The sequence below is a fragment of the Mycobacterium sp. 1081908.1 genome (assembly GCF_001673535.1).
Classification (GTDB): domain Bacteria; phylum Actinomycetota; class Actinomycetes; order Mycobacteriales; family Mycobacteriaceae; genus Mycobacterium.
The window spans coordinates 1-115,343 of sequence record NZ_LZLY01000068.1 but is presented as its reverse complement, the minus strand read 5'-3'; the positions used below and the strand labels follow the sequence as shown (position 1 = coordinate 115,343).

The window sequence follows — 115,343 nt, the reverse complement described above, 5'->3', positions numbered from 1 at the left end:
CGTTCACGACGTTGCGGGTGCCGACGGAATACGTGTCGACGGGTTGGCGCGTGAACGGCACCCCGAGCGTCGACAGCACGGCGTCGGCGCGGGCGACGATCCCGGCGAGGCCGTCGCACCGCGCGTCGGCGCCCGCGACCGTCAGCCGCGCATCGGAGATGGGAAACTTGTCGGGCCGCCGGGTCACCGCCACGGCCGAGTGGCCGGCGTCCAGCACCCGACGCGTCAGCAGCCGTCCGGTCGCTCCATTGGCGCCAAAGATCACGATTCTCATGAGAACTCCTCCCGTTCGCCACTACGACGAAGCGGGCCGGCCGAAAGTTACCGGGGGTTCGCGTCACTCGACGTGCGCTCGGTGCGAGGTCTTTGCAACCTATTGCAATCCGGCTTAGTAAGGGTACCCTAACTTCATGACGGATACATTGTTGGGCGCGCTGAGGCGCAAGCAGCGCGAGGTGCACTCTCCCTTCCCGCACCAAGCGGCCATCATGCTGAACAACCCACTACGCCGGGTCATGATGAAACCGGCCGGCATCATCGAGCGTCTCGGCCTGAACGGCACAGAGCGCGTCCTCGAAATTGGGCCGGGCCCGGGCTTTTTCAGCGTGGAGATCGCGAAGCGACTCGACGCGGGAAAGCTGGATCTTTTCGACGTCCAGCCGGAAATGCTCGAGAAAGCCGAGCGGCAGCTCGTGCGGGCCGGCTTCCATGACGTCGGCTTCACGGCCGGTGAGGCGGGTGATGGACTCCCCTTCCCAAATGGCACCTTCGACGTCGCCTTCCTAGCCGCGGTGATCGGAGAGGTGCCCGACCCGCGGGCGTGTCTCCGATCGCTGCGCAGCGTCCTGAAACCGGGTGGGCGACTGGTCTTTCTGGAGATGTTCCCCGACCCCGACCGGCTCAGCGTCCGGCAGCTGCGCGAACTGGCCGAACCCGAGGGCTTCGCGTTCGTCGAATCGGAGGGGAACCGCTGGAAGCAGATCGTGTCCTTCCGCAGCGACCTCGCGTAAGGGTCAACCCTTGCGGGAGCCGACATGGAAACGCCCAAAACCTCGGCGCGCCATGCGGTTCTGTGCCTGCCGAGCTCAGGTGGTCAGGATGGTTGCCGCGGCGGTGCCGGGGGCGCCGTATAACTGGGTGAACCCGACCCTGGGGCCACCGGGGACCTGACGATCGCCCGCCTCGCCGCGGAGCTGGCGGACGATCTCGTGGATCTGGCGCAGCCCGGAGGCGCCGATCGGCTCGCCGTTGGCGATCAGCCCGCCATCGGTGTTAACCGGCATCGGGCCGCCGATCTCGGTGGCGCCGTCGGCCAACAGCTTCTCCTGATCCCCGTCCGCGCAGAACCCGCACTCGGCCATGTGAATGATTTCGGCGCCCGCGTCGGTGTCCTGCAGCTGGATCACGTCGACGTCGGCGGGGGCGACGCCCGCCTTTTCGAACGCGGTTCGCGCGGCGTACACCGTCGGCGCCACGTCCTCGTCCACCGGCGCGAAGGTGGTGTTGACCTCGTAGGCCCCGTAGCGGCGGGTGCGCACCTCGACCGCCCGCAGGTAGATGGGCTTGGAGGTGTAGCGGTGCGCGATATCGGCCCTGCACATCACCGCGGCCGCGGCGCCCTCGTCGGGCGCGCAGAACATGTACTGGGTCAGCGGGTAGTTCAGGACCGGCGATTCGAGAATGTTCTCTTCGGAGATCGGCTTACGGCGAAACGCGTTGGGGTTCAACGCCCCGTTACGGAAATTCTTGGCGGCGACCTTGGCCAGTGTCTGCTGAGAGATGTTGTGCTCATGCAGGTAGCGGTTCGCCTTCATGCCGAAGAACTGGGTGGTCAGGTATTGCCCGTTCTCGGCGTACCACCTCGGCATCCCCACCAGCGCCGGGTCTTCGGTGAACGCCCCGCGCGGGTGCTTGTCCAGGCCGATGGCGATGCCGATGTCGTAGTCGCCCAACCGGATCCCGTCGGCACAGGCCTTGACCGCGCTGGCCGCCGTCGCGCAGGCGTTGAACACGTTGGTGAACGGGATGCCGGTAAGGCCGACCATGCCGACGATGGCGTCCGGGTTTGCCACCGTCCAGCTGCCGCCGGTGGCGAACTGGACGTCCTTCCATTCGATGCCGGCGTCGGCGACCGCGGCAAAGATCGCGTCGACACCCATCTGCATTGCCGACTTGCCCTCGAAGCGGCCGAACGGGTGCAGACCGACCCCGATGATGGCTACGTCGTTCGTCACCTGTATCTCCTTGTCTTCAGGCGGCCCTAACGGCGGCGCACCAGCTGAGCCTGCTGCAGCACCGCCACCGCTCCGTGTTCGTCGAACAGCGTGGCGACCGAGACACCCACTCCGTCTCGGCCGTAATGATTTTCGGCGCGAACGCCGATCCATTCGCCTTCGGGCACGCGGTGGATGTGCACCGTGAGATCGGTGTTGAGGAACAGCCATTCGGCGACGCTGAGCCGGCTGCCCATGCCGTTGGCGATGTCGGCCACCGCGAACAGGCGCTGCATTGGCGTCATCTCTTCGCCCGTGACGAGGTCGACGACCGGTCGGGCCCAACACTCCCCGGGCACGTCGTTGAGGATGTCGTTCAGCCAGCGCCAATCCAGGCTCTGGATGTAGGTCTGGTTCGCGTCACTGTCGGGCCGACGGGGGCGCCCCTCGGCGAGCGGTCGCAGCGGGGGAGTGGGTGTGAAAAACAACTCCGCCGCGTCGCCCTCCTGAAAACGCCAGGCGATCGCGGTGGCGACCGGGCGCGGCCGCCCGTCGGGCCCCGGCGCCAGCATCTGGGCGTTGAGCAACTCGATCTTGGTTCCCGGGCGCTCGACTTGGGCGCGCACCCACAGCGGCCCGTCAACCGGGACCGGCCCGAGCAGGTCGACGACGACGCGGCTCAACCGGGCGTCGTCGCGCGGCGAGCAGCGCTCCAGGGCGCGCACCAGCAGCGCCGAGACCGGCGCCGCGTTCTGCATCGTCGGCGACCACGTGCTGATGACGTGATCCGACGCGCTGAACCGCTCACCCAGTGGATCGTCCGGATCGGCCAGCTCGTAGTAGGCGTCGGTCAAGCGATTGCCCCCGCGTCCTTGAGTTCGGCGATGCGGTCCCAGTCCATGCCCAGCTCCATCAAGACGATCTCGGTGTGCTCGGAGGCTTGCGGCGCACGGGTCGTCACCAGCGGCTCGTGGTTGAACTGGACGGGGCCACGCACGACGCGGAACGGCTTTCCGCCGCTTGCCACTTCGACCTCGGCGATCATGTCGTTGGCGATGGCCTGCTCGTCGTCGGCGAGGTCGAGGAGGCTCTGAAACGGGGCCCACTGACCCTTCATCGTCTTCAGGTGCTGGCGCCAGTACGCAAAAGGCTTGGCGGCGAAGGCCTTCGCGATCAGCTCGGCGGCGGCGTCGGCGTTCTGGATCAGCGGGAGCACCTCGGAGAAGCGGGGATCGTCGGCGGCCTCGGGGATGCCGAGGTGCTCGAAGGTGTCCCGAATGATGCCCGTCGGGCTGATGATGCACAGGTTGATCGTCCCGCCGTCGGAGGTTTCGTAGTTACCCATGAAGGGATTCACCGACGGCGCGAGGGAACCCGGCATGGACGTTCGCATCACCTCTCCGGTCTCCATGCCCTGCGTCACGCTGGCGCCCGCGGCCCACCACGCCGTGCTCAGCAACGACACATCCAATTCGACAGCCTCGCCAGTGCGCTCGCGATGCAGCAACGCGGCCGAGATGCCGCCGGCGATGAACATGCCGCCGATGGAGTCGCCGAACGCCGGAATGCCTTGTCCCAGCGCGCCCCCCAGCTCCTCGGGCGTCAGCGCGTACCCCACGCCGCTGCGCGTCCAGAACGCAGTCCCGTCGTAGCCGCCGACGTCGCGCTCGGGCCCCTTGTCGCCGTAGGCCGAACCGCGGGCGTACACGATGTTCGGGTTGACCGCGCGGATGTGCTCCACGTCGAACTTGTGCTTCTGCCGCTGTGCCGGCATGTAGTTGGTCAGGAACACGTCGGACGTCTTGGCCAGTTCGTAGATCACTTCCTGGCCGCCCGGCGTCGAAACATCGATCCCGACGCTGCGCTTGCCCCGGTTGGGATGCTCCATCAGCGGGTGCCGATTCGGGTCGACCTGGATGCCGCCCATGTTGAGGAAGCCGCGCTGGGTGTCGCCGCGCATCGGGTGCTCGACCTTGATGACGTCCGCGCCCCAGTCGGCGAGGATCGCCCCCGCCGCCGGGACGAACGTGAACTGCGCAAGCTCGAGGACCCGAAAGCCCTCCATCACCTTGATCATTTTGGGGACCCTACTTCGCCTCGAATGTCACCGGAAGGGCAGTCGGGGAACGGAAGGGCTGGCCGTGGATGTGCGGATCGTCGTCGGTCAGCAGGGTGAAGTTGGTCAACCGATCCAGCAGGCAGCCGACCGCGACGCGGGTTTCCAGCCGCGCCAGGTGCAGGCCCAGGCAGGTGTGCTCACCCGCGGCGAAGGAGATGTGCGGCACGTGCTTGCGGAAGATGTCGAATTCCTCCGAACGCTCCCAACGTCGCTCGTCGCGGTTCGCCGAACCGATGCACACGCCGACCACGGCGCGCGCCGGGATCTCGACGCCCTCGAGCTCGGTGTCCTCCGTCGCGAACCGCTGCACCGTGGTCAGCGGCGTCTCGTAGCGCAGCCCCTCCTCGATTGCCTGTGGCAGCAACTCGCGGTCGGCTTGCACCGCCGCGAACTGATCCGGATGGGTCAGCAGCAGATACAACAGGTTGCCCGATGACCGGTACGTGGTCTCCAGCCCGGCGGGCAGCAGCAGGCGCAAGAAGGAGTAAATCGCCTCGTCGCTGAGCTTTTCGCCGTCGATCTCGGCGGTGACCAGGTCACCGATGATGTCCTCGGTGGGCTTGGACTTGCGCTGCTCGATCTGCTCGACGAAGTAATCCTTCAGCGCCGCCGACGCCTCGAACGCCTGCTCGTAGTTGACGTGGTAGCTGATCAACGCGACCGCGTGCTTGCGAAACATCGGCAGGTCCTCGGCCGGCAAGCCCAGCAGTTGGGCGATGACGCGGGTGGGGAATTCGAAGGTGAATTGCCGGACCAGGTCGGCTTCGCCGGTTTCGATGAACTCGTCGATCAACGCGTTGCAGATCGGCCGCACGATGGTGGGCTCCCAGCGGGCAAGGGCTTTGGACTTGAACGCCGCGGACACCAGGTTGCGGTGGTCGCGATGCTTCTTTCCCTCCATCGCCAGGATGGTCGGCCCCATGAAGAGGCCGATCGTCTTGTCGTACGGAGCGGAGCTGAACACCCGGCCGTCGCGGAAAACCGTGTTCACCGCGTCGAACGACACCGCGGAATATTCGCGCTTGGGCCGCAGCGACTCGGGCGTCTTGGAGTAGTCCATGACCGTGCCGTGGAACGCACCGGCCTGCCGCCGCTTATGAGCGAAGAACGGGTAGGGGTCACGCAGGCTGACGGTCTCGTCACTCGTCTGAACGTTGGTCGTCACCTAGATCTCCAGCATCTTCAGCAGGAACAGGCTGTCCTTGCGTAAGATCGTACTGTAATTATTACAGTAGACAATATGGGGCACGGTCGTCTGTATCGGAGTCACTCATGAGCACACTCGATGAACGTGCTGACAGCGCGGTCCACCAGCGGCGGGCGGCGCTGACCGCGGTTCTGGACCGGCAGCGAGAATCCTTCGTGGCCGACGGGCCGCCCGGTGTTGCCACCAGACGTAACCGCATCGACCGGCTGATGGCCCTCGTGCTCGACAACACGGACGCGTTTGTCGACGCGATGGCCGCCGATTTCGGCACCCGATCGCGGGCCGCGACGCTGTTCACCGAGGTCATCGGAATGATCTCGGTCATTGAGCACACGAGATCGCATGTCGCCCAATGGATGCGGGCGACCAAGCTGATGCGCGCCGCGCGGGTGGCCGGGCTGCGCGCCGAGGTCCAACCCTCCCCGCTCGGGGTCGTCGGGATCATCGGGCCCTGGAACTTCCCGCTCAACCTCGTGGTCCTGCCCGCGGCGACCGCGTTCGCCGCCGGCAATCGCGTGATGATCAAGATGTCGGAGGTCACCCCCCGCACCGCCGAGCTGATGAAGGCGACGGCGCCGAAATATTTCGATCCGGCCGAACTCGACGTGGTCACCGGCGGCCCCGACGTGGCGGCCACGTTCGCCTCGCTGCCCTTCGACCACCTGTTCTTCACCGGCTCGCCGTCGGTCGGGGCGCTCGTGCAGCGGGCGGCCGCGGACAACCTGGTTCCGGTGACCCTGGAGCTCGGCGGCAAGAATCCCGTGGTCGTCGCGCCCGGCGCCGACGTCGATCGATCGGCGACCCGGATCGCGCGGGCCCGCATGGTCAACGGGGGACAGGTATGCGTGTGTCCCGACTACGTTTTCGTGCCCGACGCCCAGCTGGACGCCTTCCTGGACACGGCGCGGCGCACGCTGCATGACATGTTCGGAAGCATTGTCTCCAACGCCGACTACTGTTCGAGCGTCAACCAGGCCAACTTCGAGCGGGTCGTCGGCCTGATCGAGGACGCGCGGGCCAACGGCGCGATGGTGGAAACCATTGCGCCGAAGGGGGAGTCATTGCCGGACCGCGCCACCCGCAAGATCGCGCCCACCATCGTGCGCGACGTCGACGACCGCATGAAGATCGCCGCCGAGGAAATCTTCGGGCCGGTCCTAGTCGTCAAGGGGTATTCCCGTCTGGACGACGCCATCGACTACATCAACCGGCGCCCAGCGCCGCTCGTCGCGTATTGGTATGGGCCCGATGACGCCGACTTCCGCACCTTCGTGCGCAACACCCGCAGCGGCGGGGTGGCCCGCAACGACTTTGCCGCGCAAATGATTCCGTCGGCGGCGCCGTTCGGCGGTGTGGGCCGCAGCGGGATGGGCGCCTACCACGGCAAGGCCGGCTTCGACACGTTCAGCCACCACCGCACGGTGGTGGGAAACGATCTGCCGTTCAGCATCACCGGAACCGCGGCCCCGCCGTTCGGGAAATCACTGCTGCTGTACGCCAATGCAATGATGCGCATGACCCGGGCCCGCACCCACCGCCGGCTTAGGGGCCACCCGCGGGGCTAGCTGTTCTGACCACGGAGGTTGGTGAGCCTCGCCGCCCGGCCCAGCAGCCCGACATATCCTGCACCGAGGAGTCGGGGCATCGCGGCCATGACGCGCCCGTCGGGCCCGATGAGAATCCTGGCGCGGTTTCTGTCGGCTCCGCGGAGGATGACCTGCGCCGCCTTTTCGGGAGACGTCAGTGCGGCTCGCGCGAAGAGTTTGGCCGCCTGGTCGGGATCCTCGGTATCCGCGGTGCGCATGTTCGTCCCGAAGTTGGTGCGCACGACGCCCGGGTGCACGCAATGCACTGTGACGGGCCGGCGTTCGATGATCATCTCCTGACGCAGCGCCTCGGTGAACCCGCGCACCGCGAATTTCGAAGTGCTGTATGCGCCTTGGTACGGCACGGCGATCAGGCCGAAGGCGCTGGACAGGTTGACCAACCGCGCCGGGCGCCGTTGGGTACCCGATTCGATGAGCTGCGGCAGGAAGGCCTTGGTCCCGTTGACGACACCACCGATGTTGATGCCGACGAGCCAGTCGAAGTCCTTCCAGGACATGTCCGCGACGCCGGCGAACAGGTCAACCCCGGCGTTATTGAACAACATTGACGCGGGTCCCAGGTCCCGTCGCACGTCTTCGGCGTGTGCCAGCACGGCGTCGCGGTCGGCGATGTCGAGCTCATACGTCGTGACGCTGCCGGGCGGACAGGCGGCCTGGGTTTCAGCCACGCCGTCCCGATTGATGTCGGACGCCGCGACGTGCGCGCCATTGCGGGTGAGCGCGAGCGTCAGCGCGCGCCCGATGCCGGAGCCGGCGCCGCTGACTACGGCGACCCGGTCTTGGTATTTCGTTTCCTCAGGCATTGACGCCCGCCTCGACGATCGCGCGGATCCGGTTCACCGAGACCTCGAGGTTCTGCTGCAGGTCGGCACGGCGATCCCGGACGAACAGGAAGAGGCGCTCGAAGACCACCACGCCGAACGGCAGCGGAACACACATTCGGATCTCCTCGGTGAGCAGCGTCGTACCGGCCGTGGAACCCGGCTCGATGAGGTACGTCCATTGCGTCCAGTCGCCTCCCATGGCCTGGACGACGAACGAAAACTTGTGTCCCGGCCACGCTTCGACCACGTTCGCGACGGTCCGCCACCGACCCAACCGACGGCGGTTCCAGGCGCGAAACCGGTCCGGAGCCAGCCATTCCGCGCGCCTGGTCTCCGGGCTCCACTCCGGGATCCGTGTGACGTCCGAGACGACCGCGTAAACCTGGTCCGCCGAGGCCCGCACCTCGGCCGAGGCCGTCAATGTCTCGTCTTTCTGCAGCAACGACATGCCGTATCCCTTTTGTTGAATGCCCGGTTCGTCGAAATGTCTCTAGGTGTAGCAGATACCCGGGCGTTAGCGATAGGCCTACCGTTGTAGCAACGGTAGGCAGCTTTACATAGCCGGCCGGCGCCGCCCGTCGAAATCTATGGCGGCACCGTCGACGTGTTCCGTAACATGATTCCGCAGCGCTTCTTGGGTCTCGGCCGCCCAAGCCGTTTCACCGCCGAAGAAGGTGACCCGATGACGATCGAAATGATCGCTGACGGTTTGGGATTCACGGAAGGTCCCACCTACCTGCCCGACGGTAGGGTAGCGGTCGCCTCGGTCAGTCACGGCTGCGTCTACATCATGGACCCGGGCGGGGGATCGCGGGAAAGGATCGATACCGGCGGCGGTCCCAATGGTCTGTGCAGTGGATCCGACGGGTCCATCTATGTCGCCCAGAACGGCGGCAACTTCGGTGCCGACGTGGCGGGCCAGCCCGGCGTGCAGGTCATCCGCGGCGGCCGGGTCGACTACCTCGCCGAAGGCATGGAAGCGCCGAACGATCTGATGTTCGGGCCCGACGGCAAGCTTTGGGTCACCGACACCCGCGCCGAAATGGAAATCTTTCACCCGGACGAGAGCAAGCGGGGATGGCTGTGGACCGTCGACACCGCGACCGGCGCAAAGGAGTTGATCCTCGAATCCGGGCCGGTCTGGATCAACGGCCTTGGTTTCAGCCCGGATTCGACACGGCTGCTGGTGACCGCGACGTCCGGCGGGCAGCTCGTGCGTTATCCGATTGGAGCGGGGTGCTCGCTCGACGGCCACGCCGGCGAGCTGGTGTGCACCTTCGAGCGGGCATGGCCGGCGGGAATGGTGGTTCGGGCCGACGGAGCGTCCTGGGTGGCGTTGACCGGCGCAGACCGCCTCGACCTCGTCGGCGAGACGGGCGAAACCTTGGACGCGGTGGTGTTGCCCGATGGGGCGCTTCCGACGAATGTGTGCCTGGGCGCGGACTCCGCGGACGAATTGCTCGTCACCGCTTCGTATCAGCAGGCGCTGTTGAGAATTCGGCTGCCCGCTTAGCCGTTTTCCGCCTGCTCGCGCGCCCACCGATAGTCCGCCTTGCCCGACGGGCTGCGCTCGATCACCGGGCGGAACACGATCGCCTTGGGCAGCTTGTAGCGGGCCAGGGAATCGCCGGCGTGCTTGATCAGCTCGTCGGCGTCGGCGCTCGCGCCTTCGGCCAGGGCGACGACGGCAACGACCTCCTGTCCCCACCGCTCGCTCGGCCGCCCGGCGACCACCACGTCGGCCACCGCCGGGTGCGACGCGAGCGCGGTTTCGACCTCCTCGACGAAGATCTTCTCGCCGCCGGAGTTGATCGTCACCGAATCGCGCCCCAGCAATTCGATCGCGCCGTCGGCGCGGTGGCGGGCGCGGTCGCCGGGAACCGCGTACCGCACCCCGTCGATGACCGGAAATGTCTTGGCGGTCTTGGCCGCATCGCCCTTGTAGCCGAGCGGAACGTAGCCACGTTGCGCGAGCCAGCCCATGCCGTCGTGGCCGGGCGGCAGGATCGAGGCGAGGTCTTCGGCCGCCACGAAGGTGTCGGGCCCGGCATTGAAGGTGCCGGTCGACACCGCCCCCGACATCGACATGTGGTGCATCTGCGCGCCGGTCTCCGACGACCCGACGCCATCGATGACCAGGGCATTGGGGAGCGCTTCGATGAGTCGTTGCTTGACATAGGGCGTGAGCAAGGCGCCGCCATTGGCGACGACGGCCAACGACGACACATCCGCGATGCCCTTCTCGATGGCGGCGACCAGGGGGCGCGCCATCGCGTCGCCGACCACCGTCACCGTCATCACCCGCTCACGCTCGATGGTGCGGACCACGTCTTCGGCGTCGAAATGGTCTACGACGGAAGGGAAGACGACAGTCTGCCCGGTGGTGATCGCGGTCATCACGCTCCACTGAGCGGCACCGTGGATCAGCGGTGGCAGGATCATCAACTTGCTTCCGGCGCCCGCGGCGGCCCCGGCGACGATATCGTCAACGGAGCCGAACGGCTCGCCGGTCACCAGGTTTCGGCCGCCGAAGGACGTCATGAAGATGTCGTGCTGGCGCCACAACACGCCCTTCGGCATCCCCGTCGTCCCACCGGTGTACAACACGTACAGGTCATCGGGGGAGTGTTGCAGCGGCGGAGGTTCCGGCGAACTGGACGCCAGGGCCGTCTCGTAATCCACCGCGCCGTAGATCAAGTCGTTGCCCGAGTCGTCGGCGATCTGAATCAGCACCCGCAGCTGCGGTAGCTCCGGCAGGATTTCGGCCACCCGCGGCGCGAACGCGGCGTGGTAGATCAGGGCGGTCGCGCCGGCATCCTTGAGCAGATACTGCAGCTCGCTCTTGACGTAGCGGAAGTTGACGTTGAAGGGGGCGACCCGCGCCTGAAAGGCGCCCAGCAGCGCCTCGACGAATTCGTTGCCGTTGTAGGCGTACAGGCCGAGCAGGTCCTGACCCGCCTCGTGCCCGGCGAGCTCGGAGCGCTCGGTGTGGCACCCCAGCCCCCGCGAGCACAGGTAGGTGGCGAGCCGGTTCGCCCGGTCGAGAAGCTGCGCATAGCTGTAGCGCCGTTCGCCCCGAATCACCAGGTCGCGGTCGGGGATGGCCTCGGCGACGGCCGTCGCAACTGCGGGAACGGTGAATTGTGTTGCGGTGTCAGACATCTTGCCTCTCACGGCTGGTGGGGTAGCAGGCGAACCATCAGGCCGTTGGCTTCGCTGAGCAGTGTGCCGTCGGCAGCCGCCATGCTAGCGGCTACGAAGAACTTCCTGCCGTCGATTTTCGAGATCCGGCCCCGGGCACTCAGCGGCTCGTCGATCGGCGTGATGCTGCGGTAGTCGACGTGCAGGTACGCCGTCCGGGTGGGGGGAACGCCGGCGGTGGAAACGACCATGCCGAACAGCCAGTCGTAGAAGAGCGGGATCATGCCGCCGTGCACGGCGTTGTTGCCGCCCACGTGGGAGCGGGTGAAGTGTCCGTGCATGATGACGCCGTCCGGTCCGGACTCGGTGACCAGCCACGGCGGCAGCAGCGGATGTCCCAGCCCGGGCAGTTCGAGGACGCGCCCGCCCGGCGCCACGCCCTCGGGCACCTGGTGCCCATCGAGCAGCGCGCAGGCGCTTTCGACGTGCGCGGCCGCGGTGTTCCACATCGGACTGTTGGTGGACACGGCCAGGTCCTGCAGGCGGCGCATCGCGGCGATGAACCGCCCCAGCCCCGCGGGAGACTGCTCGGCCGGCTTGATCTCGGGGAATCCGCCTTGAACCCCGGGCGCGGTTTCGGTCATGGCCGGTGCCATGCCCGCAGCAGGTCGTCGGCCGTGGTGATGGTCGCGAGCAGCGACAGGGTGTTGGTGATGACGGCCTCACCGTACTCGGCGGGCACGCCGGCCACGGCGTCCTTCGGCACGACGACGCGGTAGGCGGCGTTGACCGCGTCCATCACGACGTTGGGGATCGCGATGTTCAGCGAGACGCCCACCACGACGATGGTGGACACACCGAGGTTGCGCAGCACCGCGTCAAGGTCGGTGCCGCCCATCGGCCCGACGCCGTGCCAGCGGCTCAGCACCAAATCGGTTGGTTCCGGGCCCAGTTCGGGCAGCAGGGTCGCTCCGGGGGTGCCGGGGGTGATGTCGACGTCCCCGCGCCCGACGGCGAAGATCTTGGCGTTGTGGTTGGCGCCGAGCCCGTCGGGCCGGCGCTGCACCAGGCAGTGCACGACGCGCACGCCGGCCGCCCGCGCGGCCGGCAACAGCCGCACGATGTTGGGCAGGGCGACGCGGCGCGCCTCCTCGGCCAGCACCGCCAGCCCGGCGTTCGGGCCGATGACCGCGCCCTGACACTCCTGGGTGACGATCGCGGTGTGCCCGGGCGCCACCAATTCGTCGAGCGCCGTCATGCCGGCACTTCGTAGAACTGCAGCGCCCACTTGCGCAGCGCCATATAGCCTTTCGCGTCCACCTTGGACAGCGGCGGGTGCTCCACGTACCTCTGGTAGCGCCAGATTTGCAGGTCGTCGAACACGGTGGACAGGAACTGCCGCTCGATCACATCGCGCAGCTTGCCCTCCGGCACGTCGGAGTCATCGCCCGGGATGCGCGGCCACCAGATCGAGTAGAACAGGTCCGAGCACTCGTCGTCGACCGGCGTGCAGGTGAAGATCAGCCGGTGATTCTGCGCGCCCTCGAAGACGCTGATTGCGCCGCCCAGGCCGAACAGGTGGCTGTGGAAGCGCAGCGCGAGATCGTCGGGGTTGTCGCTGCCGGCATCCGGCCAACCGGCGACGAATTGCCACTCCTGGTCGACGATCTTCCAGTCCAACACCCGGGGCGTCACGGTGGCGTGGTGGACGTATTCGAAGTGCGCGCTGTCGGGGGCGTTCTCGGCCACGATCTGCGGGTGCACCGGTTCGCGCTCGGCGCGCCGGGAGAATTCGGGATACGCCCGGTAATACGCCGCCGGGTCGGTCTCGAACTGCGGGAATTTTCCGAAGATGTCGGGCATCTCCCACTGCGGCTCCTTGCCGTCCGGCTGATGCCAGATGAACACGCAGTCGTGCTGTTCGCGGACCGGATACACCCGAAGCCGCAGCGCGCGGTTGGGCCGGTCCGGCTGGTAGGGAATGTAGCGGTTGGCGCCGTCGGGGCCCCAGCGCCAACCGTGGAATGGGCACTCGACGCAGTCGCCGACCACCTTGCCGCCGTGGCCGATGTGGGCGCCGAGGTGTTTGCAGTGCGCCTCCAGGACGTGCAACTCGCCTCGCTCGTCGCGGTAGGCCACCAGATCCTCGCCGAAATAGTGCAGCGGCCGCACCTCGCCGACGGGGAATTCGGGTGACCACCCGACCATGAACCACCCGGTTACCTTCCAGGTGAACGGCACTTTCACGCCGGCGCCTCCCGCGATCGTTGATACTAAGTCCGTTACAGTATAGATTTCAGCAGTTCGGCCGGTAAGCCACAAGGAGACAGATGAACCAAGCGGCTGACGAGCTGGAATCGATCCGGCAGCTCAAGGCCCGCTACTGCCGCTTCCTGGACACCAAGGACGTCGATTCTTGGCGCGCCGTCTTTTACACCCGACGTGGTGGTCACCCTCGACATGGCGGTATCGACGGCCGGCGCCGACCCCATGACCGCGGCGCCGCTGGAAGGCGTCGACAACTTCGTGCCGATGGTGATGGGCGGCCTGGAGAACGTGGCCACGATGCACCATTGCCACACCCCGGAGATCCGCCTGACGTCGGCGACCACCGCGACCGGCATCTGGGCGATGGAAGACCTGCTCGTGTTCGGCGACGGCAGGGAGCTACACGGCGCCGGTCACTACCACGAAACCTACGAGAAGCGGGACGGCTCGTGGCGGATCAAGACCCTGCACCTCACCCGAACGATCCTGAAGATGAGCGGCGGCGATGGCGGATAGCGCGCGCTTCGACACCCTGGTGATCGGTGCCGGATTCTCCGGCCTCTACATGCTGCACCGGCTGCGGCAGCTCGGACTGCGCACCCGGGTGCTGGAGAAGGCCGAAAACGTCGGCGGCACCTGGCTGTTCAACCGATACCCGGGCGCGCGCTGTGACATCGAGAGCATCGAGTACTCGTACAGCTTCTCCGACGAGATTCAGCAGGAATGGGTATGGACGGAGTCGCTGCCGGCGCAGCCGGAGATCGAGGCCTACCTGAACTTCGTCGCCGACCGGCTCGATCTTCGCCGCGACATCCAATTCGACGCCGAGGTCGTCGCGATGACATTCGACGACGAGGCCGGCGCCTGGGTGGTGAGAACCCGCGCGGGTGAGTCCCTTATCGCTTCGTTCGTCGTCGCCGCAACCGGCATCCTGTCGGTGCCGCTCGAGCCCGCCATCCCGGGGATGGACACCTTTGCCGGAGCGTCGCTGTTCACCAGCCGCTGGCCGAAGGACGGCTTCGACCTCGCCGGCAAGCGCGTCGGCGTCATCGGCACCGGTTCGACCGGGGTTCAATTCATTCCGGTCGCGGCCTCCGAAGCGTTGCAGCTCTGCGTGTTCCAGCGTTCGCCGGCCTACACGCTGCCGTGGCGGGTGCGCCAATTCGACCCGGGCGAGCTGGACGAGATGAAGGCCCGCTACGACGAGATCCGCGCGGCGCAACGGGCCCACCCGATCGGCGCGGCGCGGCTGAGCGCCTTCTCGGTGCTGTTCGAGATGATCGGCAGTCCGCCGCTGAAGTCGGCGACGCGCGAGGAACAGCTGCGCGCCATCGAGGAGAACGGCGTGATGGGTGCGCTGAATTGGGGCGACATCTTCTTCGACATCGAGGCCAACCGGATGGCCGCCAAGCTTTACGGCGAGGCGGTGGCCCGGATCGTCACAGACCCGGAGACCGCCGCCGCCCTGGTGCCGGACCACCCCTTCGCCTGCAAGCGCCCGATCATCGACTTCGGCTATTACGAGACATTCAACCGGGACAACGTCACCCTGGTCGACCTGCGTAAGGCGCCGATCCGTGAAGTGACACCGACCGGTATCCGCACCGAACGCGGTGACCACGAACTCGACGTGATCGTCTACGCCACCGGGTTCGACGCGATGACCGGCGCGCTCAGCCGCATCGACGTCCGCGGCCGCGGCGGCATGTCGCTCGCCGAATTCTGGGCCACTCAGGGGCCGCTTTCCTATCTGGGGTTGGCCATCGCCGGCTTTCCCAACCTGTTCACGGTCCAGGGCCCGGGCAGTCCGAGCGCATCTACCAACTTCGTCGCCGCGTGCGAGCAGCACGTGGAGTGGATCGCCGACTGCATCACGCATCTGCGCGCCAACGGCATCCGCACCATCGAGGCCCTGCCCGCCGCGCAGCAGGAGTGGATCGACCACACCACCGCGCTGGTGGCTCCGACGGTTTTGGTGCACCCGTCATGCAATTCCTGGTACAACGGTGGCAACGTCCCCGGGAAGAAACGGATGTACATGGGCTATACCGGGGGAATCCCCGAATACCGCCGCCGCTGTGACGAAATCGCCGCGGGCGGATACACCGGGTTCAAGTTGACCTAGCTGGTTCGAGGTGATCGGTATGTCATGGGCGACGCGGGGAATGGGCCTCTCCAAAGAACTGGCCCGGGAGCTCGGCATGCTGCTGCCGCGCACCGTCACCGGCCTGCACGAATCGACCGGCTGGGTGCCGGCGTCCCCGCGCGGACTCCGTCAGTTCGGCGAGGTCATGCTGGACGAGCTTGTGCTGAGCGGCTTTTCGCTGCTGGCCGGCGGCCCGGCGGAGATGCGGCCGGTGGATGCGTGCAGCGCGGCCGCCAAGGAATTGTCGGCCCTCGGCATCGACGCGGCCCATGCCGCGCCAAAACCGTTGCGGGCGACCTCGATACGGCGGCGCCGGATCGCCGGCCTCGAATACGAGCAGATGACGTTCGAACACGACCCTGGCCTGCCGGCGACGCTGGAGGCCGAAGGCTTCGGCGGGCCGGCCCGCGCGGTGGTGCACCTGTGCCGGCATCGCGACGGTCCGCGGCCGTGGCTGGTGTGGGTGCACGGCGCCGGTCAGGGCGGCACGGAAGACTTGCTGCTGTCCCGGATCGGCCGAATACATCACACGCTGGGGTTCAACGTCGCGATGCCGGTGCAGCCCGGCCATGGCTGCCGGCGACGTGAATGGCCGGCCTACCCGGACGTCGATCCGCTGGGCAATGTTGCCGGCATGATGCGCGCGGTCTCGGAGGTCCGCGCAGTGGTGCGATGGGTCCAGCCGCAGGCCACCGCCGTTGTGGTGTCGGGCATTTCGATGGGCACCCCGGTGGCCGCGCTGGTCTCCCACCTCGAGAGGCAGATCGACGCGGTGGCGCTGTACACCCCGATCCTGGGGCTCAACGCGATGATCGCGCGGCACCTCGGGCGCTGGGGGCAGTCCCGCGCGGGTTTCCGCGAGGTGCTGGGCTCGCTGGAGGTCTCGATGCTGACCTCGGTGATCGACCCGCTGCGCGCCGATCCCGCACCGCCGCCGCACCGCCGGCTCATCGTCGGAGCGTGGCACGACCGGATGGCGATGCGCGAGCCGGCGGTCGCGTTGCAGGAACGCTGGGGCGGGCAGCTGTACTGGTACGACGGTGGACACGTCGGTCACATGTTCTCCCGGCGCGTGCTCGCGGTGACCGAACGCTTCCTGGCGGAGGCAGCCGGGTGATGGCGGCGACCCGGACGGCGCGCGAAGTGGTTGAGCTCTACAACCTGGTGGTGTGGAATGAGCGCGATCTCGGCCTGGCCGAGGAGTTGCTGGGCGACAACGTCATTCGGCACGAGGTCGGCGCGGCGCACACCCTGACCCACGCACAGGCGGTCCAACGAGTGGCAGACATGTTGGCGCTGTTCGACTCGTTGCGTTTCGACCTCAAGATCGTGATCGAGGGGGACGACGGCGAGCACGTAGCGATCGTCTACGACTCGTCGATGACCACCAAGGACGGCACCGAAACCAACATCGGCAGCATCGAGGTGTTCCGCGTCGTCGCCGGCAGGATCACCGAGGTCTGGAATTGCGGCTACCAGCAAGGGGTTTGGAATTGAGCGAGCGCACGCTTGACGAATTGGGGTACTACCTGCTCGCCGGGGCCGGCGGCGAGGGGCCGGCGACCCTGATGGACGAGGCCCGCCGCGGCGAGGAGCTGGGCTTCGGCACCGCGTTCATCTCCGAGCGCTGGAACGTCAAGGAGGCGTCATCGCTCGTCGGGGCCGCGTGCGCGGTGACCAGCCGGATGCAAATCGCCACCGCCGCAACCAATCACAACACCCGCCATCCGCTGATCACCGGATCGTGGGCGACCACCATGCATCGGCTCTCCGGCGGGCGATTCACCCTGGGCATCGGGCGCGGGATCGCCGCGATCTACGGGGCGTTCGGCATCCCGGCCGTGACGACCGCCCAGATGGAGGACTGGGCCCAGGTCATGCGCCGGCTGTGGCACGGCGAGCTGATCTTCAACCACGACGGCCCGATGGGCAAATACCCGATCCTGTTTCTCGACCCGGACTTCAACGAGGACATTCGCCTGGCGCTGGTGGCATTCGGGCCGAACACCCTCGCGCTCGGCGGCCGGGTCTTCGACGACGTCATCCTGCACACCTACTTCACGCCCGAGACGTTGCAGCGCTGCGTGGCGACGGTCAAGTCCGCCGCGGAGAAGGCGGGCCGCGACCCTGATGGCGTGCGGGTGTGGTCGTGCTTCGCCACGGTCGGTGACCACCTTCCCGAACCGTTGCGGCTGAAGAAGACCGTGGCGCGCCTGGCCACCTATCTGCAGGGCTACGGCGACCTGCTGGTGCAGACCAACAAGTGGGATCCCGCTGTGCTGCAACGCTTTCGGGAGGACCCGGTGGTGACGTCGATCGCCGGCGGCATCGATCACAAGGCCACGCCCGAGCAGATCGAACACATCGCGACGCTGATCCCCGACGAATGGCTGGAACCGTCGGCGACCGGTTCGCCGCAGCGGTGCGTGGACCGCATCCGCGAGGAGTTCGACTATGGCGCCGACGCGGTGATCATGCATGGCGCGACGCCCGACGAGCTCGAGCCCGTCGTCACCGCGTATCGGGCGACCAACTAGCCGCGAGCGTGCGCAGTTGTACGCCCGTTGCGGCGTGTCGCCGTACAGACACGCCCACTCGCGCAAGGGAACTCAAGGCAGGATGACGGTCCGGCTGACCGGCTCTGCGGCGGCCTGGCGGCTGGACAGTCCACGAAGCAGCGAACCCAGTAGGGCGTCGCGGGTTTCGCGGGGATCAATGAGCTCGTCGAACCCCAGATGTTCGGCCGAGCGATACGACGCCTGCAACTCGGCGTCGCGCAGCTTCGCGGTGGTGTCCTCACCGGCATGTGTTGCCCGGCCCAGCGCCGCGGCGCTCATGGCGCCCATGGTCGCGCCCGGGTAGGCGAAGGTCGCGCTCTGGTGATCGAAACCCAGCAGCGACATCACCATTGAGCCGAATCCGTATGCCTTGCGCAGCGTGACGTGCAGCTTGATCGTGGTGGCCGCGGTCTGCGCGGCGAACATCCGCGCGCCGGCGCGCAGCACGCCGCTGCGCTCGGACCGGCTGCCGGGCAACATGCCGGGGTTGTCGGCCAGGAACACGATGGGCAGGTGGAACGAGTCGGCCACCAGGATGAAATGCGCCGCCTTGTCCGCGGCGGCGGCGTCGATGGAGCCCGCGAGCACGTTGGGCTGATTCGCGACCACCGCGACCGGATGGCCGCCGAGGTGGGCCAGCGCGCAGATGATCGCCTTGCCGTACCGGGGCTGGACCTCGAACCAGTCGGGCCGGTCGAAGACCACATCGAGCACGGCGCGCATGTCGTAGACGCGGCGGTTGTCGCGGGAGACGATGTCGAGCAGCTCGGGCGTCGCACGCGGCTCGCTGTCCTCGTCGGGCGCCAGCGGCGCCGGGTACGACCACGCGCTGGACGGGAAATACGACAGGTACCGCCGGATGTCGGCGATCACGGCCTCGTCGTCTTCGGCGACGTTGTGGATCACCCCGCTCGGCAGGGCGGTCACGGGCCCGCCGAGGTCCTCCTTCGAGATCTCTTCTCCGGTCGACTCTTTGACGACCGGCGGCCCCGCGGTGAAGATCGCGCCCTGCGTGCTCATGATCCGGAAGTCACAGACCGGGGCGACCAGAGCGCCGTGCCCGGCCGAGGGGCCCAATACGGCGGCGACGGTCGGCACCCGGCCCGAGCACTGCGCCTGGGACAGCAGGTCGGTGGGGGTGCGACCGTAATGTCCACCGCCCGGCCGGAACCCGGCGCCTTCGAGCAGCATCACCAGTGGAATCTTGTCGCGCAGCGCCAGTTCGGCGATGCGGTAGCGCTTCGCGTTGCCGCCGGGTCCAATGCTGCCGGCCATGGTGGTGAAGTCCTCCGAGCCCAACATCACCGGCGAACCGTTGATCGAACCTGAGCCGACGACCAGCCCGTCGGCGGCGATCTCGCCGCCGACCAGCGTGCCGATTTCGCGGAACGTCCCCGGGTCGACGAGCCGTTCGATGCGCGCGCGGGCGTCGAGCTTGCCCTTGCCGCGGTGCTTGTCGAGGCGTTCGGGCCCACCCATGCCCCACGCGCGCTGCCGGCGACGGTCGAGGTCCTCGAGCGTCTCCTGCCAATCCGGGGGTTTTGTCATGCCTATGTCCTACCTCATGGAAGATCTCGCGCGGGCCTAGACGTGCAGGGTCACATACTGGATTGCTTACTGTAAAGTTACCCGCATGGCTGACGGCCCTCGCCTCAAGATCGATGGGGGCATCCCCAATCAGCTGGCCCGGGCCGCCGAGGTCGCGCGGGCGCTGGAAGAGCAGGGGTACGACGGGGGATGGACCGCCGAAACCAGTCACGACCCTTTTCTGCCGCTGCTGCTGGCCGCCGAACACACCTCGCGGCTCGAAGTCGGCACCAACATCGCCGTGGCGTTCGCCCGTAATCCGATGATCGTCGCGAACATCGGCTGGGACCTGCAGGCCTACTCGCGGGGCCGGTTCATCCTCGGTCTGGGCACCCAGATCCAGCCCCACATCGAGAAGCGGTTCAGCATGCCGTGGAGCCATCCGGCGCGTCGGATGCGGGAATTCGTCTCGGCGTTGCACGCGATCTGGGCCGCGTGGCGTGACGGCACCAAGCTCGGTTTCGAGGGCGACTTCTACACCCACAAGATCATGACCCCAATGTTCACGCCCGAGCCGCAGCCCTACCCGCCGCCGAAGGTGTTCCTCGCCGCGGTCGGCGAAGCGATGACGGAGGTGTGCGGCGAGGTCGCGGACGGCCACCTGGGGCACCCGATGGTGTCGAAGCGGTACATCACCGACGTCACCACCCCGGCGCTGCTGCGCGGCCTGCAGCGAGCGGGCCGCGACCGCAAGGAGGTCGAGCTGTCGGCCGAAGTGCTGGTGGCCACCGGCGAGACCGACGCCGAGCTGCAGACGGCCACGGCCGCCGTGCGCAAGCAGATCGCGTTCTACGGATCGACGCCGGCCTATCGCAAGGTGCTGGAGCTGCACGGCTGGGGCGACTTGCACGAGGAGTTGAACCGGCTGTCCAAGCAGGGGGAGTGGGACGCCATGGGGTCGTTGATCGACGACGAAATGTTGGCGACCTTCGCCGTCGTCGGCCCGGTCGACGAAGTCGGTGCTGCCCTGAAAAGCCGCTGTGCGGACGTGGTCGATCGCGTCCTGCCCATTTTCATGACCGCCTCGCAAAACTGTGTTTGCACCGCAATGAAGGAGTTTCGCCAGTGAGCACGCCGACGATGGATGACGCCGCCAAGCTGTTGACGGATCCATTGGCCTACACCGACGAGCCGCGGCTGCACGCGGCGCTGACCCACCTGCGGGCGAACGCCCCGGTGTCGTGGGTCGACGTGCCGAACTACAAGCCGTTCTGGGCGATCACCAAACACGCCGACATCATGGACATCGAACGCGAGAACACGCTGTTCACCAACTGGCCGCGCCCCGTGCTGACCACGCTGGAGGGCGACGAGCAGGCAATCGCCGCCGGCGTACGCACGCTGATCCACCTCGACGATCCGCAGCACCGGGTGGTGCGTGCGATCGGTTCCGACTGGTTTCGGCCAAAAGCCATGCGGGCGTTGAAGGTTCGAGTCGACGAGCTGGCCAAGATCTATGTCGACAAGATGATGGCCGCAAGCCCCGAATGCGACTTCGTTCAGCACGTCGCGGTCAATTACCCGCTCTACGTCATCATGTCGCTGCTGGGGCTGCCGGAGGCCGACTTTCCCCGCATGCTCAAGCTGACCCAGGAGCTGTTCGGAAGCGAGGACTCGGAATTCAAACGCGGCACCACGAACGAGGACCAGCTGCCCGCGCTGTTCGACATGTTCGAGTACTTCAACCGGGTGACCGCATCACGCCGCGAACACCCGACCGAGGACCTCTCGTCCGCGATCGCCAACGCCCGCGTCGACGGCGAACCGCTGTCGGACGTCGACACCGTGTCGTACTACCTGATCGTCGCCACCGCGGGTCACGACACCACCAGCGCGACCATCTCGGGCGGCATGCAGGCGCTCATCGAGAATCCCGACCAACGGGAGCGCCTGCGCGACAACCTCGACTTGATGCCGTTGGCCACGGACGAGATGATCCGCTGGGTCACCCCGGTCAAAGAGTTCATGCGCACCGCCGCCAGCGACACGACCGTGCGCGGAGTACCGATCGCCGCCGGAGATTCCCTCCTGCTGTCCTACGTATCGGCCAATCGCGACGAGGACGTCTTCGACGACCCGTTCCGCTTCGACGTCGGGCGCGACCCCAACAAGCATCTGGCGTTCGGCTACGGCGTGCACTTCTGTATGGGCGCGGCGCTGGCCCGCATGGAGGTCAACAGCTTCTTCTCCGAACTGCTGCCCCGCCTGAAATCCATTGAGCTGACCGGCGATCCGGAATTGACCGCCACCACCTTCGTCGGGGGGCTCAAGCACCTACCGGTGCGCTACTCGTTGACCTGATTGCCTAGCCTTTAGGCAATGACACGTAGGACGATCGTGATCACCGGCGCCAGCGACGGCATCGGCGCCGCGGCGGCCCGCCGGTTGCATCGGAGCGGCGCGAACGTTGCCCTGGTCGGCCGATCGCAGAGCAAGACCGCGGCCGTTGCCGCCGAGCTGGGCGCGGACTACTTCGTGGCCGACTTCGCCGACCTGTCCCAGGTGCGGGAACTGGCCGACAAGATTCGTGCCGCATACCCGCGCATCGACGTGCTGGCCAACAACGCCGGCGGCATGTTCACCAATGCCCATACCACCGGAGACGGTCACGAGGTGACCTTCCAGGTCAACTACCTGGCGCCGTTCCTGCTCACCACGCGGTTGATGGAGGTGCTTGTCGAGTCCCGCGCCACCGTCCTCAGCACGACCAGCTCGTCACACAAGCTGGTTCGCCGCGTGACCGCTACCGACCTGGAGGACACGGCCCGCCGCCGGCCCAGCACCGCCTATGCCCTCACCAAGCTGGCGATCGTGTTGTTCACCAGGGAATTGCACCGCCGATATCACGGGTCGGGCCTGTCGTCCGCGACGTTTCACCCGGGATATGTCAACTCCAACTTCGGCGAGGCATCGGGATCACGGTTCCTCGTCTTCATGAAGTACCGCGTGCCGTTGATGGTCCGGTTCACCGCGACCGCCGACGAGGCGGCCGACCAGTTGGTTTGGCTGGCGTCGAGCACACCTGGAGTCGATTGGATGTCCGGCGAGTACTACGCCAAGGGCAAACTGGCAAAGGCCAACCGCGCCGCCTATGACGCCGACCTCGCCCGCGAGCTGTGGGATCGCACGCTGGCCAAGATCGCCTAGGTGGCAGCCGACGAGCGTCACGCCAGCGCGACGGTCGAGATCGCCTAGGCGCCGCGAAGTGCCATTGGCAGTCACCGGTGGGACCAAAGTCATCAGTGTGCGGCGCGCCGGGCGATGGGCGCGAAAGTGGCTGTGTCCCGCAGCATGATCGGTACATGTACCACGCCGGTCGCCCGAATTCTGCTACGCACCCGATGATCACGCTAGCTATCGACGAGCGCCACGGAAGGACGTGCGCGAAGGTCGAGTTGGAATGGGGTGGTTCGCATTTGGCCGGGGTTGGCGTGGCCTATCGCCATCCGGCCGACTGTTTGGCGCGTGAAGCCCGCCACGAGCTGGCGACCGCTCGCGCGCTGTCGGACCTGGCGGACCGGGTTACCGCCCTGGCCCGCGCCACCAACTGAGCGCCGCCGAGCCGCCGGGAATAAATTCGGACTACAGTCCGCTTAGCCCTGCGAAGGGCGTCGGGCAGGCCGTCGCCCCGAACAGGAAAGACGGACACCATGACAGCAACCGCAACGACTCAGGTCACTACCGGCACGTGGGCGATCGACCCGGTGCACTCGTCAATCAACTTCTGGGTACGTCATTTGATGGTCAGCAAGGTACGGGGCAGCTTCGACGACTTCAGCGGCGCGATCGTCATCGCCGACGACGGCACTCCGTCAGTCCACGCCGAGATCGCGGTGGATTCCGTCAACACCGGCAACGGCCAACGCGACGCCCACCTCAAGTCGTCCGACTTCTTCGACGTCGACAAGCACCCGGTCGCGACCTTTACTTCCAGCTCGGTGGAGCCGAACGGCGAAAGCTACGCGCTCCGCGGCGACCTCACCATCAAGGGCGTTACCAAACCGGTCACTTTGGACCTCGATTTCTACGGTGTCAATCCGGGCATGGGCCAGGGGGAAGTCGCCGGCTTCGAGGCGTCGGTCGTGTTGAACCGCAAGGACTTTGGCATTGACCTCGACCTGCCGCTGGAAACCGGGGGCGCGGTCGTCGGCGACAAGGTCACCGTCACACTCGAGATCGAGGCGGTCAAGCAGGCCTGACACCGCCCTGGTGATGACGCCGGGCCGGGAATTCGCGTCGAATGATCGGCCCGGCGGGCCCAGCAGACCCGTCGCATTTGACGTGCGGCGACGCCTAGTGTGGGTGGATGCCGGGTATCCACCACGCCGCGATCTGCACGGCCGACGTCGAACGCTCGACCAAGTTCTGGCGCGACGGCCTGGGATTCGCCGAACTGTTCGACCACACCTTCACCGGGGACTGGCCGGAACTCTTCGGCACCAAGACCGATCGCCTGCGCTCGATATTCCTCGGTGACCCGCAGGCCCCCGACACCGGGATCGTCGAACTGGTCGTCTTCGAGTGCGCGGAGGGCGCCGACGTCGCGCCGGGCCCACCGCGGCACGGCTTCTTCCTGCTCTCCCTGCAGCGCGAGGTCGACGAGACGCTGACGAGGTTGGCGGCGTTGGGTTTCGCCGACGGCGTCCGACGCATCCGCGTGCCTGCCCCGGGCGGCAAGACGGTCCCGATGGCGGTGATCACGGCGCCCGACGGGGTGCTCGTCGAGCTGATCGGCCCCCCGCAATGACGGCGCTGGTGACCGGCGGCGCGTCGGGGATCGGGCGTGAGGTCGCCGCACGGCTGCGCGAGGCGGGTCACGCCGTCGTGGTGTGGGATCTGTCGGGCGGCGACATCGCCTGCGACGTCAGCGATCCCGACGCGGTGTCGGCGGCGATGGAACAAACCGTGCGCGACCACGGTGTGCCCACCCGAATCGTGACGTGCGCCGGCGTCGGAGCGTCGGGCATGCTGCTCGAACAGCAGCCCGCGGAATGGGGACGGGTGCTGGCCGTCAACCTCACCGGCACCTGGCTTACCATCCGCGCCGCGGCACGGGCGATGATCGACGCGGGCGTGGGTGGCTCCATCGTCGCGGTCTCGAGCATCAGCGGCACCCTGGCCGATCGCGACATGGGCGCATATTGCGTGTCCAAGGCGGGCGTAGACATGCTGGTGAAGGTCGCCGCCGTGGAATGGGGTGGGCACGGCATCCGCGTGAACGCCGTGGGGCCGGGTGTCACCCGGACACCGATGCTGGCGAGACCGGAACAACTCCCGGGCTGGGTGGAAGGCCTGTCAGAGCGGACGGCGTTCGGCCGCCTCGGCGAGGCCACCGATGTGGCCGGCGCGATCGTGGGCGTGCTGGAATTGCCTTGGGTGACAGGTCAAGTCGTGCACGCCGACGGTGGCCTGGCGTTGCACAGCCCGATCGACGCGTACGGTCAGATGCAGCGGGTGATGGGCCGCACGGACTAGGAGTGGCGTCGAGACTCTGAGTGTGCGGTGGCGGTTTTCAGCGTGCGCTGGTGGCGGGATTTCGGCGAGTTGTCCGCCAAGAGCTCACACACAAAACCCACAATTCACACTCGAGGTCGGCGCCGTCCGGGATCTAACCGATCCCGTAATCGATGATGCCCCGCACGATCTTGCCGTTGAGCAGGTCGTCGTAGGCGTCGTTGATGTCGTCGAGGCGATAGCGCCGGGTGATCATCTCGTCGAGCTGCAGCTGCCCGGTCTCGTAGAGCCTGGACAGCCTGGCGACGTCGGCCTTGGGGTTGCACGACCCGAATATGGTGCCCGCCAGCGTCTTGTTCATCAGGATGAAGTCCTGCAGGTCGATCTTGACCGACCGGGTCAGTTGCGAGGTCATGCCGGTGAGCACACAGGTCCCGCCCTTGCGGGTGAGCTGCACCGCGTCGCGCACGTCCTCCGGGGTGATCAGGGACGGCGAGACCACCACCGCGTCGGCCATCACGCCGTACGTCAGGCCGCGCACCAGGTCGAGCGCCTCGGCAACCGTTGCGGCGCTGTGCGTCGCGCCGAACTGCAGCGCCGATTTCTGTTTGAACTCAACGGGATCCACCGCGACGATCTGCGCGGCGCCGTTGATCCGGGCGCCCTGGATCGCGCCGGTTCCGATGCCGCCGACGCCGATCACGACGACGGTGTCGCCCGCGCGCATGTTGGAGCGGTTCGCGACGGAACCGTACCCGGTCGGGATGGCGCACGACAGCAGCGCGCTCGGCGCCAGCGGCAGGTGCGGCTCGATCTTCACCAGCGAATTCGTCGACACCACAGTGTGTTGCGCGAACGCGCCGACCTTGGCGATGTGGCCCAGGTTTCGGCCGTCGGCGGTGTGGTGGCGAAAGGTGCCGTCGGTCGGCATCCCCGGGACCATGGTGCCGATGCCGACGTCGCAGAGGTACTCGACACCGGTCGCGCACCAGCGGCACTGGCCGCACACCGCGACGAACGACATCACCACGTGGTCGCCCGGCTCGAAATCGGTTACGCCCTCGCCGACTTCGCGTACGATGCCCGACCCCTCATGGCCACCGATCATCGGGAACATGGTCGGCAGGCCGAGGGCTTTCATCACCTCGTTCGGCGCCGACATATCGCCCTTGAGTATGTGGTCGTCGGAGTGGCACAACCCGGCGGCGGCCAGCTGGACGAGGACTTCGCCGGCGCGCGGCGGGTCCAATTCGAATTCCTCGACGGACCACGGGCCGCCGACGTCGTGCAGGATCGCCGCGCGGCTTCTCATGCGGCCGGGGAGAAGGTGACGGGAAGCTTGTTGGGCGACCGGAAGGTGAGCCCGACGATCTTTGACTCCTCGCCGGTTCCGTCGTCGGGCAGCAACGCCAGATCTTTGACCCGGTCGAACAGGCTGTTCAGCATGACCCGGGTCTCCAGCCGGGCCAGGTGCATGCCGAGGCACATGTGAATGCCGGCCGCGAACGCGATGTGGGCGTGGCGCGGCCGGTGGATGTCGAACCTGTCGGGGTCGGGCCAGCGGCTCTCGTCGCGGTTGGCCGAGCCCATGCACATGTCGATCTGCGCTTCGGCCGGGATTGTCTTGCCGCCGATTTCGATTTCCTCGGTGGTGGTGCGCGTGACCATCGTCAGCGGCGTTTCCACCCGCAGGCCCTCTTCGATCGCCGCCGGGATCAGTGACCGGTCCCGCTGGACCAACGCCAGCTGCTCGGGGTGGGTCAGCAGCAGGTACAAGAGGTTGCCCGACGAGCGATAGGTCGTCTCGAGGCCGGCCGGCAGCAGTAGGCGCAGGAACGCGATGATGGCCTCGTCGGTGAGCTTGTCGCCGTCGATCTCGGCGGTGACCAGGTCGCCGATGATGTCGTCGGTGGTCTTGCGGCGCCGCTGCTCCACCTGCTCGAGGAAGTAGCCGTGCAGCTCCGCCGCCGCGTTCAGCCCTGCCTCGATGTCGGTCGGGATCGAGATCAGGTCGAGCGAGAGCCGCCGGAACAGGGCGAGATCCTCGGGGGGAAGCCCGAGTAGCACCGAGATGATCCGGGTCGGAAATTCGAACGTCAGCGCCTTGACCAGGTCAGCGTGGCCGTCGTTTTTGATTTCGTCGATCAGTCGATCGCACACCGGGCCGATGACCGACGGCTCCCAACGTTCCAGCGCGGTCGCCCGGAAGGCCTTGGCCACCAGGCTGCGGTGGTCGTGGTGCTCCTTGCCGCCCATGGCCAGGATGGTGTGGCCCATCACCAGCCCGATGGTCTTGTCGTAGCTCGCCGAGGTGAAGACGCGGTCGTCGCGGAACGCCTGGAACAGGCCGTCGTAGCCGAACAGGACCCACTCGTCCTTCGGCCGCAATTCCTCCGGCATCTGGGAGTGGTCAGACAGGGAGCCGTGCCAGACGGGATCGGTGCGCCGCATGTATTCGAAGAACGGGTACGGGCTGGTTTCACCGGTGAGGTCGAGGGCGACGGGCTGGCCGTCCGGGTCCGTGCTGAGCGTCATTCGCGCTCCTCCTGAGCAGCCGGTGGGGCGGGATGTGTCTGGCGAGGGAATATCGCTATCATAGTATAAATAGCAACGAAGCCCAACGGCTTGTGGCCTTTACCGTAATGCGCACAGTATTGACCGAGAAGGCGGTGATTTCCCAGGTGCCCAACCGGCGATTCGTGTGCTCGCTCGACGAGCTGCCGCCCGGCGGGATGAAACTGGTCGACGTCGGAAAGTTCGGCGTGGGCGTCTACAACGTGCGCGGGCAGCTGTACGCGATCGTCAACTACTGCTCACACGAGGGCGCGCCGCTATGCCTCGGCCTGATCGGCGGCACCAACGAATCGGCCCCCGAATCGCCGGACGGGATGCGCCGGGCTCGTGACGGGCAGATCGTTCGATGCCCTTGGCATAATTGGGAATTCGACGTCACCACCGGTCAAAACGTCGCCGATCCGCGGCGGCGTGTCCGCACCTACCAGGTGGATGTCACCGACGGGGAGGTGTACCTGACCGCATGATCATCGACACCAATGTGCAGCCGCATTTCCGCTACAACGCCGAGATACGCCGCTATTTGCCGCCCGCGCACCAGCTGCGGTCGATCCCCGACGTCGAGCAGCAGTGGTATCAGGCGCCCGGCGGCGACTACCGGGCGGATCTCTACGGCGAGCACTACCCGGGATCGGATCCCGAGACGACGGCGCGGCACCTGTTCGAGGACATGGGCGTCGATTACGCCATCCTCAACCCGCTGACCCGCGGCAACATCGCCGACTACCTGCTCAACAGCCGCATCTGCGCCGCGGTCAACGACTGGCTGCTGGAGCGGTGGCTGGAGCCCGACCCCACCGACCGGTTCCGGGGCAGCATCCGGGTCAACCCCGAGGACCCCAGGGGCGCGGTCGCCGAGATCGAGCGCCTCGCCGGTCACCCGAAGCTGGTGCAGGTCGGCGTTCCCATGCAGTCGCGCGAGCCGTACGGCAAACCGATGTTCGAGCCCATCTGGGAGGCCGCCGCCGCGCACGGACTGCCGGTTGCGGTGCACATCAACGGCGGCAACGGCGTCGACCACCCGCCCACCTTCGCCGGGCACGCGCACACCTACCCCGGTTACGCGGCGTTCATGCCGCTGAACTACTTCGTGCACCTGGCCACGCTCGTCATCGAGGGCGTGTTGGGCCGGCACCCCGATCTGAAGTTTGTTTTCGCCGACGGCGGTTACGACATCCTCACCCCGCTGATGTGGCGGCTGGACACGTTCTGGCTGTCGATGCGCGACCAGACGCCCTGGGTCGACCGCTATCCCAGCGAATACCTGCCCGGCCACGTCCGGTTCTGCTCCTCGGCGTTCGACGGGCCGACGGACGCCGACGCGGCGCAGCGCTGGATGGACTTCACCGGCAAGTCCGACCTGCTGATGTACGGATCCAGCTACCCGCACTGGTCCACGTCGGCGCCGGAGGCGATCGCCGAGGGGCTGGATGCCCCCCAGCGCGAGAAGGTGTTGTGGCGCAACGCCAGTGAGCTCTACGGGCTGAAGGAGCGCGTCTGATGACGACGATCGAGCGACTCGACTCACCAACCGGTCAAGAGGACGAAATAGCGGTCACCATCGTCGACACCGATGTGCACCCGTTGCCGGTCTCGGCCGACCTGCTGAAGTCCTACGCGCCCGCCGAATGGGTGGACAAGATCTGGCCGACGGGCAACGCCGTCAGCCCCGTCCCGCATTTCTACGACACCCCCGATTCGTACAAGACGATGTCGCTGCGCCTCGACGCCGCCCCGCCCACCGGCGGGGTCGCCGGCAGCGATCCGGATTTCGCCGCCAAGCAGTTGCTTCTCGACGCCGGGGTCAGCATCGCGACGCTGGAGCCGATGTGCGACGCGCAACTGCCGCAGGCCGAACACGTGCTCAAGTCGACGTACAACGACTGGCTCGCCGACGTCTGGCTGGACAAGTACAACTGGCACGGCCGCTGGCGCGGGTCGATCAGCGTGAGCGCACAGACCCCGGAGCGGGCCGCCCGCGAAGTGGAACGGTGGGCGGGACATCCGTACATGGCCCAGGTGTTGATGACTCCGCAAACCCGCGGAATCCCTTTCGGCAACCCGCATTTCGACCCGCTCTACGACGCGGCCGCACGCAACGGCTTCCCCGTCGCCACCCATTTGATGGGACAGACGCCCTTCGAATTGATACCGCTGTACCCGGTGGGCAACCCCGCACACTGGCACGACTTCTTCGCCTCCTGGCCGTTGCTGTACGTCTCGCACCTGATGAGCCTGGTGTTTGACGGCGCGTTCGATCGTCACCCGGACCTGCGGGTGGTCTTCGTCGAAGGCGGCTTCACCTGGGCGATGCCGGTGATGTCGCGGATGGACCGGATCTGGGAGGCACGCCGCGGCGACCTGCCCCACGTGCGTCGCCGCCCGTCGGAGTATGTGCGCGAACACGTCCGGTTCACCACGCAGCCGCTGGAAGACGTCGACACCGTTCAGTTCCGCGAGTACCTGGAGATGATGGACCTCGGCGACAACCTGATGTTCTCGACGGACTATCCGCACTGGAGTTACGACGCGCCGACCTATGCGATCAACCGATTCCCCGCCGACCAACGGGAGCGAATCATGCGCGGCAACGCGACGGCTCTCTACGGGCTACCGGCGACCGTGAAGGCGCTTCCCGGAGAACGGTGACGCGGTGGCCGATCTGGCCGCCAAACTGGCCTCTCTGATCGGCGAATACGACGAGAAGTGGTCCGCGCTGGATTTCGCCGCCGTCGCCGACCTGTGGGAGCGTCAGGACCCGCGGCCGATCTACATCGGTGACGAATACGCGATGCCACTGGTCGGCGCCGACGAGCTCGATCGGCACTGGGCCAGGATCGGCGGTCGCCTGAAGCGGGCCTCGGTGTCGTCGCAGTTGTGGTCCGCCGAGGCGTTGGCCGGCGGCGTGGCTCGTTGCGTTTTGCTGAGCCGGTGGAGCTTCACCGGGCAAGAATCCGACGTTGCGCGCACCGGAACCAGCTGGATCACGTGGTTGCTGACTTTTCGCGGTGATAGGTACCGCATCTTCCACCACATGGAATCGCAGGTCTACCTTGAAGATGGTTTCCCGGACGGAAGTTGAGGGGTATGACGCAGACCAACATGACGCGGCCGCAAGGCCTTAACCGGATCGATCCGGCGCTGCGCGAGGCGGCAACCGGGCTGGGCGTCGTCGAGTTCCGCGCCGAGACGCTGGCCGCCGAGCGGAATGCGGCCAACGCCCGGGCCGCCGAGCGGGCCGCGGTCGCCGAAACCAGCGGTGTCGCCGTGGAGTCGCGATCCATCGCCGGCCCGGACGGCCAACCGCTGGGTATTCGTTTGTACCGCGGGGCCGCGGGATCCCGGGTGCCCCTGGTGATATACGCCCACGGCGGTGGCTTCGTGACCGGAAACCTGGACACCGATCACGCGCATTGCGTCGAGCTGGCCCGTGATGCCGAGTGTCTTGTGGTCTCGGTCGACTACCGGCTCGCACCCGAAAATCCCTGTCCGGCCGCGCTGGACGACGTGGACGCGGCCTTCCGCCACGCCGTCGACAACTGCGCCGACCTGGACGTGGACCCCACCCGCATCGCGGTGATGGGCCGGGACGCGGGTGCGGCGCTGGTCGCGAGCCTGACCCAGCGCATGTTCGACCAGGAAGGGCCGCCGGTGCTGGTGCAGATCCTGCATCAGCCGATGCTCGATTCCGATGCCACCCCGTCGCGACGAGAGTTCCAGCGCACGCCGGGCCTCAACGGTCCGGCCGTCAGCCGGGCCTGGAGCCACTACCTCGGCCACGCGACCGCGAACGGTCAACACGTCCCCGCGCATCGGGCCAACCTCGAGGGGCTGCCGCCCACGTTTGTCAGCTGCTCCGAGATCGACCCGTGCCGTGACGAAGCCATCGACTATGCCAATCGGCTACTGCATGCCTACGTCCACACCGAATTGCACGTCATCGCAGCAACATTCAACGGCTTCGATTCTCTGGTTCCCGATTGGATTGTCTCCGAGGAGAACCGGGCGCTGCACGCCCAGTCGCTGCGCCGCGTCTTCGCCATGTAGCCGGTGCGTCTAGACCGGTGTGAACTTGGTGATCAGCCATTTCCCGTTGATCCGGGACATGCGCACCAGGATGCTGCTGACGGCCACGGAAGGTTGGGCGCTGTCCTTGGTCGTGGTGACCTGATCGACGAAGACCAGGACGGCGGCCGAATCGGGCTGAAATTCCGAGACCGCGGCGCCAGTGACCTTGGCCTTGGTTTTCATCGATTTCTGTCTCGCCATCGGGGCCACCGTCTGCTGACTGAATTGGTCGAAGTACGACAGGAAATCCCCGCCGAGGTGTGACTTGGCGCTGGCGAAGTCCTGGTCGAGCGAGTCGGACGAATAGGACAGCACTGCGGTCGTTCCGTCCGAGGCCGCGTTGACCACGGCCCGGGCGGCTCCTGCATCGGTCTGTTGGTCAGGCCGGTACCACTCGAAGTACAGCCACGTCGCCACGACGCCCGAGATCACCAGCAGGACAACCAAAACCGCCGCGATGACCTTGCGCGCCCTGGGCGACAGGGAACGGCGCCGGCGTTCGATCGGCTCGGGGGAGTCGGACTCGACGTCGTGTGTTGGCTCCTCGGCTTCGTCGGTCGGCTCCTCGGCGTCGTCGGTGGGCTCCTCGGTCACGGAGTCGTCGTCTTCGACCGGTTCGGTGGGTTCCGGTCCGGCCGAATCGATGTCGCGCACGTCTTCGGTCACGGTATGTACTCGACTTTCGACATCTTGTACTTCCCGCCGACGTCGGAGACCGTCACCCTGAGGCGCCACATTCGCGGTGGTTCGTCTTTACCCGGCGGGGAATTGGTGACTTGCGATGTCGCCGAAACCAATACCACCGCAGAGTTGCCGTTGATGGACTCGAGCGCGGCGGCGTGCACCGTTCCCTCCGTCACCGCCTTCGACTGGATGACCACCGATATGAAGTCGTTGGCCCGCTGCTGGAAATCGGCCTGGAATTCGCCGGTGGACCCGTCGATCACCCGTTGGACATCGGCTTTGGCCTTGTTGAAGTCCAGCGAGATCATGTTGAGGACGCCCTGTTTGGCCCCGGCGACGAACGCCGCTTCCCGCTGTTCGTGCCTGGTGTTTTCGCGATGTTGCAGCACCATGTATGCGCTGGATGCGGCAAAAGCGATGATGGCGATGACGGCGGCAATCGCGGCGAGCATCGGCATCCGTCGTCGCCATCCGGCTTGCTCGGTTACCGGCTCGTCGTAGTCGTCCTCGTACCAGCCCTCGTCGTCTTCTTCGTCGTCCTCGTAGTCGCCCTGGTCCTCGTCCTCGGCGTAATCCTCATCCGCGTCGTCGTAGTCGTCGGGGTCCGGCAGCCCGAGGGCCTCGCGGCGCAGCCGGGCGGCGCGGGCGCGGGCGCGGGCCGCGGCGGCCAGCGCTTCGGCCGCGGCGGCCTCCGCCTCGGCCTCTTCGAGCAACGCCTGCGCGTCGGCCTCCGATGCGGTCGAATGATCGGGCGTTTCGTTCGCCTCAGCCACCGCGATTACCGCTCGTCATGGTCATTATCGATTGGACTCCGGTATCTCTTACCGTACTGCTCATTGCTAACATCAGAATCCCCAGCGAACTCCGACGAGAACCGACCAGGCGGATGATCAACCACCCACACTTCCTCTCGAATCTTCCGGCATCATGACCGCTGTCGACTCTCCCGAAAAGATACTCTTCGCTTCCACAACCCAGGCATTTCTGCAAAAAGAAGCGCCGCTGAGCCGCGTCCGCGAACTGCACGCCGCGGGACTGTCCTTCGACCCGGCGTGGTGGCGGCGCGCCGCGGAACTCGGGTGGACGGCCCTCCTCGTTCCGGAGGAGTCGGGCGGCGGCAGCGTCTCGGGCAGCGGCGTCGTGGATCTGGCCATGGTCGCCGAGCAACTCGGCAAGACGGTGGCGCCCGGGCCGCTGTATCCGGTCAGCGTCGTGCTCGCGGCACTCGCCGAGTGCCCGGATCCGCACCCGCACGCCGAGACCATCGAATCGCTGATGTCCGGCGAAACCGTGGCGTCGTGGGCGGTTTGCGAGCCGGGCAGGGGCTGGGCGCCGCTGGATCCGTCGGTGACGGCCACCCGGACCGAGGCCGGCTTCCGCATCGACGGCGCCAAGGACCGCGTCGAGGCCGGCGCCCAAAGTGGGGTGCTGCTGGTGGTGGCGCGGTGCGACGACGGCATCCGCCAGTTTCTGGTGCCAACGGACGCGCCGGGCGTTCGGATCGCGGCGCAGCAGTCGGTCGATTTGGTCAAGCAATACGCCAGGGTGGATTTCGACGGCGTGGTCGCGGAACCTTCCGCCGCGGTCGGCGGCCCAGCAGAGGCCGCCGCCATGATCGGGCGGCAGAGTCAGCTCGCCCAGGTGCTGCAGTGCGCCGAGGTGGTCGGCATCCTGCAAACGGTGTTCGACCTCACCGTCCAATGGGCGCTGGACAGGCATACATTCGGCCGCCCGCTGGCCTCCTACCAAGTCCTCAAACACGGCTTCGCCGACATGAAGTTGTGGCTGGAAGCGTGTCGTGCCACCACGTCGGCGGCGGTCGCCGAGGTTGCGGCGCGCTCGCCCAAGGCGGGCTGGTCGGCAAGCATCGCGAAGTCATACGTCGGCGAGATGGCGGGCCGCATCGTTCAGGCCTGCGTGCAGATGCACGGCGGCATCGGCGTCACGTGGGAACACGACCTGCACCTGTATCTGAGGCGGGTCACCTTGTACCGCTCCATGTTCGGCACGCCCGAGGAGCACAACCTGAGGGTGTACGAGGCCGAGAAAGCGGCACGATCGGTGACGAACGCCCGATGACGACCCCTGAGTCGGTTGCCGAATTCGCCGCGCGGGCCCGGGTGTGGTTGGCGGACAACCTGCCCGCCATCGACCCCGAGTCCCCGCCGCCCGCTCCGCGCGACGACGAAAGATCCTGGAACAGGGCCCGCGAACTGCAAAAGCGGCTCTACGAAGGGGGATTCGCCGGTATCTGCTTTCCGCGCGAGTACGGCGGCCTGGGCCTGGACTACGAATACCAGAAGGCATTCGACGCCGAATCCCTCGGTTACGAGATGCCGCTGATCCTCAACACGCCGACCTTCACCATCTGCTGCGCCACCCTGCTCGACACCGGGACCGAGGACCAGAAGAAGCGGCACATCGCCGCCGCCCTGCGCGGCGACGAGGTCTTGGTGCAACTGCTGTCCGAACCCAGCGGCGGGTCGGACCTCGCCGGTGTCATCACCCGGGCCGAACGCCAGGGTGACCGTTGGATCATCACCGGCGCAAAGACCTGGAGCACAAGCGCTTTCGCCGCCGATTACGGATTGTGCCTTGCGCGCACCGACTGGGACGCGCCCAAGCACGAAGGCCTGACGATGTTCCTGGTGCCCATCGGCCATCCCGGAATCACGTTGCGGCGCATCACCATGCTGAGTGGGTCCACCGAGTTTTGCGAGGAGTTCCTGGACGGCGTGGACGTCGGCGATGACGCCGTCGTCGGCGAGGTCAACGGCGGCTGGGCGGTCGCCTCGCGACAGCTGTACCACGAACGCCGCGCGGTCGGGCAGGGTTCGGAGTTCGCCAGCGGCGCCGGCCACGAAGGCGGCCACACGACGCCCGTCGACTACGTCGCCCTCGCCGAGAAGATGGGGCAGGCGGACAACGAACGAATCCACGAGATGGCCGGCCGGGTGCTCGTGCAGCGCGCGGTGGGCGAGCAGCTGATCGATCACGTGTACCGCAAAGTTCGAGACGGCGTACTGCCCCCGGCCGCGGGCACCCTCATCAGGCTCTTTCACTCCGAGACCGTGACCATGGACATGGACACCGCGTTGGCGATCTCGGGAAGCGCCGGTGTCGTCGGGGATGTCGGCGAAGGACTGGAGGCCGGCCTGCGGTACCTGTCTCGGCAGAATGTCGCGATCGGCGGCGGCACCACCGAGATGGCCCGCAATGTGATCGGCGAGCGGGTGCTCGGATTCCCCCGGGAGTACGCCGCCGACCGCGGGGTGCCGTTCAATCAGGTTCGGCACGGTCAGGGAGGCTGACTGGCGGCGCTGTTCGCCGGTGAGAGCGTTTTAGGGATCGCTGTTGGCCACCGGCATTTGGACGAGTGACAAGACGTGATGCGCCGGGGATCCAGGCGCGGCTACCAGCACGAAGCCACCACCCTGCGTGCGCGCCCGGTCGCGGGCGGCCGCCAGGGTGCTGACGCCCGCCGACCCGAGATGGGTTACCCCGTTGAGGTCGACGGTCAACGACGCTACGCCGGAGCGGCTTTCGACCGCGATCTGGCGGTCCAGGGTGGATGCGGTGGTCGAGTCGACATCTCCGCTGACCACGATGCGGCCGGCCTCTCCGACCATCGAGAGGAATTCGGAGTTGGTGGGCCGTTGGCGGGGTGACCGGCTGACGGTCGTGTCGGTGATGAAGTTCGCCGGCCGCGACAGCCGGTGCGTCAGGCTTGCCGTCGTCCCGCCGTCGTCATGCGTGACCTGCGCCTGGTTCACCAACGCCTCGGCCATTGCCAGTCCGCGACCGCGACCGCGCTCACCCTCCCGGTAGTCCTTCCAGCGCCCATCGTCGATCACCGAGGCGCGCAAGTTGCCGTCGCCGGACAGCGCGGCCTCGACCACGATCCGATTCGAAGCCTCGCCGGAAACCTTTGTCCCATAGCCGTGCTCGACCGCGTTCTCGACGAACTCCGAGACGGCGTGGACGACGTCACAGCTGTCGTCGGCGTCGGCGCCGACTTGGGAGAGCCACTCACGAAGCTGTGCGCGGACGGCGCGTGCGGTGTGAATCGTCGCATCCACAGTGATCCGCAGCGGTGGCGGCGGGGTGCGCCGTTGCGCGGCAAGGAGTGTGACGTCGTCCTTATAGCCCGTCGACCGGAGCAGCAATTCCAATGTCTCCGAACAGATGCGGTCGATCGGCCGGCCCGGCGCATCGATGACGAAGCCGCCAGTGCCGCCCACGATGTTCGCGGTGAGCGCGGCGAACTCCGCGGTGCTGGCGCCCAGGGGCCGCCCGGGACGTTCGATCAGGCCATCGGAATAAAGCAGGACCGAGTCGCCCACCTCAAGCAGCTCGGTACGCACCGGGAATCCGGTGCCACTGCCGAGGGGACCCGCACCCGTCGGCTCCGCGTACCGAGAGCTCGCGGCGGCGCTCACCAGCAGGGGTGGTGGGTGTCCCGCTGTGCAGTACTGGAATTCGCCGGTGGCGAGGTCGAGCGAACCGACACACAAGGTGGCCGACTTCGACCCCGGAACCTGTTCGTGAAAGTCTTCGACCGCTTCGAGCGCTTCAACGATGCTGCGGCCCAACGAGATCTGCATCCGCAGCGCGGTGCGCAGTTGCGACATCACTGCCGCGGCTTCGACACCGTGGCCGACGACGTCGCCCACGATAAGGACCAGCCGATCGCCGAGGGCCATCGCATCGAACCAGTCGCCACCGGCCGCGGTGTCCTCGGCGGCGACGAGATACTCCGCGGCGATATCGGCGCCGGGAACGACAGGCACCGACGGGGCCAGCAACGCCTGCTGCATGACGGTGGCCGAATCGCGGACGTTGCGGTAGCGCTGGGACAGCTCCTCGATGCGCTGCTCGGAGGCCAGCCGCGCCTGCACCCGGTCAGTGACATCGTCGAAGATGATCTGTACACCCTCGACCGATCCGTCGTCCCCGCGGCGAGGCGTGACGTCGAAGTCGAAGTACCGTTCCTGGATGCCCGATCCGTCATAGTCGGCCTGCAGCCGCCATTCCGTCCCGGTTTGCGGTTCGCCGGTTGCGTAGACCCGGTCGAACATTTGGTAGATCTGCTGGCTCTCCAACTCGGGGAAGACCTCGCGCGCGAGTTTTCCCACCGGATTGCCCGTCGGGTTGAATGCTCGGTAGGCCGCGTTGACCGCGACAAACCGGTGGTCGGGGCCCTTGAGGCCGACCAGCATCGCGGGGACATTTTCGAAGACGCGGCGAACGTCGTCGGCCGCGCCAACGGTCTCGTCCCAATCCTTCTCGGCGCCCACCCCGGCCGTCCCTTCTCGGGAACCCTTTACGGCGTCATAACTCGAGTCACGTAACCCGTCGAAATGCATGACGTCCGTACACTTCGACCCCCAGATTATCAACGCGCGTTAGGAACCGAACGCATCAGTTTGCTAACGACTTTGACTCAATGCGTGTTTCGCGCAAGCCGGATCGGGCAGCTCTCAGGCTGAAACGAGCTTCTTCGAGGGGACTTTCATCAGCTTCATCAGGTTGCCGCCCATGATCTTGGCGACGTCCTCCTCGCTGAATTCGGTGAGTTCGTCGACGAAGCTGATGGGGTCCTTCAGGCCCTCAGGGTGCGGCCAGTCGGAGCCGAACATCACCCGGTCGGTGCCCACCATGTTGACGATCTCGGTGAACCGGTCCTCCCAGAACGGGGTGATGTAGACGCATCGCTTGAACGCCTCGATCGGGTCCTCGCTGAACGACTGCGGCATCTTCTTGTAGACGCCCTTGAGGCCCTTGAAGAGGTCCGGCACCCAATCTGCGCCGTTCTCGATGGAAAGGATCCGCAACTCCGGGTTGCGCGACAGCGCGCCGTGGCACACCAGGGCGCCCATCGCGTCCAGGATCGGCCGATGGCCCATCGCGAAGCTGCGGAACGCGGTCGGCTTGAACGGCAGAAACTCGTCGCCCGGCTCCCACACGTTGGCGAACTCGGAGTAACCACTGTCGGAGGCGTGCATCGAGACCGGGATCTCGGCGTCGACGCAGGCCTGCCAGAACGGGTCGAACTCCTCGAGGCCGAACGAGCGGCTGCCCTTGTAGCCGGGCACCGGTGCCGGTCGAACCAGCACGGTGCGGGCGCCGCGCTCCAGGCACCACTGCAGCTCTTCGAGCGCGCGGTCGACGATCGGCAGGGTGATCACCGGGGTGGCGAAAATGCGTCCCTCGTAGTTGAACGTCCACTGCTCGTGCATCCACTGGTTGAGCGCGTGGATGACGTCGTGGGTCATCTCAGGGTCGTCCTTCATGCGCTCCTCGACCAGGCTGGCCAGTGTCGGGAACATCAGGGCGTAGTCGATGCCGAGTTCGTCCATGACCTCGAGCCGCGCGCCCGGCTCACGGAAGGCGGGGATGGCCTTCATCGGCTCGCCGAGGATCTCGCGATAGGACTTACCCTGCGCGCCGTTGCGGAAATAGTCCTCCTGGGCGCCCGGCTTGGCGACCTTCTCGAAGGTCGGGTTGGGGATGTACTCGCTGATATGGCCGCGCACAACGATCTTGGTGCGGCCGCGGACCTGCACGTAGTCGATGACGTGCTTGCGCTTGTCCGGAAGGTATTTGGTCAGCGCTTCCTGCGGCTCGTACATGTGGTTGTCGGCGTCGAACACGGGGAAGGGAAGTTCGCGGGACGGCATTGCGATCTCCTTGGGAGAAGTCTGGGGTTCTCGGTATGTGGTAATGACGTTACCACTTCTCCGTGTGAAGGAGTACCGGGAGCTAAATGTCCGCCTGCAGGCCGGTCGGCGTCGCCCCGTTGATGATGGCGAAATTCACGGTCGCGGTGGCGGCGAGCTCGTCGCCGTCGCCGTATATGTCGACCTGCATGACCATCGCCCGGCGACCGGACCGCAGCATCCGGGGGACCGCGCGCGCGGCGCCCTGCCGAATCGGGCGCAGGTAGCGCACGAAGAGGTCGGCGGTGGTCATGGTGGTGCCCTGCTGCAGGTAATCCAGCCCGTATTGCCCGCCCGCCACGTCGACCAGCGTGGCGATCAACCCGCCCTGAAGCGCGCCGGACGTGTTGACCACGTTGGGGCTGACCGGCATCGTCATCGCGAACTCGCCGTTGTGGGTGCCCGGCCGCAGGCCGATTTGGGCGAACAGCTCGGCCAGCGAGGGGGTGGCCGACTCCTCGTCGGTCTCCCGGATGCCGAGCGCGCGGCTGCAATAGTCATACAGCTGGCCGGCGTCGATCGGTTTGCCGATCAATTCGGTGCCGAGCCAGTGCAACCGCTGCGCGCCCATGATCGTCTGCATGACGATCGCGGCCGCGGCCCCGACGTCGAGTCCGGGGTTGAAGACCCCTTCGGTGATGCCCTGCCCCACGATGTCGCGGATCAGTTGATGCATCGGGGAGAGCACGCGGGTGTACTCGCGGGGGCGGGTTTCGGCCAGATGCTGGTTGTACAGGCTCAACGCCCTGTTGAGGCTGTCCTGGGTGCTTGACTCCGGTTGTTGGCTGACGCGGTCGATGACCAGCTTCAGCGCGGCCGTGCTGTCGAGCCCGGTGGTTTCGGCGCGCCAGCCCTGCACCGATTGCGCGATGGTCCGGTCGAACAATGCGAGCAGCAGCTCGTCCTTGCTGCTGAAGTGCTGGTAGAAGGCGCGAAGCGAGGTCTTGGAGCGCGCGACGACCTCCTGCACGGTGAAGTCGGTGCGTCCGGTTTCACCCAGGATCGCGACGGCGGTCTTGATGAAGCGGTCCCCGCGCGTCACGTCGGCTTCCTCGGTCGGTTCGGCCATGAGAATGAGGTTACCGCGCATTGCGGGATATGCGGGAAGCCCGACGAACGACGTCCACAAGTCGCAGCCGCAGCTCTGAATGGGCTTAGAACCGGCCCTGCGCCCCGGTAGAGGCGCCGTGGCGAACGATCCGGCTCTGAACTGGCGCCATCGGACTAGCATCAATGTGTTATGAGGACGGTCGTCGTCGCGGTCTTCTCCGTGATCGTCTCGGTATTCGTCAGCGTTCCGGCGGTGGCGCAGGCTGGCCCGTGCGTCAACGGAACCATCCGGCCCGGGGGTTGGGGCGGAGACTCCTTCCTATGCCAGGATCGCGGGTGGCTGCACGTCGTGCCGAACGGCGTGGGCGATAATCGCCCCGATCAGCCGCTGCCGCCGGGGTGTGTGCGATTCCCGGACAAGTACATGTGCCCCGCCGACGGACCCGGCTAGCAGTCGCGCCGCGCGCTCGAATGTGGTTGCGCCGCGGCCGATTCGGGCCCCGGGTCCCGGGAAAGCCCGTCCTAGCCGCCCCGGGACGCGATCATCGCCGAGCGGTTGACCTTGGTAGCCGCGGTGCGGGGGATCGCGTCGACGAACTCGACGGTCTTTGGTGCCTTGTAGTGGGCGAGCCGACTCTTCGCGTACTCGATGACCTGCTCTTCGGTGAGGTGCACTCCGTCGGCGAGCTGGACCACCGCATGCACGCGGCGCCCCCACTGCGCGTCGGAAAGGCCGATGACGACGACGTCCGCGATGCCGGGATGACCCGCCAGCGCCGACTCCACCTCCGCCGGAAAGACATTGGCGCCGCCGGTGACGATCATGTCGACCCGGCGGTCGACGATGTACAGGTAGCCGTCCTCGTCGAGATACCCGATGTCTCCGGCGGAGCGGAAGCCGTCCTCGGTCGACGGCAGCGGCGGCGCCCCGCCCAGGTAGCGGGAGCCCGCGCTCATCGGCGCGCGAAGATAGATCTCGCCGTGTTCACCGGGGCCGAGCGGTATCTTTCCGGCGTCGAGAATCCGGATCTCGGTGTCCCGGAAGCCGCGGCCGACACTGCCCGGATGCGCCAGCCACTCGTCGCCGCGCAACGCGGTGAGGCCGAGGTTCTCGGTCATGCCGTACGCCGTCACGATCTGCTCGGGGCTCAGCAACTCGAACCAGGTGTGCATGAGCGACGGCGGCATCACCGCGGCGCCCTGCAGGACGAAGACGACGCTGGACAGGTCGCGCTGGCGGACGTCGGGACGCGCGGCGATCCGCGCGAGCATCGTGGGCGTGGCCGTGAAGTTGGTGATCCGGAAGCGTTCGATCACATCCAAAACGAGCGCCGCGTCGAACTTTTCGAGCACCACCAGGTGGTCACCGGTCAACAGGAAGAAGAAGGTGGCGAAGCCGTTGGTGTGGTACATCGGCGCGGGCACCATGATCGTCTGCGGCTGGGCCACCGGCGTCCAGTTCGACAGGAAGGGCTCCCCGTGCTGCGGCGTCCACAGCGACGGCGCGAGGCTGAGGATCACTTTCGGCACGCCGGTCGAGCCGCTGCTGCAGATGCCGTTGGCATTGGGGGAAACGACCGGGGGCAGCGGGCTTTCGGACTCGGCGGCCGCGCGGGCATCCAGCTCCCACCGGGTTGTTTCGTCGACGACCACCACGGGTTCGATGACCTCGCGCACCCGGTCCCGCTCCCACTCCGGCAGGTCCCAGTGCATGGGGACGGGAACCGCCCCGATCTTCCAGCACCCCAGCGCCGCGAGCATCAGGTGCTGCGAATTCGGGATCGCCAGCGCGACAAGGGAGCCGACCCCGGCCCCGTCGGCCGCCAGCGCCCGGCCCCACTGGTTGGCACGGGCGTCGAGTTCACCGAAGGTCAGCGTGGTCGCGCTGCCGTCGAGCGCGACAACCGTCACCGCCTTCTGGTCGGGGCGTTCCTCGGCGAGCTGCTGGAGCTTGATCCCGAACGGGATCCCTTCCTCCAGCGGATCGGGGGCCGCCTCGGACGCCACCTGCTCGGTGCTCACGCCGGCACCGGCCCGCTGAACAACGTCTCCAGGTGGCCGTCCCGGACGTCGGGTATCAGGCGCAGCGCGAGCGCCTCGGCGCCCAGCGGCAACCGGATCAGCGGTTGGGTGTGCCGGTCGAGCACGCTGACGTCGGACTCGTCGCAGAAGCCCAGGGCGCCGAGCAGTTGATGCGAGGTCCGCAGCACCTGCCGCGCGGTGTCGGCGGCCTTGTACCGGAGGACGAGCGCGTCGGCCGAATGGACCTGCGCCGGCAGCGATTCCGGCCGGCAGATGGTGTACTTCGCGAGCTCGTGCAGGCCGCGCACTCCGACGGCGGCGTCGGCGACCGCGAACCGGACGGCCTGGAAGTCGGCCAGCGGCTGGCCGAACTGGACCCGCGCGCGCACGTGCTCGGTCACGATGTGCAGCGATTGCTGCAGGGCTCCCAGAATCCGCCATGATCCCAGCACGAGATGAAGGTTAACGTCGCCGGCCGGCACGGTTCCGTCGGGTGCGCTCAAGGTGGCCGGCACCAGAAACGGCCCCAGCTTGGCGTTCGTCCGCAACCCCGGTTGCGGGTGGTACCGCGCGCCGTCCAGGTCCGCGGCGATCCACTCACCGGGCAGGTCGCCGTGGTCGATGCGCGGGGCGTCGGGGTTGACCAGGCTCAGTCGGGCGCCGTCGATCGCCAGCAGCTCTTCGACGACGGGGTAGGGCAGGGCGTTCGCGCCGGCGGCCTGGCAGAGCACCGCGGCGGCGAGCAGGTCGTCGGGGTCCGACCTCACGTCGAGCTCGAACGCGCCGACGTCGCTCAGGGCACCCCGCGCCGCGTCGCGTACGCCGTCGTCGGTCTCCGCGCGCAACGCCGCCGGCGGGCCGCCCAGCCGGGCGAGCCGCTTGGCGGCGACGGCGGCGAAGTCACTAATGTCTTGTGGCAGTTCGGTTTTCACCGATGTCCTCCCAGAACGTCTCGCGCCACCAGCATTCGCTGCACCTCGATGGTGCCCGATGCCACGGTGGCGGCCTGCGCGTAGCGCCAATGGTCCTCGATCGCCCCGTGCAGGGGCGCCGACGCGCCGCTGTCCAGCGCGGACGGGCCCAGCACGTCGAACAGCAGCTCGGCGACCTGCTGATCGCACGTGGTGGTGGCGATGCGGGCGGCGCTGGCCGCCGCACCCGCCGACGGGTCGTCCTGCAGCGAGATCGCCCGGTACGCCAGCAGCCTGGCCACCCGCAGGTCGACCAGCGCCCGGGCCCAGCGGGCGCGAATCGATTCCGGCAGCGCGTCCCAGCCGTCGCCGAGTTGCTTTTGCAGCCGGTCGAGCAGGGACTCGCACCGCGCGTAGCGCGCGATGCCGACCCGCTCGAACGCCAGCGCCTCCCGCATCACCCGCCAGCCGTCGCCGACCTCGCCGAGAACGTCGCCGGGAAACGCCGGCACGTCGTCGAGGAACATCTCGTTGAGGTGGTGCGGTCCCAGCATCGACGGGATCGGCCGGACGGTGAACCCGGGCCGGTCCATGGGTATCAGGAACAGGGTGAGCCGCTTGGCCTTTGGCGCGTCGGGGTCGGTGCAGGCCGCCAGCACGCACCAGGACGCCATCTGCGCGTAGGACGTCCATACCTTCTGGCCGGTGATGCGCCACCCGTCGCCGTCCGGCACCGCGCGGGTCCGCAGCGAGACGAGGTCGGTTCCCGCCTCCGGCTCGGAAAAGCCTTGGCACCAGATCACATCCCCGGACGCGATGGCCGACAGGTGCTTGGCCTTCTGGTCGTCCGTGCCGTACCGCATCAGCGCCGGGCCGACCCAGTTGATCCCCATGTACTGCGGACCGCGGGGTTCGTGCTGGGCCCACATCTCCTCGCGCAGCACCGTCTGCTGCCAGACCGAACCGCCGCCGCCGCCATGCTCTTTCGGCCACGCGAGCGCCAGCAGCCCCTCGGTGGCCAGCAGCTTGCAGAACGTCTCGGTGGTGGCGAGATCCTGCGGGTTTTCGGTGCAGGCGCCGAGGAAGTCGGCCGGGATATGGTTGGCGATCAACTCCCGGAGATGGTTTCGGAGTTGACCGGCGTCCTCGCCCAGGTCGTAATCCATGCGAGTCATCCCTTCGGCAGCCCGAGCAGCCGCTCGGCGATGATGTTGCGCTGCACCTCCGACGTTCCGCCGTAGATGGTGGCGGCCAGCGCGTCCTGGCGTTCGAACAGCAGGTCCGGGTCGCTGACCCAGTCCGGTCCCTTGGCGACGGCGGCCAGTTCCCAAACGCGTTGCAAGGTAACCGATCCGAGCAGCTTCATGATGTCGGCCTCGGGGCTCGGCCGCCCTGCCAGTTCGTTGCCCAGGGCCCGGTACCCGGTGGCACGCAGCGCCTCGGCGTCGGCCAGCAGCGAGCCGAGCTCGGCGCAGATGTCGTCGGTCGGACGCGCCCCGCGCACCGCGTCGAGTCCGCGCTTGATCTCGACCCAGTTCATGATCCAGATCATCTGACGCTCGTGGTGCAGCGACGACAACGCGACGTTCCAGCCGCCATTGAGCGGCCCGAGCAGGTTTTCGGCCGGAACCTCGACGTCGTCGAGGAAGACTTCGCAAAATGTCTCGTCGGAGATCGAGGCCATGCGGATCGGCTCGATCCGCACGCCGGGCGTTTGCAGGTCGAGGATCAGGCAGGAGATGCCGCGATGTTTCGGCGCCTCGGGGTCGGTGCGGACATACAGCGTGCACCAGCGCGACTCGTGGGCCTGGGTGGTCCAGATCTTGTGGCCGTTGACCCGAAACGCGTCCCCGTCGCGTTCTGCCCGCGTGCGCAGCCCGGCGAAATCGGAACCGGCCTCCGGCTCGGACATCCCCAACGCCCACCACTCATCACCGCGCAGCAGCGGGACCAGCAGCCGCTCGATCTGGGCTGGCGTGCCGAACTGGCGGATGCCGGGCGCGGCGACGCCGGGCCCCTGAATGTTGGGCAGCTTGGGCGCGGACCGCAGCGCGGCCTCGATCCGGACCTCCATCGCGTCCCGCAAGCCCAGCGAGCGGCCGCCGTGCTCGCGCGGCCACGTCGGCTGTATCCACCCGGCCTCGAAGGCCGCCCGCTGGTAGTCGCGCCGCAGCGGCAGGTCCCAGCGGTACTCGCGGTACCTCTCGTAGTAGTCCTTCGGCAGGAAGTCCGTCAGCCACGCGCCGAATTCGTCGACGACGGCGGTCATCCCGCGCCTCCGGCGAACCGGCGGCCCACCTCGTGGTAGAGCGCGCGGCTGTCGCCCAGCATCGCCGCACCCTGCCAGGCGTGCCGGACGTAAAGGTGGATGTCGTGCTCCCAGGTCTGCCCGAGGGCGCCGTGCACCTGCACCGCGGTGCGCGCGCAATTGACCGCCGCGTCGCTCGCCGCCGCCTTGGCCAGCGCGGCGGAGCTCCAGGCATCGCCCGTGTCCGGATCGGCGAGCCGGGCCGCGGCCGCATAGGTGAGACTGCGCGCCCGTTCCAGGCCGACGTGGTTGTCGGCGAGCGCGTGTTTGATCCCCTGGAAGGCGCCGATCGGCGTGCCGAACTGCCGCCGCGCCTTCGCGTGCTCGACCGCGCGATGCAGGGCGGCGCTCGCCACGCCGACCAGGTCCGCGGCGAGGGCCACCAGCGGCGCGGCGAGCGCCGATTCGAGTTCCACCGGCGCCGCGGCCAATGGCTCGGCGTCGATCTCGACATCGGCCACCGGTTGCGCGGGGTCGGTCGACTCGCCCGCCAGCACCCGCACCCCGTCACCGCAGCGCGCGACCGCCGCCACCGTCCCGCCGTCGGCGTGCGCCAGCGTGACGATCAGTTCGGCGCGCGACAGGTTGGGGACCGCGACCGCCCGCCCGCGCAGCCGTCCCCCGCGCAACGTCATCGGTGCACCGGGCAGCCGGGCGCCCTTCGCGTGGACCGCCAGGGTGGCAACGGCGCCGCCGGCGATGTCGGCGAGCACCGGGCCGAGGCCGCGGGCCCGCAAGGCGCCCGCGGCCAGCCCGACGCTGCTCAGAAACGGGATCGGCGCGATGGCGGCGCCGCATTCCTCGAGGACGACGGCCAGCTCGACGGGCCCGTAGTCGGTTGCTTCCGGGGCCGCGAGTTCCGTCCAACCGAGGTCGACGACCGTCTTCCACGGGGCGCGCCAGCGCTCGGGGTCTACCATCGCCTGGCGGGCGGCATCGGGCGGACACTCGGTGCGCAGGATGCCGCGCACGGTGTCGCGCAGCGACAGCTGCTCCGAAGTCAGACCGACATCCATAAGACCCCTAACATAATAAAAATAGTAAACTAGCGCCGCTGTTGCAATCGGCGCGAGCATAGGTGGGCGCATGGTCGAGTGGTATCTGTTCCTGCCCCAAGTACGGGTATCGGCCGCCGACATCGCGGAGCGGGCCCGCCATGCCGAGGCCAGCGGCTTCGACGGGGTGGCGTTCATCGATCACCTCGAGGCGCCGGGGCTGCCCGACGAAACCATCTGGGAGGCAATGGGCATCGCCACCTGGGTGGCGGCCAAGACGGAGCGGCTGCGGATCGGCCACCTGGTGCTCTGCGACGCGTTCCGGCACCCGGCCGTGCTCGCCAAACAGGCCGTCACCCTTTCGGACGCGTCGAACGGCAGGTTCGACCTCGGCCTCGGCGCGGGTTCCTGGCCCGCCGAGTTCACCAGATTCGATGTGGGACAGCAGGATCCGAAGGCCAGGGTGGAACAACTCGGACGCCACCTCGAGTTGATCCGGCAGTACTGGGGCGACGACGAGGGGCAGGCCGCGCAGGCCCCGCGCAGGTCCTATCCGATACCGCTGGTGCTGGGCGGCACCGGGCCCCGGATGATGGAACTCGTTCGCAAATACGCGGATTGGTGGAATCTGCCGGCCAACCACCTCGACAAATTGCCCGCGCTTGCCCCGGCCGCGGGCACCGCGCGAGTGTCGATGCAGCAGATGGTCGGATTTGTCCGGACAGGCGTCGACCCGGACAAGGTGCGCGAGGTGAGCACCCGGCGATTCGGCAACCTGGGCTCGGGGCTGGTGTGCGGTGACGCCGACGAGCTGATCGCGCACTTCGGCGGCCTGGCCGCCCAGCGCGTCGAGCGGTTCTACGTGTGGTTCGCCGATTTCGCCGCGCCGGAATCGTTGCACGAGTTCGGCGAGTCGGTGATCAAGGGGTTCGCTGGCGCCGGCGGCGGGCTTCCGTAGGCACGACCGGTGGCCGCGCGAACGGTCCGCGCTGCACGGCCGACAGCCGGATCTCCGGCAGATCGACCGACGGGTCGACGGTGTCCAGCCAGGCGACCGCCTCGGCGACATCGGACACCTGGATCGCGTACATCTCGAAGGGAACGTCCTGCAGCATCTCGGTTTCCACCGGGCCGGGCGTCACGATGTGCACGGCGATGCCGTCACGGTCCACCTCGAGCGCCAGGGCGCGGGCGAACGCGTTCATGCCGGCTTTCGACGCGGAGTAGGCGGTGCGGGCCATCATCGGCTCGTGCGCCGCCGACGACGAGATGAACACGAACCGCGAGCCCGCCCGCATCCGGGGCAGGGCGGCGGCCGTCACCACGAAGCAGGAGTCCAGATTGGCCGAGATGATGGTCCGCCACTGGTCGAATGTCTGCTTGCGCGCGTAGGTTCCGCCGAGCGTGCCGGCCGCGTGCACGACGAGGTCGATGCGCTCCAAAGCGCTTATGGCGGAAGCGAACCCGTCTGGATCGGACGCGTCGGCGACGATGTGGCGCGCGCCGATCTCCTCGGCGGCCGCCCGTAGCGGGGCCTCGCGCCGCGCAGAGAGGACCACGTCGTAACCGAGCTCGCTGAGCTTGCGGGCGCATCCCTTCCCGATGCCGCCGCTGCCGCCGGTGACTAGTGCGGTTCGCATCGACGTCAGGGGCGCCGGACGTCCCGCGGGCGCGCCAACGCCTGCGGCGACAGCGCGTGGATGCGTTGATCGGGCCGCCCCGACAGCACGTAGGTCTGCGCGTCGGCCAGGTGACGGCCCGCGATGCGGCGGGCGCGGTCGACGTCGCCCTCGGCGATGGTCTCGGTCAGCTTGATGTGGGTGGCGAGCACGGCGCGGCGCTGCGTGAGCGACGGGTAGGTGCCGCGCGCCGAACTCTCGTCGGCCCACTGCTGCTCGTGGCTGGTCCACAGCGTCTCCAGGCTGCCGACCACCGCGATGATGGTGTGGTTTCCGCAGCCGCGGACCACGAGATCGTGGAATTCACGGCCGATTTCGGTGAAGAGCCGGCCGTCGTCGAGATTTTCGGCCATCGAGTCGTTGACCCGCTTGAGCTCCGGCACCAGCGTGTCCGCCCGGTCGGGCCGCTGGGCGGCCAGTGCGGCGCAGGCGGGTTCGAGTTCGCGCAGCGCGAAGCCCAGGTCGGCCACCTGGACGGACTCGCTCTGTAGCAGCAGACCGAGCATGTAGGCCGCGCTGGTCTTCGCGGGCGCGTGCACCACGGCGCCGCCGCGGTTGCCCCGGCGGACCGAGACCAGCCCTTCGGTCTCCAGGATCCGCAGCGCCTCGCGCAGGGAGACCAGGCTGACGTTGAACTGCTCGACGAGCACCTCCTGGCGCGGCAAGAGGTCACCGTCGGCGAGCTCGCCGTCGATGATCTGACGGCGCAACTCGTCGGCTACGATTTCGGCGATCCGCGGCGCCGACAGTCGGCGGCGGGCGTCTTGGCCTATTCCCAGGGCGGTCATCCAATCCTCGCGCGTGCTCGACTGGCTTAGCTATTTTAGCAGTAATGGTATAAATAGCCGCGTGAGGCGCGAGCCCGACAGCCGGCCGACACCGCTTGACGGATTGCGTGTCGTCGAGATCAGCGACCGGATAGCCGGCGACTACTGCGGCAAGCTGCTCGTCGACGCCGGGGCGCAGGTGCGCAAAATCGAACCGCCGCAAGGGGATCGGCTGCGGCGGTACTCCGCCAGCTGTTCGGCCGTGCCGGACGGCCAACCGTCCCCGTTCTTCAGCTACCTCAATGCCGGCAAGCGCAGCCTGACCGTCGCCCCGGGCGACGAGCGCCACCGCGCCGTCCTGGCCGCCGCCGACGTCGTGGTGGTTACTGCGGGCCCGTCGCGGGCCGCGGCGCTGGGCATCGACCCGCACCGGCTGCTGGCCGATTGCCCGCGGGCGATCGTCGTCACGATCTCCGACTTCGGGTGGTCCGGACCGTATGCCGAGCGCGCCGCGAGCGAGTTCACCTTGCAGGCGTGGGCCGGCTCGCCCGGCTTTCGCGGCGATCCCGCCGGGCCTCCGATCGCGATCGGCGGGGACCTGGGGGAGTACATGGGCGGCGTCTACGCCGCGTTCGGCGCGCTGGCCGTGCGCCGCCGTGTCGAACGCGGCGGCCCCGGCGAGCATCTCGACCTGTCGATGCTCGAGGCGATGACCGCGATGCAGAGCAGCGAATGGTTGCATTCGCAGTTACTGCGCGTTCCGCCCGTTCGCCGCACCCTGGAAGTGCCGTCGATCGAACCGGCCAAGGACGGCTACGTCGGCATCACCATGGTCACCGGGCAGCAATGGCTCGACTTCTGCGCGATGGTCGAGTGCCCACAGCTGGAGGAGATCGAGCAGCTGCGGTTTCAGATCGGCCGGTGGGCCTACCGCGACCTGATCCGCGAACAGATCGGGCCCTGGCTGGCCGAACGGACCGTGGCGGAGATCGTCGAACTCGGTCAGCTGTTCCGGCTGCCGATCGCGGCGTTGGGCAATGGCTCCACCATCCGCGACATGGAGTACGTGCGTGAGCGCGGGGTGTTCATGCCCAACCCCGCCGGCTTTCACCAGCCGCGACCGCCGTGGCTGATGACGGCGTGCGCGCCCGCGCCGCCGCGCGCGACCCCGGCGCCCGGTGAGGCCAACGACGAACCGGCTTGGGAGGCAAGCGAATCCGAACCGCCGCCACACCCGGGGGGCCTGCCGCTGGATGGCCTGCGCATCGTCGACCTGACCGCGTTCTGGGCCGGTCCCGCCGCCACCCACCTGCTGGCCGCGTTCGGCGCCGACGTGATCAAGGTGGAGTCCATCCAGCGGCCCGACGGCATTCGCTACTCGGGCGGGATGCGCACCGATGTGGACGACTGGTGGGAGTACGGCTGGGTGTTCCACGCGATGAACACCAATAAGCGTTCCGTCACACTGGATTTGGGCTCCGACGAAGGCCGTCGCCTGTTCAAGCGGTTGGTGGCCGGTGCCGACGTGGTGATCGAGAACTTCTCGCCGCGGGTGATGGACCAGTTCGGGCTGACCGCCGACGTGCTGCTGGAGGTCAACCCGAAGCTCGTGGTCGCCCGGATGCCCGCGTTCGGGCTGGACGGTCCGTGGCGTGAACGCGTCGGATTCGCCCCGACCATGGAGCAGATCGCCGGCCTGGCCTGGGTCACCGGGCTGCCCGAGGCGCCGCCAGTGGCACCGCGCGGAGCCTGCGACCCGCTGGCCGGCGTGCACGCCGCGTTCGCCGTGCTGGCCGCGCTGAACTTCGCCGAACGCACCGGAACAGGCCAGCTGCTCGAGCTGCCGATGCTGGAAACGGTGCTCAACGCCACCGCGATCCAGGCGATCGAAGCCGAGGTCTTCGGGGTGACGCTGGGCCGGCGCGGCAATCGCGGTCACGGCGAGGCGATCCAGAACCTCTACCGGTGCGCCGGGGACGACGACTGGATCGCGGTCACGGTGCGCGACGACCGGCAGTGGGAGGGCCTGGTCGAGGTGATGGATCGACCCGCCTGGTGCGACGAGGGTCTGGCGACCGTCAGCGGGCGGCGGCAGCGGGCCGACGACATCGATCGCCGGCTGGGGGAGTGGTTCTCCGCGCGATCACTGGAATCGGCGGTGGAGCGCCTGGCCGGCGCGGGCGTTCCCGCCGCGCCCGTGGTGTCGCCGTCGTTGGTGACCGAGAATCCCCAACTGCGCGACCGGGGGTTCCTGCAGGCCCTGAACCATCCGAGCACCGGGGCGGGCCTGTATCCGTGCCCGCCGTTCGCGAAGCTGGCCGGCCAGGGCAGGTGGCTGCTTCGCCCGCCACCGAGGCTGGGCGAGCACAATGGGGAGGTATTGCGCGAGCGGTGTGGATTGACCGACGAAGAATTGGAAAACCTGGCCAACGACAAAGTGATCGGGACCCGTCCGGCGGGCCTCAAAAAATAATGGTTGAGGAGGACGCCTGATGCGCGTGACGGTAGACGAGAACCTGTGTGAGGCAAACGGCTTCTGCGAATCGCTCGCCCCGGAGGTATTCGAGCTGGGCGAGGCCGACGTGGTGCAGATTGCCGACGGCCCCGTGCCGCCGCGGCTGGAGATCGACGTGCGGGCCGCGGTCGACCAGTGCCCCAAGGCGGCGCTGCGGCTGACCGACTGACTTCTCGGCGTGACGATTCGCCGAGCGTGCACTGAGCGTGAAAATTCCGCCGAAAATTCGCACTGGCTGCACGTTCGGCGACGCGCAGCCGCCCGACTGGCTTACCGTCGCTCGGCTAGCGAAATCGCCATCTCGTCATAGATCGACATGTTGGTGAGCAGGTTCGGGTAAGCCACCTTGGCCGGACCGAGGGCGATGTCGTCGCAGCGCAGCAGCAGTTCGTCGAACACCGCGCGCAGTTCGGCGCGCGCCAGCATCGCGCCCAGGCAGTGGTGCGGTCCGCCGCCGCCGAACGCCACCTGCGGGTTGGGCTGGCGGCCGATGTCGAAGGTGAAGGGGGAGGGGAACACCTCCTCATCACGGTTCGCCGAGCGCAGTATGGACACCACCCGCTCGCCCTTCGCGATGCGCTGGCCGTCCATCTCGACGTCGACCTTCGCGGTGCGCGTCCAGTACGCCACCGGTGACGCCCAACGCAGCACCTCCTCGACGGCGCTCGGCCGCAACTCCTCCCGCGCGCGGTAAAGCTCGATCTGCTCGGGGTTCTCGACGAACGCCTGCAGCCCGATGGCCAACGCGTTCTTGGTGGTGTCGCTGCCCGCGAATGTCAGCACGAAGAAAAAGAACTCGAGTTCGTTGGCGGGCAGGCTGAATTCGTCGCCGTCCTCGCCGGTGATCACCGCGGACGCCAGCGTGCTCCAGATGTCATCGGTGGGATTGCGCCGCTTTTCCGCGGTGAGCTCCATCGCGTAGCCGAAGATGGTGGCGTACAGATCGGTGTAGTCCTGAAAGCTCGGCCGCGCCCCGGGGGAGTTGGCCTTCAGGATGCGATCGAGGCTGTCGAAGATTCGCGGGCGGTCCTCTTCCGGTATGCCGATGATGTCTCCGATGACCGTCATCGGCAGCGCGTCGGCGACGTCCTCGACCCAGTCGCCGCCACCGTCGGCGAGCAGCTGGTCGATCATCCGCGCGGCCCGCGCCCGGATGCCGTCCTCGAGTTTGGCGATCGCGCGCGGGTTGAACGCGCTGGAGATCAGCTTGCGGCGCTTGTTCAGTTCCGGCGGGTCCATGTTGATGATCGTCGGGTACGACGAGAACATCCCGACCGGCTGGATGAGCGGGCCGTCGACCGCGGTGAAGGAGTCCGTATCACGATGCAGCCGGACCGCATGCCGGTGCTTGGTGGCCACCCAGAATTCGCGGTGGACCGTCTCGGCGACCCCAGGCGTCATCTCGTGCCGGAAAAGCGGCCGGGTCCGTCGCAGCTCGGCGAACAGCTCGTCGGGAAAGCCGTTGCGCCACAAGGCGAAATCGGATAGATCCACTGCCGCAGCCGTCATCTGAAACCCCGCTTCGTGGCGACATGCGGCACCTACCGGGCGCCGCGTTGACGTTCTATGCTTAAGATAGTAAAAATAGAGCTTATCGTCGAACCCGCTGGGAGTGGTCGTGACGGATACAATTTCGGACTCGGCATCAGATTCGGCCGCAGATCCTTCGGAGCGTGAGTTCGGGCAGGCCGGTATCGCGCTGTCTACCTACCGGTTCCCGACGGGCTGGTTCATCGTTGCTTTCGGCTCGGACCTGCCCCCCGGTCAGGTCAAGCGCGCGCACTACTTCGGCGAGGAGCTGGTGCTTTTTCGCACCGAGTCCGGCCAGGTGCACGTGATGGAGGCCTACTGCCAGCACCTCGGCGCCAACCTCGGCGTCGGCGGCACCGTCGAGGGCGAAAACATCGTCTGCCCCTGGCACGGCTGGCGATGGCGCGGCGACGGCACCAACGCCCTGATCCCCTACAGCAAGATCGGCTGCAAGAACAACGTCCGCATCCGCACCTATCCGAGCATGGAGTGGTACGGATTCATCCTCGCGTGGCACGAGCGGCACGGCCGGGCGCCGTACTGGCAGCCGCCGGTGCTACCCGAGCTGGAAACCAACGAGTACTACCCGCTGCACCCGCACACCCAGATGCTCAACCGGGTCAAGGTGCACCCGCAGATGATCATCGAGAACGCCGCCGACCCCTACCACGTTCAATACGTGCACAAGGCCGCCAATCCCGCCACCACCTCGTCGTTCGAGGTGTCCGGGTACCACCTGCACGCCACCGTGAACGCCCATTTCGGCGGCGGCCGCGCCTCGACCTGGCTGACCCCGAACGGGCCGGTCGACGCCAAGATCATCTACGACAACTACTCGTTGGGATTGGGCCTGGTTCGATTCCCCAGCGAGTTGGTGGCCACCGTGCAGGTGACCGGTCAGACGCCGGTCGACGAGGACTACACCGACTACTTCTACACGCAGGCGTCCATCCGCGAGCCCGGCGACACCGGCGACGCGCCCACCGGCCGTGCCGCCAAGTTCCTTGCCCTGCAGCAAGAGGTCATCAAGCAGGACTTCTTCACGTGGGAGAACATGAAATACCTCGAAAAGCCCAACCTGGCTCCCGAAGAGGCGCACGACTACGCCGCGCTTCGCCGCTGGGCGCACCGTTTCTACCCGGGTCCGCAGCCCTCGCCGTCCGACTTCGGCTACACCGCCGACGGCGAGCCCGACCCGGCGGCCGCGAAAGCCTGATGCCGGGGCCGTCTGATTTCGGCGTCGACAGCTTCGCCGTGCCGGCCGTGCTGGATCGGCGGGCCGAGCAGCACCCCGACCGGGTGATGATGTCGATCGCCGGCGTGGACGTGACGTTCGAGCAGATGCGCCGGCGGTCCCGCGCGGCGGCGCACATGCTGGCCGGCCTGGGCGTCGGTCCCGGCGACTGCGTGGCGCTGTTCACCGCCACCTGCCCGGAATGGGTGTACTTCTGGCTCGGTGCGGCGCGCATCGGCGCGGTCAGCGCGGCGGTGAACGCCGCGAACAAGGGGGATTTCCTGCTGCACGCGCTGCGGTTGTCGCGGGCCAAGGTGATCCTCACCGACGACGAGCGCCGAGCCCGGGTCGACGAGGTCGTCGGGCAGCTCGATGCGGTGACCGGCGTTGTGGTGCAGGATGATTCGCTCACCGCGACGCTGCAGCTCGACGAGGACGTTCCCCTGACCGAAAGACCCGCCGGGCCGGCCGACCTCGGCGTGCTGTTCTTCACCTCCGGCACGACCGGCCCGTCGAAAGCGGTCGCCACGACGTGGCATTACCTGTTCTCCGTGGCGGCGACGGCCGCTTCCGCCTGGGAATTCGGCCCGGGGGAGACGCTGTGGACGGCGATGCCCCTCTTTCACCTGAGCGCGGCGCCCATCGTGCTGGCCCCGCCGCTGGTCGGCGGAACGACCGTGTTGGCCAAGGCGTTTCACCCCGGCAAGGTGTGGGACGACGTCCGCGCCCACGGCGCCATCGGTTTCGTCGGGGCCGGCGCGATGGTGTCGATGCTGCAGAACCTGCCCGCCGATCCGCGTGACGCGCAGCTGCCGCTACGCTTCATCTCCGCCGCGCCCATCGACGCGGACTCCTACCGCGACATCGAAGAGCGTTACGGGTGCCGCATCGTCACGATGTACGGCATGACCGAGGCCTTTCCGATCGCCGTCAAGGGCGTGTCCGACGAGGGTGTGCCCGGCACCTCGGGCCGGCCGAATCCCGATTTCGACGTCCGCATCGTCGACGAGCGCGGCGACCCGCTGCCGCCCGGCGCTGTCGGGGAAATCGCTTGCCGCCCAAGGCGCCCGCACGTGATGAGCGAAGGCTATGTGAGCCAGGGCTCGCGGGTGGAGTCGCACCCCGAGTGGTTTCGCACCGGCGATTTGGGCCGGCTCGACACCGACCGGAACCTGACCTACGTGGACAGGATCAAAGACTCGTTGCGCCGGCGCGGCGAAAACGTCTCCTCGGTCGAAGTGGAGGCCGTCGTCGGGCGCCATCCCGCGGTGGCCGAGGCCGCGGCGGTCGCGGTCCCGAGCGAGTTGGGCGAGGACGACATCCTGTTGGTCGTGACGCTGCGCCCCGGAGCCACCCTGGACCGCGCGGAGTTGCTGGACTTCTGCGCCGCCCGGATGCCCTACTTCTGTGTGCCGCGGTTCGTGGAGGCGGTCGATGAACTCCCCAAGAACGCCATCGGGCGAATTCGTAAAGACGTGTTGCGCGGCCGCGGCTTGGGTCCGGCCACCTGGGATCGTGAGAAAGCGGGGTATATCGTTCGCCGGTAAGTTACGTTAATGTTACGTAATCGTCGGTAAGTTAATTTAATGTTACGTCACTAACCCTTGTTGAGCGTCATTTTCCAGAGAGGCTGCACCGCAAAATGACCATGACCTATCAGGAACAGCAGATGCTCCAGGCCGCCACGGCCCGCGCTGCCATCCTGGATTTGACCGCCCGGCACAACAGGGCCTACTCCGACGGTGACCGCGATCGCTGGATCGCCACGTTCCGCCACGCCGGCGCCAGCTACACCCGCGATGGCGACTTGTTCACCGACCTGCGCGCGGCCTTCGACGGCGGCGACGGGCAGCGATTGGTCACCCTCGACCACGAGATCCGCATCGATGGCATCAACGCGAGCATGCGTTGCGTCGCGGTGCTGTTCGCTGCGATGTACGGCGACACCACCCTGCGGGCCACCGGGACATTCCGGGACTCGCTGATCTACGAGCGCGGCGCCTGGTACTTCACTTCCCGTGCGCTCGAATGGGATTCGGTGCCGAGCCGGCACCCGCTCGTCATGTGAGTGGGGATCAGGAACTCAGCTACCAGCTAGCCTTTGGTAGCTACGAAGACGCGCTGCGCATGGTCGGCGCGAAGAGCGAACCCCGCACCGCGAAAACGCCCGTCAGCGGCGCGCGCATCCAGTTGTTCGCCGCGATGGTCCGCGACGGGAATCGATCGTATTGGGATGCCGAGTTTGCCCGGGAGAGGTGGGGCGGCCTGCTCGCCCCGCCGGCCCTTTTGATGGGTTGGCTGATCCCCCCGCCGTGGGAGCCCACAGGCAGGCCGCCCGCGGCCTCGGTGGTGCTGCGGGTGCCGCTGCCCGGCACCACGTTCATCAACTCGGCCAACGACGTTGAGTTTCTGCGGCCCATCGTCGAAGGAGACGTGCTGACCGCCGTCGAGGAGCTGGTGTCCGTGTCGCCGGAGAAGCGGACCCGGCTGGGGGTCGGTCATTTCGTCGAGACGCTGGAGACCTATACCCGGCAGGACGGCGCCGTCGTGGCCACCTGCCGAAACACCCTGTTCCGGTTCACCCCGAGCGGCGCGTCGTGACCGACCTGGACTGGAACACCATCGAGGTTCCCGTCGAGTTGCCGGAGGTGGTCGACCACATCAGCTATCAGCGGGTGGTCGAGAACGCGGGGGCGACGTGGGATTATTTCCCGGGGCATTTCGACCCTGGTTATGCCCAAAGTCAGGGAAACCCAACGATTTACGTCAACACCATGCACCTGGCCGGGTTTGCCGATCGGGTGGCCACCGATTGGGCGGGTCCGACCAGCCGCGTGGTGCGCCGATCGATGCGGCTGGTCGGGTCGGTGTACGCGGGGGACACGATGATCGGGCGCGGGCGGGCGCTGTCCAAGCGGCGAGACACCTCGGTGGACCCGCCGCGCTGCCTTGTCGACGTCGAGATCCAGGTGACCAATCAGCATGGGGCCCTGTGCTGCCCGGTCGAACTCACGCTGCAGATGCCCGAACGCCGTGACGATCGATGACGTAGCCGAACTGCACCTCGCGGCATGCCGCCGCTTCGGCGAGGCCGTCGACTCGGCGGACGGCAAGTGGGACCGTCGTTCGCCGTGCGATGAATGGGACGCCCGAGGGGTGCTCGAGCACGTCATCGGTTTTCACGACGTGCTTATCCTGCGGCCCCTCGGGCTGAAGCCCGACCGGCCGCGAGACGATCCGCGGGTGCGTTGGCGATTGACCTACGACGCCCTGACGGAGGCGCTTCAATCCGGTGGGGCGCCGGGGCTGGACGCCTACCGGCTGATGCCGAATCTGACCCGCGATGTTTTGGTGCATACCTGGGACCTCGCCCGCGCGGTGGACGCCGACGACCGGCTGGATCCCGGCTGGTGCGAACGGTTTTACGTCGACTTGCCCACGGATCCCCAGGCCTTGACCGCGTCGGGAATGTTCGGGCCGCCGGTCGCCGCGGGTAGCGAAATCGACGCGCAGGCAATGCTTCTCGCGCGGCTGGGCCGCGATCCCGCGTGGCAGCCGCGCGACCTATAGCGGCGGCAACTTGCCCTTGCAGACCAGCGTCTGAAGCTCGACGTACTCGTGTAGGCCCTCCGGGCCGAACTCGCGCCCGATGCCCGACTGCTTGAAGCCGCCGAACGGGGCGCCGATGTCGAGCGTGTACATGTTGATGCCGTAGGTGCCGGTGCGGACACCGGCCGCGACCTCCAAGCCGTGGGCGATGTCAGAGGTCCACACCGAACCCGCCAAACCGTAGTCGCTCTCGTTGGCGATCCGGATCGCGTCGTCCTCGTCGCGGTAGCGCAGCACGGTCAACACCGGCCCGAAGATCTCCTCGCGGGCAATGCGCATGTCGTTGTTGGCGTCGGCGAACAGCGTCGGCCGCACGTACCAGCCGCGCTCGGACGGACTGTCCTCACCGCCGACCACGACGCGGGCCCCTTCCGTTTTACCCGACTCGATGTACTCCTGGACCCGACGCTGTTGCCGTTGCGCGACAAGGGGTCCGATATCGGTGGCCTCGTCGGCCGGATCGCCGACGTTGAGCGCCGACATCATCTCGGCCAACGCGTCGACGACCTCGTCGTGGCGCCGTTCGCTGACCAGGATGCGGGTCTGCGCAACGCAGGCCTGGCCGTTGTTCATCAGGCCGGCGGTTTTCAGCCCGGCCACCGTCTTGCCGATGTCGGCGTCGTCGAGAATGATCGCCGCCGACTTGCCGCCGAGCTCCAGGCTGTAGCGCTTCAGTTGTTCCCCGCAGAGGGCGGCGATGCGACGCCCGACGGCGCTGGATCCGGTGAACGCGATCTTGTCCACGCCGGGATGGCGGACCAGCGCTTCGCCGATGTCCGGTCCGCCCGGCAGCACCGATACCACCCCGTCGGGCAGGTCCAGCTGCTCGATCATTTCGGCCAACCACAAAGCGTCCAAAGGCGTTTCGGGCGCGGGCTTGATGATCACCGTGCAGCCCGCGATCAGGGCGGGGATCAGCTTGGGCATGATCAGGAACTGCGGCACGTTCCACGGCACGATCGCCCCGACGACCCCGACCGGGGCCCTGCGCAGGTGCACTTCGCCGAGGACGCCCTGGCGGCGCTCCGTCCAGGGAAAGTCGCGGGCGGCGGCCAGCGCGAGGTGGATCAGCGAGGCCGCGGCGGCCCCTTGGCCCAGCCGGCTGAAGCTGCGCGGAGATCCCATCTCGTCGGTGATGAGGTCGGCCATCTCCTCGATGTGGCCGGCGTAGATCCCGGCGAGCTGCTCGACCTTGGCCATCCGATCGGCATGGCTCAGGCGCGGCCAGGGGCCGTGGTCGAAAGCGCTTCGCGCGGCGGCGACGGCGGCGTCGACGTCCTCGGGCCCGGCCACCTGCACGTGACCGACCGGCTCTTCGGAGTGCGGCGAGATCACGGCGAGCTGTTGCGGGTTGGCGGGCTTGCGCCACTGCCCTCCGATGAAGAGTTCGTTATAGGAACGATGGCTGGGATTGTCTGTCATCGGGGCACTTCCTCGGGGAATGGGACCGCGACCGCAATTTCGCTATTGACGCTAACATAGTGAAAAAAGCAAGATGGCGCCGTGGCAAGGAAGCGACATGGATAGCGACTGGCGCACCTACCCCTTCCGGTTGGTACCCGGCGATCCCCAGCTGGACTTCCCCGCCGCCGAAGGCGAACACGCCGACCAGGAGTCGGACACCTGGTTCATCGCAGGCCAGCTCGATGCTGCCGAAAGCGGCCGCTCGTTCGCCTTCCTGACGATCTTCAACAAGAACCGGCCCGGCGGAACAATTGTCGCGGATTTCTACACGATGGCGCTGTTCGACCTGGACACCGGCGACTACGGCACCTACACGGACTACGACATGCCGCCGGCCAACATGGAGCCGGGGGCCCAGCGCAAATTGGCCATGGCGCCGGGTTACCTCGATCTCACCTACCACAGCGGCGCGGGCACCGCGTCCTGGACCGCCTGCCGCGGTGCCGACGGGGAATTGCTGCCGTTCACGTATCGCGTCAGCCTGGTGGGCGAGGACCACACCGGCCGGCCGATGCGGCTCGACCTCGCCGTAACCCCAACGCGCGCACCGACACCGGTGGGCGCGTCGACCTACAACGGGAAGATCGTCTGCTTCGGCCAGAGCGACACGTACTCGTATTTCCAGACGGGCATGGCGATGACGGGCACACTGCGCTGGGGAGACGTCGTCGAGCAGGTCTCCGGCAGCGGCGGGCACGTCGACCGGCAGTGGTTCCCCAAGTACGCCGGCGGCGGGGGAAGCGGGGGAGACCCACGAGCCAGGTCGCACGAATGGCGCACCATCAACTTCGACAATGGCGTGGACCTGAGCGTCTGGCGGCAATTCGACCGCACGAACGGCAATGCGCTGCAGCCGTTTACCGGCGTCACGACCAGCTATCCAGACCCGGCCATCCCGCCGGACTGCGCCGAAGACGTCGAGGTCACGATCAGCAGCTACGTGCGCTGGCCGAACGCGGTGCGGCCGCTGGTGCGGCCGGTTGCCTCCGCCCGATACATGCCGGATCGCCACCGGATCGGCTGCGCCACACTGCAATTGGACATTGTCGGGGAGCCGCTGGTGGCGGCCCCGGCCCACGGCCTGCCGATCGAGTACATGGAAGGCCCGTACCGCTACCAGGGAACGCTGTGGGGCAAGCCCGTGACCGGGTTTGCCTTCAACGAGCGCTCGCTCGCGCTGTACCGCGATTGGGAACTGGTCGAGGTGCTGGCCACCACCGTCGCGAACGTCGAACCACCCGCCCCGGAGCTGCAGACGATCGTCGAGCGAGTGGTGCCGCTGGTCGCCGCCGGCCGTCGCGGCGAGGCGGTCGAACTGCTAACCGGCGCGGCGCCCGTCGAAAACGATGCGTTGGCAACGCTTCTCGAGGACCTGATCGCCGTGCTGTCCGACGACGGCGCGCGCCGAGATTGAAACTACGCACACGTTCTCCGGCGCGTCGTGTGCGTGGTTGCAGTGTCGCGGTATCCGTGGCGTCAGCTAGGGGCGAACTCGGCGACCGCCCGCGCCCAGGTGATGTGGCGGTGCTGCAGCCCCGGTTCGTTGCGGCCGAACACCAGGTGATCCCGGGCGCCCGACTCGAGGTTGGCCTGCAGGCCCTCGACGAGCCGGTAGTCCTCGTCGCGGACCGTGGCGTGGGCGTACTCGAAGACGGCTCGAGCACCGGCGGCCACGGATTCGTCGGACAGGTCCAGCGGTGTCGAGTTCTGGTGCACGGTGATCGACCGGCCGGGCCGGTCGCCCGGGTAGATGCGGAACAACTCGCCGTTGGCGATGGTCACCGACAGCACGATGTTGGGGAACAGCGCGTAGATCACGACCATGTTGTGGAACGGGTCCCACTGCTCTTCGGGAACATCGTCGAGGTCCAGGATCGTGTTGAGCGGGAAGATCAACCGGTGATGGGGGCCGTACGAGTCGAACACCGTGCAGTTGCTCCGGGCGATGGTGGCGAACGTCTGCCGGTGCACCGTGGCGAAATGGTAGTTCTCCGCGAAGGTGTCGGCCGCCAGCTTCCAATTGATCGGAAAGTCGAGGACCTTCTCGCCCAACGGCGACCACCGCCCGATGCCCCAGGCCTCGAGCTCGGCGGCCAGCGGGCCCAGATGCGCCGCGACGTCCAGGTCCGCGCCGGGATCCAGCGCGACCCAAAGGAATCCGGCATATTCGGCGGCCGGCAACTCGGCCAAACCGTCGGACTTGACGGTCACCTCCGGGAACCCCTCATGTCCCGGAAGTGCCACCAAGCGCCCCGTGTTGTCGTACGTCCACGCGTGATACGGGCACGTGAACCGCTTCGCCGTTCCGCACCCCGTCGCGACCTGCGATTGGCGGTGCAGGCAGACGTTGTCGAACGCCTTGACCGAACCCGCGGAGGTGCGGGTCAGCAGGATCGATCGGCCCATCACCGTCTTGGTGCAGTACGCGCCCGGACCTGGCAGCTCCGAGACGTAGCCGACGAGCTGCGGGCTGGCCAGCAGCATGGCCCGGTCCAGCTCGTGTCGCTCGACCGACGTGTAGTCCCGCGCTTCTACCCGATGCTGTGACGGAGCGAGATCGGTCGTTTTGTCGCGCGCCAGCTTGCACGCCCGCCTCGTCAGGTCGACGAGCTGGTCACGCTCCATCTGCCCAGTAGAGACCTTGCGACAGTTGTAAGGTCAAGCCGTGGCTGAGCAGTTGCTTATCGGCGACGTCGCGGCCCTGACCGGAATCGCCTCGGGCCGCATCCGCCACTACGAGAAAATCGGACTGCTGCACGCCGAGTACCTGAGCAACGGTTACCGCGTTTTCGACGTCGACCAGGTGCTCGAGCTGCTTCGCATCGACCTGATGAGAAGCCTCGGCGTCGGCATCACCGACATCCAACGCTTGCTCGACGGCGGCCAGACCACCCTGGCCGCGCTGCTGGACGAACACCGCACGCTCCTGGTACGCGAGCGCGATCGGCTCGATCAGCTGATCGCGGCGATCGATGCCGCCACCGACACCGGCCCGGCCGGCCTCAACGAAGACATCCTGCGCAGGCTGGCGACCCGGCATCGCGACAGCATCGGCGTCATCGGCAGACTCACCGCACCGCTGTCGCCGCCGGTCACCGCGATGTATGCCCACCTGTTCGACGAGTGGGAGCTTCCCGTCCCCGCCTTGTTCGGGCAGATGGCGTTGCCGCCGGCGGCGAGCACGCTACTGGAGCAACTGGCCGAGACGCATGGACATCCGGTGCTCTTCGACCGGCTGCGCAAACTCGCCAACGATGTCGTTGCGTTGGACGAAAGCGATTCGGCGGCAATAGAACTCGCGCGCACCTGGATCGACGCGCAAGTCGCCGACCCGTTGCCCGACGACGTGGTCAGCGTGCTGCGGCGGGTACAACCGATGCTGGCGAACGACCCGGTGATGGTGCAGGGATTCCGGGCCTGGGCCGGATCGATAAGTCCGGCCGCCGCCCACTTCCTCGAGGAGATCGCGCGGCAGACCGCCAGCCGCGGCTTGGAGGCCATCATCGTCATCGTGCTGCCCGCCGATGCGCCGATGTGACGCAGATGTGACCGCTGTGGTCCAAGTGGTTTATGAGGCTAGTGAGGTTTCTGCCGTACCCTGTGGCGTGTGTCCGTCTCCCGTCGCGACGTGCTCAAATTCGCGGCCGCGACCCCGGGTCTGTTAGGGCTGGGCGTCGCGGCCGCGTCGCTGCGCGCCGCGCCGGCATCGGCGTCGCTCGGCACCCTGCTGGATTACGCGGCCGGTGTCATCCCGGCCAGCCAGATCAGGGCCGCCGGGGCGGTCGGATCCATCCGCTACGTCTCCGACCGCAGGCCGGGCGGCAACTGGATGCTCGGCAAGCCGATTCAGGTCGGCGAGGCCCGTGACCTGAGCAGTAACGGGCTCAAGATCGTGTCCTGCTACCAGTACGGTAAGGGCTCGACGGCCGACTGGCTGGGCGGGGCGGGCGCCGGGCTGCAACACGCGCAGCGCGGTATGCAGTTGCACGCCGCCGCCGGCGGTCCGGCGAACGCGCCGATCTACGCGTCGATCGACGACGACCCGTCATACGAGCAGTACAAGCAGCAGATAGTTCCATATCTGCGCTCCTGGGAGTCGGTGATCGGGCACGAGCGCACCGGCGTGTACGGCAATTCGAAAACCATCGACTGGGCCCTGCACGACGGTCTGGGCTCGTACTTCTGGCAACACAACTGGGGCTCGCCGAAGGGCTTCGCCCATCCTGCCGCGAGCCTGCATCAGGTCGAGATCGACAAACGAAGCGTCGGCGGGGTCGGGGTCGACATCAACGAAATCCTCAAACCGCAATTCGGTCAGTGGGCCTGAGGGCCGGACGGTCCAACTTCCAGCAAACACTCGTTCGCTCATTTTCACGCGCGGCGGGTCCGGCGGGCGGGGCTGACGCGGTGTCAACGGCGGCTGAGCGAGCCGATTTTTTTAACATAACGATTACATAACAATCGTGCCTTGATCAGCGCAGTTATGGCTACTCGACCGTAACCACCTGCATGCAGCAGGTTTGTTCGTCGCGCCCGCGCGGGCGGTTAAACCCGGTGTTACCCACGACACGGTTACCCGTGCGTAGAACTCACCAGTAACCGATCAACATGCAAAAAGGGCACTGATCCTTATGACACTCTTAGTACAGCCGATGCTGTCCGCCGCGTCGCGCGATCCATCGGGGCGGTCCGCCGACAGCACACCGGCCAGCCGTCCTCCGGCTGTGATTCGACGGGGAATCGACTGAGACCGAGCAGGCCCCGGCCTCCGGGGCCGACCGGCCGAACGAAACCGAGACGTAAAGACGCATACAGGGGAGATACAGAAGGTGACGATCCACGAGCACGACCGGGTGTCCGCTGACCGCGACGGCAACAGCCCGCATAGCGCCCATGCTCTGGTCGACCGTCTGACGGCCGGCGAGCCGTACGCCATCGCCTTCGGCGGCCAGGGCAGCGCCTGGCTGGAAACCCTCGAAGAGCTGGTGTCGTCGGCCGGGATCGAAACCGACCTGGCAACGCTGGTCGGTGAGGTGGAACTGCTGCTCGAGCCGGTGGCCAAAGAGCTGGTCGTGGTGCGTCCGATCGGTTTCGAGCCGCTGCCGTGGGTGCGTGCGCTGGCGGCCGAGGATCCGATCCCGTCGGACAAGCATCTGACGTCGGCCGCGGTGTCGATCCCCGGCGTGCTGCTCACCCAGATCGCGGCGGCGCGCGCGCTGGCCCGGCAGGGCATGGACTGGACCGCGACGCCGCCGGTGGCCGTCGTCGGGCATTCGCAGGGCGTGCTGGCCGTCGAGGCATTCAACGCCGCGGGCGCCCGTGACATCGAACTGCTGGCGCTGGCGCAGCTGATCGGCGCGGCCGGCACCCTGGTTGCCCGCCGCCGCGGGATCTCCGTGCTGGGAAACCGCCCGCCGATGGTGTCGGTGACCAACGCCGACCCCGAACGCATTCGCCGGCTGCTCGACGAGTTCGCCCAGGATGTGCGGACCGTGCTGCCTCCGGTGCTGTCCATCCGCAACGGCCGGCGGTCGGTCGTCATCACTGGCACCCCCGAGCAGCTCTCGCGCTTCGAACTGTATTGCCAGCAGATCTCCGAAAAGGAAGAGGCCGAGCGCAAGAACAAGGTCCGCGGCGGCGACGTGTTCGCGCCGGTCTTCGACCCGGTCCGGGTCGAGGTGGGCTTCCACACGCCGCGGCTGGCCGACGGCATCGACATCGTCGGGGGCTGGGCCGAGAAGGTCGGCCTCGACGTCGCGCTGGCACGCAAGCTGACCGAGGCCATCCTCGTGAGCGGCGTCGACTGGGTCGATGAGATCACGAGCGTTCACCAGGCCGGCGCGCGCTGGATTCTCGACCTGGGTCCGGGGGACATCCTGACGCGGCTGACGGCGCCGGTGATCCGCGGCCTCGGCGTCGGCATCGTGCCCGCGGCGACCCGCGGGGGTCAGCGCAACCTCTTCACCGTCGGGGCCACCCCCGAGGTCGCCCGGGCGTGGTCGACCTACGCCCCGGGCGTGGTCCGGCTTCCCGACGGCCGGGTCAAGCTCACGACGAAGTTCACCCGGCTGACCGGGCGCTCGCCGATCCTGCTCGCGGGCATGACCCCGACCACCGTCGACGCCAAGATCGTGGCGGCCGCGGCCAACGCCGGGCACTGGGCCGAGCTGGCCGGCGGCGGGCAGGTAACCGAAGAAATCTTCGCCGACCGCATCGAGGAGCTCTCCGGACTGCTCGAGCCCGGCCGCACCTATCAGTTCAACGCGCTGTTCCTCGATCCCTACTTGTGGAAGCTGCAGGTCGGCGGCAAGCGCCTGGTGCAGAAGGCCCGCCAGTCCGGCGCCGCGATCGACGGCCTGGTGATCAGCGCCGGCATCCCGGACCTCGAGGAAGCCGTCGAGCTGATCGACGAGCTGAACGACATCGGCATCAGCCACGTGGTGTTCAAGCCCGGCACGGTCGAGCAGATCCGCAGCGTCATCCGCATCGCGACCGAGGTGCCCACCAAGCCGGTGATCATGCACGTCGAGGGCGGCCGCGCCGGCGGGCACCACTCCTGGGAGGACCTCGACGACCTGCTGCTGGCGACGTATTCGGAATTGCGGTCGCGTCCCAACATCACCGTCTGCGTCGGCGGCGGCATCGGCACCCCCGAGCGGGCGGCCGAATACCTGTCCGGGCGCTGGGCCGAGGCCTACGGCTTCCCGTTGATGCCGATCGACGGCATCCTGGTCGGCACCGCGGCGATGGCGACGCTCGAGTCCACGACGTCGCCGTCGGTCAAGCGGATGCTGGTCGAAACCACCGGCACCGACCAATGGATCAGCGCCGGAAAAGCCCAGGGCGGCATGGCTTCCAGCCGTAGCCAGCTCGGCGCGGACATCCACGAGATCGACAACAGCGCCTCCCGGTGCGGCCGGCTGCTCGACGAGGTTGCCGGTGACGCCGACGCGGTCGCCGAGCGTCGCGACGAGATCATCGCGGCGATGGCCAACACCGCCAAGCCGTACTTCGGCGACGTGGGGGAGATGACCTACCTGCAGTGGTTGCGGCGGTACGTCGAACTGACCATCGGTGAGGGCGATTCGACCGCCGACACCGCGTCGCCCGGCAGCCCCTGGCTGGCCGACACGTGGCGCGACCGTTTCCACCAAATGCTGCAGCGCGCCGAGGCTCGTTTGCACCCAAAGGATTTCGGGCCCATCGAGACGCGGTTCGACGACGCGGCCCTGCTGGAAAACCCGGACGACGCGATCGCGACGCTGCTTGCGTTCTATCCCGACGCCGAAACCGTGCAACTGCACCCCGCCGATGTGCCGTTCTTCGTCACGTTGTGCAAGACCCTGGGCAAGCCGGTCAACTTCGTGCCGGTCATCGACAAGGACGTCCGGCGCTGGTGGCGCAGTGACTCGCTGTGGCAGGCCCACGACGCCCGCTACGACGCCGACCAGGTGTGCATCATCCCGGGCACCGCCGCGGTGGCCGGCATCACCCGGATGGACGAACCCGTCGGCGAATTGCTCGACCGTTTCGAGCAGGCCGCCGTCGACGAGGTGCTGGGCGCGGGCGCGGAGCCTCGGCCCGTCACGTCGCGCCGGCGCGGCCGCACCGACGTGACCGGACCGCTGGCCGTCGTGCTCGACGCGCCGGACGTGCAGTGGGCCGGCCGCACCGCGACCAACCCGGTTCATCGGATCGCCGACCCGAGCGACTGGCTGGTGCACGACGGACCCGAAAGCCAGCGCGCCACGCACTCGTCGACCGGGGCGCGGCTCGAGGTCAACGGCGACAGCGTCGTGCTGAGCGTGCCCGTCTCGGGCGCGTGGGTCGACATCCCATTCCGGTTGCCCGCCAACACCGTTGACGGCGGCACCCCGGTGGTGTCCACCGAGGATGCCACCACCGCCATGCGTGCGGTCCTCGCGATCGCCGCGGGTGTCGACGGGCCCGAGTTCTTGCCCGCGGTCACCGACGGCACGGCCACGCTGACGGTGGACTGGGATCCCGAGCGGGTCGCGGATCACACCGGGGTCACCGCCACCTTCGGCGAGCCGCTGGCGCCGAGCCTCACCACCGTGCCCGACGCGCTCGTCGGCCCTTGCTGGCCCGCCGTTTTCGCGGCGATCGGCTCGGCGGCCACCGATTCCGGCATCCCGGTGGTGGAGGGCCTGCTGAGCCTGGTGCACCTGGACCACGCCGCCCACGTGGTCGGCAAGCTGCCGACGGAGCGGGCCCAATTGACGGTAACCGCAACGGCTTCCCGCGCCGTCGACACGGACATGGGCCGGGTGGTCCCGGTCTCGGTGTCCATTTCGGACGCGGACGGCGCGGTAATCGCCACGCTCGCCGAGCGTTTCGCGATCCTCGGGCGCACCGGTGCGGCCGAGCTCACCGACCCGGTCCGGGCCGGCGGCGCGGTCTCGGAGAACGCGACCGATACCCCGCGCCGTCGCCGTCGCGACGTCACGCTGGCCGCGCCGGTCGACATGCGCCCGTTCGCGGTGGTGTCCGGTGACCACAACCCCATCCACACCGATCGGGCGGCCGCACTGCTGGCGGGCCTGGAATCGCCGATCGTGCACGGCATGTGGCTGTCGGCCGCGGCGCAGCACGCGGCGACCGCCACCGACGGGAAGGCCCGCCCGCCCGCTCGGCTGGTCGGCTGGACCGCCCGGTTCCTGGGCATGGTCCGCCCCGGCGACGAGGTGGACTTCCGGGTGGATCGCGTCGGAATCGACCAGGGCGCCGAGGTTTTGGAAGTGGCCGCGCGGGTCGGTTCGGACCTGGTGATGTCGGCCACCGCGCGGCTGGGCTCCCCGAGGACGGTCTACGCGTTCCCCGGCCAGGGCATCCAGCACAAGGGCATGGGCATGGAGGTCCGGGCCCGGTCCAAGGCGGCGCGCAAGGTGTGGGACGCCGCGGACAAGTTCACCCGCGACACGCTGGGCTTCTCGGTGCTGCATGTGGTGCGCGACAACCCGACCAGCATCATCGCCAGCGGCGTGCACTACAACCACCCCGAGGGGGTGCTGTACCTGACGCAGTTCACCCAGGTCGCGATGGCGACGGTGGCCGCCGCGCAGGTGGCCGAGATGCGCGAGCAGGGCGCCTTCGTCGAAGGCGCCGTCGCGTGCGGTCACTCGGTCGGTGAGTACACCGCGCTGGCCTGCGTGACGGGCATCTACGAACTGGAAGCCTTGCTGGAGATGGTGTTTCACCGCGGGTCGAAGATGCACGACATCGTGCCCCGCGACGAGCTGGGCCGCTCCAACTACCGGCTGGCCGCGATCCGGCCCTCGCAGATCGACCTGCCCGACGAGGAGGTTCCGGCGTTCGTCGCCGGAATCGCCGAGAGCACCGGTGAGTTCCTCGAGATCGTGAACTTCAACCTGCGCGGCTCCCAGTACGCGATCGCTGGCACGGTGCGCGGTCTGGAGGCCCTGGAGGCCGAGGTCGAGCGCCGGCGCGAGCTCAGCGGTGGGCGGCGCTCGTTCATCCTGGTGCCGGGCATCGACGTGCCGTTCCACTCGCGGGTGTTGCGGGTCGGGGTGGCCGACTTCCGGCGAGCGCTGGAACGGGTCATGCCGCGCGACAAGCATCCCGACATCATCGTCGGCCGCTACATCCCGAACCTGGTGCCGAGACCCTTCACGCTGGATCGCGACTTCGTCCAGGAGATCCGGGATTTGGTGCCCGCCGAGCCGCTCGACGAAATCCTCGCCGACTACGACACCTGGCGTCGTGAGCGGCCGGCCGAGCTGGCCCGCAAGGTGTTGATCGAGCTGCTGGCCTGGCAGTTCGCCAGCCCGGTGCGCTGGATCGAGACCCAGGACCTGCTGTTCACCGAGGAGGCCGCGGGCGGTCTCGGTGTGGAGCGGTTCGTCGAGATCGGCGTGAAGTCGGCGCCGACCGTCGCCGGCCTCGCGACCAACACCCTCAAGCTGCCCGAATACGCGCACAGCACAGTGGAAGTGCTCAACGCCGAGCGCGACGCCGCCGTGCTGTTCGCCACCGACACCGACCCGGAGCCGGAGCCCGAGGACGAGGTCGACGACTCCGCCACGGCCACCGCGGACGCCGCGGCGCCCGAAACGGCCGCAGCCGCACCGGTTTCGGCACCCACGGCGCCCTCGGGGGCGGCCCGGCCGGACGACCTCACCTTCGACGCCGCCGACGCCACCCTGGCCCTCATCGCGCTGTCGGCCAAGATGCGCATCGACCAGATCGAACAGCTGGACTCCATCGAGACCATCACCGACGGCGCGTCGTCGCGGCGTAACCAGCTGCTGGTGGACCTGGGTTCGGAGCTGAACCTGGGGGCCATCGACGGCGCCGCCGAGGCCGACCTGGCCGGCCTGCGCTCGCAGGTGACCAAGCTCGCGCGCACCTACAAGCCGTACGGCCCAGTGCTTTCCGACGCGATCAACGATCAGCTGCGCACGGTTCTGGGACCGTCGGGCAAGCGGCCGGCGGCGATCGCCGATCGGGTCAAGAAGACCTGGGAGCTCGGCGACGGCTGGGTCAAGCACGTCACCGTGGAAGTGGCGCTGGGCACCCGCGAGGGCACCAGCATTCGCGGGGGCGCGATGGGCCACCTGCACGAGGGCGCGCTGGCCGATGCCGCCTCCGTCGACAAGGTCATCGACGCGGCGGTCACCTCGGTCGCCGCACGCCACGGAGTTTCCGTGACGCTGCCGTCGGCGGGCGGTGGTGGCGGCGCGACCATCGACGCGTCCGCGCTGAGCGAATTCACCGACCAGATCACCGGCCGCGACGGCGTGCTGGCCTCGGCGGCGCGCCTGGTGCTGGGCCAGCTGGGCCTCGACGACCCGGTCGGCGTGTCGCCGGCGGCCACCGATGCCGAGCTCATCGACTTGGTCACCGCCGAATTGGGCGCGGACTGGCCGCGTTTGGTGGCTCCGGTTTTCGACGCCAAGAAGGCAGTCGTGTTCGACGACCGCTGGGCCAGCGCCCGCGAGGACCTGGTCAAGCTTTGGCTGACCGACGAGGGCGACATCGACGCCGACTGGGTGCGGCTGTCCGAGCGGTTCGAGGGCGCCGGCCACGTCGTCGCCACCCAGGCCACCTGGTGGCAGGGCAAGTCGCTGGCCGCCGGCCGCCAGATCCACGCGTCGCTGTACGGCCGCATCGCCGCCGGCGCCGAGAACCCGCTGCCGGGCCCGTCCAGCAGCGAGGTCGCCGTGGTGACGGGCGCCTCCAAGGGCTCGATCGCGGCGTCGGTGGTCGCGCGACTGCTCGACGGTGGTGCCACCGTCATCGCGACGACATCCAAGCTCGACGACGAGCGGCTGGCGTTCTACCGCGGGCTCTACCGCGACCACGCCCGCTACGGTGCCGCGCTGTGGGTGGTGGCGGCCAACATGGCGTCCTACTCCGATATCGACGCCCTGGTCGAGTGGGTCGGCACCGAGCAGTCCGAAAGCCTTGGGCCGCAATCGATTCACATCAAGGACGCGCAGACCCCGACGCTGCTGTTCCCGTTCGCGGCTCCACGCGTCGCCGGCGACCTGTCCGAGGCCGGCTCGCGCTCCGAGATGGAGATGAAGGTGCTGCTGTGGGCCGTGCAGCGGTTGATCGGCGGCCTGTCGAAGATCGGCGCCGAGCGCGACATCGCGTCGCGCCTGCACGTGGTCCTGCCGGGCTCGCCCAACCGCGGCATGTTCGGCGGCGACGGCGCCTACGGTGAGGCCAAGTCGGCGCTGGACGCTCTGGTGAGCCGCTGGCACGCCGAGTCGTCGTGGGCGGCCCGAGTCAGCCTGGCGCACGCCCTGATTGGCTGGACCCGCGGCACCGGCCTGATGGGCCACAACGACGCGATCGTCAGCGCCGTCGAGGAGGCCGGTGTCACCACGTACTCGACCGACGAAATGGCCGCGATGCTGTTGAGCCTGTGCGACGTGGAGTCCAAGGTGGCCGCGGCCAGCAAGCCGATCGAGGCCGACCTGACCGGCGGGCTCGCCGACGCCGACCTCGACATGGCCGAACTGGCCGCCAAGGCGCGCGAGGAGATGTCAGCCGAGGCCGCCCACGACGACGATGACGCCGCCGAGGGAAGCATTCGCGCGCTGCCGTCGCCGCCGCGCGGCTACCGGCCGGCACCGGCACCGGAATGGGCCGACCTCGACGTCGACCCCGCCGACCTGGTGGTGATCGTCGGCGGCGCCGAGCTCGGACCGTACGGCTCGTCGCGCACCCGCTTCGAGATGGAGGTCGACAACGAGCTGTCGGCGGCCGGCGTCCTCGAGCTTGCCTGGACCACCGGGCTGATCCGCTGGGAGGACGACCCCCAACCCGGTTGGTACGACACCGAATCCGGCGATCTGGTGGACGAGTCCGAGCTGGTCGAGCGCTACCACGACATCGTGGTTGAGCGATGCGGCATCCGTGAGTTCGTCGACGACGGCGCAATCGACCCCGACCATGCGTCGCCGCTGCTGGTGTCGGTGTTCCTGGACAAGGACTTCGCGTTCGTGGTGTCCTCGGAGTCCGACGCCCGCGCCTTCGTCGAGTTCGACCCGGAGCACACGATCATCCGGCCGGTTCCCGACTCCAGCGACTGGCAGGTCATCCGCAAGGCCGGCACCGAGATCCGGGTACCGCGGAAGACCAAGCTGTCGCGGGTCGTCGGCGGGCAGATCCCGACCGGGTTCGACCCGACGGTGTGGGGCCTCAGCGCCGACATGGCCAGTTCCATTGACCGCCTGGCGGTCTGGAACATCGTGGCCACCGTCGACGCGTTCCTGAGCGCCGGCTTCAGCCCGGCCGAGGTGATGCGCTATGTGCACCCGAGCATGGTGGCCAACACGATGGGCACCGGCATGGGCGGCGGCACGTCGATGCAGACGATGTACCACGGAAACCTGTTGGGCCGCAGCAAGCCGAACGACATCTTCCAGGAAGTCCTGCCGAACATCGTTGCCGCGCACGTGGTTCAGTCCTACATCGGCAGCTACGGCGCGATGATCCATCCCGTCGCGGCCTGCGCGACCGCCGCCGTCTCGATGGAGGAGGGCCTCGACAAGATCCGGCTGGGCAAGGCGGAGATGGTGGTGGCCGGTGGCATCGACGACCTGACGCTCGAGGGCATCATCGGCTTCGGCGACATGGCGGCTACCGCGGACACCGGCATGATGCGCGGCCGGGGGATCCACGACTCGAAGTTCTCCCGGCCCAACGACCGGCGCCGGCTGGGCTTCGTCGAGGCCCAGGGCGGCGGCACCATTCTGCTGGCCCGCGGCGACCTGGCGCTCAAGATGGGTCTGCCGGTGCTCGCGGTCGTCGCGTTCGCGCAGTCGTTCGGCGACGGCGTGCACACTTCGATCCCGGCCCCGGGCCTGGGTGCGCTGGGCGCGGGCCGCGGCGGCAAGGATTCGCCGCTGGCGCGGGCGCTGGCCAAGCTGGGCGTCGGCGCCGACGACATCGCCGTGATCTCCAAGCACGACACGTCGACGCTGGCCAACGACCCCAACGAGACCGAGCTGCACGAGCGGCTGGCCGACTCGCTGGGCCGCTCGCCGGGCGCCCCGCTGTTCGTGGTGTCGCAGAAGAGCCTCACCGGCCACGCCAAGGGCGGCGCCGCGGTCTTCCAGACGATGGGCCTGTGCCAGATGCTGCGCGACGGGGTCATCCCGCCCAACCGCAGCCTGGACTGCGTCGACGACGAACTGGCGGGTTCCGCGCACTTCGTCTGGGTGCGAGACACGCTGCGGCTCGGGGAGAAGTTCCCGCTCAAGGCGGGGATGCTGACCAGCCTCGGGTTCGGCCACGTGTCCGGGCTCGTCGCGCTGGTACACCCGCAGGCGTTCATCGCGGCGCTGGACGCGGACCAGCGCGCCGACTACCAGCGGCGCGCGGAGGCTCGCTTGCTGGCCGGCCAGCGCCGGCTGGTGTCGGCCATCGCCGGTGGTCCGCCGATGTACCAGCGGCCCCCGGACCGTCGCTTCGACCATGACGTGCCGGAGAAGCGGCAGGAGGCGGCGATGCTGCTGAATCCGGCCGCCCGACTGGGTGATGACGACGCGTACGAGGTGCCTGCCGGGTGACGTCGTCGATCGGTTAACCTGGCCAGCCATGGGCATTGTCGGTGTGGGGATCGATCTCGTCTCCATCCCTGATTTCGCCGAGCAAGTCGACCAACCGGGAACGGCATTCTCCGAAACGTTCACCCCGGGTGAGCGGCGCGATGCCTCGGACAAGAGTTCGTCGGCGGCGCGTCACCTGGCGGCCCGCTGGGCGGCGAAGGAGGCGGTGATCAAGGCCTGGTCGGTGTCGCGGTTCGCGCAGCGGCCCGTGTTGCCAGAGGACATCCACCGCGACATCGAGGTGGTCACCGACATGTGGGGCCGGCCCCGGGTCCGGTTGACCGGGGACATCGCCAAGCACCTGGCCGACGTGACGATCCATGTGTCGCTGACGCACGAGGGGGACACCGCGGCCGCGGTCGCCATCCTGGAGACTCCTTGAGCGCGAGCAGACACAAAAGCGCCGCGACACGCCGTGAGGAAGGGGCTTTTCTGTGTGCTCGCGAGATGGAGGAGCGCGTCCGCGCCGTGTTGCCGTCGGTGCGCCGCGATCTCGACGACCTGGTGCGCATCGAATCGGTGTGGGCCGACCCCGCCCGGCGCGACGAGGTGCACCGCAGCGCGCGGGCGGTGGCGGACCTGTTGTCGCAGGCCGGTTTTGGCGACGTGCGGATCGTCAGCGAGGATGGGGCACCGGCCGTCATCGCGCGGCATCCGGCGCCGCCCGGAGCGCCCACCGTGTTGCTGTACGCCCACCACGACGTGCAGCCCGAAGGCGACCACAGCCAATGGGTGTCCCCGCCCTTTGAGCCCACCGAACGCGACGGGCGGCTGTACGGGCGCGGCAGCGCCGACGACAAGGCCGGTATCGCAACGCATTTGGCGGCCTTTCGGGCGCATGGGGGCCGCCCGCCGGTCGGCGTGACGGTCTTCGTCGAGGGGGAGGAGGAATCCGGCTCGCCGTCCCTGGGCCGATTGCTCGCCGCCCACCGCGACGCGCTGGCCGCCGACGTGATCGTCATCGCGGACTCGGACAACTGGAGCACCGACACCCCGGCGCTCACGGTCTCGCTGCGCGGGCTGGTCGACTGCGTGGTCGAGATCGCCACGCTCGACCACGGCCTGCACTCGGGCCTGTGGGGCGGCGTGGTTCCCGACGCGCTGAGCGCCCTGGTGCGGCTGCTGGCCAGTTTGCACGACGACGACGGCAACGTCGCCGTGCCCGGCCTGCACGAAACCGACATCCGCTCACTGAATTACCCCGACTATCCGCCCGAGCGGGTCCGCGCCGATTCCGGCGTGCTCGAGGGCGTGTCCGAGATCGGTTCGGGTTCGGTGCCCCAGCGGCTGTGGGCCAAGCCGGCGATCACGGTGATCGGCATCGACACGACACCCGTTGCGGCAGCATCGAATACGCTCATCCCCCGGGCCCGGGCCAAGGTCAGCATGCGGATAGCGCCCGGCGGCGACGCCGAGGCGCACCTGGACGCGTTGACCTCTCATCTGCAGCGGCACGCCCCGTGGGGGGCGCGGGTCAGCGTCACGCGCGGCGACAAGGGCGAGCCCTACGCCATCGACGCCAGCGGCCCGGTGTACGACGCCGCACGAGCGGCCTTTCGGCAGGCCTGGGGCACCGAGCCGATCGACATGGGCATGGGCGGCTCGATCCCGTTCATCGCCGAGTTCGCCGCCGCGTTCCCGCAGGCGAAGATCCTCGTCACCGGGGTCGAAGACCCGGCTACCCAGGCGCACAGCGTCAACGAGAGCCTGCACCTGGGGGTTTTGGAGCGCGCGGCGATCGCCGAGGCGCTGCTGCTGGCCAACCTGGGTTAGCCCCTCAACGGTTGCTCAGCCGCTCCGAGACGATGTTGTTGTTTCCCGTCTTGTTGATTGTCGGCGCGCCCGAGTGGTAGATCACCGCGTTGTCGTCGCCGATGACGCCGATGGTGTCGGCGCTGTCGACGGTGACTTTGTTTGCGCTACCCCGGATGTCGAGCCGCAGACAGTGGCCGGTGACGGTGTATGTGTTGTTGTCGCCGTCGAGTTCGAGGTTTCCGTTGTTGCAGTCGATGGTGTCTTTCGCGCCCCCGTTGATCATGATGAGGTGTCCCTGCACGGTGGTCTTGCCGTAGTGATTCGCCAAGAAAGCGGCGAGCGCGAGCGTGGCCGCGACGGCAAGAATCAATACCGTTCTTCGTCGCGGGTTAATCGCTAAGTTGGCCACGCGTGGCAACCGCCGCCGCGAGATCTCCCCGGGCGCACCACTTGCGTCGGACGGTGTGCCGAACGGCTGCGGCGTCCCCGGCGTTTGGCTGACGCCGCGCTCCAGGTCGCGGATGTAGCGCTCGGGGTCGTCGTCAGTGTTCATGGCGGGTCCTTTCCTAGAACCGTGCCGTCAGTGTGCCGCGAGCCCCTTGCGGGATTCTTGTATCGCCGCTAGATCGACAAGTCGCGGCGAAGTTTCGCGACGTGGCCGGTGGCCTTGACGTTGTACTGCGCGACCTCGATCTTGCCCTTCTCGTCGACCAGGAAGGTCGAGCGGATCACGCCCGTGACCGTCTTGCCGTACATCTGCTTCTCGCCGTAGGCGCCCCAGGCCGTCAGCACCTTGCGGTCGGGGTCGGACAGCAGCGGGAACGTCAGCTTCTCGGCGTCGCGGAACTTCGCCAGCTTCTCCGGCTTGTCGGGGGAGATACCCAGCACGTCGACGCCGGCCTCGTTGAGATCGCGCAGGTTGTCACGAAAATCGCAGGCCTGCTTGGTGCATCCCGGTGTGGACGCGGCCGGGTAGAAGTACACGACGACGCGGCGCCCCTTGTAGTCCGCCAGTGACACCTTGCTGCCGTCGGCATCCGGGAGGCTGAATGCGGGCGCCTTGTCGCCGGGCGCGAGCCGCGTGGTCTCGGTCAACGTGGGTCCTTTCTGTTCACCGCCGCGTCGGGGTTATGGCCGGCTGATCTAGGGTAGTGCCTCAGGTGCATAGGCGGACTTGGAGGACAGACACGTGGCGGACCGGGACCCCGAGGCCATCAAGCGGGACATCGACGTCGCCCGCGATCAGCTGGCGGCCACCGTCGATTCGCTCGCCGAGCGCGCCAACCCTCGCCGCCTCGCCGATGATCTCAAGGCCCGGGCGGTCGAATTCGTGAAGAAGCCCGTGGTGATCGCGTCGCTGGTGGGGATCTCGTCGGTCGTGGTGATCGTCGTGGTGCGCAGGGTCAGGGACCGCTGAACTCGCCCGTCGCCGCATCGACGAGTCGGTTGATCCGATGGAAGCGCGGATTAACGTGCGGCCTTGGCGGCTTTGCGACTCGCCTTCGCTTTCACGTGGGTCGAGCAACAATGTGCCATATCGCAATGGAACCGGTCACTGCATTCATGCGAACAATAGGCTGACGCATCCGGGAGCCAGTCCGGATCGGACAAGTCACGCCGTCGGTCGGTCGGATCGAACGTATGGCCGCAATGTACGCAGGTCTTGACCTTGACCTTGGTAGCCATGTTGGTCAGCGTACGCGCCATCGCCCTGAATCTGTGCTGGTTTCAAACCGTGACAACAAGCAAGGTCTGCAAAGGGTTGCGCCAGCGAATCAACTATTTTCCGAAACAATTCAGCCGCCTTCGATCCACGCTATCGCAGCAGGTCGACACGACGGCGGTATCAGCGCCTCAGAACGAAATCCCTTGTTGTGAAGACGCTTCCATTCGGTCGTGCGTATCTCTCTGTTGAGAGTCGCTTAGTGCTGTCCGCGCGCGAGTAACCCACCGTCCCGTTGCGTCGTCGCCCAGCGAACTGATCGACGAGCGGTGCGGCCGCCGCGCGGTCCCCGAGGAGCCGCGCACCACGCAGGAATTAACTCGACAGTCATGGCGTTGGCTAGCGGTGGCGCGGGCGACGACGTGCCTAAATGACGAGCCCGTCGCGCATTCCTGATCGGGGGGACGGTGTTGAGGCTTCTGAAGCGGGCATGGGTTGCGCTGGTCGTCGTGGTGGCAGTGGTCATCGGCGGCGTTGCGGTGCAGCGCCTCAGCGGCGTCTTTCCGGGACCCGGCCTACCCAAGCCCGACCCGCGCGACGCGACCCCGCCGTATGCGGCCAAGACCGCCATCTACGAAATCCTGGGACCACCCGGGACAACCGGCATCGTCAACTGGATGGATGCCGACGCGCAACCGCAGAAGGCCAACTTCACCACGTTGCCGTGGTCGCAGACGATCGTTGCGGAAATGCCCGGCATCTTCGCCTACGTCGTCGCCCAGGGCGACAGCCCCTCTATCGGCTGCCGGATCACTGTCGATGGCAAATTGGTCGATCAGCAACAGGTCAACGCGCGTGATGCGCAGGTTTCCTGCTTGGACAAGTCCGCGTGACCGATAACACGAGCGACACGGACGAGATACCCGTCGCGCGACGTGCCGAGGTCGAGCACAAGCCGCGTCTGGCCCGCGCCATCCGCGTCCTGGCGTTGCCGATCGTGGTGATCTGGCTGTTGATCGCGGTGGGCGTCAACGTCTTCGTCCCGCAGTTGGAGAAAGTTGCCGAGGACGTCTCCGTGCCGCTCTCGCCGTCCGACGCGCCGTCGGTGACCGGGATGAAGCACATCGGGGAGAAATTCAAGGAGTACGACTCGGACAACCTCGTCCTGGTGACCCTCGTCGGTGACCAGCCGCTCGGCCAGGACGCCCACCGCTATTACGACGATCTGGTCAAGAAGCTGAAGCAGGACACCAAGCACGTCGAGCATGCGCTCGACTTCTGGGGACAGCGATTCACGGCCTCGGGTGTCGAGAGCTACGACCACAAGTCCGCCTACGTCCAGGTGAACCTGCGCGGTGACCAGGGCGGCGCTGTCGGCGACAAGTCGGTTGACGCGGTTCGCAAGATCGTCGCGGACTCGACACCGCCTTCGGGGGTGAAGGCCTACGTCGCGGGTCAGGGAGCCCTGACCGACGACACGATCGTCGTGGGTAACGCAAGCCTGTTCAAGATGACGATCATCACCGTCATCATCATCGCGATCATGCTGATGTTCGTCTATCGGTCCATCGGCACTGTGCTGTTGACGATGGTGATTCTGTTCGTCGGACTGGCCACCGGCCGAGGGGTGGTGGCGCTGCTGGGCGACACCGGCGTTATGGGGCTTTCGACGTTTGCCGTCAACTTACTGACGGCGCTGGCCATCGCGGCCGGCACCGACTACGCGATCTTCATGGTGGGCCGTTACCAGGAAGGCCGGGAACGAGGCCTGGACCGCGAAGCCGCCTACTACGACACCTTCGCCGGGGTCACCAAGGTGGTACTGGGTTCGGGTTTGACGATCGTCGGAGCGCTGGCCTGTTTGCATTTCACTCGGCTGCCCTACTTCAATTCGCTGGCATACCCGTGCGCAATCGGCCTGCTGATAGTTGTGGCCGCCGGGGTGACCCTGACGCCGGCGCTGATCGCGTTCGCAAGCGGCTTCGGCCTTTTCGACCCGAAGCGCAAGTTCAACTACACCCGGTGGCGCCGCCTGGCGACGGCCATCGTGCGGTGGCCGGCGCCCATCCTCGCGACCTCCGTCATCCTGGCGATCGTCGGCGCCATCGGGTTGATGGGCTTCAACCCGCGCTACAACGACCTGTACTACCTACCCAAGAGTGCGTCCTCGGTTCAGGCATACGACGCGGCCGACCGTCACTTCACCCAGGCCCGCCTGAATCCGGACCTGCTGATGATCGAATCGGACCACGATCTGCGCAATCCCACCGACATGCTGGTCCTGGACAAGATTGCCGGGGCCATCTTCCGGGTGCCCGGCATCGAACGGGTGCAGAGCATCACCAGACCCCTGGGCCCGCCGATCCAGGATGGGTCCGTCCCGTTCCAGCTCAGCGTGCAAACCGCGCCGATCCGCAGCAACTTGAACTACCTCAAAGACCGCGTCGCCGACATCAAAAAGATCACCGGTTTCCTCGACACTCAGATCGCCCTGTTGGAGCGCCAGTACGCGGTGACCCAGAAGCTCGCGGACGCCGCGGAGGACAGCTCGAAAACCACGGGGGAGACAGCCGCGATCACGGACGAGATCCGGGACCACATCGCAGATTTCGACGACTTCTGGAGACCGATTCGCAGTTACTTCTACTGGGAGAAGCACTGCTACGACATCCCGATCTGCTGGTCGCTACGATCGCTCTTCGACGCGTTGGACGGATTCGATCAGCTGGCCGAGAAGTTCCACGCCCTCACCAGCGATCTCTCCGACACGGCAAAGGCCACGCGCGAGCTGCTGGCGATTATTCCGGAGAATATCGCTACCTCGAAGGCGATCAGGGATACCACCCTGACCATCTACAGCACGTTCGATAACCTCGTCGATCAATTCGATCGGCTGACCGACACGAACGCCGTAATGGGCAAGTCCTTCAACGACTCTCAGATCGAGAGCCTGTTCTACCTGCCGCCCGAGATTTTCAAGAACCCGGACTTCCAGCTGGGGTTGAGCCTGATGGTGTCGCCCGACGGCAAAGCTGCTCGCTTCATCATCACCCACGCCGTGGATCCGGCGACGACGAAGGGAATCGCGTCGGTCGAGCAGGAGCGCCAGGCGGCCAAGGAGGCGATCAAACTCACCTCGCTGCAGAACGCCGACATCTACCTCGGCGGTACCGCGGCGACGTTCAACGACATCGCCCACGGCGCCAAGTTCGACCTGATGATCGCCGGGGTGGCCTCAATTGTGCTGATCTTCATCATCATGGTGATCGTCACCCGTGCTTTGGTCGCTGCGGGCGTGATCGTCGGCACGATCGTGTTGTCGCTGGGGGCCGCCTTCGGATTGTCGACACTCATCTGGCAGCACCTCCTTAATTTCGAGTTGCACTGGGTGGCAACCGAATTCGCGTTGATCGTGCTCTTGGCGGTGGGGTCGGACTACAACCTGATGCTGGTGTCGCGAATCGAGGAAGAGATCGGAGCGGGCCTGAAAACGGGTCTCATCCGCGGCATGGGTCTCACCGGCCCGGTGGTGACCGCCGCCGGTCTGGTGTTCGCGGTCACCATGGCCACGATGATCACCAGCGATCTCCGGGCGATCGGCCAGTTCGGCACGACGATCGGGCTCGGCCTGATGTTCGACACCTTCGTCGTGCGATCGCTCATCACGCCGTCGATCATGACGGTGATGGGACGGTGGTTCTGGTGGCCGAAGCGGGTACGGGTCCGCCCGGCCAGCGAGATGCTCCGGTCCGTCGGGCCGCGCCCGCTGGTTCGTGCGCTGCTGTACCAGCCGCGGCACGCGGTCGCGCCGGGTCCGCAGACCTAGTACGCGGCACAGGACGCCCGCCGATCACAGATTGCGGCGCGCCGTTGAGGTGCGCCCGTAAAACGCTCTGAAGTGCGCCGTCAGGGTTTCGAACCCCGGACCCGCTGATTAAGAGTCAGCTGCTCTACCAACTGAGCTAACGGCGCCGTGTACGGCCGAGACCGCGTACGCGACAATAACAGGCGTCCTGCCGCGAAGCGAAATCCCGATGTCTTCCAGGATACCTGTCGTGCGCCGGGCGGACGCGCTCCTGCCCGGCCGGCGAGGGAAAGGGCTTGTAGGACAAGGCCTGTCAAAAAAGCGTGCCGCAGTAGGGGGCGCGCTCGGTCGCGAACGCGGCGTCCAGGTCGCGTAGCGCGCCCGGACGCAGTTCGGTGACGCGGTCGGCCCGTCGCAGTCGGGACGCGCGGTGTGCACCCATGTAGAGCGTCGCCAGTTCGGCCAGGCCGATTTCGACGTCCGCGGGCCCGTCGTGCGGCGTGCACTTGCCGGTGCCGTCGCGCGTCTGAAGCAGGAACCGTCCGCCGGCGAGGTTGAGCGGGTCTGTGACGTCGAGCACCACGTCGATGTCGGCCGCATACACCCGTGCGCCGAGCACCTCGGGCACGTCATTGATGCGCACCCACAGGAAATCGGTTATCCCGGTGGTTTGCGCGGTGCGCTGGTCACGCAGCTTGAGCGGCAGCGGATCGTCGACCGGCACGTCGATCTCGATGTTGTCGAACATCTCCAAAGCCAGCAGGGTCTGCAGCAACTCGGTGTGGGCTTCGTCGGTGATGGGGCAGAAGTCCTCAACGAGCACGGAGCCGAATGGCGGCCGAAACGCGTGTTTGCCCGCCCCGACGACCCGGTACGCCAGGAAGCCGTCCGGATGGACGGTGAAGTTCAGCGCGGATCCGTTGCCCCGCTGGGTGGGCCTGTCCTCCAAAAAGTCGGCCCACCATGCGTCGTCGCGCTCCACCGCGCCGTTGGTTACCGCGCACCATCGTTCGTAGATTTCGGGCAGGAGGCGCCTCGCCTCGTCGGCGTTGACCTCTCGCGCCCGGTTGCCGCTCGGCGCGTCGCGCAGCTTCGCGAAGCGGCGGTCGATGGAGTAACAGTGGGCGTAGCTCGCCACACCGGCGCCGAAACCGTCGTACATCGCGGTCTGGGTGGGAACGCCGCAGACGATCGGGTAACCGCGTTCCAGCAGCTTGCCCAGCCCCTGGGCGCTGAGCTGGGCCCATATCCCGGTGCCCTGATGCGTTGAGGCGACCGCGATCATGGTCAGCCACGCGGCTCGCAGGCTGCCGCCACCCGGCACGGTCAGCCGGGCGCGGTAAATGATGGATGTACCGACCAGGCTGGGATGCTCCGGATCGGAGACATCCTCGGCGACCAGGATGTCCTCGAGTTCGACGCGGCGTTTCCAGGCTTCCACCGCGCGCGGGTCCACCGGATCCCCGAAAGTGCGAGCCTGATTCTCATAGACCGCCTGCCAGTCATTTTCGGTCGGATGCCTGATTATGATGGCGTCGTCAGTCGTATTCATCGCTGATCCAATCCGCTTCTAGCCCAGCCAAATCGGCGCTCTACACGCCGAATCGAGTACCGCCGGCCCGCATCTCGTCCGATACCCGGGTGTCGGACCGTCAAACGTCAATTGACGCCAGCGACCCACCGCTGGAGTGGGTCAGCAGGGGTCATATGGGTATAGCGATACCCAATGTTGCAAGAAATCACGCTGCTGGCCGTCGCCGCCACGCGACGGCAGCCCCTGGTCAGGAGGTTGCCGGCGGCGGCCGTGACGGAGCATGGTTAGCGCCGCGGTCCTGGCGTTGAGCTCCGCGCTCTGCATCGCCATCGGTGACGTGCTGCAGCAACGAGCGGCGCACTGCCTCGATGACAGGTCGATCGGCCACATCGAGATGTTCGCCGCCCTGCTGCGCAACCGGCGGTGGTGGCTGGGCGCGTTGTTGCTGGTGGCGAGCATCGCGCTGCAGGCGGCCGCGCTGGGCAAGGGGTCGGTGCTGATGGTGCAGGCGCTGCTCACGCTTTCGCTGCTGTTCGCGCTGCCCATCAATGCCCGGTTGTGGCACCGCCGGGTGACGGGCGCGGAGTGGATCTGGGGCGGCTTGCTGACCGCCGCGGTGGTCGTGATCGTGGTCGTCGGCAATCCGCAGGCCGGTCGCTCCAGCGCCTCGCTGGGAACCTGGGCGGCGGTGGCTGTCGTGCTTGCGCCGCTGCTGGTGGCGTGCGTCGCGGCAGGCCAGGCGTGGGGCGGCGCACGGGCGGCCGCGCTGTTCGCCTTCGTGTCGGGGTCGCTGTGGGGCGTCTTCGGGGTGCTGACCAAGGAGGTCGTCGCCCGGTTCGGTGATGGCGGCACGGCGGTGGCCCGCAGCCCCGAGCTGTATGCCTGCCTCCTGGCCGCCGCGGGGGGCGTGGTCTGGAGTCAGGCGGCGTTCCGGGCCGGGCCGTTGACCGCGTCGATGCCTACGCTGCAGATGTCGCAGCCGGTCGTGGCGGCGGTGCTGGGCGTCGTCGTCCTCGGGGAGGCGCTGAACGCCGGTCGCGCCGGTGTGACAGCGCTGGCGGCGGCCGGGCTGGTGGCGACGGCGGCCATCGTCAAACTCGCGCGCGTGGAGGCCGTCGCGACCCGTGACGGGGTCGAGGCGCGCCACCACGACCCGGTAGGCCGATCGGCGTAAACACCGGACGGCGAATCGTTCGGAAGACGCATTGTGGGCGGTAAAAAACCCATTACAATGCATCCACTGTTTCTGGTCAGCGGTGACCGAATATGCCGATCGAATTGGAAGGTCGCTCGATGACGCCTTTGCGCAGACGTCGGTCGTGGCTGGCTGTCGCCATGATCGTGTTTGCTGTCGTCGCCGCTGCCTGCAGCAGCAGCCCCACCGCCGCGCCGGCGAAGGTCATCTTCGACAAGGGCACACCGTTCGCCGACCTGCTGGTCCCCAAGCTCACCACCTCGGTGACCGACGGCGCCGTCGGCGTCACCGTGGACGCGCCGGTGACGGTGAGCGTTGCCGATGGTGTCATCGGGTCGGTCACGATGGTCAACGAGAACGGCAGGACGATCAATGGTCAACTGAGCCCGGACGGGCTGCGTTGGTCGACGACCGACCAGCTGGGCTACAACCGGCGCTACACGCTGAACGTGAAGGCGCTCGGGCTCGGTGGGGCCGCGACCCGGCAGATGACTTTCCAGACGAGTTCGCCGGCCCACCTGACGATGCCCTACGTCGCGCCCGGCGACGGGGAGGTGGTCGGCATCGGTGAGCCGGTGGCGATCCGCTTCGACGAGAACATCGCCAACCGCGCCGCGGCGCAGAAGGCGATCGTCATCACCACCAACCCTCCCGTCGAGGGTGCGTTCTACTGGCTGAACAACCGCGAGGTCCGTTGGCGCCCAGAGCATTTCTGGAAGTCGGGCACAGCGATCGACGTGGCGGTCAACACCTACGGCGTCGATCTGGGTGACGGGATGTTCGGCGAGGACAACGTCAAGACGCACTTCACCATCGGCGACGAGGTCATCTCGACGGCGGACGACAGCACCAAGATGGTGACCGTTCGCGTCAACGGCGAAGTCGTCAAGACGATGCCGACTTCGATGGGCAAGGACAGCACCCCCACGGCGAACGGCTTCTACATCGTCGGTGGCCGGTACAAGCACATCATCATGGACTCCTCGACCTACGGGGTGCCGGTCAACTCGCCCAACGGATATCGCACCGATGTCGACTGGGCCACCCAGATTTCGTATAGCGGCGTCTTCGTGCATTCCGCGCCGTGGTCGGTCGGCGCCCAGGGCCACACGAACACCAGCCACGGGTGTCTGAACGTCAGCCCGAGCAACGCCGAGTGGTTTTACGACCACAGCAAGAGCGGCGACATCGTCGAGGTGGTCCACACCGTGGGGTCGACTCTGCCGGGCACCGAGGGGTTGGGCGACTGGAACGTCCCCTGGCCGGTGTGGCAGGCCGGCAACGCCAACACCTAGCCCGGCGCCCACTTTCGGCGGCTCGGCAATGCGTCTTTCACGTTTCATTCATTCGTCCGCGACCTGAACGTTGTAGGGTGCCGGGCCATGAGCACCCCTTCCCCCGGGCCCGGTTGGTGGCTGGCGTCGGACGGCAATTGGTATCCCCAGCGCTGGGAGACCACCTTCGTCCATTACACGAACGAGTCTCTGGACGCCGTGATCGAAGAGGCCGCCCGCCAGTCGAAGGCCTACGGCGAGCAGGGCTGGGAGATCGTGGGCTCATCGGTGCAACGGGTTCAGGTCGCCCGCCACTTCAGCGACTATGACAAGGGCGGGGACCACTATTTCGAGTGGAGCATCGTCTGCACGCTGAAACGGCCGCTGGCGCCGGGATAAACGCGCCTCGCAATCCCTTGAGACAAAAAGGCCGAAGGGCGAAAACGCCCTTCGGCTTCTCGGGGTGGCTGACGGGGCTCGAACCCGCGACATCCAGGATCACAACCTGGTGCTCTACCAACTGAACTACAGCCACCATGGCCGCGAGCCGGCACCCATACCTGGGCCAACGAGCGGCGACCATCGATACTAGCCGCTCGGTGGCTCGGTCTCCGAATCGATTGTTCGAGTTGGGTTCTCTCCGCCTTGAAGATCGGCGACTACCGTCTCGATTTCGCTGGTAGACGGCCCCGGCGGGGGCACGAATGCGGTCCGCCGGTAGTACTGCAGCTCGCGGATGGACTCGTGGATGTCGGCCAGCGCCCGGTGCGTGAGCCCCTTGGCGGGCTGGCCGTAGTAGATGCGCGGGTACCACCGCCGGCACAGCTCCTTGATCGAGCTGACGTCGATCATCCGGTAGTGCAGGTAGGAGTCCAGCTTTGGCATGTCGCGGGCGATGAACGAACGGTCCGTGGCGATCGAGTTGCCCGCCAGCGGCGCTGTCTTGGGTTGCTTGACGTGCGTGGTGATGTAGTCCAACACCATCGCCTCGGCGGTCGCCAGGTCGACGGTGGACGCCTTGACCTCGTCGATCAGCCCCGAGCGCGAATGCATTTCGGTGACCACCTCGATCATCGACGACAGCGCGGCGTCGTCGGCGTGGATCACCACGTCGACGCCGTCGCCCAGGACGTTCAACTCGGCGTCGGTGACCAGCACCGCGATCTCGATCAACTTGTCCGAGCTCAGATCGAGCCCGGTCATCTCGCAGTCGATCCACACCAATTCGTCGCGCACAGCGCTCAGCGTATGCGTGCGTCGGCCTCGCGCGAGCCCTGCCCCCGCCAGCCCTGGGGAAGTAGGGTGAGCGGTGCGACTGGGGAAGAGGGGCGAGCACGATGACCACCGAATCAGCGTCGACACCCGCGCAGCGGATCGCGAACGGCTATGCCGTCACGGGTCAGGCGCTGGAATTGGGCACGGTCGTCGTCGACGGCGCGGCGGACCCGACGGCACAGATCCGCATCCCGCTGGCCACAGTCAACCGCCACGGGCTGGTGGCCGGGGCGACGGGAACCGGCAAGACCAAGACGCTGCAACTGATTGCCGAACAGCTCAGCGCGGCGGGCGTACCCGTACTGATGGCCGATGTGAAGGGCGACCTGTCCGGGCTGTCCAAACCGGGGGAGGCCAACGACAAGACAACCGCGCGCGCCAAAGACACCGGTGACGACTGGGCGGGCGCGGCCTTCCCGATCGAGTTCCTGTCGTTGGGCACCAAGGGAATTGGCGTACCGATACGGGCGACCGTCGACAGCTTCGGTCCGGTTCTGCTGTCAAAGGTGTTGGGGCTCAACGCTACCCAAGAGTCGACGCTGGGTTTGATCTTCCATTGGGCACAGCAGGCTGGACGTCCGCTGACCACTTTGAACGACCTGCGCAGCGTCATCAGCCACTTGACCAGCGACGAGGGCAAGTCCGACCTGAAAGATCTGGGGGCGGTCAATCCGGCGACCGCGGGTACCATCCTGCGGGCGCTGCTGAACCTCGCCGGCCAGGGCGGCGACACGTTCTTCGGTGAGCCCAAGCTCGACCCGAACGATCTGCTGCGCGCCGACGGGCAGGGCCAGGGGATCATCTCGCTGCTGGAGTTCACCGGTCAGTCCGTGCGTCCCGTCATCTTTTCGACTTTCCTCATGTGGTTGCTCGCCGACCTGTACGCCAAACTCCCCGAGATCGGCGACGTCGACAGGCCCAAGCTGGTCTTCTTCTTCGACGAGGCGCACCTGTTGTTCGCCGATGCGTCGAAGGCCTTCCTCGAGCAGGTCGAACAAACCGTCAAGCTCATCCGCTCCAAGGGCGTCGGGGTTTTCTTCTGCACCCAGCTACCCACGGACATACCGAATGACGTGCTGTCCCAGCTGGGTGCGCGCGTCCAGCACGCGCTGCGGGCGTTCACCCCCGACGACCAGGCCGCGCTGTCCAAGACGGTCCGTACCTACCCGAAAACCGATGTGTACGACCTGGAGTCGGCGCTGACCTCGCTCGGGATCGGCGAGGCCGTCGTCACCGTCCTATCCGAGAAGGGCGCACCCACGCCCGTCGCGTGGACCCGCATGCGGGTGCCCCGCTCGCTGATGGCGTCGATCGGGACCGACGCGATCGCCGCCGCGGCGAAAGCCAGTCCGCTGCAGGCGAAGTACGGGCAAACGGTCGAACAACCGGCGCCGGAACCACCGCCGTCCCGCCCGGCACCGCCGGCGGGGCGACCCGCCGAGCCCGGTTATCCGCCGGTGCCAACGGATGCCGGGATCCCGCCGATGCCGGCGCCCTTCGAACCGAAGGGCCCGGCCATGTGGGAGGAAGTGCTGAAGAATCCGACGGTGAAAAGCGGCATCAACACGGCGATACGCGAGGCGGTGAAAGCCATCTTTGGCACCGGCCGGGGGCGCCGACAGTAACGCCTACGGCAAGTTTCCTTCTCCAAAATGAAGCATCTTTTCAGGTCATTTATTGCCGAAAACCCGGACCGCGCCATCTTTTGCGTCGCCGGACAGAGACTTGTCTGGACCTCAAGCCAGGGGAGCGTCAACCGCGAGAGCAGAAAGTTGCTTCTACATGGATAACAGCGGTTCTCGTGACATTAAGCCTTCGGGCGAGGCGTCTAACCTGTGCGCCCGAGCGGCGATCGAAGGCTGCGGCAACGCGGATCAGGTCCGCCCCGTGGGTACTTCCGGTTAGGGGCCGAGGCGTTTACTGAGGGTTCGTTCGACGACTTCGCCGCGATCGCTGGTCAGAATTGGATCGAAGCCGCCGACTCCCCGCAGTGGGGGCTCCTATCGTTGAGGTAGCCCACAAGAGCCCGCAGGGGCGCTATCGATGACCAACGGAGAGGTGTTTGTTTTCCGGCAGAGGTCACAACCGTCGTCGGCAGGCCTTCGTGTGTGCGTTGCAGCAAGAAGGTAGTGGTGTGGCTGGACCCAGCCAATGTGATTGCTGTTGAAGAATCCGAAACATGGCGCGCGAGCGCCCTCGTCCCATCTCCGCTCAAGCTACCGTGTGGTCACGTTACTGAGGTTTTATCGACCAGGACGGGGAGGAAGCCACTCCCGACGACGTCGTCGTATAGCCAAGACTGCGAGCCGTTGCTTTAAGCAACAATCCATCGACCTTTGGCGGTGGCCAAGACCTGCAAGTCGTCGGGCACGCTGATGGTGTCTGCGAAGACGACGAATTCGGTGCCCATGTGGTTCACCTGGGCTGTGTGTTTGATGTCGAACTCTGCACATCTGAAGTTGACGTAGAGTTCGTCCGTCACGCGGTCGTCAGCATCGTAGGTGAGGAACCACTTTAACTTGGAGTGCTGCAGCTTGGTCGCGAGGTCGTGATGGTCTCCCGCGCTGAGCCGGTCGAGGTAGAGATCGTCACCTTGGCCGAGGTATGGCGGGTCAACGTACACGAGCACGTCGCGTCGATGCGGGGACAATCTCGTGAGGAAGTCTCGGGCGTCAAGTTCGGTCAGTTCGACACGGCGTCGGTATGACCCGATGTAGGCGATTCTCTCGGAGAGATTCTCCCGATTGAAGCGAGCGTCGATCTTCCACATACCCGTCTGTTCTAGGCCCCCGATGGGACGAGCATTCAATATGCCAGATCGGTTGCACCGGTTGAGAAAGAACGTCGCGAATCCCAATTCCAGGTCACAATGCCGCGTTGGGTGGTCATAGATCTCACGGGCGAGGTACCAAGTCTCTAGACTTACTTCGGTGTCCTTGACGCGTTTGATCAGCCGTTTGGTTTGGTTGAACACGCATCGCCAGAACGCCGCTATCCCGGGGTTGAGGTCGTTAATGTGAATGGCATCGACATGCTCACCGACAAGGAGCGTTAGAGCAGTTCCTGCCCCGCCGGCGAACGGTTCTGCGTAGCGGTGCGGGCGTGGATTTTGCAACGCCAATAGTTCTGCGGCGAACGGGGCGATGCGAGCTTTTCCACCGGGATACCGGAGCGGACTGATGTACCTCATAAAGGCAATGACATTGATAGGCAACGTATCCGACCGCTATCCACGTGCTGATGATATCGCGTTACCGCCGCGGTGGCCACCAAGTTCACAGCGCCGCGTCCAGGTCCTCCAAGAGCGGCCGGTAGTGGTGACTCAGCGCCCGAACGTCGGCCGGTCCTCCTCTCTGGGTGAAGCTGTGCACGTACGCGTTCATCATGTCGACGCCTAGTCCGTTGGTGGCATTGTCCTTCTGGCTATCCATCCAGGCTGCAGCAAGCCGTGACCCGCGGTTCTGTGAGTGTTCGATTTGCGGATCAAGATGCTGTAGAACAGCTTTCAACTTGTTCCGTAACGTCGAGCGGCCGACCACCGTCAGGCTGAGCTTATCGATTGCCTCGGTAACGCAGAGTTCGACGATGACGCGCACCATGACGCCAGCGACCAGGGTCATTTCATCGATGTCTAGCCGCTGTGCCTGAACAAGCGTGTCGGAAGTGCGAAGTTGGAACTTCGTGAGGCGCAAGCCCTGGAAGATGCGTTGTTCGGATCTCGGTCGTTGGCGACGCGCCGTCGGGGCGGGCGGAGGCGATGGCTGTGGCGTCGGCTGTGAACCCCCGCCGCCCGCCGCGGGTAGTGTGCTTCCCCCTGGTGTTGGTTGACCAGCCGCTGGCGGCGCTGGGTTAGGAGAATTGGGCGAAGTGGCCGAGCCGTCAGGCATTTTCAAGTGCGCGATGCTGGCTATGTAGTTACTGACCAGGTCCTGATTGTTGATGTCGCGAGCGGTCATACCCTCGGACACATCGAAGATGATTTTTCGGAAGGCCGCGTGCACCGCCTGCTCCGGCCCGACCACGCGGATGACACCACTAGCGCGCTCGATCTTGTAACCGAACGCCTCTTGCATCTGCTTGGGCTGAACGAGGCGTCCGAGGGTAGTCACACGACGCCGCACACGAGCTCCGGCTGTATTGTATCCTCCGCGAAAGATTGTCGTGAGGTGCCCGAGCAGTTGGGCATCGTCGGGGTACGCATTTGCCATAAGATCGCGAAGCTGCATTGCGAGGCCCGTTTGCGATCCTGGCGTGGGGTTGAACCGCTCTGCCATATCGGTCGTCCAGGGGCTGAGGCCGCGGCCCTCGTTCTCCCCGCTATGCCGGAGTTCGATCCACCGCCTTGCCGATTCGCGGTTCTCGAACAGTGAGCAGGCCACGTCATCAGGCCCGGCCCCATTTGCGGAAATGATCGCCTCGACGCGCCGGCGGATCCGCTGGTCGTCGATGAGGTCTGGGGATTTAAGCATCTTCAACGCCGCTACACGGCGGTTCCCCTCCACCACGATGTACAGGCCGTTTTCGAGGATCACCCCGGGAAGCTCGAACGGACTGAGGGTTCCGGACTCGGCGATGTCACGCGCAATGTTGATCTGCTTTGTCGCGTCGAGTTCGATCAGGGCGTTGATGGATTCCCGCGTGGTCTCGCCGCCCTCTTCTAGGCGTGGATTCTCTTCATCCAGGACTAGGTCGGCCCACGATAGTTCGACCAGCCGGACGTGTCCGAGCTCGGCGACCTGCGGCGCTGCCTCAGCCGACACCCTGCTCCCGTCGGGCAGAGGCAAAGATCCAGTGCATGAGCAGCGAGTGTAGTCAGCGTGCTCGGAGGATCGTCGGCCATTCGAAGATGTAGCGCGGACCGCCGTCCACCGGACACGACTTCGAGGCGACGCTCTCCTTGCCAGGATCTGGTCAAACTTCGCTCCGCAACGAACGGTGCTGTTAGCTGCACCTGAGGGTCAAACCTGCCTATGCTCTCGGACACGGCCGGCCATTCCCTCACTCCAACGGGTGAAGCCGAGTGCCGGCCATAGGACCGCTGCACAGTCGCCGACGGAGGTGCCCATCGACGTGAACCGCAACCTTTGGTGTCAGACTCCGCTCGAGGGTGGCTGATGTCCAAGACGCAACTCAAGAAGTTGTTGATCGAGCGTTTTCGAGCACTCCACGACGTCGAAGTCGAACTTGGAGACCACATTACCGTCGTATGCGGCAAGAACGGCACATCCAAATCCTCGATTCTTGGCATCGCCGCGCAAATTTTTAGCTTCGAGAGGGACTATGTCTCGAATACCTCGCTTTCATTCCAGCAAATCACTGGGGGCGCGTTCAAATCCCTGTACAGCGAACACTTCCGAATGTCTGAGACCTTCGACGTGCCAGGGTCAATGACAGTCAACATCGAATTGCATGACGGTTACACCGATGAGGCTGCTACGGCCAGGTTGGAACTCATGCGGCGGCAGAACAAGCCGCGCCCGGTGGTCAGGAATAACAGCACGGCATCTGGGAAAAAAATACCAGCAGAAACTTCACGCATCCCGTAATCTTTTTGAGTTTGAAGCGATTGTTCCCCATTGCGGCCCGAGAATATAATGTCGGCAGTTTCGCCTATCTCAACCAGCACGTGCAGGACTTTCTGAAGCTCACCAACGAGATCCTCAATAGAGATTCTGCGCAAGCTACTGGAACAGACGGGACAATTAGCTCTGCCGTGGCGCATGGTATTGATTACGATCAGGAGTCGGTCTCGGCCGGCGAAGACAATGCAGGGCAAATCGCACTGGCGTTGATGTCATTTGGCAAGTTGAAGGAAGAGTATCCCGACTATAAGGGTGGCTTGCTCTTGATCGACGAGGCTGACGCCGGTTTATTCCCGTCGGCGCAGATCAACCTGTGGAAGGTTTTCGCGCGCGCATGCGTGGACCTCGACATCCAGATCATCATGACTTCGCATTCTCCCGTCCTCATCGAACACGCCTATGAGCAAAGTCAAAAATTCAGGAGGAAATTCAAAACGATTTACCTTAGTGACACATACGGCGACGTTCAGGTAATGCAAGACTGGTCGTGGGGGCAAATCAGCGCCGACATCACCACCAAGACTATTAAGCTCGAATCTGGAGTATCGCTGCCTCGCATACGTGTTTACTTCGAGGACAAGGAAGCCGCCGACTTCTTCGCGGCCCTCGTTTACAGGCAGCCGATCAAAAAGTTCACTAATCCGCTGTCGCAGATTACCATGGGGTGTTCCAATTATGTTCAGTTGATCAAGAATCACGTGCCGGAATTCTCACAAAACAGCATCATCTGTCTTGACGGAGATCAACCCCCCGCAGCTTCGAAAACCGTGGTCTTGCTGCCCGGCGACCTGCCGCCGGACCAGCTGATCTTTCAACACCTTTACAACCTTGCTGCCGATGATCCCTTTTGGATGAATGATCTACAGTTCACGCGAGTGGTTTTCACCAATGCAGCGCGTGAGGTGATCAATGAGTTCAACGTGACGGGCAATGTCGTCGATCTTAAACAACGATTAAGCGCTTACACTGGTTCCAAGAAGCCCAGAGAGGTGTTCAAGAGGTTCTACAAAGGGGAACAGTTCCAGCAGATCATCTCCACCACGGCGAAACCATATAACCCGTGGACGCATTGGACTCAGGCCAACCCCGTTGCGACGAACGATTTCCTAGCGAGGCTGAGGACTGCAATGCATGGTGTCATGCGAAACGGCTACGGCGTGGACGAAGCAAAGTTGCAGGCACTTGAAGTGAAACCAAGAAAAATCGGCTAGAACTCATCGGCCTCCGGCCACTTCTTCATGGGCCAGAGTTTGGCCACGGTAGCCGACGGTGGTGCGGTCGACGACATCGTTGGTGGCATCACGATAGCGCTACACGACGAAACAAAATTCCCGGCCCGCTTGCCTCGACATTGTTGATCACTGTCGCGCAGCACAGCTTCGGTCGGCAGTGTGAATACATCGACTGCGATGTGTGCGATCCGAGAGAAGTACCCGTAAACTTCGCATCGTCCGATCGGGCGCCACGCCGATTAAATGATTCGCCAATTCTCGGGTAGTTCCTGATGCGGCTCTCAGCAATGGCAATTATCCGAAACTTATGCGACGGGCCCGTCACGGTCTAGGCAATCATGAGTTTGCCGTCTCCAAACCTCATCGATGATGACATTGTCGATCAGAAGCTGCTGCGACGGTGAAGTGGCGAAGAGTTCCAACGGCATGTGAGGCAGGTCGGATCGCCTTGGGCCAGAGCGGGATATGACGAATTTGGGAGCCAGCCCTACCCGCCGCCGAGCTTCTTGTAGAAACTTCCCACGATCGGCGCCACGATGGCGCGAGGGCCATACCCGCTCGCCACCGACATCGCCTTGGACGTCAACCCCGGGACGACGCGCATCTTGTTGCGCTCCAACGCATCCAGGGAGATCTGGGCGGTGTGCTCGGTCGAGATCCACAGGAAATCGGGCACCAGCTTTTCGACCAGCGACCGTTCGGCCTGATCGGGTAGGTCGGTGCGTACGGGTCCCGGAGCCAACACCGTGACGTGCACACCCGAGGCGCGCAATTCGCCGCGCAGCGATTCGCTGAACGTGTTGGCGAACGCCTTGGTGGCCGCGTAGGTGGCGTTGTAGGGGATCGGCGAATTGCCCGCGGCCGAACCGGAAATCAGGATGCCGCCGGCCTTGCGCTCGACCATACCCGGTAGCACCGCCAACGTAAGGTCATGCACCCCAAGAACGTTCAGCTGCACCTGTGCCTTCTCGCCCGCTGGGTCAAGGGCGGCGACCGGACCGAACGTCGCGGTGCCCGCGTTGGCGCACAGGATCGAGATGGGGCGGGCGGCGAGCTCGTCGCACAGCTTCGCCCGTTCCGTCGGGTCGGCCAGGTCGGCGGCGCGCACTTCGACCACCACGCCGTACTTGTCGGTCAGCCGCGCGGCCAGCTCGTTGAGCAGATCCTCGCGTCGCGCTGTGACGATCAGGTTGTGCCCGCGGGCGGCGAGCTCGGTGGCCAGCGCCGCTCCGATGTTTTGCGACGCTCCGGTGACAACGGCGCGTGCGTCGGGACTGGGGGCTGGGACCGGCATGCGGCCCATGGTAGACAGCCTCGCACCCAATAGAGTGCCGGGCATGAGTCAGCGTCCGGCCACACCCGTGCCATCGCAAGTGGTGGCGTGGGCGCTGTGGGACTGCGGCTCCCTCGGCATGAACGCGATCGTGGCAACCTTCGTCTTCTCGGTCTACCTGACCGGCAGCGTCGGGGCGGGAATGTCCGGTGGCACGTCGCCCGCGAGTTGGCTCGGCCGCTCGCTCGCGGTCGCGGGGTTGACCATCGCGGTGTTGGCGCCGGTCGTGGGGGTGTGGGTGGAAGCCCCGCACCGTCGGCGGGTGGTGTTGACGGTGTTGACCGGTCTCGCGGTCGCGTCGACCAGCTCGATGTTCCTGATCCGCGACGATCCCAGCTACCTCTGGGCGGGCTTGGTGCTGCTGTCGGCCACGGCCGCGTGCGGGGATCTCGCCGGCGTCCCCTACAACGCGATGCTGCGTCAGGTCTCGACGCCGCAGACGGCGGGGCGCATCTCCGGCCTCGGCGCGGCCTCCGGGTTTACCGGCAGCGTGGTCCTGCTGCTGCTCGTCTATTTCGGTTTCATCGCCGGCACCGGCCCGGTGCGCGGGCTCCTGCACGTGCCCGTCCACGACGGGCTTTATGTCCGGGCGGCGATGCTGCTGACGGCGGCGTGGTTCGCCGTGCTGGCGCTGCCGCTGCTGTTCGTCGCCCACCGGCTGCCGGACTCCGGCGAGACGTCGCGACCGACCAGCATGCTGGGCGGCTATCGCAAGCTGTGGGCAGAGGTGCGCACGGAATGGCGCCGCGACCGCAACCTGGTCTATTTCCTGGGGGCCAGCGCGCTGTTCCGGGACGGGCTGGCGGCCATCTTCGGCTTCGGCGCCGTGCTCGGCGTCAACGTGTACGGCCTGTCCCAGGCCGATGTGCTGGTGTTCGGCGTGGCGGCCAGCGTGGTGGCCGCGATCGGCGCGATGACCGGCGGGTTCGTCGACCACCGGATCGGATCCAAACCCGTCATCGTCGGGTCGCTGGTCGCGCTCATCGCCGTGTCGGCCACCATGATGGCGGTGTCCGGTCCGCACGCGTTCTGGGCGTGCGGGCTGCTGTTGGCCGTGTTCGTCGGGCCTTCCCTGGCGTCGTCGCGCGCACTGTTGCTGCAGCTGGCGAAGGACGGCGGGGAAGGCGTCGCGTTCGGCCTCTACACGATGACGGGACGGGCCGTCGCGTTCGTGGCGCCATGGCTGTTCTCCGTATTCGTCGACGTATTCGGCACCGTGCGCGCGGGCATCGCCGGGATCTGCCTGGTGCTGACCGCCGGACTGGTGGCGATGCTGGTGGTTCGGGTTCCGGCGCGCGCCGAACAGCCCGCGCAGGCCTAGCCTCGCGCGTCGCACACCGTCAGGCCTGCCCCTTCGCGCTGGCTCACCTGAACCCCGCCGATGGTCAGCGAGCAGGTGACGTTGTGGCCGAAGTTGACGACCGTGACGTTCGGCGGATGGGCGGCCGACTTGGACAGGCTGACCTCTTTGCTCCACGGCAGCGCGACGTTGAACTCGGTCTGCAACATGTCGCCGGTGCCGATGTAGACGATGCTGAGCGCGCGGCCCTCGCCGGTGACGTTATAGACGACGTCTTGCATCTCCACCGGGCCGGTCGTCTCCGGGGGCGTGCCCGACGCCGTCGGCGGCGGCAGGGGCCGGAAGGTGCGCGACGGCGGGGTCGTCCGGGTCGAAGGGGTGGGCGTCGGCGTTTCCTCGGTCGACCCGGGCATGGCCGGCAGCGGTGGCACGACGGTCTGGGTCCTGATCGCGTCGTTGACCAACACCAGCGCGATCACCAGCGCGACGGCCAGAAGCACCGCCACACTGGCGCCAATCCACAGCCAGCGCGGCGGCTTCCGGCCTCCCGGCGGCGGGGGCGGCGCTCCAACCGGCGGCGCCTCGCCCGTCGGCGGCACCTCCTGCTGCCAGTAGGGGGGCAGCTGCTTGGTGTCGTTCAGGCTGGACGCCCATTGCGGGCCATACCCGCCGTAGGTGGGCGCGTAGGGCCCCGCCTGGTCGGCATACGCGGGGTCGGCGGGCGGATACGGGTAACCCTGCCGCCCGGTCGGTCCTGACCCCGGTTGAGGGGGACTAAACCGCTCGGGTCGACGTGGATCGTTCATGTCCACCTCATGGCTTGCAGGGTACCTGGGCCGGGCGATTCGGCGGTGAGTCTCCGGACTACGCGCGACTCACGGGCAGGATTTGCCGGCGCTCAGCGCGGCGACCGTCATCGCCCGCATGACCGCGCGTGAGCGCGTCGCGCGAGTGGGCCTGCGCGAATCGTCCGGCGACTTCATGCTGTGCGGGGTCGAGTTCAGCAGGCCGAACACCGCGTGCGCCATCAGCCGGGCGTCGGCCTCGGCCAGCTTGGGATCGAGCTCGCGCAGCACGCCCACCCAGACCTCGACGTATTGGCGCTGCGCCTTGCGGACCTGTTTTTCGGCGGCCCCGGGCAGGTGCGCCAGGTCGCGGTCCTGGATCCGGATCAGGTCGGGTTCGCCCAGGACGAAGTCGAGGTGGAAGTCGATGAGCTCGTCCAACGCGGCGGTCGCGGTGGCGTTGCGGGCTCGCGCGCTCCGGGCGCCGGCGAGCAGCCGGGTGCTGATCCCCACGAGCAACTCGACCAGCATCGACTCCTTGTTGGGGAAGTGGCGATAGATCGCCGGACCGCTGACGCCGGCGGCGGCGCCGATGTCTTCGAGCCGCACCGCGAGGAAACCGCGCTCGGCGAACAGCCGTTCGGCGGCCGACAGCAGTTGCAGGCGCCGGTCGGATTTCAACTGGCTCCGGCGATTTGGGGCGTCAGGCTGGGCGGGCCGGCCCTCCGCCGCGGATGAAGTCACGACAGGCCTCCGTCCGGTCGGTTAATCGTCACTAACTTAGCACGGGCGTGGCCGGTTACAGATGTCCGAGAAGGGTTTACCTTTGGTAGCTGAACCAGCCGGAGGAGCCGTGGCACACCTTTCGTACGAGCGGGGCCCCAGCGATCCGCCGCTGCTCGAAACGACGATCGGGGCCAACTTCGCCGCCACGGCAGGCAGGCACGCGCAACGCGACGCACTGGTCGACGTGGCCGCGGGACGACGCTGGACCTACGCCGAATTGCTGGCCGCCGTGCGCAGATTGGCAACGGGGTTGGTGCGCGCCGGGATCCGCCCGGGTGACCGCGTCGGGATCTGGGCGCCCAACCGGTGGGAGTGGGTGCTCGTCCAGTACGCGACCGCCGAGATCGGCGCGATCCTGGTCACCATCAACCCGGCCTACCGGGAACGCGAATTGGACTATGCGCTAAGGCAATCCGGGGTCGCGATGGTGATCGCCGCCCGGCATTTCAAGGCCACGGACTACGCCGCCATGCTGCGCGAGGTGGCGCCGCGCTGCCCGGACCTGCGCGACGTCGTGCTCCTGGACAGCCAGCGGTGGGACGAGCTGGCCGCCACCGACACCGACTCGGCCGGGCTGGCCCGGATCGCGGCCGCCCTGGATTGCCGCGATCCGATTAACATCCAATACACTTCCGGCACAACGGGATACCCGAAAGCGGCGACGCTGAGCCACCGAAACATCCTGAACAACGGCTACCTGGTTGGCGAGCTGCTCGAGTACACCGCGGAAGATCGGATCTGCATCCCGGTGCCCTTTTACCATTGCTTCGGCATGGTGATGGGCAACCTGGCGGCCACCAGTCATGGCGCCTGCATGGTGATTCCGGCGCCGGGGTTCGACCCCGCCGCCACCCTGCGCGCGGTGCAGGCCGAACGCTGCACCAGCCTCTACGGTGTTCCGACGATGTTCATCGCCGAGCTGGCCCTGTCGGACTTCGACGACTACGACCTGGGCAGCCTGCGCACCGGCATCATGGCCGGCTCGCCGTGCCCGGTCGAGGTGATGCGCAAGGTGATCGAGCGCATGCACATGCCGGGCGTCTCGATCTGTTACGGCATGACGGAAACGTCGCCGGTGTCCACCCAGACGCGCGCCGACGATTCGGTGGAACGGCGGGTCGCGACGGTCGGCCGGGTGGGTCCGCACCTGGAGGTCAAGGTGGTGGACCCGGCCGGCGACCGGACCGTGCCGCGCGGGGTGGCCGGCGAATTCTGCACGCGCGGCTATTCGGTGATGGCCGGGTATTGGAACGAACCGGAGCGGACCGCCGAGGTCATCGACGCGGACGGCTGGATGCACACCGGGGACCTGGCCGTCATGGACGACTGCGGCTATGTCCAGATCACCGGCCGGATCAAGGACCTCATCGTCCGCGGCGGCGAGAACATCTCCCCGCGCGAGATCGAGGAGTTCCTGCACACCCACCCCGACATCGTCGACGCCCAGGTCATCGGGGTGCCCGACGACCGGTACGGCGAAGAAGTCATGGCGGTCGTCATGCTGCGCGCCGGCGCGCCGGCGCTGACCGTCGAGGGCCTGCGCGAGTTCTGCGCCGGGCGGATCGCGCGGTTCAAGATCCCGCGCTACCTCCGGATCGTCGACGAGTTCCCGATGACCGTCACGGGCAAGGTGCGCAAGGCCGAGATGCGCGAGCAGGCGATCGAGTACCTGAGTGACCAGGGCTGAGCGCCCGCCGGCTCCCTGGACGCGGCGTGCGGGCGATGGTATTCTCACGCCAGTTAATGAAGATTAACTGAAATCGGAGGCTGCTGCGGCGATGGACAAGGTGGTGGCGACGGCCGCTGAAGCGGTCGCCGACATAACCGACGGCTCGTCCCTGGCGGTCGGGGGATTCGGGTTCTGCGGCATCCCGGAGGCGTTGATCGCGGCGCTGGTCGACAGCGGGGTGCGCGAGCTGGAGACGGTGTCGAACAACTGCGGCGGCTACGGTGTCGGGCTGGAAGCGCTGTTGCACCACAAGCGTATTCGCCGTGCGGTGGCCTCCTACGTCGGCGACAACAAGGAATTCGCTCGCCAGTTCCTCGCCGGCGAGCTCGAGGTGGAGTTGATCCCACAGGGCACCTTGGCCGAGCGGCTGCGCGCCGGTGGCATGGGAATCCCGGCCTTCTACACGCCCGCGGGGGTCGGCACCCCGGTCGCCGACGGCGGATTGCCATGGCGTTACGACGCTTCTGGCGGGGTGGCGGCGACGTCACCGCCCAAGGAGACGCGCGAGTTCGACGGCGTCACCTACGTTCTCGAGCGCGCGATCCGCACCGACTTCGCGCTGGTGCACGCGTGGCAGGGCGACCGGCACGGCAACCTGGTCTACCGGGCGTCCGCCGCCAACTTCAATCCCGACTGCGCGACGGCGGGCAGGATCACCATCGCCGAGGTCGAGCATCTCGTCGAGCCGGGGGAGATCGACCCCGCCGCGGTGCACACCCCGGGCGTCTTCGTGCAGCGGGTCGTGCACGTGCCCGACCCCGCCAAGCCGATCGAGAAGGTGACGGTGCGGTGAGCTGGACGAGGGAGGGATTGGCCGCGCGGGTGGCCGCCGAGTTCGAGGACGGCCAATACGTCAACCTCGGCATCGGCATGCCCACGCTGATCCCCAACCACATCCCCGACGGCGTCACCGTCGTCATCCACTCGGAGAACGGGATACTCGGCGTCGGGCCGTATCCGCGGGCCGAGGACGTCGACGCCGATCTGATCAACGCGGGCAAGGAAACCGTCACCACGATGCCGGGTGCGGCGTTCTTCGGCTCCTCGACCTCGTTCGGGATCATCCGCGGCGGGCACATCGACGTCGCGGTGCTCGGCGCCATGCAGGTCTCCGCGACCGGCGACCTGGCCAACTGGATGATTCCCGGAAAGATGGTCAAGGGCATGGGCGGCGCGATGGACCTGGTGCACGGCGCCCGCAAGGTGATCGTGATGATGGAACACACCGCCCGCGACGGCAGCCCGAAAGTCGTTGAGCGGTGCACCCTTCCGCTGACCGGCGTGGGATGCGTCGACCGCATCATCACCGACCTCGCCGTCCTCGACGTGCGCGGCGACGGCCTGCACCTCGTCGAGACCGCCCCCGAGGTCTCGGCCGACGAGGTGATCGCCAAAACCGAACCGCCCCTTATGCTGGCGACCACCGGGAGACACACATGAGCACCGCCGTCACGACCGCGCCGTCCTTCGCCGACGAGCATCGGCGGCTGGTCGCCGAATTGAACGCCAAGCTTGCCGCCGCGGCGCTGGGTGGCAACGAACGGGCGCGCGAACGCCACGTCAGCCGCGGCAAGCTGCTGCCCCGCGAGCGGGTGGATCGCCTGCTCGATCCGGGCAGCCCGTTTTTGGAGCTGGCCCCGCTGGCGGCCGGCGGCATGTACGACGACGAGTCCCCGGGCGCCGGGATCATCACCGGGATCGGCCGGGTGTCGGAGCGCGAATGCGTGATCGTCGCCAACGACGCGACCGTCAAGGGCGGCACCTATTACCCGATGACGGTCAAGAAGCACCTGCGCGCACAGGAAGTCGCGCTGCAGAATCGGCTGCCGTGCATCTACCTCGTCGACTCCGGCGGCGCGTTCCTACCACGCCAGGACGAGGTCTTTCCCGACCGCGAGCACTTCGGCCGGATCTTCTACAACCAGGCGACCATGAGCGCCAAGGGAATTCCACAGGTGGCCGCCGTGCTGGGATCGTGCACTGCGGGCGGCGCCTACGTGCCGGCGATGAGCGACGAGGCCGTCATCGTCCGCGAGCAGGGCACCATCTTTCTCGGCGGCCCGCCGCTGGTCAAAGCCGCCACCGGTGAGATCGTCTCGGCCGAGGATCTCGGCGGCGGCGACCTGCACTCGCGCGTCTCCGGCGTCACCGACCACCTCGCCGACGACGACGAGCACGCGCTGCGGATCGTGCGCTCCATCGCGGCCACCTTCGGTCCGCGCGATCCCGCGCAGTGGGAGGTGCTGCCGTCCATCGAGCCCAAGCACGCGCAGTCCGAGCTCTACGACGTCGTGCCGCCGGATCCCCGCGTGCCCTACGACGTGCACGAGGTCATCGTGCGCCTGGTCGACGGCGGCGAATTCAGCGAATTCAAGGCCAATTACGGCAAGACGCTGGTGACCGCGTTCGCACGCATCCACGGCCATCCCGTCGGCATCATCGCCAACAACGGCGTGCTGTTCAGCGAATCGGCCTTGAAGGGAGCGCATTTCATCGAGCTGTGCGACAAGCGCAGGATCCCGCTGCTGTTCCTGCAGAACATCGCCGGGTTCATGGTCGGCCGCGACTACGAGGCCGGCGGCATCGCCAAACACGGCGCCAAGATGGTCACCGCCGTGGCCTGCGCCCGGGTGCCCAAGCTCACGGTCGTCATCGGCGGCTCCTACGGGGCGGGCAACTACTCGATGTGCGGGCGCGCGTATTCGCCGCGCTTCCTGTGGATGTGGCCCAACGCCCGCATCTCCGTGATGGGCGGCGAGCAGGCCGCCTCGGTGCTGGCGACCGTGCGCGGCGAGCAACTCAGCGCGGCGGGCAAGCCGTGGTCGCCCGACCAGGAGGAGGCGTTCAAGGCGCCCATCCGGGCGCAGTACGAGGACCAGGGCAACCCGTACTACTCGACCGCGCGATTGTGGGACGACGGCATCATCGACCCGGCCGACACCAGAACGATTCTTGGGCTTGCCCTTTCGGCGTGCGCCCACGCTCCGCTGGAACCGGTCTCCTACGGCGTATTCCGGATGTGAAGATGTTCGACACCGTATTAGTGGCCAACCGCGGCGAGATCGCGGTCCGCGTGATCCGCACGCTGCGGCGGCTGGGCATCCGGTCGGTCGCCGTCTACAGCGACCCCGACGCCACGGCCCGACACGTGATCGAGGCCGACACGGCCGTGCGCCTGGGCCCGGCCGCCGCGCGCGAAAGCTACCTGGACATCGAGAAAGTCGTCGACGCCGCGGTGCGCACCGGGTCCCAGGCGATCCACCCGGGCTACGGCTTCCTCTCGGAGAACGCGCATTTCGCCGCGGCCTGCGAACGCGCCGGCTTGGTGTTCCTGGGTCCGCCGCCACGCGCGATCGAGGTGATGGGCGACAAGATCACCGCGAAGAACGCGGTGGCCGCGTTCGACGTGCCGGTGGTGCCCGGTGTGGCCAAGCCGGGGCTGACCGACGACGAACTCGTCGCCGCGGCCGACGACGTCGGCTATCCGGTGTTGATCAAGCCGTCCGCCGGCGGCGGCGGCAAGGGCATGCGGCTGGTGGAAGACCCGGCGCGGCTGCGCGAGGCGTTGGTGGGTGCGCGACGGGAGGCGGCCTCATCCTTCGGCGACGACACGCTGTTCCTGGAGCGGTTCGTGTTGCGGCCCAGGCACATCGAGGTGCAGGTGCTCGCCGACACCCACGGCAACGTGGTCCATCTGGGCGAGCGCGAGTGCAGCCTGCAGCGGCGCCACCAGAAGGTCATCGAGGAGGCGCCCTCGCCGCTGCTCGACCCCGAGACGCGGGCGCGGATCGGGGCCGCGGCCTGCAACACCGCCCGCAGCGTGGATTACGTCGGCGCCGGGACCGTGGAGTTCATCGTCTCCGCGGATCGTCCCGACGAGTTCTTCTTCATGGAGATGAACACCCGCCTTCAGGTGGAGCATCCGGTCACCGAGGCGGTCACCGGCCTGGACCTGGTGGAGTGGCAGCTACGGGTGGCCGCCGGCGAGAAGCTGGGTTTCGCCCAGGACGACATCGAGCTGCGCGGGCACGCGATCGAGGCCCGCGTGTACGCCGAGGACCCCGCGCGCGGGTTCCTGCCGACGGGCGGCGAGGTGCTGGCGGTGTCCGAACCGTCGGGCGACGGCGTGCGGGTGGACTCGTCACTGCGGGCCGGGACGCTGGTCGGCAGCGACTACGACCCGATGCTGAGCAAGGTGATCGCCCACGGCGACGATCGCGAGGAGGCGCTCGCGAAACTCGATCGGGCGCTGGGCCAAACCGTGATCCTCGGCGTGCAGACCAACGTCGAATTCCTGCGCTTCCTGCTGGCCGACGATCGGGTGCGTGCCGGCGACCTGGACACTGCGCTACTGGACGGGCGGCTCGCGGACTTCGCGCCTGCCCCGGCGCCCGACGACGTGCTCGCCGCCGGCGGCCTGTACCGTCAGTGGGCTCTGGCCCGCCGCGGCCGGGGCAACCCCTGGGCGGTGCCGACGGGGTGGCGGGTCGGCGGCGGCGCCGCGCCCGTGCGCACCGACATGCGCACTCCGCTGCGCAGCGAGACGGTGTCGGTGTGGGGGACACCCGAGGCCGCCCGCGTTCAGGTTGGGGACGGTGAGATCCATTCCGCCAGTGCGGAACTCGATGGCGCGCGGATGAGTGTGACGCTGGACGGGCGGCGCCGCGAATACTGGTGGGCCGAGGCCGACCGGCACCTGTGGATCGCCGACGAACGGGGAACCTGGCACCTGCGCGAGGCCGAGGAGCACAAGATTCACCGCGCGGTGGGCGAGCGGCCGGCCGAGGTCGTCAGCCCGATGCCCGGGAACGTGATCGCCGTGCAGGTCAGTTCCGGCGACGAGGTCGCCGAGGGCGACGTGATCGTCGTCGTCGAGGCGATGAAGATGGAACATTCGCTGGCCGCACCGGTTTCGGGGCGGGTGGAGGTGCTGGTCTCCGTCGGCGATCAAGTGACGGTGGACCAGGTGCTGGCCCGGCTGAGTGAGGAAAGCAAGGACGAGACATGACGACATCCATTACCGCGGGGACGTTGCCCAAGGAATATGAGGACCTTCGCGACACGGTGGCCGACTTCGCGCGCACCGTCGTCGCGCCGGTGTCGGCCAAACACGATGAGGAGCACAGCTTCCCGTACGAGGTCGTCGCCAAGATGGCCGAGATGGGCCTGTTCGGGCTGCCCTTCCCGGAGGAGTACGGCGGCATGGGCGGCGACTACTTCGCCCTGGCCCTGGCGCTCGAAGAGCTCGGCAAGGTCGACCAGTCGGTGGCCATCACGCTGGAGGCCGGCGTCGGCCTCGGCGCGATGCCGATCTACCGGTTCGGCACCGAGGAACAGAAGCAGAAATGGCTGCCGGACCTGACGGCCGGCCGGGCGCTGGCCGGTTTCGGGCTCACCGAGCCCGGCGCCGGCTCCGACGCGGGCGCCACCCGCACCACCGCCCGGCTCGACGACGGCGAGTGGGTGATCAACGGCACCAAGCAGTTCATCACCAACTCCGGCACCGACATCACCTCGCTGGTCACCGTCACGGCGGTCACCGGAACCCTCGCGGGCGACAAGAAGGAGATCTCGACGATCATCGTGCCCAGCGGCACACCGGGTTTTACCGTCGAGCCGGTCTACAACAAGGTCGGCTGGAACGCGTCGGACACCCACCCGCTGACCTTCGCCGACGCCCGCGTCCCGGAGGAAAACCTGCTGGGCGCCCGCGGGACCGGCTACGCCAACTTTTTGTCCATCCTGGACGAGGGCCGCATCGCGATCGCCGCGCTGGCCACCGGGGTCGCGCAGGGCTGCGTCGACGAAAGCGTCAAGTACGCCAAGGAACGCCAGTCGTTCGGCCAGCCGATCGGCTCGTATCAGGCGATCAGCTTCAAGATCGCGCGGATGGAGGCGCGCGCGCACGTGGCGCGCACGGCCTACTACGAGGCCGCGGCGAAGATGTTGGCGGGCAAGCCCTTCAAGAAGGAGGCCGCCATCGCGAAGATGGTCTCCTCCGAGGCCGCGATGGACAACGCCCGCGACGCCACCCAGATCCACGGCGGCTATGGCTTCATGAATGAATATCCGGTGGCGCGCCATTACCGCGACAGCAAGATCCTCGAGATCGGCGAAGGGACTACCGAGGTGCAACTGATGCTCATCGCGCGATCGCTGGGCCTTTCGTGACCGACAAGTCGATTATCCAGCGGGGCTTGTGGTTTGAGGAGTTCGAGGTAGGCACCACCTACCTGCACCGGCCCGGCCGCACCGTCACCGAGGCCGACAACGTGCTGTTCACCACGCTGACCATGAATACCCAGTCGCTGCACCTCGACGCGGCGTGGGCCGCCGAGCAGCCGGGCTTTCGGGGTGAGCGACTGGTCAACTCCATGTTCACCCTCTCCACGCTGGTGGGGCTGTCGGTGGCGCAGCTGACGCTCGGCACCATCGTCGCCAACCTTGGCTTTTCCGAGGTGTCGTTTCCCAAGCCGGTTTTCCACGGCGACACCCTGTACGCCGAGACCGTGTGCACGGGCAAGCGCGAGTCGAAGAGCCGGCCGGGTGAAGGCATCGTCACCCTCGAGCACACGGGCCGCAATCAGCACGGCGACGTGGTGGCGCGGGCGGTGCGGACCACTCTGGTACAAAAGCGGCCAGACACAGAGGAGTCGTGATGGACCTGCGCGCCGCCGGCCCGGCCTGGTTGTTCTGCCCGGCTGACCGTCCTGAGCGTTTCGCCAAGGCCGCCGCCGCGGCCGACGTGGTGATCCTCGACCTCGAGGACGGTGTGGCCGAAGCCGACAAGCCCGCCGCCCGCAAGGCGCTGCGCGAGAACCCGCTGGACCCCGACCGCACCGTGGTGCGAATCAACGCCGCCGGCACCGACGAGTACGCCCGCGACCTCGAGGCCCTGGCCGATACCGCCTACACGACGGTGATGCTCTCCAAGACCGAATCGGCCGCGCAGGTGACCGCGCTCGCGCCGCGCGAGGTGGTCGCGCTGATCGAGACGCCGCGCGGCGCGGTGTTCGTCGCCGAAATCGCCGCGGCCGAGGGCACCGTCGCCGTGATGTGGGGCGCCGAGGACCTGGTCGCCACCCTCGGCGGCAGCTCCAGCCGGCTGGCCGACGGCACCTATCGTGACGTCGCCCGGCACGTGCGGTCGGCGTCCCTGCTCGCGGCGTCCGCGTTCGGCCGGATCGCGCTCGACGCCGTCCATCTGGACATTCGCGACATCGAGGGCCTGCGGGCCGAGGCCGACGACGCCGTCGCCGTGGGCTTCGACGCCACCGTCTGCATCCACCCCAGCCAGGTCGCGGTCGTGCGGGAGGCCTATCGCCCCAGCGAGGAGAAGCTGGACTGGGCGCGCAGGGTCTTGGCGGCCGCGCGGTCCGAACGCGGGGTGTTCGCCTTCGAAGGACAGATGGTCGACTCGCCGGTGCTCAAGCACGCGGCGATGTTGCTGCGGCGGGCCGGGGAGCCCGCGTCGGACTAGGGCGCGACACGCTTGCGCCTCGGCCGTGATCAACGCGGCGTCTTCGCATTTGGGCGCATAATGGGGAATACGCCAGTCTCGCGGCGAGCGGAGCCTTTCGTGTAGCTGGCGATCGCCAAGGAGGCGGTATGGCGGATAAGTCCCAGACGCCGATGACCGTCGACCTCGACCCGGTGCAACTCATCGCCGCAGACGGCACGCCGACGGCCGAACGGCGCTACGGCCGCGAGCTTCCGCCGGAGACGCTGTGCTGGCTCTACGAGATGATGGTCGTCACCCGCGAGCTCGACACCGAGTTCGTCAACCTGAAGCGCCAAGGCCAACTGGCCTTGTTCGCGTCCTGCCGGGGCCAGGAAGCCGCCCAGGTCGGCGCCGCGGCCTGCCTGCGCAAGACCGATTGGCTGTTTCCCCAATACCGTGAACTCGGCGCCTATCTGGTGCGTGGCATCCCGCCCGGGCACGTCGGGGCGGCGTGGCGGGGAACGTGGCACGGCGGCCTCGACTTCACCAAGAAATGCTGCGCCCCAATGTCGATCGCGATCGGCACCCAGACCCTGCACGCCGTCGGCGCGGCGATGGCCGCGCAACGCCTCGGGGAGGACTCGGTCACGGTCGCCTTCCTCGGCGACGGCGCCACCAGCGAGGGGGACGTGCACGAGGCGCTGAACTTCGCCGCCGTCTTCGCCACGCCATGCGTGTTCTACGTGCAGAACAACCAGTGGGCGATCTCGGTTCCGGTCTCCAAACAGACGGCCGCGGCCTCCATCGCGCACAAGGCGATTGGCTACGGAATGCCCGGGATCCGGGTGGACGGCAACGACGTCCTGGCGTGCTACGCGGTGACGGCCGAGGCCGCCGCCCGGGCCCGGGCCGGCGGCGGCCCCACGTTGATCGAGGCGGTCACCTACCGGCTCGGCCCCCACACCACCTCCGACGATCCGAGCCGATACCGCACCCAGGACGAAGTGGACCGCTGGGCGGCGCTGGACCCGATCCCGCGCTACCGCACTTATTTGCAGGGCCAGGGCCTGTGGTCGCAACGGCTGGAGGATCGGGTCGCCACGCGGGCGAAGCGGATGCGGTCCGAACTGCGCGACGCGGTGTTCGACGCGCCCGACTTCGACGTCGACGAGGTGTTCACCACGGTATACGCCGAGATCACACCGGGATTGGAGGCGCAGCGCCAGCAGCTGCGGGCCGAACTGGGGAGGCTCGAATGACCCAGCTCGCCGAGCCCCCGCCCGTACCGGCCCTCGACGCGGCGATCGGGGCGCAACAGCTGACCATGGTGCAGGCGCTCAACCGCGCGCTGCACGACGCGATGGTCGCCGACGACCGCGTCCTGGTGTTCGGCGAGGACGTCTCCGTCGAAGGCGGGGTGTTCCGGGTAACCGAGGGGCTGGCCGAAACCTTCGGTGAGCAGCGGTGTTTCGACACGCCGCTGGCGGAGTCGGCCATCATCGGCATCGCGGTCGGGCTGGCGCTGCGCGGCTTTGTGCCGGTGCCGGAGATCCAGTTCGACGGATTCTCCTACCCGGCCTTCGATCAGGTGGTCAGCCACCTGGCCAAGTACCGAACCCGCACCCGCGGCGAGATCAACATGCCGGTCACGGTTCGGATCCCGTCGTTCGGCGGAATCGGTGCGGCCGAGCATCATTCGGACTCAACCGAGTCCTACTGGGCGCACACCGCCGGCTTGAAGGTGGTGGTGCCGTCCAGCCCGGCCGACGCCTACTGGCTGCTTCGCCACGCGATCGCCTGCCCCGACCCGGTGATGTACCTGGAGCCCAAGCGGCGTTACCAGGGCCGCGGCTCGGTCGACGCCGGTCGGCCGGAACCGCCCATCGGGCAGGCCATGGTGCGCCGACCGGGCAGGGACGTAACCGTTGTGACCTACGGCAGCCTGGTGAGTACGGCCGTGGCCACCGCGGAAGACGCTCAGCGCGAACGCGGGTGGAGCTTGGAGGTCATCGATCTGCGGTCGCTGGTTCCGTTGGACTTCGACACCATCGCCGCGTCGATCCATCGGACCGGGCGATGTGTGGTCCTGCATGAAGGACCCCGCAGCCTCGGCTACGGGGCCGGCCTGGCCGCCCGCATCCAGGAGGAGATGTTCTACGAGCTGGAGGCACCGGTGTTGCGCGCCTGCGGTTTTGACACGCCCTATCCGCCGGCGCGGTTGGAAAGGCTGTGGCTGCCGGGCCCGGACCGGCTGCTGGACTGCGTCGAGCGTGCGCTGGAGATGCCATGAGCACCGACGAGCGGGTCAAGCCGTTCCGGGTTCCCGATCTCGGCGAGGGGCTGGAAGAAGTGACGGTGTCGTGCTGGTACGTCGCGGCCGGTGACGATGTCGAACTCAACCAAGTCTTGTGCACCGTGGAGACCGCCAAGGCCGAGGTCGAGATCCCGAGCCCGTACGCCGGGCGGATCGTCGAAACCCACGGGGCCGAAGGCGATGTGCTCAACGTCGGCGCGGTGCTGGTCCGCATCGACACCGCGCCGGCCGCGAACGGCGAGGCCGCGGTGCCCACGTTGGTCGGCTACGGCGCCGACGCGGGCATCGACGAGAGCCGGCGGCCCGGCCGACCGCTCGCGGCCCCGCCGGTGCGCAAGCTGGCCAAGGAACTCGCGGTCGACCTCGCGTCGGTGCGGCGGGACGCGGGGGAGATCATCACCCGCGCCGACGTGCTGGCGGCCGCCCGCGATCCGGGACACGACATTCGGCCGGTCCGCGGCGTGCAGGCCCGGATGGCGGAGAAGATGGCGTTGTCCCACCGGGAAATCCCGGCCGCGAAGGTCAGCGTCGACGTCGACTGTAGCGCGCTGCTACGGCTGCGCGACCGCTGCCGCCCCGCGCACCCGGAGATCACGCCATTCGTGTTGACGCTGCGGCTGCTCGTTATCGCCTTGGGTCACAACATGCTTCTCAACTCGACCTGGGTGAACTCGCCCGAAGGTCCGCAGGTGCAGGTCCACCGCGGCGTGCATCTGGGGTTCGGTGTGGCCACCGAACGCGGGCTGCTGGTCCCGGTGATCACCGATGCGCAGAACAAGACGACCCGCGAATTGGCAAGCCGGACGGCGGAATTGATCGCGGGTGCGCGCGAGTGCAGCCTGACGCCCGCCGAACTGCTGGGCTCGACGTTCACCGTGTCGAACTTCGGGGCGCTGGGCGTGGACGACGGAGTGCCGGTGATCAACCATCCCGAAGCGGCCATCTTGGGCATGGGAGCGATCAGGCCACGCCCGGTGGTCATCGGTGACGAGGTTGCCGTCCGGTCGACGGTGAGCCTGACATGCGTGTTCGATCACCGCGTCGCTGACGGCGCCCAGGTGGCGCAATTCGTCTGCGAGCTAAGGGATCTGATCGAGTCGCCCGAGACAGCCCTGCTCGACCTATAGGCGTCAGGACGACGCCTGTGCCTGTTTGATCTGGATCTGGTCGGTTTCGGTGTAGCCGGCGGGTCGGCCGCAGGCCGGCACGATGTAGGTGTGTTGGGCCGTGCCCGCAAGGGTGGTCGGATCCCACGTTATGTGCGCGCTCGATCCGTATTGGGTGTAGGAACCGTCGGCGCAACTGATGTTGTTGAGCGTGTCGAGCACCCATTGCCCGTCGACCAACCGCGCTTGGCTGCCGCCCGCCCCCGCCTTGATGAAGATGCATCCGTCGCCGCAGGAGTTGACGGTCCAGCTCGAGGTCAGGGTCCCGCCGGAAGGCGTTGTCGCCGTCTCGGTGTAACTGCCGTCCATCGTCGGTGTGTCGGCCCACGCCGTGCCGGCGGCGCCGACGACCAAACCGGCGAACATCGTGGTTGCTAGCAAACCCCGTGCGATGACCATGCTCGTGTTCCCCTCTGGATCCGACTCACTGTTGGTGGTCTATCACAGGTTGCGCCTCCTCGCGATTTGAAGACAGCGGCCTCGTGGCAAACATGCAGGTCAGCGCGGTGGTCGCATGGCTGATGTCGCGCCGGACGCCGCGACGGGGGAGAATCGTCTCCTCGCGTTTACCTGCGCCAGTGCGGCGCAGCGCAACGGAAAAGGGCGGGGAGCGCCATGAAGAAACCAGCAGTGGCAGCGATCGCGATCGGCATGGCATTCGCAGCAACGCCGCTCGCGCATGCTGACGACCCGTGGATCGCGATGGCGATCTCGGACTCCACGGGGAAGATCAAGTTCACCACTGGCGGAAGCAGCCAATCCGACGTAGAGAAAACGGTGATGTCGGCCTGTCGCAATACGATCAGCGACTGTCGTCTGTTGGCCAGCGGGCAGGGCGGGTGCGTGGCGATTGCCATGCCTCCGGCGCACACCAGATATTTCGGCGGCTGGGGTCCCACACGTGCTGACGCGGAGGCGGCCGCTGTGGCGAACTCCGCCGGCGGAACAGTCCTGACAGACCACACCCACTGCGCAGGAGATCCCGCGAGCTAACGGCTCGCCGAAACTTCAGAAACGGCGACCCCGCTAGGGTTAACGCCGCCGCGCCGCGGCCAATCTGCTTGCGAATTCCGGTGATTGGATGGAGGAAGCCTGCGGGCCGAGTTCCGTGCGCATGGCAAGGTCGTGCGCTTCGGTGTCCACCGATCCCGGGTTGATCGTGGCGCGCATCGTCGCCTTGGTCGCCAGCACGACCTCGCGGGGGGCGGCCGCGGGACCGGCGGCCAGCTCCAGCGCCGCGGCGACGGGGTCGTCGGCGACGCTGAGGGCCAACCCGTGCCGCACGGCGGCTTCGGCGCCGAAGCGCATCCCGAACAACAGGGCGGCGCGCGCGACCTGGGGACCTACCGCGCGTTGCAGCATCCAGGTCGCGCCCCCGCCGGGATGGAGGCCCAGCTTTTGGAAGCGGGCGTCGAACAACGCGCCGGGCCCCGCGACGCGCACGTCCGCGGCCAGGGCCAGGTTCAGGCCCGCGCCGACGGCCGCCCCGTTGACCGCGGCGATCGTGGGCAACCGGCAATTGCCGACGGCCATGAAGCCGTCGTAGATGCGCCGCAGCCCCTCCTCCGCCGCTCCGGCACCGGCGGCGCCCAGGGCGCTGAGGTCGGCGCCGGCGCAAAACGCCTTGCCTGCGCCGGTGACCACCACGGCGTGCACGTCGGGGTCGGATTCCGCCCGCTCCACGGCCTCCCGCAGGCGCGCGGACATCTCGTCGGTGAACGCGTTGCGCCGGTCGGGGTCGTTGACGGTGATGAGCGCGACGCGAGCGTCGACGCTGTACAGGACGGGGTCGGATTGGCTCACCCGGCTAACGGTACTTGGCCCGCTCACCGGCCCAAACGCCCGCCAAGAATCCATTGAGGATCCCTCAAGCCCTCGCGCCGATGCTCAGTTCAAGAGCAAGAGCGATCCGGCATCTGACGGGAGGAGGCCCCATGCGCACCGCGGCGGAGAAGAAGGCGAACAGGGAACTCGGATTACTCCGGTTGGCGATGGTGTCATCCGCCACCGCGATCATCATCGCGATCGGCATGGCAGTCGCCTACTTCAACCTGCCGGCCGCCGGCCACCCGTGCTCGGTGCGGAACGCCACCGCCCGCGACGCCGCGGGGCGCACGATGTGGTGCAACCCGACAGCGGAGGCGAGCCACGACGCGGTCTGGCAGTACGCGCCGGGCGCGTAGTGACTAGTCGGTGAAGTCGATCCGCACCGACACCGGCGTCGTTTCCAGCGCCTTGACCATCTTGGCGGCCAGCCGTCCGAACTTGCGGGCGCGCGCGACGACGTCGTCGTCCGGCCTGAACGTCGCGACCCCGGCGCGCCACCGATTGCCCTGTCGCAGACGGACATTCGGATTGTCGGTGATGTTCCTGCCCCAGCCGGAGCGGGTGCCGTGCTGGCAGATCACCCATGCGCCGTCGTCGTCGAATTGGGCCGACACCGGAACGCGACGCGCCTGGCCGGTCTTGCGGCCGATGGTTTCCAGTTCGGTGGCCATGGCGGTGCGCACCCCGAGCGCGCTCAACCCTTTCACCGCCGGGTTGAGCAGATAGCGCCCGATCGCACGTTCCCTGCGGAACTTTCGCAGCGTCTTTTGCTCGTGGGTGCCCGTCATGGCCTCAGGTTAGTAGACCGATTGGTATAGTACAACCCCAAGCTGCGACGGAAGGCGAAGAATATGTCGGCGCGGGATGCTCTGATCGCCAGCGTCACGGGGTTGGTGCGGCGGCGCGGTGTCGCCGGAACCGGCCTCAACGCGCTGCTGGAGGACAGCGGGGTGGCCCGCAGGACCGTCTACCTGAACTTTCCCGGCGGCAAAGCCGAGCTCGTCGCCGAAGCCACCCGCCTCGCGGGGGAGGGGTTGACCGCGGTCATCCGGTCGGGCGACGACAGCGACCCCGTCCAGGCGGTCCAGACCTTCATCGACGAATGGAAGGCGCAGCTGAGCGCGACGCAGATACAAGCGGGCTGCCCGATTGTGGCGGCGGTCCTCGGCCGCTCCGAAGCGCCGGCGGCCGCCCAGGCGGCGGGCTCGGCCTTTGGTGAGTGGCAGACGATCCTCGCCGACCGGCTGGTCCGCTCCGGCGCCGATCGCGACAACGCGCGCTCGCTTGCGACCCTGACCGTCGCCGCCATCGAAGGCGCCGTCATCCTTGCGATCGCGACCCAGTCGACGGCGGCACTCGACGATGTCGGGCGTCACCTGGTCGAGGTGATCAAGCTGCACCTGCCCGCCTAGCGGCGGGTGTCCCGAGCGAAAACGCGCGTGCTCAACCGCACGCCGGCGGCTTGCTCTGGGCTGCGCGGTTTCGCCGACGCCCCGTGCGTTCATCGGTATCGTCAAGCTGTGCTTGAGCATTCCATTCCCGCTGTCCTGCGGGAGCGTGCCAGTTCGCGGCCCGACGACCTGGCGTTCACGTATGTCGATTACGAGAACGATTGGGAGGGCGTTGCGGAAAGCCTGACGTGGTCGCAGCTGTATCGGCGCACGCTGAACCTCGCACGGGAACTCAAAGCCTGCGGGTCGACCGGGGACCGCGCCGTGATCCTGGCGCCCCAGGGACTCGAGTACGTCGTCGGCTTTCTCGGCGCACTGCAGGCCGGTCAGATCGCGGTTCCGCTGTCGATGCCGGTGGGTGGCGCCAGCGACGAGCGGGTCAGCGCCGTCCTGCATGACGCGTCGCCTTCGACGATTCTGACCACATCCTCCGCCGTGGACATCATCGCCGAGTATGCGAAGTCGGAGCCCGGCGCGCCATCGGTCGTCGAGGTCGATCGGCTGGATCTTGACTCTCGGCTTGCGGCCGCCGCGGACACCGACGGCGAGACGAGCATCGCGCACCTGCAATACACCTCCGGGTCGACCCGCACTCCCGCGGGAGTTGTCGTCTCGCACAAGAACATTCAGGTCAACTGCGAGCAGATCATGGCCATGTACTACGAGGCGGACGGGGGGATGGCCCCGTCGGACACCACCGTGGTGTCGTGGCTGCCGTTGTTCCACGACATGGGTTTGATCCTGGGTATCGCCTTCCCGGTCCTGTGGGGATTCCCCACCGTGCTCACGAGCCCGCCGTCCTTCCTGCAGCGCCCGGCGCGGTGGATGCAAATGCTGGCCGGCAATCCGCACGCCTTCTCGGCGGCACCCAATATCGCGTTCGAATTGGCGACGCGAAAGACGTCGGACGACGATCTGGCCGGGCTGGACCTCGGGGGCGTGCACACCATCCTCAACGGCGCCGAGCGCGTGAACCCCCCGACACTGTGGCGCTTCGCGGACCGGTTTGCCCGCTTCAATTTCCGCCCCGAGGCGTTGCGTCCCTCCTACGGCCTCGCGGAGGCCACGCTCGTGGTGGCGACCCGCGAGGCGGGCCACCCCCCGGTGACGGTTTCTTTCGATTCGGAGCAGATGACCGCCGGCCACGGCGAGCGGTGCGCGGACGGTGCCGGCATCCCGCTGGTCAGTTACGGCATGCCGAAGTGGCCGATCGTGCGGATCGTCGACCCCGAGACGAGCGTGGAGTGCCCGGAGGGAACGGTCGGCGAGATTTGGACGATCGGCGAGAACGTCTGCTCGGGCTATTGGCAGAAACCCGAAGAGACAGAACGTGTCTTCGGCAGAACGATCGTCGGCGCCTCGGACGGCACACCGGAAGGGCCCTGGCTGCGGACGGGGGATTTGGGCTTCTACTCCGAAGGCGAGATGTTCATCGTCGGCCGGATCAAGGATCTCTTGATCGTCTACGGGCGCAACCATTCTCCCGACGACATCGAGGCGACGATCCAGGAGATCACCCGCGGCCGCTGCGTGGCGATCGCGGTTTCGGACGATGACGGTCCGGAGAAACTCGTCACAATCGTCGAACTCAAGCCCGGCGGCGATTCCGACGAGGACGCGCAACGGTTGATCGCCACCCGGCGTGAGATCATCGCAGCGATATCGAGGACGCACGAACTGAGCGTCGCGGATCTCGTTCTGGTGCCGCCACATTCGATTCCCCTCACCACAAGCGGCAAGGTGAGGCGACGGGATTGCTCAAAGCTCTACCAGCAGGGCGCCTTCACCCGTTTGGACGCGCACATCGGCCCGTCAAAGCCGGGCGCGGTCGAGGACACCGTCGCGGACGCCGGGTCCGACTCGGGATTGGCCCAGCGTGTCCGCACGCTGAGCCAGCAGCAACATGACCTCCTGGTGGGCATGGTCTGCGCGCAGGCGGCGGCGGTGTTGGGGCGTCCGAGCCCCGATGACATCGACCCCGGGTCGGCGTTTCGGGACCTGGGTTTTGATTCGGTGAAGGCCACCGAATTGCTCGACCGACTCAGGACCGAAACCGAGCTGCCGTTGCCGCCGACGCTGGCGTTCGACTATCCGACCCCCGACGAGTTGGCTGCCCACCTGGCCCAGCTGCTGATCGGGCCGGTCGCGGCGGCACCCGCGGTGGAATCGCAGGTGGCGGTAGATGAGCCGATCGCGGTGGTCGGGATGGCGTGCCGGTTCCCCGGTGGGGTGGATTCGCCGGCGGCGTTATGGAATCTGGTAGCCAGCGGCACCGACGCGGTTGGGGCGTTTCCGGGCGACCGGGGCTGGAATTTGGGGGAGTTGTTCGATCCCGATCCGGATGCGGTGGGCAAGACCTACACCCACGCCGGCGGGTTCCTGGCGGACGCCGCCGAGTTCGACGCGGAGTTCTTCGGCATCTCGGGGCGCGAGGCCCAAACCATGGATCCGCAGCAGCGGCAGCTGCTGGAGGTGTGCTGGGAAGCGTTGGAAACGGCCCGAATTGACCCGGCGGGGTTGGTGCGTACGCAGACCGGGGTG

The 115,343-nt window shown here is 67.3% G+C and carries 103 protein-coding genes, 2 tRNA genes and 2 pseudogenes (1 of these 107 running past the window's edge); 64 read left to right on the top strand and 43 right to left on the bottom strand.

Going from position 1 to position 115,343, the window contains the following annotated elements; translation table 11 throughout:
• Positions 1–274 carry the 5' portion of an NAD(P)-dependent oxidoreductase gene (locus A5655_RS09765; protein ID WP_067008817.1) on the bottom strand. It extends 440 nt beyond the left edge of the window, so only the first 274 of its 714 coding nucleotides appear in the window; its start codon is at positions 272–274; the stop codon falls past the left edge of the window.
• A 136-nt stretch (positions 275–410) separates the two neighbouring features.
• On the opposite strand from A5655_RS09765, the gene A5655_RS09760 reads away from it, so the two are divergent.
• Positions 411–1,010 (top strand): class I SAM-dependent methyltransferase, encoded by a 600-nt coding sequence (locus A5655_RS09760; protein WP_067008814.1) that lies wholly within the window; start codon positions 411–413, stop codon positions 1,008–1,010.
• Positions 1,011–1,085: 75 nt separating this feature from the next.
• Here A5655_RS09760 and A5655_RS09755 read toward each other — a convergent pair whose 3' ends face one another.
• Genes A5655_RS09755 through A5655_RS09740 form a run of 4 tightly spaced genes read right to left on the bottom strand, consistent with a single transcriptional unit; the run spans position 1,086 to position 5,497 of the window.
• Positions 1,086–2,240: a thiolase family protein gene (locus A5655_RS09755; RefSeq protein ID WP_156764798.1), complete on the bottom strand. Its 1,155-nt coding sequence runs from the start codon at positions 2,238–2,240 to the stop codon at positions 1,086–1,088.
• Between the two features lie 20 nt (positions 2,241–2,260).
• The gene (locus A5655_RS09750) at positions 2,261–3,067 is read right to left on the bottom strand and encodes a thioesterase family protein (RefSeq protein ID WP_067008807.1); all 807 of its coding nucleotides are present in this window, start codon (positions 3,065–3,067) and stop codon (positions 2,261–2,263) included.
• Positions 3,064–4,278: a CaiB/BaiF CoA-transferase family protein gene (locus tag A5655_RS09745; protein ID WP_067009020.1), complete on the bottom strand. Its 1,215-nt coding sequence runs from the start codon at positions 4,276–4,278 to the stop codon at positions 3,064–3,066. The genes A5655_RS09750 and A5655_RS09745 overlap by 4 nt, the downstream gene beginning before the upstream one ends.
• Positions 4,279–4,300: 22 nt before the next feature.
• Positions 4,301–5,497 carry a cytochrome P450 gene (locus A5655_RS09740; RefSeq protein ID WP_067008804.1) on the bottom strand — a complete coding sequence of 399 codons (1,197 nt, stop codon included), beginning with the start codon at positions 5,495–5,497 and terminating at the stop codon, positions 4,301–4,303.
• 107 nt (positions 5,498–5,604) lie between these two features.
• On the opposite strand from A5655_RS09740, the gene A5655_RS09735 reads away from it, so the two are divergent.
• A complete protein-coding gene (locus tag A5655_RS09735; RefSeq protein WP_082978579.1) occupies positions 5,605–7,104 on the top strand; it encodes a coniferyl aldehyde dehydrogenase in 1,500 nt (499 codons plus the stop codon).
• On the opposite strand, the gene A5655_RS09730 is transcribed toward A5655_RS09735, so the two are convergent.
• On the bottom strand, positions 7,101–7,949 hold the full coding sequence (locus tag A5655_RS09730) for an SDR family oxidoreductase (RefSeq protein ID WP_067008802.1): 849 nt from the start codon (positions 7,947–7,949) through the stop codon (positions 7,101–7,103). The two genes, A5655_RS09735 and A5655_RS09730, sit on opposite strands and share 4 nt — an antisense overlap.
• Complete coding sequence (locus A5655_RS09725) at positions 7,942–8,418, bottom strand: SRPBCC family protein (RefSeq protein WP_067008800.1); 477 nt, start codon at positions 8,416–8,418, stop codon at positions 7,942–7,944. The genes A5655_RS09730 and A5655_RS09725 overlap by 8 nt, the downstream gene beginning before the upstream one ends.
• Before the next feature lie 234 nt (positions 8,419–8,652).
• Here A5655_RS09725 and A5655_RS09720 point away from each other — a divergent pair, with 234 nt between their 5' ends.
• Positions 8,653–9,483, top strand: coding sequence for an SMP-30/gluconolactonase/LRE family protein (locus A5655_RS09720; RefSeq protein WP_197508653.1), 831 nt, complete (start codon positions 8,653–8,655; stop codon positions 9,481–9,483).
• Here A5655_RS09720 and A5655_RS09715 read toward each other — a convergent pair.
• Genes A5655_RS09715 through A5655_RS09700 form a run of 4 tightly spaced genes read right to left on the bottom strand, consistent with a single transcriptional unit; the run spans position 9,480 to position 13,358 of the window.
• Positions 9,480–11,132: an acyl-CoA synthetase gene (locus tag A5655_RS09715; RefSeq protein ID WP_067008794.1), complete on the bottom strand. Its 1,653-nt coding sequence runs from the start codon at positions 11,130–11,132 to the stop codon at positions 9,480–9,482. The genes A5655_RS09720 and A5655_RS09715 overlap by 4 nt on opposite strands.
• Before the next feature lie 8 nt (positions 11,133–11,140).
• On the bottom strand, positions 11,141–11,755 hold the full coding sequence (locus tag A5655_RS09710; protein WP_067009015.1) for a PaaI family thioesterase: 615 nt from the start codon (positions 11,753–11,755) through the stop codon (positions 11,141–11,143).
• The gene (locus A5655_RS09705) at positions 11,752–12,369 is read right to left on the bottom strand and encodes a cysteine hydrolase (protein WP_067008791.1); all 618 of its coding nucleotides are present in this window, start codon (positions 12,367–12,369) and stop codon (positions 11,752–11,754) included. Before A5655_RS09705 ends, A5655_RS09710 begins: the two co-directional genes overlap by 4 nt.
• The gene (locus A5655_RS09700) at positions 12,366–13,358 is read right to left on the bottom strand and encodes a Rieske 2Fe-2S domain-containing protein (RefSeq protein WP_067008788.1); all 993 of its coding nucleotides are present in this window, start codon (positions 13,356–13,358) and stop codon (positions 12,366–12,368) included. The genes A5655_RS09705 and A5655_RS09700 overlap by 4 nt, the downstream gene beginning before the upstream one ends.
• An 83-nt stretch (positions 13,359–13,441) precedes the next feature.
• Between A5655_RS09700 and A5655_RS09695 the strand changes: the two are divergent.
• The 5 genes and pseudogenes from A5655_RS09695 to A5655_RS09675 all read left to right on the top strand — a co-directional run.
• Positions 13,442–13,787: pseudogene (locus tag A5655_RS09695) on the top strand (nuclear transport factor 2 family protein); the annotation flags it as partial.
• Positions 13,788–13,884: 97 nt separating this feature from the next.
• Positions 13,885–15,504 (top strand): NAD(P)/FAD-dependent oxidoreductase, encoded by a 1,620-nt coding sequence (locus tag A5655_RS09690; RefSeq protein ID WP_067008786.1) that lies wholly within the window; start codon positions 13,885–13,887, stop codon positions 15,502–15,504.
• 19 nt (positions 15,505–15,523) lie between these two features.
• A complete protein-coding gene (locus A5655_RS09685; RefSeq protein WP_067008783.1) occupies positions 15,524–16,642 on the top strand; it encodes a PHB depolymerase family esterase in 1,119 nt (372 codons plus the stop codon).
• A complete protein-coding gene (locus A5655_RS09680; protein WP_067008781.1) occupies positions 16,642–17,022 on the top strand; it encodes a nuclear transport factor 2 family protein in 381 nt (126 codons plus the stop codon). The genes A5655_RS09685 and A5655_RS09680 overlap by 1 nt, the downstream gene beginning before the upstream one ends.
• Positions 17,019–18,062, top strand: a complete 1,044-nt coding sequence (locus A5655_RS09675) for a TIGR03857 family LLM class F420-dependent oxidoreductase (RefSeq protein ID WP_067008777.1) — start codon at positions 17,019–17,021, stop codon at positions 18,060–18,062. Before A5655_RS09680 ends, A5655_RS09675 begins: the two co-directional genes overlap by 4 nt.
• A gap of 72 nt (positions 18,063–18,134) precedes the next feature.
• Here the strand turns inward: A5655_RS09675 and A5655_RS09670 are convergent, their stop codons facing one another.
• Entirely contained in the window at positions 18,135–19,631 is a 1,497-nt protein-coding gene (locus tag A5655_RS09670; protein ID WP_067008775.1) for an acyl-CoA carboxylase subunit beta, read from the bottom strand.
• Positions 19,632–19,716: 85 nt separating this feature from the next.
• Between A5655_RS09670 and A5655_RS09665 the strand changes: the two genes are divergently transcribed.
• From A5655_RS09665 to A5655_RS09635, 7 genes are all read left to right on the top strand, one after another.
• Positions 19,717–20,739, top strand: coding sequence for an LLM class F420-dependent oxidoreductase (locus A5655_RS09665; protein ID WP_067008772.1), 1,023 nt, complete (start codon positions 19,717–19,719; stop codon positions 20,737–20,739).
• A gap of 11 nt (positions 20,740–20,750) precedes the next feature.
• Positions 20,751–21,971 carry a cytochrome P450 gene (locus tag A5655_RS09660; protein WP_067009012.1) on the top strand — a complete coding sequence of 407 codons (1,221 nt, stop codon included), beginning with the start codon at positions 20,751–20,753 and terminating at the stop codon, positions 21,969–21,971.
• A gap of 18 nt (positions 21,972–21,989) precedes the next feature.
• Entirely contained in the window at positions 21,990–22,817 is an 828-nt protein-coding gene (locus tag A5655_RS09655) for an SDR family NAD(P)-dependent oxidoreductase (protein WP_067008769.1), read from the top strand.
• A 194-nt stretch (positions 22,818–23,011) separates the two neighbouring features.
• Entirely contained in the window at positions 23,012–23,221 is a 210-nt protein-coding gene (locus A5655_RS09650) for a dsRBD fold-containing protein (RefSeq protein ID WP_067008765.1), read from the top strand.
• A 99-nt stretch (positions 23,222–23,320) separates the two neighbouring features.
• The gene (locus A5655_RS09645) at positions 23,321–23,869 is read left to right on the top strand and encodes a YceI family protein (RefSeq protein ID WP_067008763.1); all 549 of its coding nucleotides are present in this window, start codon (positions 23,321–23,323) and stop codon (positions 23,867–23,869) included.
• Positions 23,870–23,976: 107 nt separating this feature from the next.
• The gene (locus A5655_RS09640; RefSeq protein ID WP_067008760.1) at positions 23,977–24,417 is read left to right on the top strand and encodes a VOC family protein; all 441 of its coding nucleotides are present in this window, start codon (positions 23,977–23,979) and stop codon (positions 24,415–24,417) included.
• Positions 24,414–25,145 (top strand): SDR family NAD(P)-dependent oxidoreductase, encoded by a 732-nt coding sequence (locus tag A5655_RS09635; protein WP_067008757.1) that lies wholly within the window; start codon positions 24,414–24,416, stop codon positions 25,143–25,145. Before A5655_RS09640 ends, A5655_RS09635 begins: the two co-directional genes overlap by 4 nt.
• Positions 25,146–25,278: 133 nt before the next feature.
• Here the strand turns inward: A5655_RS09635 and A5655_RS09630 are convergent, their stop codons facing one another.
• Together A5655_RS09630 and A5655_RS09625 are read right to left on the bottom strand one after the other, a co-directional pair.
• A complete protein-coding gene (locus tag A5655_RS09630) occupies positions 25,279–26,436 on the bottom strand; it encodes a Zn-dependent alcohol dehydrogenase (protein ID WP_067008754.1) in 1,158 nt (385 codons plus the stop codon).
• On the bottom strand, positions 26,433–27,659 hold the full coding sequence (locus tag A5655_RS09625) for a cytochrome P450 (RefSeq protein ID WP_067008751.1): 1,227 nt from the start codon (positions 27,657–27,659) through the stop codon (positions 26,433–26,435). Before A5655_RS09625 ends, A5655_RS09630 begins: the two co-directional genes overlap by 4 nt.
• Positions 27,660–27,766: 107 nt before the next feature.
• Here A5655_RS09625 and A5655_RS09620 point away from each other — a divergent pair, with 107 nt between their 5' ends.
• From A5655_RS09620 to A5655_RS09600, 5 genes are read left to right on the top strand one after another with little or no spacing between them, the layout of a single operon-like run.
• Positions 27,767–28,165, top strand: coding sequence for a Rieske (2Fe-2S) protein (locus A5655_RS09620; RefSeq protein WP_067008748.1), 399 nt, complete (start codon positions 27,767–27,769; stop codon positions 28,163–28,165).
• Positions 28,162–29,199 (top strand): amidohydrolase family protein, encoded by a 1,038-nt coding sequence (locus A5655_RS09615; protein ID WP_067008745.1) that lies wholly within the window; start codon positions 28,162–28,164, stop codon positions 29,197–29,199. The genes A5655_RS09620 and A5655_RS09615 overlap by 4 nt, the downstream gene beginning before the upstream one ends.
• Complete coding sequence (locus A5655_RS09610; RefSeq protein ID WP_067008742.1) at positions 29,199–30,347, top strand: amidohydrolase family protein; 1,149 nt, start codon at positions 29,199–29,201, stop codon at positions 30,345–30,347. The genes A5655_RS09615 and A5655_RS09610 overlap by 1 nt, the downstream gene beginning before the upstream one ends.
• Before the next feature lie 4 nt (positions 30,348–30,351).
• Positions 30,352–30,780 (top strand): hypothetical protein, encoded by a 429-nt coding sequence (locus A5655_RS09605; RefSeq protein ID WP_067008738.1) that lies wholly within the window; start codon positions 30,352–30,354, stop codon positions 30,778–30,780.
• A 5-nt stretch (positions 30,781–30,785) separates the two neighbouring features.
• Positions 30,786–31,745 (top strand): alpha/beta hydrolase, encoded by a 960-nt coding sequence (locus A5655_RS09600; protein ID WP_082978577.1) that lies wholly within the window; start codon positions 30,786–30,788, stop codon positions 31,743–31,745.
• Positions 31,746–31,754: 9 nt separating this feature from the next.
• Here the strand turns inward: A5655_RS09600 and A5655_RS09595 are convergent, their stop codons facing one another.
• Both A5655_RS09595 and A5655_RS09590 read right to left on the bottom strand, forming a co-directional pair.
• Complete coding sequence (locus A5655_RS09595; RefSeq protein ID WP_156764792.1) at positions 31,755–32,432, bottom strand: hypothetical protein; 678 nt, start codon at positions 32,430–32,432, stop codon at positions 31,755–31,757.
• Entirely contained in the window at positions 32,429–33,223 is a 795-nt protein-coding gene (locus A5655_RS09590; RefSeq protein ID WP_067008735.1) for a hypothetical protein, read from the bottom strand. The genes A5655_RS09595 and A5655_RS09590 overlap by 4 nt, the downstream gene beginning before the upstream one ends.
• A 154-nt stretch (positions 33,224–33,377) precedes the next feature.
• On the opposite strand from A5655_RS09590, the gene A5655_RS09585 reads away from it, so the two are divergent.
• Positions 33,378–34,529, top strand: coding sequence for an acyl-CoA dehydrogenase family protein (locus A5655_RS09585; RefSeq protein WP_067008732.1), 1,152 nt, complete (start codon positions 33,378–33,380; stop codon positions 34,527–34,529).
• The gene (locus A5655_RS09580) at positions 34,526–35,761 is read left to right on the top strand and encodes an acyl-CoA dehydrogenase family protein (RefSeq protein ID WP_067008727.1); all 1,236 of its coding nucleotides are present in this window, start codon (positions 34,526–34,528) and stop codon (positions 35,759–35,761) included. The genes A5655_RS09585 and A5655_RS09580 overlap by 4 nt, the downstream gene beginning before the upstream one ends.
• Positions 35,762–35,791: 30 nt before the next feature.
• Here the strand turns inward: A5655_RS09580 and A5655_RS09575 are convergent, their stop codons facing one another.
• The 3 genes from A5655_RS09575 to A5655_RS09565 all read right to left on the bottom strand — a co-directional run bounded on the left by A5655_RS09575 (position 35,792) and on the right by A5655_RS09565 (position 40,238).
• Positions 35,792–37,747 carry a SpoIIE family protein phosphatase gene (locus tag A5655_RS09575; protein WP_067008722.1) on the bottom strand — a complete coding sequence of 652 codons (1,956 nt, stop codon included), beginning with the start codon at positions 37,745–37,747 and terminating at the stop codon, positions 35,792–35,794.
• Between the two features lie 183 nt (positions 37,748–37,930).
• Entirely contained in the window at positions 37,931–39,130 is a 1,200-nt protein-coding gene (locus A5655_RS09570; protein WP_067008719.1) for an amidohydrolase family protein, read from the bottom strand.
• Between the two features lie 82 nt (positions 39,131–39,212).
• Complete coding sequence (locus A5655_RS09565; RefSeq protein WP_067009002.1) at positions 39,213–40,238, bottom strand: hotdog fold thioesterase; 1,026 nt, start codon at positions 40,236–40,238, stop codon at positions 39,213–39,215.
• Between the two features lie 171 nt (positions 40,239–40,409).
• Here A5655_RS09565 and A5655_RS09560 point away from each other — a divergent pair, with 171 nt between their 5' ends.
• Complete coding sequence (locus A5655_RS09560; RefSeq protein ID WP_067008716.1) at positions 40,410–40,670, top strand: hypothetical protein; 261 nt, start codon at positions 40,410–40,412, stop codon at positions 40,668–40,670.
• Positions 40,671–40,741: 71 nt separating this feature from the next.
• Here the strand turns inward: A5655_RS09560 and A5655_RS09555 are convergent, their stop codons facing one another.
• Genes A5655_RS09555 through A5655_RS09535 form a run of 5 tightly spaced genes read right to left on the bottom strand, consistent with a single transcriptional unit; the run spans position 40,742 to position 46,476 of the window.
• Positions 40,742–42,241: a class I adenylate-forming enzyme family protein gene (locus tag A5655_RS09555; RefSeq protein WP_067008713.1), complete on the bottom strand. Its 1,500-nt coding sequence runs from the start codon at positions 42,239–42,241 to the stop codon at positions 40,742–40,744.
• Positions 42,238–43,173, bottom strand: coding sequence for an acyl-CoA dehydrogenase family protein (locus tag A5655_RS09550; protein ID WP_067008708.1), 936 nt, complete (start codon positions 43,171–43,173; stop codon positions 42,238–42,240). The genes A5655_RS09555 and A5655_RS09550 overlap by 4 nt, the downstream gene beginning before the upstream one ends.
• Positions 43,170–44,327 (bottom strand): acyl-CoA dehydrogenase family protein, encoded by a 1,158-nt coding sequence (locus A5655_RS09545; RefSeq protein ID WP_197508652.1) that lies wholly within the window; start codon positions 44,325–44,327, stop codon positions 43,170–43,172. The genes A5655_RS09550 and A5655_RS09545 overlap by 4 nt, the downstream gene beginning before the upstream one ends.
• Positions 44,324–45,421: an acyl-CoA dehydrogenase family protein gene (locus A5655_RS09540; RefSeq protein WP_067008704.1), complete on the bottom strand. Its 1,098-nt coding sequence runs from the start codon at positions 45,419–45,421 to the stop codon at positions 44,324–44,326. Before A5655_RS09540 ends, A5655_RS09545 begins: the two co-directional genes overlap by 4 nt.
• Complete coding sequence (locus A5655_RS09535; protein ID WP_067008700.1) at positions 45,418–46,476, bottom strand: acyl-CoA dehydrogenase family protein; 1,059 nt, start codon at positions 46,474–46,476, stop codon at positions 45,418–45,420. The genes A5655_RS09540 and A5655_RS09535 overlap by 4 nt, the downstream gene beginning before the upstream one ends.
• Before the next feature lie 70 nt (positions 46,477–46,546).
• Here A5655_RS09535 and A5655_RS09530 point away from each other — a divergent pair, with 70 nt between their 5' ends.
• Complete coding sequence (locus tag A5655_RS09530; RefSeq protein WP_067008697.1) at positions 46,547–47,413, top strand: LLM class flavin-dependent oxidoreductase; 867 nt, start codon at positions 46,547–46,549, stop codon at positions 47,411–47,413.
• Here A5655_RS09530 and A5655_RS09525 read toward each other — a convergent pair.
• Together A5655_RS09525 and A5655_RS09520 are read right to left on the bottom strand one after the other, a co-directional pair.
• Complete coding sequence (locus A5655_RS09525; RefSeq protein WP_067008694.1) at positions 47,376–48,095, bottom strand: SDR family oxidoreductase; 720 nt, start codon at positions 48,093–48,095, stop codon at positions 47,376–47,378. The genes A5655_RS09530 and A5655_RS09525 overlap by 38 nt on opposite strands.
• Positions 48,096–48,100: 5 nt before the next feature.
• Complete coding sequence (locus A5655_RS09520; RefSeq protein ID WP_067008689.1) at positions 48,101–48,922, bottom strand: FadR/GntR family transcriptional regulator; 822 nt, start codon at positions 48,920–48,922, stop codon at positions 48,101–48,103.
• Positions 48,923–48,983: 61 nt separating this feature from the next.
• Here A5655_RS09520 and A5655_RS09515 point away from each other — a divergent pair, with 61 nt between their 5' ends.
• Positions 48,984–51,374, top strand: coding sequence for a CoA transferase (locus tag A5655_RS09515; RefSeq protein ID WP_067008686.1), 2,391 nt, complete (start codon positions 48,984–48,986; stop codon positions 51,372–51,374).
• Positions 51,375–51,393: 19 nt separating this feature from the next.
• Complete coding sequence (locus A5655_RS09510; protein ID WP_067008683.1) at positions 51,394–51,585, top strand: ferredoxin; 192 nt, start codon at positions 51,394–51,396, stop codon at positions 51,583–51,585.
• Positions 51,586–51,686: 101 nt separating this feature from the next.
• Here the strand turns inward: A5655_RS09510 and A5655_RS09505 are convergent, their stop codons facing one another.
• Positions 51,687–52,925 (bottom strand): cytochrome P450, encoded by a 1,239-nt coding sequence (locus A5655_RS09505; protein ID WP_067008679.1) that lies wholly within the window; start codon positions 52,923–52,925, stop codon positions 51,687–51,689.
• A gap of 109 nt (positions 52,926–53,034) precedes the next feature.
• Here A5655_RS09505 and A5655_RS09500 point away from each other — a divergent pair, with 109 nt between their 5' ends.
• The 6 genes from A5655_RS09500 (at position 53,035) to A5655_RS09475 (ending at position 57,750) form a co-directional block, all read left to right on the top strand.
• Positions 53,035–54,162 (top strand): Rieske 2Fe-2S domain-containing protein, encoded by a 1,128-nt coding sequence (locus tag A5655_RS09500; protein WP_197508650.1) that lies wholly within the window; start codon positions 53,035–53,037, stop codon positions 54,160–54,162.
• The gene (locus A5655_RS09495) at positions 54,162–55,727 is read left to right on the top strand and encodes an AMP-binding protein (RefSeq protein WP_067008675.1); all 1,566 of its coding nucleotides are present in this window, start codon (positions 54,162–54,164) and stop codon (positions 55,725–55,727) included. The genes A5655_RS09500 and A5655_RS09495 overlap by 1 nt, the downstream gene beginning before the upstream one ends.
• Before the next feature lie 95 nt (positions 55,728–55,822).
• Positions 55,823–56,248 (top strand): nuclear transport factor 2 family protein, encoded by a 426-nt coding sequence (locus tag A5655_RS09490; RefSeq protein WP_067008672.1) that lies wholly within the window; start codon positions 55,823–55,825, stop codon positions 56,246–56,248.
• A 59-nt stretch (positions 56,249–56,307) separates the two neighbouring features.
• Positions 56,308–56,781: a MaoC family dehydratase N-terminal domain-containing protein gene (locus A5655_RS09485; RefSeq protein WP_231999117.1), complete on the top strand. Its 474-nt coding sequence runs from the start codon at positions 56,308–56,310 to the stop codon at positions 56,779–56,781.
• Positions 56,778–57,227 (top strand): MaoC family dehydratase, encoded by a 450-nt coding sequence (locus tag A5655_RS09480; RefSeq protein ID WP_067008667.1) that lies wholly within the window; start codon positions 56,778–56,780, stop codon positions 57,225–57,227. The genes A5655_RS09485 and A5655_RS09480 overlap by 4 nt, the downstream gene beginning before the upstream one ends.
• Positions 57,214–57,750, top strand: coding sequence for a maleylpyruvate isomerase family mycothiol-dependent enzyme (locus A5655_RS09475; RefSeq protein ID WP_231999109.1), 537 nt, complete (start codon positions 57,214–57,216; stop codon positions 57,748–57,750). Before A5655_RS09480 ends, A5655_RS09475 begins: the two co-directional genes overlap by 14 nt.
• Here A5655_RS09475 and A5655_RS09470 read toward each other — a convergent pair.
• Positions 57,745–59,211 carry an aldehyde dehydrogenase gene (locus A5655_RS09470; protein ID WP_067008664.1) on the bottom strand — a complete coding sequence of 489 codons (1,467 nt, stop codon included), beginning with the start codon at positions 59,209–59,211 and terminating at the stop codon, positions 57,745–57,747. The genes A5655_RS09475 and A5655_RS09470 overlap by 6 nt on opposite strands.
• Before the next feature lie 97 nt (positions 59,212–59,308).
• Between A5655_RS09470 and A5655_RS09465 the strand changes: the two genes are divergently transcribed.
• A complete protein-coding gene (locus A5655_RS09465) occupies positions 59,309–60,667 on the top strand; it encodes a secreted hydrolase (protein ID WP_067008993.1) in 1,359 nt (452 codons plus the stop codon).
• Between the two features lie 62 nt (positions 60,668–60,729).
• On the opposite strand, the gene A5655_RS09460 is transcribed toward A5655_RS09465, so the two are convergent.
• Positions 60,730–61,878, bottom strand: coding sequence for an aromatic ring-hydroxylating dioxygenase subunit alpha (locus tag A5655_RS09460; RefSeq protein ID WP_067008662.1), 1,149 nt, complete (start codon positions 61,876–61,878; stop codon positions 60,730–60,732).
• A 40-nt stretch (positions 61,879–61,918) separates the two neighbouring features.
• Between A5655_RS09460 and A5655_RS09455 the strand changes: the two genes are divergently transcribed.
• From A5655_RS09455 to A5655_RS09435, 5 genes are all read left to right on the top strand, one after another.
• The gene (locus A5655_RS09455; RefSeq protein ID WP_067008659.1) at positions 61,919–62,791 is read left to right on the top strand and encodes a MerR family transcriptional regulator; all 873 of its coding nucleotides are present in this window, start codon (positions 61,919–61,921) and stop codon (positions 62,789–62,791) included.
• Between the two features lie 69 nt (positions 62,792–62,860).
• Positions 62,861–63,580, top strand: a complete 720-nt coding sequence (locus A5655_RS09450; protein WP_067008656.1) for a DUF1906 domain-containing protein — start codon at positions 62,861–62,863, stop codon at positions 63,578–63,580.
• Positions 63,581–64,082: 502 nt separating this feature from the next.
• Complete coding sequence (locus tag A5655_RS09445; protein WP_067008653.1) at positions 64,083–73,316, top strand: type I polyketide synthase; 9,234 nt, start codon at positions 64,083–64,085, stop codon at positions 73,314–73,316.
• Positions 73,317–73,344: 28 nt separating this feature from the next.
• Entirely contained in the window at positions 73,345–73,737 is a 393-nt protein-coding gene (locus tag A5655_RS09440; RefSeq protein ID WP_066928483.1) for a holo-ACP synthase, read from the top strand.
• Positions 73,734–75,128, top strand: a complete 1,395-nt coding sequence (locus A5655_RS09435) for a dipeptidase (RefSeq protein WP_156764791.1) — start codon at positions 73,734–73,736, stop codon at positions 75,126–75,128. Before A5655_RS09440 ends, A5655_RS09435 begins: the two co-directional genes overlap by 4 nt.
• 4 nt (positions 75,129–75,132) lie before the next feature.
• On the opposite strand, the gene A5655_RS09430 is transcribed toward A5655_RS09435, so the two are convergent.
• Together A5655_RS09430 and bcp are read right to left on the bottom strand one after the other, a co-directional pair.
• Positions 75,133–75,663 carry a DUF3060 domain-containing protein gene (locus A5655_RS09430; protein ID WP_067008647.1) on the bottom strand — a complete coding sequence of 177 codons (531 nt, stop codon included), beginning with the start codon at positions 75,661–75,663 and terminating at the stop codon, positions 75,133–75,135.
• A 68-nt stretch (positions 75,664–75,731) separates the two neighbouring features.
• Complete coding sequence (gene bcp / locus A5655_RS09425) at positions 75,732–76,205, bottom strand: thioredoxin-dependent thiol peroxidase (RefSeq protein WP_067008644.1); 474 nt, start codon at positions 76,203–76,205, stop codon at positions 75,732–75,734.
• A gap of 94 nt (positions 76,206–76,299) precedes the next feature.
• Here bcp and A5655_RS09420 point away from each other — a divergent pair, with 94 nt between their 5' ends.
• The 3 genes from A5655_RS09420 (at position 76,300) to A5655_RS09410 (ending at position 80,599) form a co-directional block, all read left to right on the top strand.
• Positions 76,300–76,527 (top strand): DUF3618 domain-containing protein, encoded by a 228-nt coding sequence (locus A5655_RS09420; protein WP_066928475.1) that lies wholly within the window; start codon positions 76,300–76,302, stop codon positions 76,525–76,527.
• 716 nt (positions 76,528–77,243) lie between these two features.
• On the top strand, positions 77,244–77,666 hold the full coding sequence (locus A5655_RS09415) for an MmpS family transport accessory protein (RefSeq protein WP_197508644.1): 423 nt from the start codon (positions 77,244–77,246) through the stop codon (positions 77,664–77,666).
• Entirely contained in the window at positions 77,663–80,599 is a 2,937-nt protein-coding gene (locus tag A5655_RS09410) for an RND family transporter (protein ID WP_067008638.1), read from the top strand. Before A5655_RS09415 ends, A5655_RS09410 begins: the two co-directional genes overlap by 4 nt.
• Positions 80,600–80,672: 73 nt before the next feature.
• Here the strand turns inward: A5655_RS09410 and A5655_RS09405 are convergent.
• Positions 80,673–80,745: transfer RNA gene (locus A5655_RS09405), tRNA-Lys, on the bottom strand.
• Positions 80,746–80,891: 146 nt separating this feature from the next.
• Positions 80,892–82,130 (bottom strand): GNAT family N-acetyltransferase, encoded by a 1,239-nt coding sequence (locus tag A5655_RS09400; RefSeq protein ID WP_067008636.1) that lies wholly within the window; start codon positions 82,128–82,130, stop codon positions 80,892–80,894.
• Between the two features lie 262 nt (positions 82,131–82,392).
• Here A5655_RS09400 and A5655_RS09395 point away from each other — a divergent pair, with 262 nt between their 5' ends.
• The 3 genes from A5655_RS09395 (at position 82,393) to A5655_RS09385 (ending at position 84,980) form a co-directional block, all read left to right on the top strand.
• Entirely contained in the window at positions 82,393–83,286 is an 894-nt protein-coding gene (locus A5655_RS09395) for a DMT family transporter (RefSeq protein ID WP_067008633.1), read from the top strand.
• A gap of 92 nt (positions 83,287–83,378) precedes the next feature.
• Positions 83,379–84,602, top strand: a complete 1,224-nt coding sequence (locus A5655_RS09390; protein WP_197508643.1) for an Ig-like domain-containing protein — start codon at positions 83,379–83,381, stop codon at positions 84,600–84,602.
• An 87-nt stretch (positions 84,603–84,689) separates the two neighbouring features.
• Positions 84,690–84,980, top strand: coding sequence for a hypothetical protein (locus A5655_RS09385; RefSeq protein WP_067008630.1), 291 nt, complete (start codon positions 84,690–84,692; stop codon positions 84,978–84,980).
• Positions 84,981–85,043: 63 nt separating this feature from the next.
• On the opposite strand, the gene A5655_RS09380 is transcribed toward A5655_RS09385, so the two are convergent.
• Together A5655_RS09380 and orn are read right to left on the bottom strand one after the other, a co-directional pair.
• Positions 85,044–85,116: transfer RNA gene (locus tag A5655_RS09380), tRNA-His, on the bottom strand.
• A gap of 53 nt (positions 85,117–85,169) precedes the next feature.
• Positions 85,170–85,817, bottom strand: coding sequence for an oligoribonuclease (gene orn, locus A5655_RS09375; RefSeq protein WP_067008627.1), 648 nt, complete (start codon positions 85,815–85,817; stop codon positions 85,170–85,172).
• 101 nt (positions 85,818–85,918) lie between these two features.
• On the opposite strand from orn, the gene A5655_RS09370 reads away from it, so the two are divergent.
• Positions 85,919–87,481, top strand: coding sequence for a helicase HerA-like domain-containing protein (locus A5655_RS09370; protein ID WP_067008625.1), 1,563 nt, complete (start codon positions 85,919–85,921; stop codon positions 87,479–87,481).
• A gap of 689 nt (positions 87,482–88,170) precedes the next feature.
• On the opposite strand, the gene A5655_RS09365 is transcribed toward A5655_RS09370, so the two are convergent.
• Positions 88,171–89,046 carry a DNA adenine methylase gene (locus tag A5655_RS09365; RefSeq protein WP_067008623.1) on the bottom strand — a complete coding sequence of 292 codons (876 nt, stop codon included), beginning with the start codon at positions 89,044–89,046 and terminating at the stop codon, positions 88,171–88,173.
• 85 nt (positions 89,047–89,131) lie between these two features.
• A complete protein-coding gene (locus A5655_RS09360; RefSeq protein WP_067008620.1) occupies positions 89,132–90,616 on the bottom strand; it encodes a hypothetical protein in 1,485 nt (494 codons plus the stop codon).
• Positions 90,617–90,970: 354 nt separating this feature from the next.
• On the opposite strand from A5655_RS09360, the gene A5655_RS27825 reads away from it, so the two are divergent.
• Positions 90,971–91,402 (top strand): AAA family ATPase, encoded by a 432-nt coding sequence (locus A5655_RS27825; protein WP_156764790.1) that lies wholly within the window; start codon positions 90,971–90,973, stop codon positions 91,400–91,402.
• An 11-nt stretch (positions 91,403–91,413) separates the two neighbouring features.
• Positions 91,414–92,649 (top strand): AAA family ATPase, encoded by a 1,236-nt coding sequence (locus A5655_RS09355; protein WP_156764789.1) that lies wholly within the window; start codon positions 91,414–91,416, stop codon positions 92,647–92,649.
• A gap of 508 nt (positions 92,650–93,157) precedes the next feature.
• Here A5655_RS09355 and cmrA read toward each other — a convergent pair.
• Positions 93,158–93,964 carry a mycolate reductase gene (cmrA, locus tag A5655_RS09350; RefSeq protein WP_067008987.1) on the bottom strand — a complete coding sequence of 269 codons (807 nt, stop codon included), beginning with the start codon at positions 93,962–93,964 and terminating at the stop codon, positions 93,158–93,160.
• A 43-nt stretch (positions 93,965–94,007) separates the two neighbouring features.
• On the opposite strand from cmrA, the gene A5655_RS09345 reads away from it, so the two are divergent.
• The gene (locus tag A5655_RS09345) at positions 94,008–95,324 is read left to right on the top strand and encodes an MFS transporter (RefSeq protein WP_067008616.1); all 1,317 of its coding nucleotides are present in this window, start codon (positions 94,008–94,010) and stop codon (positions 95,322–95,324) included.
• Here A5655_RS09345 and A5655_RS09340 read toward each other — a convergent pair.
• Positions 95,321–96,109: an MmpS family transport accessory protein gene (locus A5655_RS09340; RefSeq protein ID WP_067008613.1), complete on the bottom strand. Its 789-nt coding sequence runs from the start codon at positions 96,107–96,109 to the stop codon at positions 95,321–95,323. The genes A5655_RS09345 and A5655_RS09340 overlap by 4 nt on opposite strands.
• 69 nt (positions 96,110–96,178) lie before the next feature.
• Positions 96,179–96,832 carry a TetR/AcrR family transcriptional regulator gene (locus A5655_RS09335; RefSeq protein WP_082978575.1) on the bottom strand — a complete coding sequence of 218 codons (654 nt, stop codon included), beginning with the start codon at positions 96,830–96,832 and terminating at the stop codon, positions 96,179–96,181.
• A 61-nt stretch (positions 96,833–96,893) separates the two neighbouring features.
• Between A5655_RS09335 and A5655_RS09330 the strand changes: the two genes are divergently transcribed.
• From A5655_RS09330 to A5655_RS09280, 11 genes are all read left to right on the top strand, one after another.
• Positions 96,894–98,561 (top strand): AMP-binding protein, encoded by a 1,668-nt coding sequence (locus A5655_RS09330; protein WP_067008607.1) that lies wholly within the window; start codon positions 96,894–96,896, stop codon positions 98,559–98,561.
• Between the two features lie 91 nt (positions 98,562–98,652).
• Entirely contained in the window at positions 98,653–99,396 is a 744-nt protein-coding gene (locus A5655_RS09325; RefSeq protein WP_067008604.1) for a CoA transferase subunit A, read from the top strand.
• On the top strand, positions 99,393–100,043 hold the full coding sequence (locus tag A5655_RS09320) for a 3-oxoacid CoA-transferase subunit B (RefSeq protein ID WP_067008601.1): 651 nt from the start codon (positions 99,393–99,395) through the stop codon (positions 100,041–100,043). The genes A5655_RS09325 and A5655_RS09320 overlap by 4 nt, the downstream gene beginning before the upstream one ends.
• Entirely contained in the window at positions 100,040–101,626 is a 1,587-nt protein-coding gene (locus A5655_RS09315; protein ID WP_067008598.1) for a carboxyl transferase domain-containing protein, read from the top strand. The genes A5655_RS09320 and A5655_RS09315 overlap by 4 nt, the downstream gene beginning before the upstream one ends.
• 2 nt (positions 101,627–101,628) lie before the next feature.
• Positions 101,629–103,611 carry an acetyl/propionyl/methylcrotonyl-CoA carboxylase subunit alpha gene (locus A5655_RS09310; RefSeq protein WP_067008984.1) on the top strand — a complete coding sequence of 661 codons (1,983 nt, stop codon included), beginning with the start codon at positions 101,629–101,631 and terminating at the stop codon, positions 103,609–103,611.
• Positions 103,608–104,774: an acyl-CoA dehydrogenase family protein gene (locus tag A5655_RS09305; RefSeq protein WP_067008595.1), complete on the top strand. Its 1,167-nt coding sequence runs from the start codon at positions 103,608–103,610 to the stop codon at positions 104,772–104,774. The genes A5655_RS09310 and A5655_RS09305 overlap by 4 nt, the downstream gene beginning before the upstream one ends.
• On the top strand, positions 104,756–105,262 hold the full coding sequence (locus tag A5655_RS09300) for a MaoC family dehydratase (protein WP_067008592.1): 507 nt from the start codon (positions 104,756–104,758) through the stop codon (positions 105,260–105,262). Before A5655_RS09305 ends, A5655_RS09300 begins: the two co-directional genes overlap by 19 nt.
• A complete protein-coding gene (locus A5655_RS09295; RefSeq protein WP_067008588.1) occupies positions 105,262–106,083 on the top strand; it encodes a CoA ester lyase in 822 nt (273 codons plus the stop codon). The genes A5655_RS09300 and A5655_RS09295 overlap by 1 nt, the downstream gene beginning before the upstream one ends.
• 128 nt (positions 106,084–106,211) lie before the next feature.
• Positions 106,212–107,303 carry a pyruvate dehydrogenase (acetyl-transferring) E1 component subunit alpha gene (gene pdhA, locus A5655_RS09290; protein ID WP_067008586.1) on the top strand — a complete coding sequence of 364 codons (1,092 nt, stop codon included), beginning with the start codon at positions 106,212–106,214 and terminating at the stop codon, positions 107,301–107,303.
• On the top strand, positions 107,300–108,334 hold the full coding sequence (bkdB, locus tag A5655_RS09285) for a 3-methyl-2-oxobutanoate dehydrogenase subunit beta (RefSeq protein ID WP_067008583.1): 1,035 nt from the start codon (positions 107,300–107,302) through the stop codon (positions 108,332–108,334). Before pdhA ends, bkdB begins: the two co-directional genes overlap by 4 nt.
• The gene (locus A5655_RS09280; RefSeq protein ID WP_067008580.1) at positions 108,331–109,485 is read left to right on the top strand and encodes a dihydrolipoamide acetyltransferase family protein; all 1,155 of its coding nucleotides are present in this window, start codon (positions 108,331–108,333) and stop codon (positions 109,483–109,485) included. Before bkdB ends, A5655_RS09280 begins: the two co-directional genes overlap by 4 nt.
• Positions 109,486–109,488: 3 nt before the next feature.
• Here the strand turns inward: A5655_RS09280 and A5655_RS09275 are convergent, their stop codons facing one another.
• On the bottom strand, positions 109,489–109,890 hold the full coding sequence (locus tag A5655_RS09275) for a hypothetical protein (RefSeq protein ID WP_067008577.1): 402 nt from the start codon (positions 109,888–109,890) through the stop codon (positions 109,489–109,491).
• A gap of 249 nt (positions 109,891–110,139) precedes the next feature.
• Between A5655_RS09275 and A5655_RS27055 the strand changes: the two genes are divergently transcribed.
• Positions 110,140–110,517: a DUF4189 domain-containing protein gene (locus tag A5655_RS27055; RefSeq protein WP_082978573.1), complete on the top strand. Its 378-nt coding sequence runs from the start codon at positions 110,140–110,142 to the stop codon at positions 110,515–110,517.
• A 39-nt stretch (positions 110,518–110,556) separates the two neighbouring features.
• On the opposite strand, the gene A5655_RS09270 is transcribed toward A5655_RS27055, so the two are convergent.
• On the bottom strand, positions 110,557–111,327 hold the full coding sequence (locus A5655_RS09270; RefSeq protein ID WP_067008574.1) for an enoyl-CoA hydratase: 771 nt from the start codon (positions 111,325–111,327) through the stop codon (positions 110,557–110,559).
• Positions 111,328–111,458: 131 nt separating this feature from the next.
• Between A5655_RS09270 and A5655_RS09265 the strand changes: the two genes are divergently transcribed.
• Positions 111,459–111,707, top strand: coding sequence for a hypothetical protein (locus A5655_RS09265; RefSeq protein ID WP_067008571.1), 249 nt, complete (start codon positions 111,459–111,461; stop codon positions 111,705–111,707).
• A gap of 3 nt (positions 111,708–111,710) precedes the next feature.
• Here the strand turns inward: A5655_RS09265 and A5655_RS09260 are convergent, their stop codons facing one another.
• On the bottom strand, positions 111,711–112,139 hold the full coding sequence (locus A5655_RS09260; protein ID WP_067008568.1) for a nitroreductase/quinone reductase family protein: 429 nt from the start codon (positions 112,137–112,139) through the stop codon (positions 111,711–111,713).
• A 63-nt stretch (positions 112,140–112,202) separates the two neighbouring features.
• Here A5655_RS09260 and A5655_RS09255 point away from each other — a divergent pair, with 63 nt between their 5' ends.
• The 3 genes and pseudogenes from A5655_RS09255 to A5655_RS28655 all read left to right on the top strand — a co-directional run.
• Positions 112,203–112,763: a TetR/AcrR family transcriptional regulator gene (locus A5655_RS09255; protein WP_067008565.1), complete on the top strand. Its 561-nt coding sequence runs from the start codon at positions 112,203–112,205 to the stop codon at positions 112,761–112,763.
• A gap of 108 nt (positions 112,764–112,871) precedes the next feature.
• Positions 112,872–114,602: pseudogene (locus tag A5655_RS09250) on the top strand (AMP-binding protein); the annotation flags it as partial.
• Between the two features lie 120 nt (positions 114,603–114,722).
• On the top strand, positions 114,723–115,343 hold a 621-nt coding region (locus A5655_RS28655; protein WP_231999115.1), incomplete at its 3' end, for an acyl carrier protein.

Coding starts and splice junctions, on each gene's coding strand:
- A5655_RS09760 (WP_067008814.1), top strand. CDS start 411: ATGACGGATACATTGTTGGGCGCGCTGAGGCGCAAGCAGCGCGAGGTG.
- A5655_RS09745 (WP_067009020.1), bottom strand. CDS start 4,278: ATGGAGGGCTTTCGGGTCCTCGAGCTTGCGCAGTTCACGTTCGTCCCG.
- A5655_RS09735 (WP_082978579.1), top strand. CDS start 5,605: ATGAGCACACTCGATGAACGTGCTGACAGCGCGGTCCACCAGCGGCGG.
- A5655_RS09730 (WP_067008802.1), bottom strand. CDS start 7,949: ATGCCTGAGGAAACGAAATACCAAGACCGGGTCGCCGTAGTCAGCGGC.
- A5655_RS09725 (WP_067008800.1), bottom strand. CDS start 8,418: ATGTCGTTGCTGCAGAAAGACGAGACATTGACGGCCTCGGCCGAGGTG.
- A5655_RS09720 (WP_197508653.1), top strand. CDS start 8,653: ATGACGATCGAAATGATCGCTGACGGTTTGGGATTCACGGAAGGTCCC.
- A5655_RS09715 (WP_067008794.1), bottom strand. CDS start 11,132: ATGTCTGACACCGCAACACAATTCACCGTTCCCGCAGTTGCGACGGCC.
- A5655_RS09710 (WP_067009015.1), bottom strand. CDS start 11,755: ATGACCGAAACCGCGCCCGGGGTTCAAGGCGGATTCCCCGAGATCAAG.
- A5655_RS09705 (WP_067008791.1), bottom strand. CDS start 12,369: ATGACGGCGCTCGACGAATTGGTGGCGCCCGGGCACACCGCGATCGTC.
- A5655_RS09690 (WP_067008786.1), top strand. CDS start 13,885: ATGGCGGATAGCGCGCGCTTCGACACCCTGGTGATCGGTGCCGGATTC.
- A5655_RS09685 (WP_067008783.1), top strand. CDS start 15,524: ATGTCATGGGCGACGCGGGGAATGGGCCTCTCCAAAGAACTGGCCCGG.
- A5655_RS09680 (WP_067008781.1), top strand. CDS start 16,642: ATGGCGGCGACCCGGACGGCGCGCGAAGTGGTTGAGCTCTACAACCTG.
- A5655_RS09670 (WP_067008775.1), bottom strand. CDS start 19,631: ATGACAAAACCCCCGGATTGGCAGGAGACGCTCGAGGACCTCGACCGT.
- A5655_RS09665 (WP_067008772.1), top strand. CDS start 19,717: ATGGCTGACGGCCCTCGCCTCAAGATCGATGGGGGCATCCCCAATCAG.
- A5655_RS09660 (WP_067009012.1), top strand. CDS start 20,751: ATGGATGACGCCGCCAAGCTGTTGACGGATCCATTGGCCTACACCGAC.
- A5655_RS09655 (WP_067008769.1), top strand. CDS start 21,990: ATGACACGTAGGACGATCGTGATCACCGGCGCCAGCGACGGCATCGGC.
- A5655_RS09650 (WP_067008765.1), top strand. CDS start 23,012: ATGATCACGCTAGCTATCGACGAGCGCCACGGAAGGACGTGCGCGAAG.
- A5655_RS09645 (WP_067008763.1), top strand. CDS start 23,321: ATGACAGCAACCGCAACGACTCAGGTCACTACCGGCACGTGGGCGATC.
- A5655_RS09640 (WP_067008760.1), top strand. CDS start 23,977: ATGCCGGGTATCCACCACGCCGCGATCTGCACGGCCGACGTCGAACGC.
- A5655_RS09635 (WP_067008757.1), top strand. CDS start 24,414: ATGACGGCGCTGGTGACCGGCGGCGCGTCGGGGATCGGGCGTGAGGTC.
- A5655_RS09630 (WP_067008754.1), bottom strand. CDS start 26,436: ATGAGAAGCCGCGCGGCGATCCTGCACGACGTCGGCGGCCCGTGGTCC.
- A5655_RS09625 (WP_067008751.1), bottom strand. CDS start 27,659: ATGACGCTCAGCACGGACCCGGACGGCCAGCCCGTCGCCCTCGACCTC.
- A5655_RS09620 (WP_067008748.1), top strand. CDS start 27,767: ATGCGCACAGTATTGACCGAGAAGGCGGTGATTTCCCAGGTGCCCAAC.
- A5655_RS09615 (WP_067008745.1), top strand. CDS start 28,162: ATGATCATCGACACCAATGTGCAGCCGCATTTCCGCTACAACGCCGAG.
- A5655_RS09610 (WP_067008742.1), top strand. CDS start 29,199: ATGACGACGATCGAGCGACTCGACTCACCAACCGGTCAAGAGGACGAA.
- A5655_RS09600 (WP_082978577.1), top strand. CDS start 30,786: ATGACGCAGACCAACATGACGCGGCCGCAAGGCCTTAACCGGATCGAT.
- A5655_RS09585 (WP_067008732.1), top strand. CDS start 33,378: ATGACCGCTGTCGACTCTCCCGAAAAGATACTCTTCGCTTCCACAACC.
- A5655_RS09580 (WP_067008727.1), top strand. CDS start 34,526: ATGACGACCCCTGAGTCGGTTGCCGAATTCGCCGCGCGGGCCCGGGTG.
- A5655_RS09570 (WP_067008719.1), bottom strand. CDS start 39,130: ATGCCGTCCCGCGAACTTCCCTTCCCCGTGTTCGACGCCGACAACCAC.
- A5655_RS09565 (WP_067009002.1), bottom strand. CDS start 40,238: ATGGCCGAACCGACCGAGGAAGCCGACGTGACGCGCGGGGACCGCTTC.
- A5655_RS09560 (WP_067008716.1), top strand. CDS start 40,410: ATGAGGACGGTCGTCGTCGCGGTCTTCTCCGTGATCGTCTCGGTATTC.
- A5655_RS09545 (WP_197508652.1), bottom strand. CDS start 44,327: ATGACTCGCATGGATTACGACCTGGGCGAGGACGCCGGTCAACTCCGA.
- A5655_RS09540 (WP_067008704.1), bottom strand. CDS start 45,421: ATGACCGCCGTCGTCGACGAATTCGGCGCGTGGCTGACGGACTTCCTG.
- A5655_RS09535 (WP_067008700.1), bottom strand. CDS start 46,476: ATGGATGTCGGTCTGACTTCGGAGCAGCTGTCGCTGCGCGACACCGTG.
- A5655_RS09530 (WP_067008697.1), top strand. CDS start 46,547: ATGGTCGAGTGGTATCTGTTCCTGCCCCAAGTACGGGTATCGGCCGCC.
- A5655_RS09525 (WP_067008694.1), bottom strand. CDS start 48,095: ATGCGAACCGCACTAGTCACCGGCGGCAGCGGCGGCATCGGGAAGGGA.
- A5655_RS09520 (WP_067008689.1), bottom strand. CDS start 48,922: ATGACCGCCCTGGGAATAGGCCAAGACGCCCGCCGCCGACTGTCGGCG.
- A5655_RS09510 (WP_067008683.1), top strand. CDS start 51,394: ATGCGCGTGACGGTAGACGAGAACCTGTGTGAGGCAAACGGCTTCTGC.
- A5655_RS09505 (WP_067008679.1), bottom strand. CDS start 52,925: ATGACGGCTGCGGCAGTGGATCTATCCGATTTCGCCTTGTGGCGCAAC.
- A5655_RS09495 (WP_067008675.1), top strand. CDS start 54,162: ATGCCGGGGCCGTCTGATTTCGGCGTCGACAGCTTCGCCGTGCCGGCC.
- A5655_RS09490 (WP_067008672.1), top strand. CDS start 55,823: ATGACCATGACCTATCAGGAACAGCAGATGCTCCAGGCCGCCACGGCC.
- A5655_RS09485 (WP_231999117.1), top strand. CDS start 56,308: ATGGTCGGCGCGAAGAGCGAACCCCGCACCGCGAAAACGCCCGTCAGC.
- A5655_RS09470 (WP_067008664.1), bottom strand. CDS start 59,211: ATGACAGACAATCCCAGCCATCGTTCCTATAACGAACTCTTCATCGGA.
- A5655_RS09465 (WP_067008993.1), top strand. CDS start 59,309: ATGGATAGCGACTGGCGCACCTACCCCTTCCGGTTGGTACCCGGCGAT.
- A5655_RS09460 (WP_067008662.1), bottom strand. CDS start 61,878: ATGGAGCGTGACCAGCTCGTCGACCTGACGAGGCGGGCGTGCAAGCTG.
- A5655_RS09440 (WP_066928483.1), top strand. CDS start 73,345: ATGGGCATTGTCGGTGTGGGGATCGATCTCGTCTCCATCCCTGATTTC.
- A5655_RS09430 (WP_067008647.1), bottom strand. CDS start 75,663: ATGAACACTGACGACGACCCCGAGCGCTACATCCGCGACCTGGAGCGC.
- A5655_RS09400 (WP_067008636.1), bottom strand. CDS start 82,130: ATGAATACGACTGACGACGCCATCATAATCAGGCATCCGACCGAAAAT.
- A5655_RS09395 (WP_067008633.1), top strand. CDS start 82,393: ATGGTTAGCGCCGCGGTCCTGGCGTTGAGCTCCGCGCTCTGCATCGCC.
- A5655_RS09390 (WP_197508643.1), top strand. CDS start 83,379: ATGCCGATCGAATTGGAAGGTCGCTCGATGACGCCTTTGCGCAGACGT.
- A5655_RS09385 (WP_067008630.1), top strand. CDS start 84,690: ATGAGCACCCCTTCCCCCGGGCCCGGTTGGTGGCTGGCGTCGGACGGC.
- A5655_RS09370 (WP_067008625.1), top strand. CDS start 85,919: ATGACCACCGAATCAGCGTCGACACCCGCGCAGCGGATCGCGAACGGC.
- A5655_RS09365 (WP_067008623.1), bottom strand. CDS start 89,046: ATGAGGTACATCAGTCCGCTCCGGTATCCCGGTGGAAAAGCTCGCATC.
- A5655_RS27825 (WP_156764790.1), top strand. CDS start 90,971: ATGTCCAAGACGCAACTCAAGAAGTTGTTGATCGAGCGTTTTCGAGCA.
- cmrA (WP_067008987.1), bottom strand. CDS start 93,964: ATGCCGGTCCCAGCCCCCAGTCCCGACGCACGCGCCGTTGTCACCGGA.
- A5655_RS09345 (WP_067008616.1), top strand. CDS start 94,008: ATGAGTCAGCGTCCGGCCACACCCGTGCCATCGCAAGTGGTGGCGTGG.
- A5655_RS09340 (WP_067008613.1), bottom strand. CDS start 96,109: ATGAACGATCCACGTCGACCCGAGCGGTTTAGTCCCCCTCAACCGGGG.
- A5655_RS09330 (WP_067008607.1), top strand. CDS start 96,894: ATGTCCGAGAAGGGTTTACCTTTGGTAGCTGAACCAGCCGGAGGAGCC.
- A5655_RS09325 (WP_067008604.1), top strand. CDS start 98,653: ATGGACAAGGTGGTGGCGACGGCCGCTGAAGCGGTCGCCGACATAACC.
- A5655_RS09315 (WP_067008598.1), top strand. CDS start 100,040: ATGAGCACCGCCGTCACGACCGCGCCGTCCTTCGCCGACGAGCATCGG.
- A5655_RS09310 (WP_067008984.1), top strand. CDS start 101,629: ATGTTCGACACCGTATTAGTGGCCAACCGCGGCGAGATCGCGGTCCGC.
- A5655_RS09305 (WP_067008595.1), top strand. CDS start 103,608: ATGACGACATCCATTACCGCGGGGACGTTGCCCAAGGAATATGAGGAC.
- A5655_RS09295 (WP_067008588.1), top strand. CDS start 105,262: ATGGACCTGCGCGCCGCCGGCCCGGCCTGGTTGTTCTGCCCGGCTGAC.
- pdhA (WP_067008586.1), top strand. CDS start 106,212: ATGGCGGATAAGTCCCAGACGCCGATGACCGTCGACCTCGACCCGGTG.
- bkdB (WP_067008583.1), top strand. CDS start 107,300: ATGACCCAGCTCGCCGAGCCCCCGCCCGTACCGGCCCTCGACGCGGCG.
- A5655_RS09280 (WP_067008580.1), top strand. CDS start 108,331: ATGAGCACCGACGAGCGGGTCAAGCCGTTCCGGGTTCCCGATCTCGGC.
- A5655_RS09275 (WP_067008577.1), bottom strand. CDS start 109,890: ATGTTCGCCGGTTTGGTCGTCGGCGCCGCCGGCACGGCGTGGGCCGAC.
- A5655_RS27055 (WP_082978573.1), top strand. CDS start 110,140: ATGAAGAAACCAGCAGTGGCAGCGATCGCGATCGGCATGGCATTCGCA.
- A5655_RS09265 (WP_067008571.1), top strand. CDS start 111,459: ATGCGCACCGCGGCGGAGAAGAAGGCGAACAGGGAACTCGGATTACTC.
- A5655_RS09260 (WP_067008568.1), bottom strand. CDS start 112,139: ATGACGGGCACCCACGAGCAAAAGACGCTGCGAAAGTTCCGCAGGGAA.
- A5655_RS09255 (WP_067008565.1), top strand. CDS start 112,203: ATGTCGGCGCGGGATGCTCTGATCGCCAGCGTCACGGGGTTGGTGCGG.